This window comes from Halioxenophilus aromaticivorans (assembly GCF_042850945.1).
In the GTDB taxonomy this organism is placed as follows: domain Bacteria; phylum Pseudomonadota; class Gammaproteobacteria; order Pseudomonadales; family Cellvibrionaceae; genus Halioxenophilus; species Halioxenophilus aromaticivorans.
Genome location: NZ_AP031496.1, coordinates 3,685,462 through 3,800,804 on the forward strand (window position 1 = coordinate 3,685,462; position 115,343 = coordinate 3,800,804).

Consider the following 115,343-nt stretch of genomic DNA (forward strand, 5'->3'; position numbering starts at 1 on the left):
ATGGCGTTTCTCAACGTCTCCGTGATGTGGCTGCCCAGTGTATTCTCAGTTGCGCCAATGGCCATAGTGTTTTGCCTGCTCCGCGAGCTTGATGCTCTTTTAGATAACGCTAAACAAGGCGGTAACCTACCGCTTACGTCCAGTGCAGCGTCGGTGTCAGTAATCGGCTTAGGGTAGATGTCCACGCGGCTATGCGCTAATGGGAACCTTATCTGCAGGACTCATTCTGTCGACAAATAGCCCAGCCATAAGCAAATAACGGCGTGAATTATAGTGAAAGGAAAGTTTTTTGTCTACAGATCAGAGCCATGACCTTGGTCTAGTAGGGCTTATCGAGGGTGGGAATTGAGAAATTGTCGACAACCGGAAGCCGTGCCCCTCGACAGACGCTATAGAACCGGCTGTGTAATCGTATTCATTTAACGACTTATGATCGGTTTTTGGTTAGAATCCATATCGATTGACACTATCAACTATATTACGCAATGAGGACGTAACAGTTATTCCGCTGACTGCGCCCTTCAGCAACTAACCATGACATGAACGATACTGAGGAGTTGTCCTTGCAACCCACCGGCAAGACCTATTTTTTCATTGCAGCCCTTCTGGCTGGCACCATTGCATTGGCTCCCTTTGCCCTGGATACGTATCTCCCCGCCTTTCCTGAAATGGCACAAGCCCTGAGTACCAGCGTCCACGATATCTCGCTGACCATTGGCGTTTACGTTTTCTTCTTGGCATTGGGACAATTGGTTGGCGGCCCCCTAGCAGATCAATTTGGACGTTCCCGCATTATGATTGGCGGCGTGGCGGTGTTTGCCATTGCCAGCATGGTGATGAGTTATGTAACGACGTTTTCCGATTTGATGATCGCCAGAGTATTTCAGGCGCTTGGAGGCGGCTTAGCCACCGTATGCGTATCCGCCATTGTTAGGGATCGGTTTTCTGGCAAAGAGGCTGCGCGCTTTTTTAGCACCATTGGCCTCATTATGATTTTAGCGCCAGCGGTTGCTCCCTCCCTGGGCAGCATTTTGTTGGAGATGTTTGGCTGGCGGTCCATATTTATTTTTCTGACCGTCTATGCTTTGGTGCTCATCCCTTTAATATCACTGGGTTTATTTGGCAACGCACCTAAATTCGTGCCACAACCTTCTACCGGATCTTTGTTGCAAAAGTACAAGGCAGTACTGCAAACCACATCCGCCATGCCGTATTTATTTATACAAACCATGTCATTTGCGGTGATGCTAAGCTTTTTAGGCCACGCTTCGTTTATATATCAAGAGCATTTTGGCGCCAGCACAACGCTATTTCCAATTCTGCTGGGGTGTAACGTGGCGCTCATGATTATTATGAATTTATGTAATCGGGTTGCCCTGAACAAGCACGACCCAGACACCATTATGCGCTGGGCATTGATTGCACAGTGTTTAGGAGTAACTGCGCTATTGGCCGTGGTTTTATTTTCCCCCTCGCTAACTTTATTTTTACCCGCCATGGTCATAACCATTGGCACAATGGGTGCCTCAACCCCCAATTGCCAAGCTTGCTTTATGGAGTATTTCGACACCCTAAGTGGAACTGCGGCGGCGGTTTTGGGCGCCAGTCAATTTGCACTGGCTGCACTGATCACATCAGTGGCGACGATTCTATTACCTGAATCGCTCTTTTATATCGTTGCGGTGCAAGCTATTTGTGCTTACGTCAGTTTAATCCTGGCATTACGCTTTGCTAAAATGCCTAGCCCTGCTACCAGCGCCAATCACTAAATAATTGTGTGGGGTGAACTGCCGTATTCCGGCAGTTCACATACCGCCGGGAAAATACTATAAAAATAGACCGGACAAACCCCCTCCCACAACCGAACAACCCACCTCGTTTTGTTTAATAAAATACTATTTTTGTTCGAATAGTTCACATCCTACTTGCCTTCAGTCGAATCTGTACTATTTCTTTTAGTTGTTTCAAACATAAAATAATCATTGCGAATGACATTAATCGAGTCGCCCTAGCGGCTACTGTTTCACAGATTTAATGATCGCAGGGAGGCAACAATGAATTTAACCGCCCAAGAAAATATTCACAGCAAACAAATAACGTTATTTGGTCTTTAACCAGTAATTGCACAGACGCATCCCGCTGATGTCACTCCACACACAGGTTTAAGTATGAAAAAACACAATCGCCTAGTCGGATTAGGCCTAGTTGTAGCTTTGGCGCAGACTGCCAACGCTGCCGACGTACGATTAAACGGATTTATGTCCGTTGGTGCTGGCAAACTATTAAACTCTGGCACTAGCCGCGACCACTTAAGCACGTTACTTTTAGCTGGCGTAGAAACCGGCGGCGGGGAATCCCCAGCGACCTACACCGCAGATGCAGCCACCCAGGGCATCTATAATGAGGATTTAAGTTTCCGCCCGGACTCCAACTACGGCTTACAAATCACCGCCGCCCTCGGTGATGGCCTATCCGCCACTGGCCAAATTACTGGTAACGGCGGTGAAAACTTTGATGCGGTAGTTTCCTGGGCCTACCTAAGCTACACCTTTAACGACAATTACACACTTATGGTAGGCCGACAACGGATGCCATTATTTTACTACTCCGATTTTATTGATGTTGGCTACGCCTATCATTGGATTCGCCCACCCACCACACTCGCGGCGAGTGAAGGCGACACTATTGAGGGAATTAAGCTACGCGGAACGTGGTTAGCCGGCGACTGGGATATTTCGTCCGATATCTACTACGGTGCATCCAAACAGGAAATCAACCGCGGAGGCAGTCAATACACGGTGGAGTCGGTGGACACCGGTGGTTTTGCTTTAAAAGCCAGCAATGGCACGATTACCTTACGTGCCAGCATGTTGGATTCCAGCGCGATCATCAGCGGCAACCCATTAGTCCAAGCGTTTAATCAGGGTACGCGAGACAATCCCTTGCAAAATACCTTTTACGGATTAGCGGCCCATATAAACATCGCCAACGCTTTTGTGGTCTCTGAATGGACCCGCAACGACAACAAGGAAAATTATTTAGCGCTATTTGAAGTGAGTGGCTCTGAAGACACCACAGGCTGGTACATTTCCGCGGGCGCCCGTTTTGGTAAAGTTACACCTCATATCACCTACGGCGAAAACGAGTCTAACTACAAAGGTGAAACACTGCTTGGGGAAAGCCAATTTACCGGGGGTTTCAGCTCCGTCACCATTGGTCTGCGCTGGGATTTTCACAGCAGTGCCGCCTTTAAAATGGAATACGAAACTCGCTCCGATGATAGCGACGATTACTTCCAGAACTCGGCAGGCGGATTTGGCTACGGCGACGGCTACGAGGCTGACTTAATTTCGTTTTCTTTCGACGCAATTTTCTAACCAGAGGAGTAAAACATTATGCCATTCGTTTCACTCCATCGTTTCATTGCTTGCCTATTGCTAACCACGTTTTTCTGTGTGTCAGGTTGGGCACAAGCCGGCGTTGTGGTCATTGTGCACCCAAGCAACGCCAATGCATTGTCAGCCACGGATATTTCCAGGCTTTTTTTAGGTAAGAAGCGCTCTTTCCCTGACGGCAATGAAGCTATCCCGATAGATCAATCAGATAGCTCACCAATCCGCGCGGCGTTCACCGAAACCGTGCTTAAGAAAAACGAGCAGCAGATTAAATCCTACTGGGCCCAGCAACTGTTTACGGGTAAAGGCACTCCACCTAAAGCCGTGGGTAATTCTTCCGAAGTTAAAAAGTTGGTGGCGAGCAACCCGGCCTTAATTGGCTATGTTGATTCGGCTGAGGTTGATGACTCTGTGAAAGTGGTTGCGGAGTTTTAGCGAGCCACAGGCTGGCCTGCTTTGGCATCGCCAGCCTGCGCTGCTGCCACGGCTAACCGTGGCGATTTAACTCTCGATAATTAAACAGTTCTCGCAATACTGCCGTGGCAAATTGGCCCGGCGGCAACTGAAAGCTCAATTCCAGTGCGTCGTCTTGCCAGCGCCAGCTCAAATTTGCCGGCATCAGCACCAACGGCCTGCGCTCTTGCTTTAAGCCTTGGTGTTCCAAGGCATCGCACCACACTGAATATTCTTCCACCAACGCTTGTTCTAACAATAGAGCGTCATCTTGGCTCGCTAAACGCCCCCTCCCCCACATTGGTCCGCTGGGATAGTCGCTGTCTAATACGTCTCCAGGTATCGCTTGCTGCCAATTACTCAGAACAACACGTTTAGCAAGCATTACGTTAAACAAATAAGAACGTGCCGCCGACAGCACAAAGCTTTTCTGCTTACGGTTTTTTATCCGCTTGCCATCTTGGAACCAGGCTTGGGCCTGGACAAGGTTTTCGCCACTGATGCCAAATCGTTGTTCGCCAAAATAGTTAGGCACTCCCTGATATTTTATGGCTGATAATCGCTGCTCCAGATCTGCTTGGGCTGCATTTTTATCGATGTCGCGAATGACAATAATAAATCGATTGCCTAGGTGATCACCGCGCCGCAGTTTTTTATGGTGTCGTGCTGCTTTTAGTATTTTGTAATTTGGGGAGTTGAAACCGGACCAGTCCATTTTAGCTTGGCCAGGCAACTGCACACTGAACCATTGCTGGGTGACGGCATAGCGATCTTTTAAACCCGCTAGGCCCACCGCCGAGACATCAACGTTACAATACTCAGCCAATAGGCGAGCCACCCAATGGGAGTTCTCGCCGTCTTTTTCCACCAGCACATAATGGTGCTCGCCCTCGTTGGAAAAACTTTCAGGGAAAATTTCCTGTACAACAAAATCAGCGTTGGCGGCTTTTAAAATACCGCTCCATTCCGGCTTGCCAAGTGCATAGGGAAAATCGAGGGAAAATTGAGACTCTGTCTCTTGCGGTACCGAATGCGTCATGGCGAGTAAGCCGGCATCAGCAACACTGTCGCCAACGCGGCTATGCCTTCTTTTCGGCCGGTGAAACCGAGTTTTTCGGTGGTTGTGGCTTTAACGTTGATGTTATCCACGGATGTTTTTAAATCCATCGCAATCGCCTCACGCATGGACTCTATGTAAGGCGCCATTTTGGGCGCTTGGGCGACGATGGTTAAATCTGCATTGCCAATGACCCAGAGTTTTTTAGTCACCTTGGCGTAAACCAACCGTAACAACTCCCGGCTGTTCGCGTTACTGTACTGTGGGTCGGTGTCTGGAAAGTGTTTGCCGATATCACCCAACGCCGCAGCGCCCAAAAGTGCATCCGTTAGCGCGTGTAGAAGTACATCGCCGTCGGAATGGGCCACGAGGCCTTGGTGGTGGGGGATTACCACGCCACCAATAACAATTTTATCCCCCGGCCCAAAGGCGTGGACATCGAACCCCTGCCCAAGTCTCATACTTACTCCAATAAATTTGACTGACTTGCCAATATCAATTGTGCCAAGGCCAAGTCATCCGGTGTGGTTATCTTTAAATTATCGGTGCGGCCAACCACCAAACGCGGCTGAACCCCCAGATGCTCCAGCGCACTGGCCTCATCGGTTACGATAAAACCATCGCCACTGGCGTTTTGCAACGCGTTGAGTAATTCTCCGTAGCGAAACATCTGCGGCGTCTGAGCCGCCCAGGTGCGCTTACGATCCACGGTTTTATCGATGTCTGCGGGTTCTCTCGGCGAGGCATATTTCAAGGTGTCAGCCACCGGTACCGCCAGAATCCCACCCACTGGGTGATCGTGGAGTTCATCAATCATTCGGTTAATGGAGGCTGGCTGAACACAGGGTCGGGCGGCGTCGTGCACCAGCACCCAATCGTTCGATTGCGCCAGCCCCTGCAAGGCACCTAGGCCTGCGAGCACGGAATCTGCCCGTTCTGCGCCACCACCGGTGGTCACGATTTGCGGGTGCTGGCTGATGGCTAGTTGCGGCCAGTGAGGGTCGTGCTCAGCTACGGCGACAACCACTTTTCGAACGCGCTGCACCGCCAGTAGCTTACGCAGGGTCCACTCAATAACGGTGGCATTGTGCAAAGGGAGATACTGTTTGGGGATATCGGCGGCCATACGCGAACCAATGCCCGCCGCGGGAACCACAGCCCAGATACTTTGAGATGACGACATAGGGAGAATTTAACGGGAAGCGGAGCGGGAATCTACCACTAAATAGAAGGTTTCACCCTCTTGAATCATACCCATATCTTCACGGGCCAATTCTTCGATACCGCCCAACCCTTTGCTGAGATGGGCAATTTCGATCTCTAGGGTTTTATTGCGCTTAGCATCGTGGCTATTGATCAATTGTTGGCGCTCTAGGCTGCGCTCCAGCCGTGCGATCTCGGCCAAGCTGCCATCTCCCACCCAGAGGCGCGCCTGCAATAACACAAGCAATACGACCAAACTGGCAAACATCCATTTCATGGGGCGGGTACAGCCTCGAATAATTCAGAGATTGCTTAAGTGTAAGCCTAAATTAACAAAACCCCAAAAAAAGGGGCTTTGATTGTTCGGTTTTGTTAACCAGTCCACCACCCGAAGATTTACCCAGGTGGTGAGCTGGCAGCCCGGAAAAGCTACCAGCTTATTTGGCTAAAACTTAGGCTTTGAACTCTGCCATGCCTTTGTAAGGCGCAGTGTCGGTGCCCAGCTCAGCTTCAATGCGCAGCAGACGGTTGTACTTGGCAACACGGTCGGAGCGGCATAAAGAACCGGTTTTGATTTGGCCCGCAGCAGTGGCAACCGCCAAATCGGCAATGGTGGTGTCTTCGGTTTCGCCAGAGCGGTGTGAAATCACTGCGGTGTAGCCGGCGTCCTTGGCCATTTGGATGGCGTCCAGGGTTTCAGACAGTGAGCCAATCTGGTTGAACTTGATCAAAATGGAGTTACCAACGCCCTTTTCGATGCCTTCTTTAAGGATCTTAGTGTTGGTAACGAACAAATCGTCCCCCACCAATTGCACTTTTTCACCCAACTTTTCAGTTTGGTACTTCCAGCCATTCCAATCGGACTCGTCTTGGCCGTCTTCGATGGAGATGATGGGATATTGGTCACATAGCTCAGCCAAGAAATCAGTGAAGCCTTCGGAGCTGTATACTTTGCCCTCACCGGATAGATCGTACTTACCATCTTTGTAGAACTCAGATGAGGCACAGTCCAGTGCCAGGGTGACGTCAGTGCCCAATGCGTAGCCAGCGGCTTCAGTGGCTTCTTTGATTACCGCTAATGCATCTGCGTTGGAAGCTAGATTCGGGGCAAAGCCGCCTTCATCACCCACGGCGGTGTTTAGACCTTTGGCAGTCAATACTTTTTTCAGCGAGTGAAAGATCTCTGCGCCCACCTGCAATGCTTCACCGAAGCTTTTGGCACCCACTGGCTGCACCATAAACTCTTGGATATCGACATTGTTATCGGCGTGCTCACCACCGTTAATAATGTTCATCATAGGAACCGGCATGCTGTACTGGCCGGAAGTGCCGTTGATGTCAGCGATGTGCGCGTATAGTGGGATACCCTTGTCAGCGGCAGCAGCTTTAGCAGCCGCCAGAGACACTGCCAAAATGGCGTTAGCACCCAGGGTGGCTTTGTTGTCGGTGCCGTCGGCTTTGATCATGGCGTCATCTAGGGCGCGCTGATCGGCCACGTCCATGCCAACCAATAACTCTTTGATAGTGGTGTTGATATTGGCAACGGCTTTTAAAACACCCTTACCCAGGTAACGGCTTTTGTCGCCATCGCGCAGTTCCAGTGCCTCACGCGAACCGGTAGAAGCACCAGACGGCGCACAAGCGGTCCCTACCACACCAGATTCTAAGATTACATCGGCATTCACCGTTGGGTTGCCGCGCGAATCAAGCACTTCAAACGCTTTGATATCAACAATTTTGGTCATTCAATCGCTCCGAGCCTATCGTTATGTGAAAAGAAAATGACACGGCCCCACCCTATCCCTAGAGCGGGCCGACAGCAGTTTGGGCATTCTACTGAAATTTGCCTAGCTTTGCCGAGCTTTTACTACCCAAAACCGAGCAGGTATGGCGTTAATCAGCCAATGGTCAGTTCATGCTGGCTTTTCAGCAAATCGTCGAATGCTTTCATTTGTGCAAGGAAGGGTTCTAACATGCTCAGTGGCAAGGCACTGGGACCATCGCACTTGGCTTGATCCGGGTTGGGGTGAGCCTCGAGGAACAAACCGGCAATGCCTACGGCTACGCCTGCGCGCGCCAGTTCTGCCACCTGCTCTCTGCGGCCGCCGGATGCCGCTCCTAGCGGATCGCGACATTGCAACGCATGGGTAACATCAAACAGCAAGGGGGCGCCGTCACTGGTTTGCTTCATGGTTCTAAAGCCCAGCATATCAACCACAAGGTTGTCGTAGCCAAAGCAGGTACCACGCTCACACAGCAATATTTTATCGTTGCCGCATTCGCGGAATTTTTCGACGATGTTTTTCATCTGCCCAGGGGAAATAAACTGCGGCTTTTTAATGTTGATCACCGCCTGGGTATCAGCCATAGCCTTCACCAGATCCGTCTGCCGAGCCAAAAACGCCGGCAACTGAATAACGTCGACGACGTCTGCCGCGGGCTGACATTGTTCAATCTCGTGCACATCGGTGATGATTGGCACATTAAAAGTTGATTTGATTTCTTGGAAGATTTTAAGGCCTTCGTCTAAGCCTGGGCCACGAAAAGAGTGGATTGAGGAGCGGTTGGCCTTATCAAAGGAGGCCTTGAACACATAGGGAATACCGAGTTTTTGGGTAACCCGGCAGTAGTGCTCGGCCACTTGCATGGCCATGTCGCGGCTTTCCAGCACGTTCATGCCGGCAAACAAAACCATCGGCAGGTGGTTACCAACGGCGATGTCGCCGACGTTTACGGTGCGGTTATTCATAAAATACCTTTGCAATCAGGGGCAGATAAGACTGCGATCTATCCTCGCCACATTCGCTGCCCGAAATCATTGAATTTGCGAGGAAGATAAATTAAAGCTGTTTAGTGCATGCATAGAAACGGCAGCACTGCCGTTTCTGTGCAACAACTAGCTGGTCACTTTGCGGCGCGCCAGAGCGGCCAGTATGTAGCTAGTGAAAAGCGGGTGACCATCACGGGGTGTGGAAGTAAACTCAGGGTGGAATTGACACGCCACAAACCAAGGGTGATCTTCCAATTCAACCATTTCAACCAGGGTGTCATCTGCAGACCAACCGCACACTTTTAACCCGGCTTTTTGCAAGCCATCCACTAAATTGTTGTTGACCTCATAACGGTGGCGATGGCGCTCAACGATAACGTCGCTACCATAGATGTCTCGGCCTTTACTGCCTTCGACCAAGCGGCATTCTTGCGCGCCCAATCGCATGGTACCGCCCAAATCTGAGGATTCGTCGCGGGTTTCGCGCTTGCCAGAGGCTGCATCCAACCACTCTGTGATCAGACCGATCACCGGATGCTTGGTGTTGCGATCAAATTCGGTGCTGTTGGCGTCACTCCAACCCACAACATTGCGGGCAAACTCGATAACCGCAGATTGCATTCCCAAACAAATTCCCAGGTATGGAATTTTGCTCTCGCGGGCGTATTGAACCGCAGTGAGCTTGCCTTCCAAACCACGCTCGCCAAAACCGCCGGGCACCAAAATAGCGTCTGCTTCTTTTAACAACTCGACGCCTTTTTCTTCCACATCTTCGGCGTTGATATATTGAATTTTGACTTTGGTTTTGGTGTGAATGCCGGCGTGGGTCAGGGATTCGATCAAGGATTTATAGGCGTCGGGCAGCTCCATGTACTTACCCACCATGGCCACGGTAACTTCGTTCACCGGGTTGAGCTTGCCATCCACCACGGCATCCCACTCGGATAAATCCGGTGGCGGCGCATCCATTTTAAAGTTATCCAACACAATCTGATCCAAGCCGTATTCCATCAAAATACGAGGAATGGCGTAGATGGTACGGGCATCGGCCAGGGGCACTACGGCACGCTCTTCAACGTTGGTAAACAGTGCAATCTTTTTGCGTGAATCCGCATCCACTTCTACCTCGGAGCGGCACAGCAGAATTTCGGGTTGAATACCAATGGAACGCAGCTCTTTAACTGAGTGCTGGGTGGGCTTGGTTTTGGTTTCGCCGGCGGTAGCAATATAAGGCACCAGAGTCAGGTGCATTAGCTGGGCTCGGTCGCGACCCAATTCAACTTTAAGCTGACGCACGGATTCCAGGAACGGCTGCGACTCAATGTCACCCACGGTACCGCCAATTTCGACAATGGCGATATCGTAATCTTTACCGCCCTCTAATATGCGGCGTTTGATCTCGTTGGTGATGTGCGGAATCACCTGCACCGTACCGCCTAAATAATCACCACGGCGCTCTTTACGCAGTACGGTTTCATAAACACGGCCGGTGGTGAAGTTGTTGCGGCGAGTCATACGGGTGCGCAAAAAGCGCTCGTAATGGCCAAGATCTAAGTCGGTCTCGGCACCGTCGTCGGTAACGAAAACTTCACCGTGCTGAAACGGGCTCATAGTACCCGGATCAACGTTAATGTAAGGGTCCAGTTTGAGAATGGTGACTTTTAAGCCACGCGATTCTAGGATTGCGGCCAGTGATGCCGAAGCAATGCCCTTACCCAGCGATGAAACCACACCGCCGGTTACAAAAATAAAACGCGTCATCCAATGCCCTGTAGCGCTATCGGTTAATAGGTGTCTGGCAACAAAGGTAAATTACAATCAATTGCCTGCGGTTGTTTATCAGGAAATGGAGTAGATAAGCCATTGTTGGGGCCGGTATGACACGGGTATAGCGTGAACCATTAAAGCGATTGCTAGCACCAAGGCGGGGACTTCCACCCTCCTCAAGATGGGTCGCCAGGGTACCAGATTCACCCCCTGTGCTCAATTACTTCTGTGGTATTGAATGGCCCTCAGCGGTCTACCAATGGCTGCCAAACCAAGCGCATACCGGCGCCACTTTGATCCGTGGTAGCGCCCGTTTCCACCCAAACATCAGCCACCGCTTTTAAGCTCTGCTGTTGATAGACCAGTGGCACGCTGTGCCTTAACCAGGGCTCGAGTTGGTGTTCTTGCAATAGCTTTTTTAAGGCCTGGCTGTGTCCCCGACCGGCTGGCTTCGACCGCATTCCCGGCTGCCTCGGGCGAATACACAACGGCTGGCCATCCCAATTCAACTGCCCGCCTGGCTCAAGGGAAAGGCGACAGACGCTGTCGATCACCAAGGGCGACTGGCCATCCCAGTTAACCTCTTGGTTTAGGTGCTCCGGCAACCCAGGCAAAAGGTAAATGCGTCCACGGTAGGCACTGCATGCACCACCACGCCAACGCACCAGGGCGCCATTGCCATCTTGCACTTCGGTCGCCAGGATCTGATCTTCGATTTGCAGCCAGTGACTGTGAGCGGGCACGGTAATCCCGTTAGCAATGCACAGGTGCCGAATGATGTTGGCTTGCCTAGCGCCACTGAGCGCAACCAACTCCGCTCGGCACATGCTCACCCCCAAACGCTCTTGCCGAACTGAGAGACGTTGGCAATCGATCTGCGCCAAATCTGCCATGAGTGTTTCGGTGTCTCGGCACAGCTCCGCTGTCCTCGCCATGGCCTGCCGAGCATTCGGCCAGCGTTGCTCGATACTAGGAATAACTGTATGTCGCAGGAAGTTACGATCGAAATCGACCTGGGCGTTACTGGGGTCGTCCACCCAACTTAATTGCTGCTGTTCGGCATAGTGTTTGATCACGGCCTGATCTACCCCGAGCCAAGGGCGATACAAAGTGCCTTCACCCAGCTGGCGTTGCATTGCCATTGCTCCCAAGCCTTTAGGCCCGGCGCCGCGCACCAGCCTGAACAATAACGTCTCTTGTTGATCGTTTTGATGATGGGCAAGGAATAGAATTGCCCCCGGGGTCATTTGCTGACGAAAAAAACGGTGCCTGACGCGGCGGGCAGCATCCTCTATGCCTGCCCCCTGGTTTGCAACCTGAGCGTGGTGACAGACCAGCTCCACACCAAGACGTCGTGTTACCTGCTGACAATGCGCCAACCAGTGATCCGCCTGTGGCGACAGACCGTGATGCACGTGCAGCGCTTGAATACGCTGACGCTCCACCAACTGCGTTACTACGTGTAGCAGCACAGTAGAATCCAAACCACCACTGAAACCTACCTTCACCGGTGTATTATTTGGCAATGTATTTAAAACCGACTGGATTGGTTGGATTAAAGCATCGGACATTGGAAGTATATTTGCCTACCATGAGTTGCCGCCAAGTTTACCACGGGCTAACCTTGGCGTTCTTATTACCAAAAGAATATTTTGAAGATGCATTCAATGCCTTACGGGAGCTGGCCCTCACAAATCAGCGCTCAACAACTGGTTGCCCAAAGCCTACGCTTGGCTGAGCCGCGCCTGGCTGGTGATTATTTATTTTGGCTAGAAACACGGCCAGAAGAAAAAGGCCGCAACTGCATTGTGCGCTGCAAACCCGGTGGCGCTCCAGAGGATGTATTACAAGCCCCGCTTAGTGCTCGATCAAAAGTGAACGAATACGGCGGAGGCAGTTTTTGTGTCTTCCAAAATACCGTCTTTTTTGTGTTAGCAGACGACCAACGAATTTATCGCTTGGACCTAGCCGCTAAAAAACCCTGGTTGCCCGTCGTCATTACCCCCGAGGCCGATTTTCGCTTTGGAGACTTACATTACGATAGCAAACGCCACCGCCTATTAGCGGTGTGCGAGGATCATTCCTTAGAAGGCCAAGAACCCAAAGCAAGAATTGTCAGTATCGATGCCGACGGCCGTGACAGCTTCACTCTGGTTGAGGGCAGCGATTTTTATTCATCGCCGAGAGTGTCTCCCTGCGGTCAATTTTTTAGTTGGTTGAGCTGGGAACACCCTGCCATGCCCTGGGCGAGCAACAGTTGTTTTGCGGCCAACCTTAACGAACAAGGTGTGGTGTGTGAACGCATCGCCGTGGCCGGCGCCGCTGCCAATCAAAAAGCCCAGGCGATTTTTCAACCCCAATGGTCCAAAGATTCGGAATTGTATTTAGTATCCGATGTCGACGATTGGTGGCGCCTGTACAAGGTGAACAACGACGGCGACTCACCACCAGAATTACAACCCGTATTAAGCTCTCCTCCTCCCATGGCGGAATTTGGTATGCCGCACTGGGTATTTGGGCAACAAACCTGGGGATTTTTGGATCAAGACACAATCATTGCCAGCTTCACTCGCAATGGTTTCGGCCATCTTTGCATTGCCAATATCAGCGAAGGCACTTGGCAAGAAATTAACACCCCGTGGACAGACTTCGGTGCAGTTTGCGCCGCCAACGGCGCCGCTGCAGTATTGGCAGGCAGTTACTGTGAGCCGACACAACTCGCTTATTGGCATACCAACAAAGATCACTCCCACGGCGAATGGTGCCGCGTTACAGACACAGAATCTGGTTTAGATGCCTGTACTTTAAGCGAACCCGAGGCCATTAGCTTTGGGCCAATCCTCGAACTTGCCCACGCTTTTTACTACCCCCCGCACAATGGTACCCATTGTGGCCCAGGTGACGAACGCCCACCGTTAATTGTACTTGCTCACGGTGGCCCCACGTCACAAACCACCACCGCACTCAACATTAAGATTCAATATTGGTGTTCACGCGGCTTTGCAGTGGTGGACGTTAATTATCGAGGCAGTACTGGTTATGGCCGACAATATCGCCAAGCCCTAGATACGAAATGGGGCGTAAGCGATGTGGAAGACGTTTGCAGAGCCGCACAGTATTTAGTTGACCGTAACCTAGCCGACCCGCAACGCTTAGCCATTAAAGGCGGTAGCGCCGGCGGCTATACCGTGCTGGCTGCGCTAACTTTCACCGACACATTTAAAGCCGGCGCCAGCTTGTATGGCATCGGTGATTTAGAAACCTTAGTGCTGGATACCCACAAATTTGAATCTCGTTATGTTGACTCATTGGTAGGCCCCTACCCGGAAGCAAAACCGCTATACCATCAACGCTCCCCTCTGTATCACGTCGATCAATTAAATTGTCCAGTGATATTTTTTCAAGGCGCCGAAGATAAGGTGGTGCCGCCAAATCAAGCCCAAGCTATGGTGGCTGCGTTAGACCAAAAAACCCTACAGGTGGCCTATGTGGAATTTGCCGGTGAAGGCCACGGATTTAGGCAGGCTGAAAATATCGTGTGTGCCATTGAAAGCGAATTGTATTTTTACAGCCAAATTTTTGGCTTTGAAATCCAAGATAAAATAACCCCCGTTAACATCAAAAACTTCTAGGGCGGCGTTTACTCCGCCGTTGGATAGTCAATGGCGTTGATATACCAAGTGGTGGTGCCGGCTTCCGTGGTAACGTCGGCTTCGTCGTCCACGGATTTTTTAATCAAAGCGCGGGCCATGGGCGAATCAATGGAGATATAATCTTTGCGATTGAATATTTCGTCGTATCCCACAATACGAAAGCGCTTAGTTTCACCGGTTTCACTTTCCACCTCCACCCAGGCACCAAAGAAAACCTTTCCTTCTTGATCTGGGTGGTAGCGCACCACTTTTAACTTATCGATACTTTTGCGTAAATAGCGCACGCGCCGGTCGATTTCGCGCAGGCGTTTTTTATTGTATTGGTAATCCGCATTCTCACTGCGATCGCCCAGACTAGCCGCCCAGCTCACCTTTTGGGTGACCTCCGGGCGCTCTACTCGCCAAAGATGATCCAACTCATCTTTCAGTTGTTGTAGGCCCTGCTCGGTAATTAACGGTGTTGGCAACGGTTACGCCCTCAAATACAATCGATCACTATGTTTTCTTCAAAAATGGCTCGGCCGCGTTGTGCAACAAGACCGTCCCAAACTATTGAGCGCATAATAACGTATGCCGAACACAATCCAAAAGCACCGGATAACTACTTATGATTAAACACCTTGCCGAGCTATCCCCCAATAAGCGTTACCGCCTAATTACCCAATGCTTAGTGCCGCGCCCGGTTGCCTGGGTTCTCACCGGCAATGCCGATGACAGCTATAACCTAGCGCCCTTTTCCTATTTTGGTGGTGTCGCCAGTGACCCGCCACTGCTGATGTTATCCATTGGCAAGAAACCCGATGGCAGTGACAAGGACACACGCAAAAATATCGCCGAGCGCGGTGATTTTGTTGTCCATATTCCCACCGGCCCGGAGGCTGAAATCGTCACTGCAACGTCGGCAAGCCTAGATTACGGCCAGTCGGAAGTAAGCGCACAAGCACTGGAAACCGAGACCTTCGGCGATTTTAGTCTGCCGAGATTGAAGGCAGCGAAAATCGCGTTTGCATGCAGCCGCTATCGCCTGGAGGAGATTACCCCCAGCCAAGCGATGATATTAGGCGAGATAAAAACAATTTATGTTGCCGACGATATAGCCTCGGAAACCGACGGCAAAGTGATGGTCGACACCCAAAAACTCAATCCGCTATCTCGCCTTGGTGGCAATGATTACGGGCTTTTGGGTGAGATTAAAGACGTGCCACGCCCCAAATAATAGGGCCAGCAAACGATGGTGATAGCAGCGCCGATAGACCTAAAACATCTGTGCAGCGTCTTTGGCGCCGGGCTGCACCAGTTTGCCCTTGGCCTGATACTCGCGCACGCTAATACCAAAAGCACCATCGACATGGGCATTACGAATTAAAAATTCTTTGCCCAGTTTGCCTCTTTGCACCAGCGATAAATCGATCAATTGCTCTTCTATGGGCTGCTTTAATTCATCGCACAATACGATGATTTTGGGCAAATGCTTAAAGCTTGGATTAGCCTCAATAACTAAGCCTGCTTGGCCGTTCACAAGCTCTACCACGGTGCCTGGCGGATATAAGCCCACGGTTTGGATAAATTGATCCACCAAATCGGAATCAAAGTGTTTGCCGCGGGAATCGTACATGATCTTTAACGCCTCGGTGGGCGACATAGAAGGCTTATAACAACGCTCCGCAGTCATTGCATCGAAGGCATCTACAATGGAAATAATCATTGCCGTACGGCTGATTTCATTGCCTTTAAGCCCTCGCGGGTAGCCTGAACCGTCCACTCGCTCATGGTGACACCAGGCTGCCTCTACTGCCCGGGCCGAATCCGACCCCGCGGCCATTAACAGATCGCGGCCGATCTCGGTATGGCTTTTAATAATATTAAATTCGTCGTCGGTGAGCTTGCCGGGTTTGTTTAGTACTTCGTCGGGCACCTTCATTTTGCCGACGTCGTGCAACAAGCCGCACACGCCCAGCTCAAACAGTTCTTTTCCTTCATAGCCCAATTGCCGGCCAAATGCGATGGCCATGATGCAGACATTTAAGCAATGCTCACTGGTGTACTCGTCTCGGCTACGGATTTTGGACAACCATAGCAAGGCATCTGGATTGCGAATGACACTGCCGACGCAGTCGTTAACCACGTCCTTAGCTTTGTCTGTGTCGATTAGCGAGGTAAGGCGAATTTCGTCTAGGATGGAGCGGGTAATGCTGCGCGCTTGTTTGTAAACACCAGAAATTCGTTGGTTTTCTTCAGTACTGCTGGTTTGGTTTTTTATTACCCGTGGTTTTGGCCTAGGTTTGATGGTTTCTTTTTGCTCTCGCCCAGACCAAGTCTCTTCAACGCCATCTACCCACACGTGTTGGCAGTATTTAGCGACCGTCTGTATCTCATCCATGGTATTGACCCGAAACCCCTGCATCATAAAGGGTGTTCCCAGCCAATCCCGATCAAGCTCACTAATCCACATGCCGATCTGAAGATCGGCCACAGGAATCTTTTTTGTTGTGCGCTCGGAAACGAAGCGTCCGCTGCCAGATGAATTGGATGACATAAACTCGACTAAACCAATGTTCCCCAGTTGCCCCAAATAACGGGCAACTAATATTCAACACAAAGGCCATCGACCAAGCCATCCAGGACTCAATCAAAGGCCTCTAATTTTTGCTCACCACGCTGGCGATAGCATCGGCCACGTAGGCCACATTGCTGGAACTCAAACCACAGATATTGATGCGGCTGGAGTCCACCATATAAATACTATAGGCCGTTTTTAGCTCTTCTACCTGCGAAGGCGTAATGCCGACAAAAGAAAACATGCCTTTTTGACGTTCTATAAAGCTGAAATCTCTTTCGCAGCCCGTATTAGCAATGGCTTTCACCAAGGATTGGCGCAAATGTAAAATCCTGTCACGCATTTCGTCGAGCTCACTTAACCACATCGACTTGAGTTCAGGATTAGACAAAATGGTCTCCACAATCGCCGCACCGTGGGAGGGTGGCATCGAGTAGATTGCCCTAGCCACATTGAGCATTTGCCCCTTCACCACATCAGCTTGGCTGGCGGTTTGCGCCACGATGGAGATGGTTCCCACTCGCTCTCGGTATAAACCGAAATTTTTGGAGAAGGAATTTGCCACCACCACTTCAGGTAGTTTGTCGGCCATATAACGAATGCCTTGAGCATCAATTGCTAATCCATCGCCAAAGCCTTGGTAGGCCATATCAATAAAGGGGGTAAAGCCACGCGCCAGGGCCAGGTCGGTAAGCTGCTGCCATTGCTCGGTGGTCAGATCTGCGCCACTGGGGTTGTGGCAACAGGCATGCACAAGCACCACGTCGCCCGGCCCGGTGTTAGCCAACGCCGCCATCATCTGATCAAAGGCGATAGCTTGTTGATCTCGGTCGTAGTATGGGTAAAACGCCAAATCCAAACCGGAACTTCCTAATAAAGAGGCGTGGTTGGGCCAGCTAGGGTCGCTAATCCATATTTTTGCATGGCTGTTGGCACGCTTAATCAACTCCGCAGCCACCCTAAGCGATCCACAGCCGCCAGTACCCTGAATAGTGGCCACGCGCCCGGCGGCGACGGCACTATGCCCTTCGCCAAACACCAGATCGTTGACCTGCGCTAAAAACCCTTCAGTTCCCTGGGCCGGCAAATAGGCTTTTGACGCTTCGCTGGCATCGTATTGTGCTTCCGCCTGCTTCACCGCTTTAAGAACAGGAGTGACTCCAGCTTCGTTCTTATAGACCCCAACACCCAAATCAACCTTGTTGGGATTAGTGTCTGCCCGGCAAGCAACGGTGAGCCCCAAAATTGGGTCTGCGGGCAACGAGGGCATGGACTCAAACATATGCAATACTCCTAGCGTAATTCGAATAGCTGACTTAACCATTAAACACGACCGTTTGCTCTTGACCGTCACCTCTTAATGCTCGCCCACGCTCACCTTTGCTCGCTTTAGATCTGCTCAAAAATAGGTACTCAAACAAATTCTAAATAGGAGAATCTTGTGCAAGTGACTTGCAGTGGTTTTCGATCAACGGGTTTTGATCAATGGCTTGGGGTCATAGGTTATGGATACGTGATTATTGGTGGCGCATCATACCATCTAATTGAGCCTTTCTTAATCTGCACTTGGCTTAAACCATCGTCATCTTTGGTTTGTGAGCAAAAGCTCATTCAAATCGTGGTTAAAAAATTACTGGTCTTAAAATCCCACAGAACCTACAGCTGCGTCCTAAAATTACGCCTTTTGTCACAAGTAAGCCGTTCAAATACACCTAGGTAGTAAGCAAAACTTATTTCTGCTTCTATCCTTACTGGACATGTACGAATGAATGGTAAACCCGAGATGTCCACGAAAGTTGATATAGACGACTACGATCGAAAAATACTGCGCGCGCTGCAGGAAAACGCAGATTATTCTATGGCGGAGTTAGGTGAGAAGGTTGGTTTATCGCACACGCCCTGTTGGCGTAGGATAAAACGTTTAGAGGCGGATGGCGTCATCCGTGGCCGAGTGACTTTGCTGCAAGGCGAAAAGTTGGAATTATCTGTCAGCGTACACGCCTACATTACAACTTCTGAGCACGATCAAACCACGTTGCAGCAATTTGAAAATTCAGTGCGCGAGATTCCAGAAATTGTAGAGTGCTATTCTACCAGTGGCGAGTCTGATTATATGCTGCGCATCGTTGTCAACAGCGTTAAGGATTACGATCAACTGCTCAAAAATACGTTGGTTAACCTACCCAACGTTGCATCGGTTAAATCCGTGTTTGCATTAAAGCAAATTAAATACACCACCGAACTGCCCATCTAATTAAAACAATAGCGCATCGCTGCAAGCAATGCGCTATTTCTGGTTTTGTAACAGACTGTCTATTAGCCGAGCCCACCCAGGCATACGTACTTAAGTTCAACGTAATCATCGATACCGTATTTTGAACCCTCGCGGCCAGAGCCGGACTCTTTGACCCCACCAAAGGGCGCCATTTCATTGGAGATAATGCCTTCGTTGACACCCACGATGCCATACTCCAAAGCTTCACTAACACGGAATATTCTGCCCAGATCTTTGGTGTAAAAATACGAAGCCAAACCGAACTCCGTGTCGTTTGCCATGGCAATGGCTTGCTCTTCGGTTTCGAATTTAAACAGCGGTGCCACCGGGCCAAAAATCTCTTCCCGAAAGACACGCATTGAATCGTTTACGTCGATGAGAATGGTTGGCTCGTAGAAACATTCGCCCAATTCAGAACGTTTACCGCCAACGATGGCTTTACCACCGTTAATTACGGCATCATCCACCATAGCGGCCACATCACTGGCGGCACCCGCATTAACCAACGGGCCATGGGTGACGCCGTCTTTGCTGCCATCTCCCAACACAAATTCATTCACCGCTGCAGCCAGTTTCTGAGCGAACTTATCGTACACACCGGCCTGAACCAAAATACGGTTTGAACACACACAGGTTTGACCGGAGTTACGGTATTTTGAGGCTACAGTGCCTGCCACAGCAGCATCCAGATCGGCGTCATCGAACACGATTAGGGGTGCGTTGCCACCCAGTTCCATCGAGGTTATCTTCACCGTATCGGCACACTCTTTGATCAGTTCTTTACCCACTGGGGTAGACCCGGTGAAGGTCAGTTTACGCACGATGGGGTTAGAGGTCAGCTCGCCGCCGATGGCACGTGAGCTCTGACCCACTACTACGTTAAACACACCAGCGGGAATTCCAGCCTCTTCTGCCAGTGCAGCCAGGGCCAAGGCCGATAAAGGTGTTTCTTTGGCCGGCTTAGAAACAAAGGTACAACCTGCAGCTAAAGCAGGCCCCGCCTTGCGGGTGATCATAGCGTTGGGGAAATTCCACGGCGTAATGGCCGCCACCACACCCACCGGTTGTTTCAACACTAGCAATCGCTTGTCGCCGGATGGCGCGGGAATAATGTCGCCGTTGATGCGCTTAGCCTCTTCGCCAAACCATTCTATGTAGGAAGCACCGTAGGCAATCTCTCCCGCCGCTTCTGCCAGCGGCTTGCCCTGCTCTACGGTTAAGATCTTGGCTAAATCTTGTTGGTTTTCCATCATCAAGTCGAACCAGCGACGCAGCAGGCCAGCACGCTGCTTGGCCGGGGTAGCCGACCAGGATTTCATCGCCACTTGAGCCGCTTCGATGGCGGTTTTGGTTTCGGCGGCACCGCAACTGGCAATGTCACAGATAACCTCTGCATTGGCGGGGTTGGTCACAGCGAGGGTTGCGCCATCGTTGGCGTCCACCCATTTGCCGTTTATGTACGATTGGGTACGCAGCAGTTCCGGTCGGTTAAGGCCGATCATAATGTTCTCCTAATTGCTCGATAACGCCAGGCCCGCGGCACTTGGCTACCAACAGATTGGCTCTGTCTGTTGTGTTACTCATTTTTATATAAGGTATTTCCTGTATAGCGGCCAACCTATCATAGGGCAGTGCCATTTTCACCTGCTTTGCACTGTTCCTCTATTAGGCTTTGCATCGCTTTAGCGCTGCTGGATAGCGCGTAGCGACGGCGGGCCACCAAGCCGATGCTTCTGCCAATGATCGGATTACTCAACGGCCGCGCCACAAGGCCTGGGGCTTGCAGACCAGAAACGCACATTTGCGGTACAGCACTCACGCCGACGCCCGCGGCCACCATTTGCTTGATTGTGGCTAATTGATTGACCTCAAAATCGACTTTTAGATCAATGTTGTGCTCTGCCAAAGCCGATTTCATGTGACTGCGCACACTGGACGGAGGCGCCAGTGCTAAGAACGGATAGTCTTTAAAATCTTCCCAGGTGATGGCATTAGCCTTAGCCAATGCGTGGCGCTCGGGCAGTAGCGCCACCATGGCATCGTTATATAGCGCTGTGAATTGCAGATCTTCCGTTACCGCGGGGCGAAAGCACACCCCCAGTTCAACACGGCCGGCACGCACCAATTCAATGACCGACTCGTTCAGTACGTCGTGTAGGGTGATATTAATGTTGGGATACAGCTGGCGAAAAGCCGCGAACACCGAAGGCAGCTTCGCTTCCGCAAAGGATGGCATGGCCGCCAGAGCCAGCCGCCCCTTACTGAGCGAGAAGAGATCACTAATATCGCCCAAGGCCTGCCCCCAATCAGCCAACAAGCGCTTAGCCATAGGTAACAGGCGCTCCCCTTCGGGCGTGAGAAGCACCGCACGGGTGGAACGGATAAACAGCGGGCCACCTAAGGCTTCTTCTAGGTTTTTAATGGCAATAGACAAGGCTGGCTGCGATAGGTGGATGCGCTCACAGGCTTCCGCAAAACTTTGGCATTGTGCAACCGCAACGAAAGCGCTCAGCTGCTTGATGGTGACATTCATGGCGAACCAGGCTCACATTGAATAACTTAGCCCACACTGCATTAATTTATAAAATATATCAATCGTTTGAATTTTTCTATTTGATAAATATTAGTGAATCGGCAAAACTCAGACGAGTTCAACGGTCTAACTTCCGCTTGAGGCGCAGGCGTCACTGCTGCCTTGAGGCAAAGCTGGCCAAATGCACCAAAATAACCAGTAACACCCTAACGCATTCTTTGCGCATTCAATTCACCCTAAACCGACTTAGGAGGCACGATGTCAGGTTTTGACAAAGTAGTGAACAGCTACGAAGAAGCCATGGCGGGCCTAACGGACGACATGACCATCCTCGCGGGAGGCTTTGGTTTGTGCGGTATTCCCGAAGGCTGTATCAGTCAAATAAAAAAAATGGGCGTCAAAGGCCTCACCATTGTTTCGAATAACTGTGGCGTGGATGGATTTGGCTTAGGCATTTTGCTGGAAGACAAACAAATCAAAAAAATGATCTCATCCTACGTTGGTGAAAATGCGCTGTTTGAAAAACAATTACTGAGCGGTGAATTAGAGGTTGAACTCACCCCGCAAGGCACGCTGGCAGAGAAGATGCGTGCCGGCGGTGCTGGAATACCAGCGTTTTACACCGCAACTGGCTACGGCACACCCGTAGGCGAGAACAAAGAGACCCGCGAGTTCAACGGCCGCCCGTACATACTGGAAGACAGCATCACTGGCGACTTTGCCATCGTGAAGGGTTGGAAAGCAGACCGCTACGGTAACGTTATCTACCGCAACACCGCACAGAACTTTAACCCTATGGCGGCCACCGCCGGTAAAATTACCGTGGTTGAAGTGGAAGAGATTGTTGAACCCGGCGAGCTCGACCCTAACTACATCCACACTCCCGGCATTTACGTTAACCGTGTAATCAAAGGCGACTTTGAGAAACGCATCGAACAACGCACCGTACGCGAAGGATAGGAGGCGAATCATGGCTTTGACAAGAGAACAAATGGCCCAACGTGTCGCCCGTGAACTGCAAGACGGCTACTACGTAAACTTGGGCATCGGTATACCAACCCTTGTGGCAAATTACATTCCTGAGGGTATGGAAGTCATGCTGCAATCGGAGAACGGCTTACTGGGTATGGGCCCCTTCCCCACCGAGGCCCAACTCGACCCAGATATGATCAACGCCGGTAAGCAAACCGTGACGGCGATTCCTGGCGCTTCGATATTTTCCTCCGCGGAATCCTTTGCCATGATTCGCGGCGGCCATGTCGATTTGACTGTACTAGGCGCTTTTGAAGTGGACGTACAGGGCAATATCGCCTCTTGGATGATCCCAGGTAAATTGATTAAAGGCATGGGCGGTGCTATGGATTTGGTGGCCGGCGCGGAAAATATCATCTGCACCATGACCCACGCCAGTAAACACGGAGAATCCAAGCTGCTAAAACAGTGTACCCTGCCTTTAACCGGTGCTGGCTGCATTAAGAAAGTGTTGACCGACCTTGCCTACGTTGAAATTGCTGACGGCAAGTTTTGGCTAAAAGAACGCGCCCCGGGTGTTACCGTGGACGAAATCGTGGCGAAAACCGAAGGTGAAATTGTGATACCTGAAGTGGTACCCGAAATCGAGTTTTAAGCGCAAATAGAAAGGTGGCTAGCACCGAGCTAGCCGTCTATTTATTTCTAGCGACAGCTGATTTTATTTACCCAAAGCTTTACCTCACTAAGTTTCTCTTCCTCCGGTTTTCCGCATTTTCCGCTTCCCCAACTCCTCCTTTTACTAACTTCAACTCTGCCTTTTACTAATAAGACGGCACCTACGAATACCTAGCACCGTTACAACGAAAGCGATTTATTTGGTATAAAAGGAAAACCACGGCTGTGCTCCCTTTATTAGGAGCCAGCAATCTACATCGAGAGCATTCAGATTTGTTTAAAGCCACTACCTCTTCCATCAAACAACTGCTTGGCAATGGCAAATCCCAGCCCACAGACGCAGGGCCTGCGGTGGTGTACAAGAATCAACGTATCGAACTAAGGCCAAATGAGTCGGTGTTAAACGGCCTTTTGCGCAGCGGCCATGCTATCCCCCACAGCTGCCAAGCCGGCGCCTGCCAATCTTGTATAATGCAAGCTGATGAAAATTCCCAATCGGCGTTATCCGCACATAGCCAAGCAGCCCTAACGCCGGCACAACGGCAACAAGGACTATTTTTGGCCTGCTGCACGGTTCCTGAGCAAACACTGCACGTCAGCCTTCCCGATAGCCAGACCCGGCCGGTTACCCACGCCACCAGCAGCGATATACGCCCCTTGGCACAGCGCGTGATGCAGCTATCGTTAGCCTGCGAGCTACGCTACGAAGCTGGCCAGTTCGTCAATGTGATTGTTGACTCCACTCGGTTTGGCAGAGTTCAACGCAGCTATTCATTAGCCAATGCTTACCAAACCGGGGCGGGCCTGAGACTGCACATTAAATGCTTGGATGACGGACAGTTCAGCCACTGGCTAACGCAAGAGGCGCAGATCGGTGACGAGGTAACCATCGAAGGCCCACACGGGCTGTGCTATTTAACCAGCGACGATTGTGACAATCCCAGCATGTTACTGGCGGGCACCGGAACCGGCCTTGCGCCGCTGCTGGCCATACTTGAGACAGCCCTAGCGCAGGAATACAACGGTGACATACATCTGATATTGGCCAATAAAACGGCGGGTGATTTTTACGCCCTGGAGCTGCTTCAATCCATAGCGGCGCAGCACCAAAATCTAAAGTTGCATTTCTTGGTGAAAAAAAACTTGGAGCAAGAGGACTTGGTGCAAGACGAATTCGTGATTGACGACGTGAAAAATAGCAGCAAAGCAAACAACCTATTGGTTAACGCGGATGTGTACCAGTACCTTAAACAGCTGCCGTTGGATCTCTCGCGTGCGTCAGTGTTTTTGTGTGGGGCGGAAAGCTTCGTTCAGAAAATGCGCAAAGCCTGCTTTCTTAAAGGTGCGTCCTTGAAGAAAATTAAAACCGATGCCTTCGTTGCCTCCTAACGGTAAATTTGGACCTGTAATTCCCGCAGGGCTTCGTTGTAATACTGGTACAGAGCATCAATAGCCACACTGGCCACGGAAAAATATTCCATGGGCTCTATCGATGGAGCGCTGCCAAGCAGCTTATCGTCAATGGTTTTAAGATACTCTTCCACCAAGGGTGTCACCGGTTCGAAGTTGGGCAAGCTGCCAGCCAGCTGCTCGCTCTCACGTTCTATTTCCGCCACCAGCTTGGCTAACTGTTTACGCGCACTCGCCGGGCACTCACCATCAACCGCAATACCGATACCCAAGCCCCTGGCTTGGCCCATCAGCTCAGCCGTGGTAAGCAACTTTTCCCAAATAAAGGAGTAAGACATTGCGTTCTTTGCCGCCACACCCGGCAACTTGTGGCGTTCGGTGGTATGGCCGATCAGTACCAACACATTACGAATCAGGGCGCTGTGGGTACGAAAGCTGTTATCTGGATCAGACTGGGGGAAACTCGCTAGTATTCGAGCCCAGGACTCCGTAATGCTCTGCCAATAGGCTTTATCCACCACCCAGTCAGAGGCAGCCTCAATGCGGGTAATTTGGCTGTGGACTTTGTCTCGCACCTCAAGCAGTGATCGGTGCAAAGCCACTTCACCGTGAATGTAACCGTTAGCCAAGCCGCGATGTTGCTGCAGGCTCGCCAACAATATTTGCAGTCCACGCAGGGCCGATATGCCTGCCCGCCGATGTTCTCTCAGCTGTCGCTGTTGATGCCGCAACCAAAAATAGGCCGCCACTACCATCACTAACGCGGCAAACAATAAACTCACAACAACTACGAACAAACTTGGCACATTCAGCTACCTTTATACTGCTGGGTCAGCGGTTTTTCTACCTTAGGTATTAGTGATCCATAGGCTCTGATAGGGTTGCAGGGTAAGTACGTCTTCTAGAGATTCGTATACCGAGCCACTGATCAGGTCTTTCCAGCTGTCCGTGCCGATCAAGTTAATATCAGAAAGCGCTAGGTCGCAAACTTCATCACTGATGTTGTAAATGCAGAACATACTCTGTCGTCGATTGATGCTCTGGCGCCAAAAGCCGAACAATTTTTCCCCCAGGTGTAAGGTAAATTGTGTGGCATTGGGGTGGAAGGCCGGCTGCATTCTGCGCACCCGAATAAGTGCCTTCATGGCTTCAAAAACCTGCCGATGTTGCGACAACTCTTCGCCCAACTCTCTAGTTAATTCCTCGTAATCCCACTGATGGCGGTTAATGGAACGGTTGGAGTTGGTGTGCTTGAGCTTTTCGTAATCATTGCCGGTGGCCAACATACTGTGCACATAAATACCCGGTATACCTTCCAGTGCCAGCATAATGGCGTGAGCACACAAAAAGCGCTCTTTGCCCCACTTGTCTGGCCCCTTCACAGTACCCTGCAAAGCATCAATCAAAGAAATATTGATCTCGTAGGCTTTGTTCATACCACCCTGGGCGGCCCGCCAGGATATACGGCCACCAAACATCTGCATGGTGTTAATTAAGGTGTCGATTTCCGCGTCTTTTAACAGGCCTTCCGCCGGCCGTAGACCAATGCCATCGTGGGAAGCAATGAAATTGAAATATGCCGTACCGTTTTGCGCCGGAGGCATACTCATCATCCACTGTTTTAAATATTTACAGTCACCGGTAACCAAGGTATTAACCAACAGTGGTGGCAAAGAGAAATTGTATATGCAGTGCGCTTCGTTGGCATTGCCGAAGTAAGTTAGGTTTTCTCGATTGGGAATATTGGTTTCCGTGATAAGCATGGCATGCTCACAGGAATGTTCAGTCAGAGTACGTATCAACCGAATCATCTCGTGGGTTTCGTCCAGGTTGATGCACGCAGTACCCAGCTTTTTCCACAAAAACGCAACCGCATCCAATCGGAAAATACGCACGCCTTTATCAATGTAAAGGCGAATAATGCGCATAAATTCAATCAGCACTTGCGGGTTACGAAAATCCAAATCCACTTGATCATGGCTGAAGGTACACCATACGTGCTTGGTGCCATCCAGGGTTTGGGTTTCTCTCAATAAGGGGCTAGTGCGCGGCCGGGTTATGCCATCTAGATCATCGTCGGGTGAGGCAGTTACAAAGAAGTCACTGCCTGGATGTTTTCCCTGTTTGAAGTTTTCAAACCAAAAGCTGCGGCTGGAGCAATGATTGATGACCAAATCCGCCATTAGGCGGTAGTCCCGTGCGATGGCCGATACGTCTTCCCAATCGCCCAGGCTTTCGTTAACGGACGAAAAGTCAATGACGGCGAAGCCATCGTCGGAAGAGTAGGGAAAAAACGGCAGAATGTGCACACTGCTAATGGCATCGTTGCAGTGATTGTTGAGAAAGTTGTGCAGCGTATTGAGCGGCTTTTCTGAGTCGGTTTTGATCGAATCACCGTAGGTGATCATGATAATTTCGGACTCATCCCAATGGTTAGCGTGGGCCGTGGGCTCACAGCTGGATTGCTCCAAGCGCATAATCTCGATCAACTGCTCGGCCAGCTCAGTGTGAGAGAGATCCAGTTCAATCTCTGCGTAGATGAGTTCGAGATGGTGCAGCACTTTCTGCCGCAATGGGTCCAAAAAATCACTCATAAAATAGGGTATCTCCTACTACCGTCGTGCTAAATCCTGAATCCGTTCAGCGTCGACACCGATAAACGGGGTGGTACATCAGGCATGATAAAAAGACAGTGCCAATACTGCGCAACCCCACGCAGATAATATTAGCGCTATATGAATTGGATTTTGCCGCCATAGACCACTATCAGCAACAAAAACTTACTGCGGCCTGCAACGCACCACGTAAAATAACTTTAGCCTTCGCCGCCGGCGGCGTCCAACTCGGTACAGCCCTACTTAGAACCGTGGATCAAACCAACGGCTGCTGGGGTGAGATGTCCGCAATCAAAGTATTGAATTGAGGCAACGTGGTTGCGGCGAGAGCGAAGCTGCAATGGCATCGCCCTCTTACGACACCCTAAAGCAAGCACAGACTGCAGTAGGCGCCAGCACCTTCGCTGGTACTGTTAAAACTGCTGCCTCTTAAACCGTGCTTTGGCCCCGTTCGTTGGCCCCTTAGGCCAAGGGCTCGGCTTACATCTCTACGCGCCGGTAAACTCTTTGTGGTCGGCTTCCACTGCTTCTTGCAGCCGCTCAAAAACATCTGGCATGGCGCTGACTACACGGTTCCAGCTGGGAATGAACGGCGTGATGCGTGGGCTTTCCAGGAAGATTCGTCCGGCTTCCATAATGTTCTCAGAGAACATTTCCACCGATTGTTCTTCGGCGTGAATATCGTGGGTCAGACCATTCATAATGGCATCGTTATGATAGGTTTCAACAAAATCCAACGCGATACGGAAGTAAGTGGCCTTAATGCTGCGGAAGGTCTCCGGCGTAAACACCTCACCCTGGGTGGCCAACTTACGAAACAGAGCCTTGGCAATATCGATGGACATACGCGACAAGCCCGCGGTTTTATCCTCCAGCGATAACTCCTGGTGTTTGTGATCGTAGGTTTGGGCGATATCCACTTGGCACAAACGGTTGTGGGCGTAGTTGCGATGCATTTCAGATAGCACACCAATCTCTAAGCCCCAGTCGCTGGGAATGCGCAAATCGGTTAACACATCGCGGCGGAAGGAAAACTCCCCGGCCAAGGCATAACGAAAGCTGTCCATATAGTCCAAGTATTCTCTGTCACCCAAAACCTTTTTTAATGCTCGGATTAAAGGGGTTACCAACAAACGACACACCCGGCCATTGATTTTGCCATCGGCAACGCGGGCATAGTAGCCTTTACAGAACTCGTAGTTGAAGAACGGATTAGCCACGGGGTAGATCAAACGTGCCAGCAGCTCCCGGGTATAGGTGACAATGTCGCAATCGTGCAAAGCGATGGATTCGGCGTTGGTGGCTGCTAGTACATAGCCCACGCAGTACCATACGTTACAGCCTTTACCCAACTCCTCCGGTGCCAAACCTAAACTGCGCAGCTCAGCATCCAGGGCCTGTAGACGCGGGCCGTCGTTCCACAAAATACGGTGGTGTTGTGGCAACTCGGCAAAGAAATCCAAGGATCTTTTGTATTGCACGGCATCGGCTCTATCCAAACCAATAACGATTTCACCAAGATAGGGAACTTGTTTCAACTCCGATAGGATATTAGGCATCGCCTCACCTTCTAGCTCGGAGTACAAACAAGGAAGGATAAGTGCCATGGGGCGCTTTTGGCTAAAGCGGGTTAGCTCTGCTTCGATTTCTTCCAGGGGGCGCGGCGCCAAATTGTGCAGGGTGGTGACAACGCCATTTTGATGAAAATCTGCCATGATAGTGCCTTAGCGGTTATGCTCTTTAAACTGTATTACTTAATTGTATTTAGTTAATTATGTTGAGTTATTTGGGAATAATCGAATCCGGGTAGCTCAGCCAACACTTGGCTTACCCCTTCGACCCAGCCCTGTGGTGCGGTGTGCTGAGTGATAATTAATCGTTCTTGGTTACGCGCGCTGGTGGGTAACTGTGGGGGTGGATTGGTTGGTGAACGAACGATGATTGGGTAATCCGCGGTGGCCAACATGGCCACATCGTTACCACCATCACCCAACGCCACCGTGGTCACCTTGGCTTGCCATTGATCGCTATAACACTGTGCCAGCCATTGCAGCGCTTTGCCCTTATCGGTGGCGCCTGAAACGTGAACGAAGCGCCCCCCCACAAGGGTGTTGCCGCCCAGTTCGGACACCGCCTCGCAAAACCGCTGTAGCGATTGCTCAGAGCCCCGCCATTGAACCGGCTCACCAAAATGGCGATCTGCCGATTGCCGTGCCTGCTCCTCTGGCAAGCCAGTGGCCTTCATAATGCCGTCTACGCCCAGGTCGGTAAAGGTTATGAATTCGGCTTGTAATTCGGTGTCTAGCCCGGCCAATAACGAGCGCCAGTGCTGACGATCTTGGACAAAAGCCTTGAGCCGAAAATCACCGATGTTAATTAGATCGGAGGGCATCTGGCTAAAATAACCTTTGGGGATATAAACCCCTGCGCCGTTTTCGCAGATAAATGGGTGCTGATTGTTGAGTTCACGCCGCAGCTGCTGCAGCTCTGCAAAGGTTTTACTGGTGGTAGGAATAACCGGCACACCGGTCTGTTGAAGCGATGCTAGCAGCGAATCCGCCGCTTGGTGACTGTAGGTATGGTGGTCCAGGAGCGTACCATCCATATCGGTAAAAATGACGACTTTTGTCATATGCTCTACTATCCACCCTGCGCGACTTAACTTTTAGATAGACGGCTATTGCGCCGCCTTCAGTGTTGGGTCTTCGGCCGCAACCGGGAAGCCTTAAGTTCCTTGCTGTGGGGCTTATTAAAACAGTTTTTCAATAAAGAACAACCGTTTAGCCCCTACTACAGTGTTATTCAAGGTTTAAGGTGATATCTACAGGGAATTCTGCAAGGCTACTATGGCGCGCTGGGCATCCATTTCAAACACCACCTGTGCCCTGGCCGGTAGGGTGTTCAATGTGTGATCAGTCACCCGCTGGTAGTACTGAATAAAGCGGCGTATTTGTTGCGGGCTCATAATTTGATCACCTGCCCTACCGCGCTGATGGGGCTTTAACGATGCCAGCAACTTCTCCTCCTGCTCCAATCGCCAACGATACACGCAGTCAAACGACGGCGCTTTGAGCATGATCCAGTGGTTGAATCTGGCAAAGAATTCGGCGTATTCATGGCTCAATTTATGGTTCACGAATTTCCGCCACTGACCAGTTCGATCCTCAAACTCTTCCAAGTCATTAACCGGCACAAAGAGGTCGTCCTCTTCCTGGGGTTGCGCCCCCATGCACCAGCCTTCAATAATAATGATATCTACCGGCGGCGTTATCACATCCCATTGGGATTCTGGCGCGCGATCATCGATGGATTTATCAAAACGCGGAATCTTAACTGGCTTATCGCCGGCAATTAATGCGTCCAATACGTCGTTGGCCAGGGCCATATCGTGGGTGCCGGGCACACCCCGTGTACGCAATAAAGAATGGGTGTTTTCCGCCAGTTTTTTACGTTCGACCACTGTTAAATAAAAATCATCAATGGAAATAGCGATGGCGGATTTGTGGTGGGTTGCTTGAAAATACGCAACAGCCAACGCGGCCAGCGTGCTTTTACCGGAACCCTGACAACCATTAATACCGATAATTAATGGCCCCGCCTGGGTATCATGCCGCTGGGCCAATTTAGCCAACACGGGGATAAACCAACGCTCGGCAATCGCACGGTAGGTTTCGGGTAATTTTTGTTGGATTAAAAAATCAGTAAGGACGTTGTCTAGTTCGTTGTAACTCACCGTTTGCAATACCATAGCCTCTTTCTTTCTAGCTCAGGCTCACGCCGATTATCCGCGCAAGAATGAACACATTTTGTGAAACATCTGGTTGAGTAAAAATCAGTGTTTCTGTACGTTCTTGGTGCAGTGTTACCCACCCAGTTATTATTGTTAGCTGCCGGCTAAACTTGCGCTACCAGAGATTAATTCCAATAACGAACACACCAGCCAGAACTGCCAGCAAAGCAATAGACGACTCTATAAAAGTACTGAGACGCAGAGCAAATTGACAGCGAAGGTCTCGGTAGATTCCACAGTGTGCCGACTTTAACCATTGGCGCCATTGGCGTTGCTATCCATTGGCGTTGCTATCGGGCGATAGCCAACCATCTACCCTATCTTTATAGCAACGTTGCGTGCGTAGGTATCTCTGCAGATTCCATGCCTAAGGCATGATGTACCGTTCATCATTACACTTTTGTGAGTATGACTGACCTGTTAGCAATTTGAGCCGCGCGTCAATTGACAATAGACGTAACGAATAACCACGTTATAGCTGCGGCAAGTATAGCGCACCAACAAAGCTTTACCGGCGAGCAGAGCGAACCCTTGGCAAGCGAGTGGCATTTATTGAAACAAGGGGTAATAGCAGAACGGAAAAGGGGAAAAAAGGGGGCCAGTGCACAGCCCCTTAAGAGCAAGCTTCATGAGAGAATACCCAATAAGGTTTAACTTACGGGTACCGGTGTAATTAGCACAGGCTATGCCAAATGGTCTATTTTTGACGCCACCACTATCACATACGATCAATCTCAGCTCCAAACCGCGCCAACAGCGACCAAACGGTTGAAAGTTGTTCTAACAAATGTTCACTTTATAGAAATTTTTAAGCTGCGTTAGCCAAGCTCATTGGCGACTATTGAATGGCCTAGACTAAAACTGTGCTTAGCGAATTTATCTGCACCAATAGAAGGCGCAATTACCGCCGGGGAATTTTAAAGCCTAACCGAGCCAATTGAACCGAATTTAGCTAGCCTAGGCGTAAGACGGTGCATTATTAATTTACGCGCCCCAAAAGCGGACTCGTGAGAACGAAACTTGCTGTTAGAAGTAATCTGTTCGTTAATGGATTAGTGTCTGAAATCTCTCCTTTGCTAACTGATCACTGAGGCAGCGTATAGTGTCAGTATTAGTACCAGCGCCTACCTCTTGCGGGTTATGCGCTTGCGGGATAGGAAATTGTGTTACTTAAAGGCCATTAACGATTGGTGGTATTTAATTCGACCAAAGGCACGGATGCTGTTCAGAATGAGAAAGCGAGTTACCCCTTTAAAAGGACAATCATGCGCCATTTGATTTTTGGCTTAAACGATAAGCCCACCCCAGGATTGGCCTTTACCGCCGCATTGCAACACGTTCTCGCCAGCTTTGTTGGCATCATTACCCCCACCTTGGTCATAGGCAACGCAACGGGCCTGCACAATGAAATACCCTATTTATTAAGCATGGCCCTGCTAGTATCAGGCATCGCCACGTTTATTCAGGTAAAAAAAATAGGCCCGCTGGGCGCCGGCATGATCGCCGTGCAAGGCACTAGCTTTGCTTTTTTAGGTGCCCTACTGACCGCCGGTGGCTTGGTTAAAAGTCGCGGTGGTAGCCCAGAGCAGATCATGGCCATGATGGTGGGCATCTGTTTTATAGGAGCCTTTGTGGAGTTATTAGTCAGCCAATTTATTCATCGGCTGAAAGCTATTATCAATCCCACCGTGACCGGTGTCGTTATTATTACTATCGGTGTTTCATTGATAAAGGTCGGCATGACGGACCTCGCCGGCGGCTTTGGTGCCGAGCAATTTGGCAGCCCCAATTACCTAATGATCGGCCTGTGTGTACTGGGCCTCATTATTATTTTAAGCACGTTCAAAAACCCCTGGTTGCGGCTATCGGCCATTTTAATTGGTATGTTGGTGGGCTCATTGGCCGGCTATGGCCTGGGCATTTTTGAGCCTAAAGACTTGCCAGACTTGCCGCTAATTGCCATACCTCAACCCTTTAAATACGGCTTCGATTTTGACTGGCAATTGTTTATTCCGGTGGCTTTTATTTACTTCTTAACGGCCATCGAAACCAGCGGCGACCTTACTGCTGTAAGTTATTTTTGTGGCTTGCCCGTAAAAGGAAGTAGCTATTTGGCGCGCATTAAAGGCGGTGTGATGGCTGATGGCTTCAACTCAATGCTGGCGGCGGTTTTTAACACTTTTCCCAACACCACCTTCGGCCAAAATAACGCGGTTATCCAGATGACCGGCGTTGCCAGCCGCTACGTGGGGTTTTATATCGCCGGCATTTTGGTACTACTGGGCTTGTTTCCCATCATCGGTGCGGCGCTGCAACTGATCCCCAAACCGGTTTTGGGCGGCGCCACTTTAGTGATGTTTGGCACCGTGGCTGTGGCCGGGGTCAACGTATTAACCCACGAGCCATTGGACCGCCGCCGCACCGTCATTGTCGCCGCCTCCCTGGGCTTGGGCCTGGGTAGTATGATGGTGCCGGAGCTACTGCAACACACCCCATCGCTATTGCAGGTGGCGTTTTCATCCCCCGTGGCGGTGGCGGGAATGACAGCCATTGTGCTGTCGCTGATGATTAGACCCGATGCAGCCGATCAAACCAGCGAGCAAAACAGCGCCCAAGCTGACACAATAGCCAACCAAGAATCTTAAACCGCTGACTACCGCAGGCCCACAATGACCACCAACCTCTGGCTTAAGAACGCCGACGCCATCTTTACCGCCTGCGATCAGCCCGCCAGCGGGCTTGTTATTGCCGACGGAAAAATCAGCCAAGTATTGACCCCTGGTCAATCGCCCACAGTGCAGATCCATCAACAGGTCGATCTCTCAGGCTGTGTGGTAACGCCAGGGCTAATCAATACACACCATCATTTTTATCAAACGTTGACACGCTGCCTACCCCAGGCTATCAACAAACCGCTATTTCCCTGGCTACAAACGCTTTACCAAGTGTGGCAGCACATTACGCCAGAGATGTTAGCCACCGCGAGCCAACTGGCGGCCTTGGAATTAATGTCCTCCGGAGCCACCACATTGGGCGACCACCATTACGTGTTCTCCCAACAACTGGCCGGAGCCATGGACGTACAGGTAAGCGCACTGAAGGAGCTTGGTGCTCGTTTGCAACTGACGCGCGGCTCCATGAGCCTGGGCGAAAGCCAGGGTGGCCTTCCGCCGGACAGCGTCATTCAAGACGAACAAAGCATTTTGGACGACTGCCAGCGCGTCATAGCGCAGTATCACCAGCCCGGCCCAGGCGCCATGGTGCAGGTGGCCCTGGCACCCTGCTCGCCCTTTTCGGTAACCCAGGAGTTAATGCAGGCCACCGCTAAGCTGGCTGAGCAATCTAATGTACTTACTCACACCCACCTGGCTGAAACCGAAGACGAAAACGACTTTTGCCTCCGCCAATATGGGCTACGCCCGTTAGATTACCTAGAGCAATGCGGCTGGCTGCACAATCGAACCTGGTTGGCCCACGGCATTCACTTTTCCGATACTGAGATCAAACGTCTGGGCGCCGCAGGCGTGGGCATTGCCCACTGCCCCTCTTCCAATATGCTGTTGGCTTCCGGCATTTGCCCCACCCTAGAGTTGCAGCAAGCCGGCTGTGCTATTGGCTTGGCGGTGGACGGTTCTGCCTCCAACGATTGCTCCAATATGATTCAAGAAGCGCGGCAATCCCTTTTGCAGCAGCGGCTGCGCTACGGTGCCGAAAAAATCACCGCAGAAACCGTGCTTGGGTTTGCCACCACCGGCGGCACCAAACTGTACCAGCGTAACGACATAGGCACGCTAGAAGTTGGTAAACAGGCGGACCTAGCCATATTTAAGTTGGACGAAATGCGTTTCTCCGGCGCCGGTGACCCCATTGCCGCCCTGGTTACCTGCGGTGCCCATCAAGTGGATCGCTTAATGGTCGCCGGCCAGTGGCAAATCATTGATGGTGAGCACTGCACCATGGACAAGCAGGCATTGATCGCCAAGCACCAAGAGCTGGCAGAATCATTGCGCCGCCTGGCGAGCTAGCCTGGGTTTGGATTGAGGGGTTTCCCAAGCCCCTCGTCACACCTGCGATTTCAACCGTATTTTTCGACTCAACCGTGCCAAGCGCGGCGCACTATCATACGCAAAAATCCTATATATTCGGTGTTATACGCCAAGTTAGCCGCCGTTATAGGTGTTAAGACTCAGGCACTGCGCCGAACCATCGCATAAGCTGACCAAACAGACAGGTTACTGGCATTAATCCTGCTATCCGTGTTTACAACATCCTGCCATTGCGTCGGTTACATTTACTAATTACACACCACCAAAGCAGCAGCACAGAAGATTATTAGGTTTACTTTTAGGGAGAGTTCCATGCACACATCGTTAACACGCCTTCCCCTTGCGCTGGCCATAGCACTCAGCGGCAATGCTATAGCGCAAACCGACGACCAAGCTGGCGCCGGGTTGGAAGAAGTTGTGGTTGAAGGATCTTTGGGCAGCTTGCCCGGAGAAGACGTAGAAATTTTTGGCTTTGGTAAATCATTGCTGGAAACACCACGCTCAGCCTCCACCATCAGTTTTGAACAACTAGAACGTTTCCACGTTTCCGACATCGACGAACTGGTGGCTTTTGCGCCAGGTACCTTTACCCAGTCTTTTTTCGGTGTAGCCGGCTCACTGGATGTGCGAGGTACAGCTGGGGAAACCTACTTCAGGGGCGTTAAGCGGTTAGACAACCCCGGTAATTATCCGACACCGATAGGAGCTTCTGATCGGGTAGATATCGTGCGTGGCCCAGCTTCTCCCATTTATGGCCCAGCCAAAATCGGTGGCTACTTAAACTTTAACCCAAAATCTTCGCGCGCTGAAGGAGGCCAATACCTAGCCGAACATGAGGGTGAAATTAGTTACACCACCGGTAGCTGGAATAAAAATGTAGTGACCGCTGAGATCGGCGGCCCTATAGCGGAAAAAGTCGGTTACTACTTATACGGAGAATACGAAGATTCCGACAGTTACTACGACAACACTGCCACTGAACAAACTATTTTACAGGCGTCGTTTGATATGGACGCCACTGACAATCTCCGCTTTCAGTGGGGCGGAATGTACCACGACTATGAAGGCAATCAAGTTGCGGGCTGGAACCGACTCACCCAGGAACTAGTAGATAACGGCACCTACTTAACCGGTACCGCACAACCGTTGGACACCGATGGCGACGGTTTTATCTCCCATCAAGAATACAGAGCAGTGTCTGACTTCTCCACCGACGATGGTGACGGTGCTTTTGGCTTAAATCCGTTTGTTTTTCGACCCGAATTCGTAACGGTAGATGATCTAGATAGTCAAGCTGCCTTGCAAAATGTAGGGACCGCTACCCTAGACGGTAGCGATGTGTTAGTCGCTCCTTCCGACACACTGGAAAACGAAGTCATCACGCTGTACTTCGACACCATATACACTGCAAACTCTGGCCTAGAAATTAAAAACCAGCTGTTTTATGAGGCCTATGAAAACCTTAACGAAAACGCCTATGGCTTTTCTCAGTTCCATGATACCTACGTTATAGAAGATAAACTGGTTTTTGCTAAAGAATTTGAAAGCGACGGTTTGGTTACCTCGTTACAAGTATCACCGTCAATTCGCTACACCGATTTTGAGCACGGAGATGACTTTACTAATGAGTACTTTGATCGGCGAGATCTGACAATGCCATCGTCATCGCTCGACCATCGATTGTTAGCAACACGCATAGATCGAGACTACACCGAATACTATGAAGGTAATTATTTGGACTTAGGGTTTGCTGTGCTCGCAGACTTTACCTTTGATTTTGGCTTAAGCGTCGTGCTGGGTGCACGCTACGACTACATTGATATAGAAAGCCATATACCGGTGGATAAATTGCTGTTAGAGAATTTCTCTTCCGGTTTTGTTCTTTTGTCTGACGATGGTCAATATCTGCTGGGCGATTTTGTCGACACGGCCAACTACACTGCTGACGATATTACTGCTCCAGTGGATGCCGCCAATGAAGAGGATGCATTTTCCTGGAACTTCAGTCTGAGCTATGACACCCCTATCGGACTCATCCCCTATGTAACACTATCCGAACAAACTACCGTAATTGCCGGCCAAGGCGCAGAAATCAACACTGCCAACGTAGCTAGTGGCGCCGCAGTAGACAAATCTGAATTGCAAGAAATTGGTATAAAAGGCAGTTTCTTGGATGACAGCTTGTATTTTGCACTTGCCTACTACGAACAAGAGCGTACCGATTTTAACGCCCAAGCCATCGTAACCAACTCAGCAGATAAAACAGAGGGTATTGAAGCTGAACTACGTTGGGTAGTTAATGACGCCCTAGTTTTGACCGCAGGTTACACCAACATCGAAGTAGTCAACCTTAATACTCTGGATAACGGTGGCCGATTCAGTTTCTACGGTGCCGATGATTTGCCACAGATTGACCCAGCTTTAATTTACGGCGGACAAGTCACTGGTATACCCGCTGCCACATCGAGAAGCGATGCTCGTAAAGCCGGCATGCCAGAAAACATTTACACACTGACGGCCACCTACGCATTCGATTTTGGTCTAGCGTTCAATACAAGTGTTGTACATGCTGATTCAACCTATTCAGGCTACTCGCAAGCGGTGGAGCTGCCGTCTTATACTTTACTCAATGCTGGGTTTGCCTACGAATACGGAGACTGGCTATTCAATGTCACCGGCAAGAATCTCACCGATGAGAAATACTATCGTGCAAACTTTCCAAACCTGTTCGGCAGCCAAATAGTCTTGCCTGAGTTGCCACGACACTTCCAAGCCAGCATTAATTATCAATTCTAAGCTGGCAGTAAACACCGGTGGTAAAACAGTTGTTTAGCCACCGGCGTTCACAACCGCAACGATCGAAAGAAAAAAGTAGCAAAACCTCAATATATTAATGAGTGATTTTTCAAGTAATTCGTTGTAGGTATAAGGTTTACATTTACGCTGATGCTGCGGCCTGCACACCGCACATTAAGCCTTCGGTTTCATTGCTCTATCTCCAACTGTGTAGGATATATACTCTCCTGCAGCCCTCACTAGAGGGCTTTTTTTTGCCTATTAGTTCGGCAGGCTCTGTCGAGCACTTTCATTTGCTAACTCTGATTTATCACCCATTACTTTCACCTTGAGTGCGTGCAGCGCTTGGTGGATATCCTCACCAATTAAAAACAGAGCGGGAACCAACAGCAGGGTTACGAAGGTGGCGCACAGCACACCAAAACTCAGCGCAATGGTGGTGGGAATAAGAAATTGAGCCTGGATAGAGCGCTCCAGCATCATGGGGAGCAACCCCACAAAGGTAGTTACCGAAGTTAATAATATTGGCCTAAAACGGCCAACCGCGGCGGTTACTATGGCTAGTTCCGGCGCCATATCGTTATCGCGGTTGCGATGTAGGGCATCCAGCAAAACCAAATTGTCATTCACCACCACCCCGGCCGCCGCGCCAATGCCCAAGTAAGAAAATAAGTCCATGGGCACGCCCCACACCAAATGGCCAATCACAGCGCCCATAAAGCCAAAGGGTATGGCGGTGAGTACGATTAACGGATGCCAGTAGGATTTAAACGCCACGGCAATCAAAGCGTACATGGTAAAGAACGCAATTAAGTAAAGGCTGGATATCTCGGCCAAAAACTTGGCCTCGCCCTCGGCCTCACCGATAGCACCAAGATAAACCCCGGGGTAGTCACGCCGCCACTGATCAAAAAAGTTATCGGTTAAATCCTTGGAAATCAGCTCGCGATCCTGGCCGCTCATTTCAGCCGACACCACACTGGAGCGTTTGCGCTCTCGCCGATCGATTCGGTTAACACCGGGCAGGGTTTCAATTTGCACCACCGCCATAAGCGGTACTTCTCGGCCATCCGGTAGGCGCACGTGGAACTCGTTGAGGCTCTCCAACGTGGCGCGGCTGGTTTCTGGGTAACGCAGCATCACTCGCACGTCGTTGCCATCTCGCGCCAAGCGCTGCACTTCCTCGCCGTAATAGGCTTGCCGCACCTGACGCGAAACCTCTGCCAACGTTAAACCCAGTTTTTCCGCCCCCGGCAGCAACGTGAAGCGGTACTCTTCGGTGGCGGCCTGCAAGTCACTGCGCACATCGTACAAGCTTTCGTAACTGCGCAATTTCGCTTCCAGAGCACGTACCGCTGCTTGCAGTACATCGAAATCTGCGTGGCTTACCGAATATTCGATGTCCGGCTCAAAGCCATCCATGGAACTGTGGTAAGACACTCGATCGGCATCAGGGATGTCACCCACCAATTCTCGCAGACGATCGGCGGCTTCTTTGGCACTTATCTGGCGGGTTTCCGGCGGCACCAATTTAACAATGGCAATCACGTTATCGCGCCGGGAGCGGGTATACCAGTTTTCGATCAACTCACCACTGCCGCCTTCTTCGATGCCAAGTTGTTTTACCTCTTGCACCAGTTGTTGTTCGCCTGCCTGCAGTTGCGCCAGCACCTCCAGCGCACGCGAATACGGCGCGCCGTCGGCCATATCCACTTCCACCACAATTTCATCGCCTTCGATATCGGGCATAAAATCGAATTTGATCCATCCTGTTGCCAACAACACCACACTCAACGCAAAACAACCAAAAAACACAGCAGCAGTGGTGTAGCGATGGGCCAGTGCGGTTTTAAGAAAACGCCGATAGGGAGTATTGGCAAAGTTAATCAGGCTGTGCTCAATGGCCAGCTGCGCTCTGCCCAATTTGCCAGGTGGCTTAGGTGGCTTTAAATTACGCAGATGCACCGGCAATATTAAAAATGCTTCGATAAGCGAAAAAGTTAATGCGCAAATGATAATAATGGAAATTTGTCGAGTAAGCTGGGCATCTTCGCCGGTGATAAATAACCACGGTGCAAAGGCAATCATGGTGGTGAGGACGGCAAAAATAACCGGTTTAATCACCAACTGAGTGCCCAATACCGCCCCAGTTGCACCACCGCCCTGGCCAGTTTGTTGGTGAATACTCTCGCCCACCACAATGGCATCGTCCACCAAAATACCTAACACCAATAAAAACGAAAACGTCGACAAAAAATTGATAGACACATCGGTGTAGGGCAACAGAATCATTGCACCACAATAGGCGGTAAAAATACCGCTGGACACCCAAAAAGCCACCTTAGGCCGTAGGGTGAGCAACAAAACCACGCATACCAAAATTAACCCATAAAAGGCAGAACTCATAATGGTGTGCATTCGGCTTTTATAGGCATCGGCCATATCGCTCCACAGCGTGAGCTGCATACCCTGTGGTAACCTCGGCTGAGCTTGCTCAATCCACTGGCGAATGGAATTACTGGCCTGGACGATGTTCATGCTGTCCATGGTCATTACTTGAATCAGTACTGCTGGCTGGCCATTTAAGGTGGCTAGAATTTCATTTTCTTCAAAGCCGTCGTTAACCTGGGCCACATCCCTAACCCTGACTATGGCGCCATCGTCGGTTTGCCGTACCACAACCTGGCCGAACTCGTCTTCGTTTTCAGCCAGGTTTTTGGCCCGCAGTTGCACATCACCGGTGTTGGTTTTCACCCGGCCAGAGGATACGTTCACCGAGGTCTCTCGTACCGCCTGGCTCACATCATCAAAACTCAAACCGTATTGCCGCATGGCGTTTTCAGATAACTCAATGGCAACCTCTTCGGCCCGCACGCCAAATAACTCCACCACGGAAATACCAGCTAACAAAACCACTTCTTCCCGTAAATCTTCCGCCACACGTTTTAGCTCTTGCTCGGAAAAGCCCTCGCCGTGCAGCGCCACTCGCTGCATCTCGTTACGCCAAATAATTTGCGCAATTTGCGGCGCTTCCACTTCCCGAGGAAAGCTGCGAATGGCATCCACCCGAGATCGAATTTCGTTCACAAATTTGGCGGCATCGGTGCTGGGTAAGCCCTGAATTTCAATATCCGCTAGGCCTTCGCTGGCGGTGGCAGTAATGCGCTCGATGGTGTCTAAATCGTTCAACGCATTTTCAATACGCATCACAACTTGCTCTTCCACTTCTTGAGGCGCTGCGCCGGGCCATACCACCTGTACCGAGGCGCGAATGGCCGACACGGTGGGGAAAAACTCGCGGTCCATGCGCTGATAACTCAATACACCGGCCACAATAATACCAACCATTAACATATTGGCTGCCACAGGGTTACGCACCCACCAAGCGATAATTCCGGTCATGATCGATCCTCCGCTGGCAACGCCCTCTGTTGCGCCGTTTGCGACTCCGCCCTCAACTCTGCCGCACCCATGGGCTCTACCCGCAAACCATTTATCGGGTCGCGCACGGGGGAGATAACGACCATCTCACCCTGGCTAATACCATCTTCTATAACCGCTTGTTGCCGGTCTGTGTGTTTAACGCTCACCGAGCGAATTTCTAACACGCCGTTGTTTACCACGTACACGCGATTACCGGCGCGCAGTGCTTGGCGCGGAATAATTTTGGCGGCAGGCAGGCTTTGGCCCTGAATGCTGGCATCGACGTACAAGCCCACGGCGAGCGGTGCGCCGCTCTCAAAGACGGTATTTTCACTGTAGGGGGCGTCAACCTCTGCTACGGCATAGATGACCCTGGTGAGCGGATCAAAGGCTGGCTCAATGCGCACCAAGCGTGCGGGCCACTGGCGTTTGGCACCGGCCACGGTGGCGGTCAAAGTCACCGCCGGCGCTGACTCTGGGGTAGCCGTAAAGCCTATGGGCAACCCCAAAGAAGCTAACTGGCCATCGGTAAGCGGTAATCGAACCTGTGCGGTGTCGGTGGAAAAGATTGAAGCCAGGGTGGTGCCTGCGCTAACGAATTGGCCAAGGCCCACTTGATCTTGGCGCACGCGGCCTTTATACGGCAGTGAAACTTCAGTGCGGGCCAAATTGATTTTGGCTTGTTGCAAGCTGGCCTCGGCCGCCGCCAACCCCGCCTTGGCCTGTGCCAACTGCGGTTTTTTGAGCCCTAGATCCGATGCCTTAACCCCAGCCAATTGTTGGTGGGCTACCCTGGCATCGGCAGCGCCTTGGTCCACCAAAACCTTTTGCCGAGCCACTTCCGCCTGGGCGTTGGTGACGGCGACTTTGTAGTCGCTGTCGTCTATTTTCAGTAGTACTTGGTTAGGCTCAAAGGTGCCGCCTTCGGTAAACTCCGGCGATACATACACAACCTTGCCACTAACCTCCGCAACGAGATCAATATTTACGCGGGCGGTTACTTCGCCCTGGCTGGAGACCATTAATTGGGTGGCGGCCTCCTGCACCGGTGCCACTGTCACCACCCGAGGGCGCGGCGGCTCCGGCGTCGACTCCAGCTGCGGCTTGGTTTTTATCAATAAAAAAGTAATCGCAACTGTGGCAACCACCACCAGCAATGGCAGCACAGCAAGACGCAGGTGGCGCATAGTTCTCTCCCAACGTTTTAATCGTTATAAGCGCAATCAATCGGCGGACTTAGGCAACGGTGGGATTGAGACGAAGAGAATACGCAAAGCGTTTACAGGCGGGCTGGATTCAACCCGCCGAATGAAAGCCGCCGGCATTGATTGCCGGCAGCGGGGTTATATTTTTAAGCCAAATTGTAGGGCGGCGGCTAATTCGTCATCACTCTCCACATAGGAGAGATCCATTAAAAATCGACCCAGGCTCACCCCAACACCAGCGCTCAATGCCGTGCCATGATTGCCCTGTAAATCTTCTTTGTAGCCAAAGCGCAGCGCGATTTGGCGTAATGCTCGCCACTCGACACCCACCGACACATCCTGAGACTCCATTCCCGTAGCGACCGGCTTTATGGCCGCCATATCGTAGTCGACTCCCACCTTAAAACGCTGGCCGATATAACCCAAACCCAAGCGAGGCTTAGGCTCAATGATAATGGCCTGCCCCTGGGTTGTTTCGATGTTGTGGCGAAACACATCTTTTACCGCTAGGCCCATATTAAAATTGCCAATGTTAGCCGCCACGCCGATATCGGCGTTGAGCCGCCGGGTCCACTTTTCGCTTTGGGTAGTGTCGATACTGTTTTGGCTAATATTGAGCTCAGCATCAAAGGTTTTTAGCAACATTAATTTTGGCGTGATACCGAAGGCGATGTTCTGATCCCGGATGTTAAAGCTCTGTGCCATGGCAACGCCAAGCTCGATACCCGCCGCCGCCGCGGCACTGGCGGTACTTACAATTTGGTTGCGCGGGTCGATTAGGCCATCTGGCCCGAATAATTCTGGGTGCTCTTCGCCGCGCTGGCCAGCGCTGGCGATAAAATCCAGGCCGTCGATGTAGTCTTGCATCAAGGCGAGGTCTGCGTCCGCGATGCCGGTTAAATCGCCGTCACCAAAACCACGGCCGGCAATAAAAAAGGCACCACCTTGGCCATCCCCAGGCTCTGCCACCACCAACCCTGCGTAGGTGTTGCCGTAGAGGGTTTCACCCTGAATATTGGTGAGGGTTTGCAGCACTTCTCGGCTGGCATCCACAACCTGGCCTGCGCTGGCGGCGTCCTGTTGCGCGTTGTACTGATCAACCGCTGCGGTGAGCTCATCGACAATTTGATCTTCGTCGATGTTATACAAGTCTTCTACGGATTGTGAGGATTGAGCACTGAACGACGGGAAGTATAAGCGCCCGTGTCGGCCCCTGTCTTCATCATAGCGATACTGAGCGAGCCGAGCGGGATTGTAGAAAACCGCATTACCCGGACTGGCAATGGCCACCGCGGCGCCTCCCATGGCCATGGCCTCTGGCTCAAACACACCATAGCCTTCGGCTTGTGCCATATTGGCAGCAACCAATCCGAAGTATGTGACCAAGCCCAATACAGGCCTCAATAGCGAAAATCGACGCGCACAAAACATGAATAAACCCTAGAAACTGGCAATAGCGGCAAGGAGATTACCACGCATTATTGCCAGAAAGCAGGACTTGGTTAGGAAATCTAAATTAACGGGGCAAAAAAATGGGTAGCTGAGCTACCCGAACACACAGAGAACAAACTGGAATTTGCCGATACGACACTGTGCTAGAAAGTTGTTGCCTATCGCTACCTCCGGCTAAGCCAATCCGGCTGCTGATAACCGCTGCTCCAGCACCAAGAGCTGCTCAGGAGAAACCCCAACCAACTCCAAGCGATTGTCGCCGGCGACCTGGGTGGACAGGTTAAATTCTTTGGTAATGGCGCCTAGGGCAAGCAGTTTATCCGGGCTGATATTGCCGGCACTGAGGCCGCTTAGAAAAATACCGGCCACAGCATCGGCGGGGCCGCCCACCTCATAACCCAGGTCGGCCATCTTGGCCTCAAATACTTGCTCGGCCAAAGCCCCACAGCTGCCACACCCCGTGGAAGCCAATGTTTGTTGCTTAATGGCGTTCATGTCTCGGGCACCGGCGATTACGGCCTGCTCTATTTGCCCTTTGGTTACGCTGTTGCAGGCGCAAATTAAGGCCTCCTGGGGCAGCGACTCTACATCGAACACCACGTCTTCTTTTGGAAATAACAACTCTTCTGGCGAGGTTGGAATCTCTAACTTATTCAGCATTAATTGCAGCCAGCCGCCGTAATCGGATACGTCGCCCACTAACACGGCACCCAACAAGTGTTTGCCATCTGCCGATACTACTAGGCTTTTGTACACTTCTTCGCTGTCGTCGTAGTAGCTGTAGTTAAGACAGCCCTGCGTGCGGCCGTGGGCATCGCCAATGCTGGCCACATCCACTCCCAGCAATTTGAGTTTGGTACTCATATCGGCGCCGACAAATTCTTCGCAATCTCCCGATATGTGGCAGGCAGCGACTTTGGCCATGGTATAGCCCGGGCTCACCAAACCAAAAATACGGCCACCCCAAAGGGCACACTCGCCAATGGCGTAGATATTTTCATCCGAAGTTTGGCAGAAATTGTTGACTACAATGCCGCCGCGCTCACCGATATCCAAGCCAAATTCACGGGCCAGAGCATCCTGGGGGCGAATGCCGGCAGAAAACACGATCATGTCGGTTTCTAAGAAAGAGCCGTCGGCAAAGTTCATGCGATAGCGACGCTCGCTACCGGCAACGATTTCTTTGGTGGCTTTTTCTGTATGGACCCCCACGCCCAGCGATTCGATTTTTCGCCGTAACAAGGCGCCACCGCCCTCATCGAGCTGCACCGCCATTAGGCGCGGTGCAAATTCCACCACGTGGGATTCTAAACCGAGATGTTTGAGTGCATTTGCCGCCTCAAGGCCCAACAGGCCTCCGCCGACGACCACCCCCACTTTGGAACTTTGAGCCGAGGCGGTGATGGCCTCCAAATCCTCAATGGTGCGATACACCAAGCAGTGCTCCTGGTCATTGCCAGGAATCGGCGGCACAAACGGAAAGGAGCCGGTGGCCAGAACCAATTTGTCGTAATCTTCTTTGCGACCGGATTCGGTGATCACACACTTTTGCTCACGATCCAACTCAACCACTTTGTCGCGTAGCAAAAAAGACACGCCTTTCTCTTGGTAATATTGCTCGCTGGTGAGCATTAGGTCGTTTACCGAGGCACCAGAAAAATACGAACTGAGTTGTACTCGGTCATAGGCCAGCCGCGGCTCTTCTGAAAAAGTTAGGATGTGATGGCCATCGCCTTTGGCATCAAGTAGGCAATCTATAAACTTGTGCCCAACCATACCATTGCCCACCACAAGCACCTTGGGTTTTGCGGCAATTTGCTGTTCGTTTTGCATAAAAAAATCCTAGGCCGACATCTGTTGAGGCAGCGACTGCGCCGACTGCAATACTTGGCTTAACTCGTGATGCAGGCGCACCACCTGGCCGACAATAATCAACGCTGGCGCCTGGGCTCGGTTGTCTTGTGCCAACTTTGTTAAGCTAGCAAGCTCACCGGTCATAACCCGCTGTTGCGCCGTACCACCACGTTCAACAATCGCCACCGGTGTATCCCCAGCTAAGCCGCCGCGCTGGAGCTGACCACTGATGCGCTCGGTGCGGCTAAGCCCCATATAAAAAACCAGAGTGTTGCCGCTAGCGGCTAGGGCCGGCCAATTAATGCTGGAATCGGCTTCCGCGCCAGTTTCACTGTTGCGGCTGTGTGCCGTTACAAAGGTGCAACCCTGGGTAATGCCGCGGTGGGTTAAAGGAATACCGGCGTAGGCAGAGCAGCCATTGGCCGCAGAAACACCGGGTACAACCTCCACGGGCACGCCGGCATCTCTCAAGGCCAAGGCCTCTTCACCACCGCGGCCAAAAATAAATGGGTCGCCGCCTTTCAACCGGCACACATTTAATCCGAGCTGCGCCTGGTCCACCAAGGCTTGGTTTATGCCCTCCTGGGGAATGGCATGGCGCCCCTTGCGCTTGCCAACGTAGATGCAAAGCACACCTGTAGGAAACAAGGCTTTTATGTCTTCGCTAACCAGGGCGTCGTAAAATATGACGTCCGCTGCTTGGATGCACTTAACCGCCTTTAAGGTAAGCAGATCGACGTCACCCGGCCCAGCGCCAACAATGGCGACCCGGCCTAAGGCTTCTACGGTTGATTGGCTCATGCTTTACACCTGAAATGAGTTAAAAACTAATACCGCCGAGACACTGCATTAGCGCAGGAAAATGCACGGGATATATTCATTTACTTGTAGTTAGCAATGCCAATGCCATTCCCTATACAATTAAGTGCAATAAAACTTTTTGCATATTTATCAGCAACTTAGAATAGCAACCGACAGTAAGATATGACCTTTTGTGACATTGGCGCACAAGTCGAGCCCACTAGATTGCACCATATAAATACTGAAAAGAATTTTGAGCACCAAAATAAAACATTTAACAAGACCTTTATATGCACCATTAAATACCAAAAAGCCATCAGAAAGTTCAGTTGTGGGGCAAAACACCCTACTCAATGTACTTTAAAGTGCCAAACTTGACAGAAAACCTCGCGAATTCGGCAGCACGCCAAGCATCCAGCGCTTGGTTCGCTTTTTGCAGCTAGGGTAGTCTTTGCCAGCACCCGCCGCCCAATCCGCGGGGCCGTTGAATTATCTAATTTGGGAGCAAATACGGTGGCCATAATTCAATCCGATAACCAACCTTGGATCAAATCGACCTGCGCTTACTGTGGTGTGGGCTGCGGCATAGAAGCCCAAGTGACGCAAGGCCCTGAAGGTGAATCCGCCACGGTTGCGGTACGCGGTGACGAAAGCCACCCTGCCAATTACGGCCGCCTATGCTCCAAGGGCCTTGCCCTGGGGGAAACCGTGGTCGACCAAGGCCGGCTAACGCAACCCCAGATCCACGGGCAAGACAGTGCTTGGCAGCCCGCATTGCAAATGGTGGCCGACAAGTTCAGCCACACAATTGCTGAGCACGGCCCGGATTCCGTCGCGTTTTACGTCAGCGGCCAGTTGCTAACCGAGGATTACTACATCGCCAATAAGTTGATGAAAGGCTTTATTGGCTCCGGCAACATCGATACTAACTCTCGCCTGTGCATGTCCTCTAGCGTTGCCGGCCACAAGCGGGCCTTTGGTACAGACACAGTTCCAAACACCTATACCGATTTAGAACAATCCGACTTGGTCGTCTTGGTCGGGTCCAATCTGGCCTGGTGCCATCCGGTATTATTTCAACGCTTAAAAGCCGCCAAAGCGGCGCGGCCAGAAATGCGCGTGGTGGTTATCGACCCACGCGATACCGAAACCACCTCCATTGCCGATTTGTACCTACCCATCAAACCCGGCGCCGATGTGTTGCTATACAACGGCTTGCTGGATTACTTAGCCCGTGCCGAAAAGCTAGACGATAGCTACATCGAGCAACACACTGAGAACTTTACTCACGCCCTCAATCAAGCCCAGTTCGATTGCGCCGACCGGGAATCCTTCTACGCCAAGCTGGGGCTGCCCTCCTCCTTGGTAACCACCTTCTATCGCTGGGTAGCAGAAACCGATAAAACACTGACGGTGTATTCTCAGGGCGTTAATCAATCCAGTGCCGGCGCGGACAAAGTTAACGCCATCATTAACACGCACCTGGCCACCGGCAGAATTGGTAGGCTGGGCTGCGGGCCGTTTTCAGTCACCGGCCAACCCAACGCCATGGGCGGCCGAGAAGTAGGCGGCTTAGCCAACATGCTGGCAGCTCATTTGGAGTTTGGTAACCAGCGCGCGTCGGAACTGATCAAAACCTTCTGGGATAGCGCTAACCTCGCCACCGGTCCCGGCTTAAAAGCCGTAGAAATGTTCGATGCCATTGCCGATGGCAAAATAAAAGCAGTTTGGGTGATGGCGACCAATCCCGCCGCCAGCCTGCCCAATAGAGACAAAGTTAAACAGGCTCTGGCAAATTGCGATTTTGTGGTGGTTTCCGATTGTATTGCAGATACCGATACCACCCAATTCGCCCACGTGCTATTGCCAGCCCAAGGCTGGGCGGAGAAGTCCGGCACGGTAACCAACTCTGAGCGCCGCATATCACGCCAACGCCAGATAGTGCCGGCGCTGGGTGAAGCCAAGCCAGACTGGTGGATCATGTCCGAGGTCGCCAAGCTCATGGGCTTTGGCGCTCAGTTTGATTACCCCAGCGAAGCGGATGTGTTCAAAGAATACGCCGCTATGACCGCCCTAGGGCAAGAGGAAGAAAGCTGCAAGCGCGACTTGGATATCTCTGGCCTAGCCGATATTACAACCGAGCAATACCACAGCCTCGCACCGGTGCAGTGGCCGGTTGCCCAAGGCTCACAGCCGCTAGATGACCAACGTTTTTTTGCCGAGGGGGGGTTCTATACCGCCAGCCGCAAAGGCCAATTTGTTAGCACCGCCTACCGCCCACCGCAAACGGCAACCAACGCGAAATACCCACTCATTCTTAACAGTGGCCGCTTGCGGGATCAGTGGCACACCATGACTCGCACAGGTTTATCGGCCCGCCTTAATGCCCATAAGCCGGAACCGTTCATCAACATCAACCCGCTGGACGCCCAAGCCTACGGCACAACCGAGGGCGCCATCGTTAAGGTTACCAGCCTGGCCGGCAGTGCCATGGCAAGAGCTCGCATCACAACCGAAGTCCAACCCGGGCAACTGTTTATGCCCATACACTGGACGGGAACCCACTCTTCCCACAGTTGCGTGAGTAGCGTCGTCACACCGGAATACGACCCTGTATCAGGCCAGCCGGAATCCAAATTCACCCCGGTTGCCCTGAGCCCCTGGCCGGTGTCCAGTGAGGCCTTAGTATTAAGCCGGTCTCCCATTGCCATGCCGGAAGACAGCTATTGGGCAAGGCAAACCATTGAGCAGGGCTTCCTATATTTTGTCGCCAGCCAGCAGCCGCCGGCTGAATTAGCTGCTAGCCTGAGCAACACCCTGCCCCAGCAGGAACTAACCAGCAACCTGGGATTTACCAACAGCGCTACCGGCGCCATGCGTCGAGCTCGCATCCAACAGGGTCAACTCATCGACTGCCTGATCGTGGCGCAGTCTACCCAAAAACAAGACTACGATTGGTTAGCGGTTCTGCTGGCAGACCGCTTAAACAGCACCGCAGAGCGCTCTCTTCTGGCAGGTAAGCCCGACGCCAGCATTGCGCAGGGCAAACTCATTTGCGCCTGCAAAAAGGTGGGTGAAAAAACCATTAAAAAGGCCATCACCAGCCAAAACCTAGAATCAGTTGAAGATATATGCAGCGCCACTCAAGCTGGCACCGGCTGCGGCTCCTGTCTGCCGGAGTTGGGCGATATTCTGGAACAATGTCAAACAATTGATGCCTAACCCTGCCTAGGCGCGCCATTTGCGAATTTCGGCCCTTGAACGCTACTGCACCTTATTTAGGTGTAATCCTGGGTCGTTTTGCTTATTATTGCGCCTAGTTTTACGCCCATCATTCGGCGTAAGGGCGCCATTACCTTATGGCGGTAATGAGTTACTAGCCATTTATCAATGCCCGTCATTAATGGCTATCAAACAGTAACCCAACCTAAGCCCAAAGCCACCAGATTACCTGCAGGAAACCGCACGTTATATGAGTACAAACGCAGCACAACCCTTAACCGACCCCTTTGGCCGCAAAATTACCTATCTGCGCCTGTCGGTAACAGACCGCTGTGATTTCCGCTGTGTTTACTGCATGGCGGAGGAAATGACTTTCTTACCCCGCGCCCAGCTGTGCACACTGGAAGAGTTGGCCGAAATAGGCGCAGCGTTCTGTGAACTAGGTGTCACCCAAATTAGGCTGACGGGTGGCGAGCCGCTGATTCGACGCAACGTGCAAAGCCTGTTTCACCAACTTGGCGCCCTTCCCTCGCTTAAGGATTTAACCCTAACCACCAATGGCTCGCACCTAGCCCAATATGCGGACGAGCTTAAAAAAGCCGGTGTAAAACGCATCAACGTCAGCCTAGACACATTGCAGCAAGAGCGCTTTAAGGCGCTATCTCGCACCGGTGATTTGCAGCAGGTGCTGGCCGGGCTAGAGGCGGCCAAATCCCAGGGTTTTAGCGCCATTAAACTGAACGCGGTTATTTTGCGCAATCGCAATTTTGATGAGGTGGTAGACCTGGTTGAATACGCCCACCGTAACCAGTTCGATATCAGCTTTATTGAAGAAATGCCCCTGGGCCACATCAGCGAGCACGGCCGTGGCGAGGAATTTGTTTCCAGCGAGGACATTCTCAACTGCCTTAAACAGCATTTTGCCATTCAACCCAGCGGCTACAGCACCGGCGGCCCATCGCGTTACTGGCAATTGGCAGAAGGCCAGACCCGAGTCGGGTTTATCTCTCCGCACAGCAACAACTTTTGCGGCGACTGCAACCGGGTAAGAGTCAGCGCCGAAGGCAAGCTACTACTGTGTTTGGGCAACGAGCACAGTGTAGATCTCAAGGCCGTTATTCGAGCGCACCCCGGCGACCGGGAAAAGCTCAAACAAGCCATCGTTGATGCCATCGGCATTAAACCCGAACGCCACCACTTTGAGCACGACGACGTACAGATTGTCCGTTTTATGAATACCACCGGCGGCTAACCCAGGAACCACCATGAGCAGCAGTAAAGAATTCACACCGCTTAACATCGCGGTTTTGACCATTTCAGATACCCGCACAGACGACACCGATACCTCAGGCGACTTACTCAAGCAGCACCTTACCGAAGCTGGACACCAATTTGCTGTTAAAACCATTGTTAAAGACGATATTTACCAAATCCGCAAAGTGATATCAGATTGGGTGGCCAACGGCGACATCAACGCCATATTGACCACCGGCGGCACTGGCTTTGCGGGCCGCGATAGCACGCCAGAAGCTATAGCTCCGCTGTTTGACCAGGAAATCGTCGGCTTCGGTGAATTGTTTAGACAGGTATCCTATGCCGAGGTAGGCAGCTCCACGGTGCAATCTCGATGCTTAGCCGGCGTCGCCAACAAAACCATCATCTTTTGCCTACCGGGTTCCAACAACGCTTGCACCACCGGCTGGCAAAAAATCATCAAAGAACAATTAGACAGCCGCCACCGCCCCTGTAACTTTGTAGGCCAACTTTTGTAGCGCGCACCGCTTATTTTGACACAGTGATTAAGGGCAGATAAAAGCAAACGAAAGACCGCAGACGATACATTGAAAACGAGCAGTAGAGAGCGACCTTAGAAACCACTGCCCGTCAAAATGAAGAGTCTGGCTCAGTGAGAAAATCCAACTCCTCCGAAGTAGACTGCCGCCCCAGCAGCTTATTGCGGTGAGGATAACGACCAAAGCGGTCAATAATGGCTTTGTGTTTTTCTTCAAAGGCTAGGTTTTCTTCCAACCCAGGGGCAGAAAAAAGCACCACCGCATGTTCGTGCATCAATTTAGACTCTGAATGCATATAAGGCATGTAGAGAAACGCCCGCTGCTCCGCTGGCAATGCCTCATCACAGCCAGCTAGCACGGCCTCCTGGGCAAGCACCAATGCCTGTGCATCGGCAGCGAAAGCATCGGCGCTATCGCGATAGATATTGCGCGAGAATTGATCCAGCACAATAATTTCCGCCAAGCGACCTGCAGCTTCAATGCGCCATTCAAACAGCTCGCCCTTTTTGGCCTGGGTTAGCAAGCTGTCAAAGCGCTCACCAACCAATAAATCAAACACAGGGTCCGAGTCAAACCACTGTTTTGGTTCACACTCTTTGAACCAAAAATCCAATACGCTCTGCCACATACTACTCACCATTTACTGCTAGCTCATTTGGTTTTTTGGCTGTTGCACCGTAGCATTTTGCGCTGTAACACTTAGTGGCGATTACCAAAAAGTAATTACCAAGACCAGCTATTCTCAACCCTCCCGTCTAAGGTTAAGATGCCGACATGAAAACACTGCAACAAGCCCTAGATATTATTTTGGCGGCCGCTCAACCGCTGGCCAACACACAACGCCTGAACATCAGCCAAGCCTTGGGCCACTATTTGGCCGAAGACGTTGTCTCTCCCTTAGATGTGCCACCACAAGACAACAGCGCCATGGATGGTTACGCCATCAACCTGGGCGACAGTTCGGCAACGAGCGGCACAACTCAGTTTGAAGTAACCCAAACTATTAATGCCGGCCACATCGGCCAGCCCCTATTGCCCAACCAGGCTGCCCGTATTTTTACCGGCGCAGAGATCCCGGCTGGAGCCAACTGCGTTGCCATGCAAGAAAACTGCACCCGCAGCGACGATGGCCAATGGGTAACCGCCCACAGCACCGCACTGGGTGACAATATACGTAGACGCGGGCAGGACATTACCGTAGGCAACGAACTGTTCAACCAAGGTCATAGACTCACCGCTGTGGATATCGGGCTGCTGGCTTCATTAGGCAGGGCTAACATTACCGTATATCGGCCGCCTAAAATAGCGATTTTGTCTACCGGTGACGAACTGAAGGAGCCCGGCCAAGCGCTTGGCCCAGGGCAGATCTACAATTCCAACCGTTATTTACTCACCGCAGCGCTGCAGGCTCTGCAATGCGAGGTAGTGGATTTAGGCCAAGTGGAAGACACGCTGGCAGCCACCCAGACCGCACTGATTCGAGGCCAGGAAGCCGATTTAATCGTTTCCACCGGCGGTGTTTCGGTTGGTGAAGCCGATTTTGTCAAAACCGCGGTGGAGCGTTTGGGCGAGCTCAACAGCTGGAAAATCGCCATAAAACCCGGTAAACCCTTGGCCTTTGGCCGCATTGGCGACACTCCCTTTCTGGGCCTGCCAGGCAACCCCGTGGCGGTGTTCGTAACATTTCTATTGGTCGTAAAACCGTTTTTAAATGCGCTTCGGGGCAACAACAGCACTCACCCCCTGCGTGTGTTTAGTTCGGGCTTTGACATCAAACGCCCATCCGACCGCAGACAATACATGCGCATAAAAATCGACCAAACGGGTTTAATACAACGGTTTGGCAATCAGAGCTCCGGGGTTTTATCTTCCCTAGCATGGGCCGAGGGATTGGCTATCGTGGAAACCGGACAAACCGTCAACAAGGGCGACGCATTACCAGTCATCCTTTTAAACGATCATCAATTCAGTTAGTCCTAGGCCACCGATAACACGGGTAACAATCAGTGTTAGCCACCGTAAAAGCCTACCAATAACAGCCAACTTAAGAGCCAAAAGCATGAACGAATCCAACAAACCTTCACCCAGTGCACAGGAAATTGAAATTCAGGCGGCAGCCTTTCGTCGTTTGCTGGAGCATTTAGATCAACGCAAAGACGTACAAAATATTGATTTAATGAACCTCGCAGGCTTTTGCCGTAACTGCCTGAGCAAATGGTACAAGGCAGCCGCCGAGGAGCGCGGCCAAAGCATCGATTACGACCAAGCCCGCGAGCTGGTATACGGCATGCCCTACGAGCAATGGAAAGCTCAATATCAAACCCCAGCGAGCGCCGAGCAAAATGCACAATTCGCGGCACAACAACAAAAAAATGATCACTAGCACCTATAGCTTTCACTCCCGTCACAAAAGCGACATTAAGCGGTAATAAATTCGTCAATAAAACTGCATGTTTAATCGGTAACGTCCTCGTTACGACCTTTACCCTGGTGGCCGCTGGCGCGAGCCGCGCCAGTATTTGATTAAAGGTCTATAGGATGACTAACTACGAGGAAATCAGCATGCGCTTTATTAAGAGATTGGGAGCTCTCGCTTTGGTGGTGATCAGTGTTTCTGATTGCACCAATGCCAACCCGGGCAGTAAACACTACGACCCCGTCGACGTTGGTCTTCGACCACAGTTTTTGGTGGATGGGCTTGAAGACAGCAAACTCAAGCAGCGCCTTAAAGCCTGTGAGAACAAAAAATTTTACAAAACTACTTTTTCCATTGGCCATCGAGGTGCCCCGCTGCAGTTTCCGGAGCACACTAGAGAATCCTACGTGGCGGCAGCCAAAATGGGCGCGGGAATTTTAGAGTGCGATGTCACCTTCACCGGCGACGGCGAGCTGGTTTGCCGTCATGCCCAGTGCGATCTCCATACCACCACCAATATCATCTCCACCGAACTCAATAGCCATTGCACGGTTCCTTGGGATCACGATAACCCTAACCCCGGCTCCGTAAAATGCTGCGCCAGCGACTTAACGCTTGCCGAATTTAAAACGTTAAAAGGCAAAATGGACGCGGCCAACGGCAGTGCCACCAGCGCCGAAGCGTTCCAGGATGGCACCGCCAGCTGGCGAACCGACCTGTACAATTCCCGCGGCACCCTGATGACGCACAAAGAAAGTATCGCCCTTTTCCGTGAATTACGCGTGGGCTTTACGCCGGAGCTAAAAGGTGGCGACAGCGGTGCCAATGTGCAAATTGAGGATGTGTTTGGCTCCCAAGAAGCCTACGCTCAACGCCTAATCGACGAATACGTTGAGGCCGGTGTGCCTGCCCACCGCGTATGGCCACAATCGTTTAATTTGGATGATGTTCTTTACTGGAACGCCAATACCGATTTCGGTGACCAAGCGGTGTATTTAGACAGCCGCCCCATAGATCCAAATAATGCCGAGACTTTTGTACCGTCGATGGCCGAGCTGTACGATGCCGGAGTAAAAATCGTGGCCCCGCCAATTCCGTATTTGCTAACTGTGACAGATAGCGGTGACATAGTGCCCTCGCTGTACGCCACTACAGCCAAGCAGGCCGGCCTAGAGATTATTACTTGGTCTTTAGAGCGCTCGGACTTAAGAAATGGATCCCGTACAGGTACCGATGCCGAAGGCAATCCGGTGGCTACCTATTACTACGGTTTTGATATCAACCCCGCAGCACAAGCCATAAAAACCGACAGCGACCAATTTAAAGCGCTGCACGTTCTGGCCCAAGACGTTGGTGTTCTCGGTGTCTTTTCAGACTGGCCGGCCACCACCACGTACTACGCCAATTGTTTTAACGTTAAGTAATGCGCGACAATTGAATAGGCGGTATGAATCAGACTGACTTTTAAGCTGGGCTTCGAAAAGCCGATCTTGAAAACCTGAACTTAAAAATCCTGCATCTAAAAACTAAAGTGGTACAGGGAAGTGCCTTAATAACTGGGCAATGAAAACTGCCAAAAAAATAGCAAAAATTAAGCGGCCCAGAGTGAGCCGCTTTTTTTGTTACTGGAAATGCTAGTTACTGCTGGCTGGCAATCCAGGCATCAACTTTTGTTTCTAACATAGACAACGGCATTGGCCCGTCTTCTAGCACCAAATCGTGGTAGGCCGCCATGTCAAATGCCTCTCCCAGAGCCTCTTGCGCCCTTGTGCGCAGCTCTAGAATTTTTATTTTACCCACCAAATAGGCCGTGGCTTGGCCTGGGTATACGATGTAACGCTCAATGGCTTTTTCCGCATCGCGCACCGGGTTAGGCGTATTTTTGGTTAAGTAATCGATGGCTTCTCGTCGGCTCCACTGCTTGCTGTGAATACCGCTGTCCACCACCAAGCGACACGCCCGCCACAACTCCATGGCTAGGCGACCAAAGTCAGAATAAGGGTCGCGGTAGAAACCCATTTCTTTGCCAAGATACTCGCTGTATAAACCCCAACCTTCGGTGTAGGCCGTAAACCGAACGTTTTTCTGATAATCACTTACCCCTGCCAACTCGGCATTAATGGCCAACTGCAAGTGATGGCCGGGCACCCCCTCGTGATAGGCCAATGCCTCCATTTGGTAGGTGGGCATGGATTTCATATCGTATAAGTTAACGTAATAAATACCGGGCCGGCTGCCATCCGGTGGTGGCCGCTGATAAAATGCTTTACCTGCGCTTTTTTCACGGAACGCCTCCACTCTTTTAACCTGCAAAGGCGCTTGCGGACGAATGCCAAAGTAGCCGGTCAAATTTGCCCGCATGGTATCGATAGCAGAGACCGCTTCGCTCAAATATTGATCTCTCCCGACCTGGGTGTTGGGGTAATAGAATTGTTCGTCTTCGCGCATAAATTCAAAGAAAGCCTGCAGGTCGCCCTCAAAACCCACTTGCTCCATGATGCTGCGCATTTCGCCATGGATGCGCGCCACGTTATCCAAGCCCAGCTGGTGTATTTGCTCGGCGTTTAGGTCAGTGGTGGTATAAAACTTTAATAGGTAATCGTAGTAGGCCTCGCCATCGGGCAAGCGCCACACGCCATCGCCTTCCGGCGCCTGGGCACCGTATTTTTCTATGGCGGCAATCAATTTCTCATAGGCCGGGCCAACGGTTTCCAACAACACAATTTCAGCTTCATCCAGGTAGGCATTGGTTTGCTCTTCACTTAGGTTTAAAGCGATAACTTTGGCTTTGAAATCGGCGTAAATGGGGTTGATTGTTTCAGCGGCAGTGTCGAAGGGAAAACCGCTAATCACATTGCTGGCGGCTTCCAGCATTTGTGGGTAACTCCATTGCGGCGCATAGACACCCTGCTTAGCCTGAATGGCCATTTTGCGCTGCACTTGTTTGAACAAGCTCTCTGTGTTGACCAAGCGGGATAAATAATCGTCTGCATCTTGTTCGTCGGTGATGCGATGGACATTGATTAAAATGCTGGGCACCGAGGTGTGCCAGGAGCGAAACTGCTGCATAACGTAATCGTTGTTACGAAAAGGATAAAACTCCACCAGCCGATCAACATTAAGCTTGGCAATGGCCAGGGAGTTTTGCTCTTGCTCAGATAAAGTCTCCGGGTCAATGGCTTGCAGCTCTAGTTGCCGCTGCTTTTGCACCGCCAGTTCTTTCGCTTCTGCCGCTTCTCCTACTTCGTTCCATTGGCCGTAACCAAGACGAGACCCCTGGTAGGAAGCCGCCACCGGTGAGCGCTCTAAATCTTCTTGGTAATAACGCTGCAATCTTTCGGGCAGCGGCTGCGCTGCAAACTGCGTAGCGTCGCCTGGGGCCATGGTCGAAGTGCAGCCGACGCCGGCTACGGCCGTGAATAACCAAAAGGTTGCCATCAAAGGCACTCTCATGCTCTGCTCCTAAATTAGTATGGTTGTGTCCTAGAAAACTGACGAAAGCCAGCTACATTACCTCATATTAGCGGGCGACGTTATAAAGTGCCGCACAGTGCTACATTAGAGTCGCTCGGAGCGTGTGCGATATATCTCACAAGATTTTCTCATTTCTCCTACAGACAGCCACCAGGGGTAAGACCATAATAACTAACCATAAGGCAATGAACGGATTCTTTATCGCTAATTGGCTAGTGACTTCGCTTGCATAACTCAGTATCTGATCTAACCGACAGAACCTGAGAAAGCAGCTCTTAAGCCAAAATGAATTTGCACCAGGATGTGACGCCTTCACAATTTTGCAATCAACTAAATGCAAAATTGGTGCACTGAAAGAAGCCTTTAGCCAGCTCTTAAAATTTGAGCAACTAATAGTGAGATTAAGCGAAGTTCTGTGACACTGTTACTAAAGTAACGTTAACTGGTTCTCCTTTTATAACGTTGCCTCTCGGTAATACGAGCAACGCATAAGCAGCAGGTTTAACGCTATTTTGTTCTAGTACTTCCGACAAAATAGCCAGTTTAAGCAGCAAGGTCCGCGGTAGCACGCACTAGGGTTAGCGCCAGCTCACTCGCAACTCGGCAGGATGCCGTAGACGATACCGAAATAGGCACGATCTCTGCTTTACAGTTTTCAAGGACGGCCCAAAAGGATTATTTGCAAAAAGGATTTTTTCGGCAGGATGCCAAACTAGCAGGATGTTGGTTATGTAAACGGAAGTTTACAGGGACAAGGACGACGGACACGGAAGATCATTAGGAAGGACGACCTCAGGGAAAACAGCGGTAAGGATACTGTAGAAGGACTCTTTAGAAGGACTTTTTAAAAAAGAGACAAGGCAAACGGACACTGCCATTAGGGATGAGCCAGTAAGGATGCTGGTTAAGTAAAGGACGCAACTAAAGGCTGTAGGAAGAAGCCCACTAAGGACAGTGAACAAGGAGCGTCAACGGTCACAGGGTGTGCCGTAGGTAAAGGAATACGCGATAAAGGAATACGCAAGGAGACCGCAGGCCAGGACGCCGATAGTAAGAATATTAACTAGGGCATGGAGCTCGGGTAAGGACATCACACAGGTTTAAGGATGACCTGCTCGTTTACGGACAAACAAGATTCAGGAAGAACACTTTTAGGGATGAACAAGCGCGACTATGGAAATCAGCGCACCCAGCCACGGAACGGGCAAGGACGACACTCTTCAAGGACGCAGAGATTAGGACACCAGCGCTTACAGGACGGTAAAGCGTAGCGCAAGGAATACAGGAGTTTGATAGCACGGAGCTGTCAGTGCGCAAACGGAATCAGGACGATTCAGCGGCTTAGGACAAGCCAGCGAAAAAGGTTTTTACCACCGGATGTAATGGAATTTTCGCTTGCAGGATGCAGATAAGGAAGAAGATTAAACCAGGTAAGGTTAACGGATGCTGCTCAGGTCTATGGGAGCGATTTAGCCGCACAGTTAAGTCGCTCTTCTAATTTCCCTCTTCTCGAACTAACACCTCAGCAGGATTACACCTGCTCCACGCTCAATTGCGTAGTGGATCAACACCGCTGCACAATCAATCGGTTTTAACAAACCAAACATTCGAAGTCATCACCCAGACGCAATAAATTGAGATCCGCGAAGTATGGCTCATTTACTTTGAGTCGTCCGCGTAGCTTGCCTCCGTGGTTTCCTCTGCGAAATAGCATTGATTTGATTCACAAGGCACCTCACGGCCTTTGATACAGCAATAGCTAGATTTGTTGGCCAGCAATGAACGCTACCGACTCTTCCAAGCTACTTCCAGCGCTCTGCAGCGCCTGCTTGCTTCAGCGCCACTGCTATTAGTCTAGGTATTAGTCTAGGGCTCGGGGCCAAACGACTAATCGGCCGTCTTTCAGGCAGCCAGCCAACGTTATGGTTGGTCTACCCATTGCAAATGGCCACAGTCTGCGGCAATTACTTCTGTCTCGACGCAGGCCAGGGCACTGGTGCCTAAGCGGTGGCTACCTGGCTCTAACCCTGCCAACCAATCCAAAAACACCCCCACCAACGGCTGATGACTGACTAACAGTACACTGTCCATTTCTGCGGCTTCAATAGCATTAGCCAATCGTTGCGGGTTTGCCTCTGGCACCAGCAGATCGGTGGTTTGCACCTCTATGCCAGGGAGTATTTTTTGTACCAATCGCGCGGTCTCTTGGGCTCGCACGTAGGGGCTGGCCCAGATCTGAGTCACGCTTTGTAAGCTGGGTAATTGCCGACTTAGGATGGCTTCAGTTTCTAAGATTCCGCGGCCTGTTAGACGTCGTTGACAATCTGGACGAGCATAGGGGTCGGCTTCACCGTGACGGAGAATCAGTATCTGCATTGATGCTACCTCTAGTGGACTTTCTCGGGCAGTTAATGTTTTTAATGGCCTGCTCGCCTGTGCTTTTTTTGCTGTGGCCTTCCCAACATCGTGCCACAGCCACGGGCTTAACCAGAACCTGGCTCAATTAACTCGGCGCACGGCTTGCTGGCGCCAGCCACTTACCGGCACCAGTCATCGGCGCCTTACAAAACTTGGGTATTGCAGGCCCAAGCTTTGTGTGCCAAATAGCGGTTAACAGTGAACCACGGTTTTTGATTCAGCGGCTGAGATTAGCAAGTGACAGCCAAAACTGCCAGCCAAAGGCTTTATTGCGGCCAATCACTGAACGGAAACGGCTTTTTCTCTTGGGCAAAGCCAATAAAAGCAAAAGCCTGCGCCACAAAGAGGCCTATGGTACGGCTAAAGCGCTGCAAGGTGTTGCTGGGTTCGCCCGTGATCAGCACGATGACAAACTGCAACACCAGCAAAAACCAAATCACCATCAACGCCAAATGAGCCACCAGGGCAACCACTAGCATGTAAACCACACGCAGCCAAAATGCTTGGCTATTCCACTGATAAGGTTTTTCAGTCATGGTTTTTCACCGTAAATTCAACATCGTAATTCTGCTCCCCTTGCATCAAACCGGCGGCGACTTCGGCCAGCGGCTTTTGCTCAAATAGCACCCCATGTAATGCACTAACCAACGGCATATAAACCTCCAGCTCGTCGGCTTTCTGTTTGATGATTTTTAGGGTGTTCACTCCCTCTGCCACCTGGCCAATCTCCTCGATGGCTTGGTCCAAGCTTTTGCCCTCACCAATGGCAAAGCCTACCCGGTAGTTACGCGATAGATCTGACGTACAAGTAAGGATTAAGTCCCCTACCCCGGCCAACCCCAGAAAGGTCATTGGATTGGCGCCCAACTCTTGGGCAAAGCGGCCCATCTCCGCCAGGCTACGAGTCAGCAGCATGGCCTGGGTGTTATGGCCACAGCCCAGCGCCGCCGCCATACCGGTAATTATGGCGTAGATATTTTTTAACGCACCACCCAATTCGACGCCGTAGCGATCGTGATTGGCGTATACCCGAAAGGTCGGCGCACTCAGGGCGTCTTGCACGGTTTCAATTAACTGATCGTCTTCGCTGGCGATAACGGTACCGGTTTGCTGAGACTGGACAATTTCCTTGGCAAAATTAGGGCCGCTGAGTACGCCAATGGGCTGCCCTGGCAGCTCTTGCTCCAATATTTGGCTCATTAAGGTAAAACTGCCTGGTTCAATACCCTTGGCAGTACTCACCACCATGGCGGTGGGCGATAGTTTTGGCTTAATCAGTTTAATAACACTGCGAAAAGACTTACTGGGAATAGACACAAAAACCAGCTCTGCGCCCTCTAACGCTAGGTTGAGATCGCTGGTAATTTGCAGAGCATCGTTGAGCGGATAGCCCGGCAGATACCGGCTGTTTTCTCGATACTTTTGCGTATCCTGCGCCTGCTGTTCGTTGCGCATCCATTGATACACGTCGTGGCCGTTACTGGCGGTAAAGTTGGCTACAGCAGTACCAAAACTGCCTCCACCCAATACTGTCACCTTTTTGCTATTACCCATAAAATTCCTGTGTATTTTAAATTTGCAGTGTCTGTGACCTGTTTTGTGCTATTAGGTTGCCTCTGTTTCTAAGGCAACAACCTGCTTCAGGCCAGCATAATACGAAAAAGCCAAGCTTACGCTTGGCTTTTCGGAGTATTGTCATTAGGGCCAGCTTACTACAGCATTATGAATCAGCAATGGTTATTGGCTCAGTTCCATAATCAGCTTGTTCAGGCGGGCAACATAGCTGGCAGGGTCATCCAAGCTACCACCTTCGGCCAAACAGGCCTGATCAAATAAGATCTTGGTCAACTCGGTGAAGCGGTCCTCGTCGGGCTCCATATCCAACTTTTTCACCAATGGGTGCTCTGGGTTTAGCTCCAAATTAGGCTTGCTCTCAGGTACCGCTTGGCCAGCCTGCTCCATCAGGCGGCGCATCTGCGCACCCATATCGTTTTCACCAACCACCAAGCATGCAGGGGAGTCAGTCAAGCGGTGGGTGATGCGAACTTCGGCTACGTCGTCTTTAAGAGCTTCTTTGGCGCGCTCCAGCAGGCCGGATAATGCCTTCTCGCTTTCTTCTTGCGCTTTCTTTTCTTCCTCGGAGTCCAAGCCGCCTAAATCCAGCGAGCCCTTGGCAACGTCTTGGAAATTTTTGCCATCGAACTCGAACATATTGCCCATCAACCACTCATCTACGCGGTCGAAAAGAATCAACACTTCGATACCCTTCTTACGGAAGACTTCTAGGTGCGGGCTGCTCTTTGCGGTATTGAAATTTTCTGCGGCCACGTAGTAGATTTTGTCTTGGCCTTCCTTCATACGCTCAACGTATTGCTCGAGGGATTGATCTTGCTCGGGCTTGTCGGTGTGCGTTGATGAGAAACGGAACAGCTTGGCGATTTTTTCTTTGTTGGCAAAATCTTCCGCTGGGCCTTCTTTTAATACTTCGCCGAATTCTTTCCAGAAATTGTTGTATTGCTCTGGATCTTTTTTGGCCATTTTCTCCAACATGTCCAACACACGCTTGGTTAAACCAGAGCGCATGGCATCGATGTTAGGGTCTTTTTGTAAGATTTCACGGGACACATTCAAAGACAAATCTGCGGAATCAACAATGCCTTTTACGAAGCGCAGATACATTGGCAAGAACTGCTCCGCGTCGTCCATGATAAAGGTACGCTGCACATACAGTTTTAAGCCGCGTGATCCGTCTCGATTGTAAAGATCAAAGGGAGCCTTGGCGGGAATGTACAACAAGCTGGTGTAATCCAGTTTGCCCTCTACACGATTGTGACTCCAAGTCATTGGGTCACTGAAATCGTGGGAAACGTGGCGATAAAACTCTTTGTACTCTTCTTCTTTGATGTCCGAGCGCGAACGTGTCCACAACGCGGTGGCGGTATTGATGGTTTCGTATTCTGGCGCTTGCTCAGCCGCCGCTTCACCTTCCTCTTCGGCCGGTGCTTTTTCTTTTTCCATCACCACTGGCAGGGAGATGTGATCCGAGTATTTTTTGATGACGGAGCGCAAGCGCCAGCCATCGGCGAACTCAGTTTGGTCATCTTTAAGGTGCAACACGATTTGTGTGCCACGGTCGGCCTTCTCCACCATTTCAATGGTGTATTCTGCTTCCCCGTCACACTCCCAGTGCACGCCTTCGCTGGCAGGTGCGCCTGCACGACGGGTAAATACGTCTACTTTGTCGGCAACGATAAACGCGGAATAAAAACCCACACCAAACTGACCAATAAGATGCGAGTCTTTCTTTTCATCCCCGGTCATATTTTGCAAAAACGCAGCGGTACCGGATTTGGCAATGGTACCCAGGTTTTCGATCACCTCATCGCGGGACATACCAATGCCGTTATCGCTGATGGTAACGGTTTTGGCGTCTTTGTCGAAATCGATTTGAATTTTTAATTCGCTGTTGCCTTCAAACAGACTGTCGTCCTTTAAGGCTTCGAAACGCAGCTTGTCGGCGGCGTCGGAGGCATTAGATACCAGTTCGCGCAGAAAAATTTCTTTGTTGGAATACAAGGAGTGGATCATCAAATGCAGCAGTTGCTTTGATTCCGTTTGAAAACCCCGTGTCTCTTTTTGGGCGGTGGTCATCGAGAGTTGCTCCTCCAGTGGCTTGCTCGTTGATTAGAAGTACGCAACTGTAACAATTGCGACGTTAGCCAGCGATTTGGGGGCACCCTAAGAGGAATTCAACCCTTCGATGTGCAGACCTATTAGGTATTGACTTATTAGCCAATCAGCACCTGGGATTCTAAATGTACCTTGGCAGATAGCGAATTGGAGATTAAACATGTCTGCTCCGCTTTTTCGAGCAGCTTCATGGCCTTTTCCCTGTCGCCACCCTCGGCCAGAGTTATCGTGGCAGACAGATGAATCTCAGTAAACTGGATGCTTCGCTCTACTTTATCCAGCACACCGTTGGCAGCGCATTCAAGATTTAGCCATTCAAAACGAGATGCACTGGCAATAGCTTTGAAGCTGAGGATGAAACAATCGGCCACGGAAGCAACGAAGAGGGTCTCTGGCGACCACTGGTCTCCGGGGCCACCGAACTCCGCCGGCGGCGCAGAAATAATGGGCGTACAATCTGTGGTGGTTATGGATACCAGGCTGTCACTGGCGGCTTGCGCGGTGGCGGCGTAATGATGAGGAAATGCTTGCATAGTTTTATCCTTTAACAAGGTGATTTATCCCGCTAAAGGTACAAGCCTTGGCGGGTATAACGCCAAGGCTTGTCTGGACTCAAGCCAACAAATAGCCACTGTCTTGAGCTAGCTCAATCAACCGGTACTCAGCGCAACTTGAGTCGCGGCCGCAACCAGTGGTTAAAGCGGTCATTGATGGTGATAAGCACCGTGCGTGGCCAGCCGTAGATGGCCGATTGGTGCATGCGATAGAGGGATATGTACAGCCACCGAGCAATGCGACCTCGAACACTGAGCCCACCACGAGCTAAACCACCCATCAAACGGCCGAAGGCATTATATTCACCCAGTGACACCAGAGACCCCATGTCTTTGTAGGTGAACTCCACTAGCGGCTGACTTTTAATCAGCCGCAGCAGGTTATGCCCCACCGTATCCGCCATTTGATGCGCAGATTGCGCACGCGCTGGCACCCAGCGTAATTGACCATCACTGGCCTCAATCTGCAAGCCCGCACAATCCCCCATGGCAAATACGTCGTCAAACCGAGAGGTTTGCAAAGTGGGTTTTACTAATATTTGGTTGGCCCTGTTGAACTCAAAGTGGCCCATTTGAGGCAGAAAATCTGGGGCTTTGACCCCCGCCGCCCATACCATGATGTCCGATTCTATAAAGCCGTCGTCACTCGTCACAAAACCGCCCTTGTCTGCCCGCTTAACCTGGGTGTTGGTTTTCACCGTCACACCTAAGCGAGTCAGTTCTTGCTCGGCACGCTGGCTGATATTATTGTCCAGTTGCGGTACCAATCGCGGCCCAGCCTCTATGAGGGTGACTTGCATATGCTCTGGTGTCACGTGCTTCATGCCGTACTTCACCAGCTCTTCACGGGCCTTATACAACTCCGCCGACAATTCCACACCGGTAGCGCCGCCGCCGATAATGGCCACCCGCAGCATGCGCTCTGCAGCACCTTTCGAAAGCTCTCGATTTAAGCCGATAAACTTTTCTAACAGGCGCTGCTGTAGCCGGTTAGCGTGGGCTAACCGGTCCAATAGCACGCAGTGGTCACTGACGCCAGGAATTCCGAAGTCGTTCGCCACGCTGCCAATGGCCAGCACCAAGTAATCATAAGCTTCTTCACGGGCGGGCAAGAACTCTTCACCTTCGGCATTCACCGCGGGCTTGAGCTGGATGCATTTGCGTTCGGGGTCTACCCCTGTCAACTCACCCAACTTAAATGTATAACCATTATTGTGGCCGTGGGCACGGTAGCTCACGCCCTCGACCTCAGCATCCAGGGCTCCCGTCGCCACTTTGTGTAGTAACGGCTTCCATAAGTGGGTTTGGTTGCGGTCGATGAGTACTACTTCAGCCTGCTGCGACTTGCCCAGCTTGCGACCTATCTTTGTTGCCAGTTCTAAACCACCGGCACCTCCTCCGACGATAACGATTTTCATGTTAATGACCTTTAATTTAAGAAATATACCGCTGCCTTGGCTAGCAGGGGTATATTCCCTAAACCGGATGTTCGCCCTAAAAGCGGGCATACCGTATCAGGTAAAACTAACGCCCCTGGATTTCCAGTACAAGCATTGCTTTACGCCAACCACCTAGCACGCACCATACCGGCGCAAAAAGCTGGACAATGGCAGAAAGCTTGTGTCTTGGACTTCCAACTCAACCAGGAGTTTGCTGCAGTGCAACAAAAAAGTAAAAATAGAGGAAAGTAGACACCCCAGTCAATATGCTGACTGGGGCGATAGCGAACAATGGGACTATAGTCGCTCGAGGATGGTACTAATGCCTTGGCCTAAACCTATACACATGGTGGACAAGCCAATACTGGTGCCTTTGTCTTCCATGGCGGTTAACAAGGTGCCGGTAATACGCGCGCCAGAACAGCCAAAGGGATGGCCTAGAGCGATAGCGCCACCGTACAAATTGACCTTTACATCCATGGCTTCCAGCAGCTTGAGGTCCTTTAACACCACCAAGGCTTGAGCCGCAAAGGCTTCGTTAAGCTCAACGGTTTGGATGTCTTCCATGGCAATGCCAGCGCGCTTCAGCGCCTTTTGCGTGGAAGGAACCGGGCCATAGCCCATGATGGATGGATCTACGCCGGCCACCGCCATGGAGCGAATACGAGCTTTGGGCTCTAGTCCTAGAGCCTTGGCTCGCTCGTAGGACATAACAATCATGGCGGAGGCGCCATCGGTAATCTGCGAGGAGTTACCGGCGGTTACGCTGCCGCCTTTCGGATTGAATGCCGGTGGTAGTTTGGCCAGATCGGCGACGTTGGAATCCGCGCGGATGGTTTCATCCACGCTGCACATTTGCTTAAAGCCGTTGGCATCGTGGCCGGGCGTGGCAATGATCTCATTGGCAAACTTGCCAGCCTTCACTGCGGCCGCTGCAAATTGGTGTGAACGCACCGCAAACTGGTCTTGCTGCTCTCGGCTAATGCCGTGCAGTAGGGCCAGCATTTCAGCCGTCATACCCATCATGCCTGCGGCCTTGGCCACGTGCTTGCTCAGCCGTGGGTTCGGGTCCACACCATGGTCCATAGGCAGGTGGCCCATGTGCTCTACCCCACCAACCACAAACACATCGCCATTGTTGGTTTCAATGGCCTGGGCTGCGGTGTGCAAAGCCGACATGGATGAGCCACACAAGCGGCTGACGGTTTGTGCCGCCGAGGTGTGTGGAATAACCGTGAGCAAAGACATCATACGGGCAATGTTCCAGCCCTGTTCGTTGGTCTGATTAACACAGCCCCAAATAACGTCTTCTACCTCGGCTGGGTCCAGCTGGCTATTGCGGGCCAAAAGGCCGTTCACTAAATCGGCGGATAGGTCTTCTGCACGGGTGTTGCGGTACATGCCACCCCTAGATCGGCCCATAGCGGTGCGAGCGAAATCTACAATCACTGCATCTCTGGGTTGGTAACTCATGAGTGATCTCCAAAACGGTAAATTTTATTCTGTTGCATTTGGATTCGGCCCCTTAATAAAAGGTTTCGCCATTGGCGGCCATGGTGCGCAGCTTGTCAGTTACCTTAAATAGTCCGCCATGCTCAGCGTATTTATCGGCAATTTCGACAAACTGGGCAACACCCAGTGTTTCGATGTAACGCAGCGGGCCACCGCGGAAGGGAGGGAAACCCAAACCGTAAATCATGGCCATGTCAACATCGGTTGGTGTGGCTGCAATGCCCTCTTCCAAACAGCGAACGGCCTCTAGGCAAAACGCCACCATTAACCGTTGCTCTATTTCTTGCGCCGCAAATTCTTTAGGCGCAGCGCAAATGGGCGCTAGCAAAGCTGTGGCATCAGGGTCCAAGGTTTTTTCCACACGGCCTTTTTTATTGGGCACATACTGGTAAAAACCTTTGCCATTCTTCTGCCCAAAGCGCTCGGCTTTGTACATAGCGGTTACGGCGTCTTCGAAATCGTGCTTCATGCGATCCGGGAAGGCTTCTGCAACTACGGCGGCGGCGTGATGACCAGTGTCCATGCCCACCACATCCATCAGATAGGCCGGGCCCATGGGCCAACCAAATTTCTCCATCACTTTATCAACAAACGTGAAATCGGCGCCCTGATGCAGTAATTGGGTGAAGGCGGCAAAGTATGGGAATAACACACGGTTAACTAAGAAGCCGGCGCAATCGCGCACTACCACCGGCTTTTTGCCCATGGCCAAGGCGTAATTTACGGTTTTAGCCACCGCAGCATCGGAGGTTTTGGCGCCGCGGATGATTTCTACCAACGGCATACGATGCACTGGGTTAAAAAAGTGCATACCCACAAAGCTCTCGGGTCGTTTTAAGGGCTCTGCCAGTAGATCAATGGAGATAGTGGAAGTATTCGACGCCAGGATGGCATCGCCTGAGAGTTTGGACTCAACCTCAGTTAGCACGGCGTGTTTAACCTTGGGGTTTTCAACAACAGCCTCTACTACCATGTCAACTTTACCGAACTGATTGTAGTCCAGTGTTGGGTGAATGGTATTGAGCACACCCGCCATTTTGGTGGCGTTGATTTTGCCGCGCGATTCCAGCTTAGACAAAATCTTAGTGGCTTCTTTGATACCCAAATCGATACCGGCTTGGGCGATATCTTTCATTATAATGGGAGTACCGGTGTATGCAGATTGATAGGCAATACCCCCCCCCATAATGCCAGCACCTAACACGGCTGCTTGCTTAACAGGTTCTGCACCTTTGGCTACGCCCTTGGCGGTTTTCACCAACACTTGATCGGCCAAGAACAGATTGATCAGCTGCCTGGCAACCTCGGTTTGCGCCATTTCGGCAAAGTGTTTGGCCTCAACTTTAAGCGCCTCATCGCGTTCCATCTTGGCCGCTTCTTGCATGCACACGATGGCTTGAACCGGGGCTGGATAGTGTTTACCGGCTGCCTGACCAACGAAAGCTTTACAGGTTTCAAACGACATCAACGATTCCATGTCGTTGAGCAGCAACGGGCCTTTCTTTACGGCGCGCTTGGCTTGCCAATCAAACTCACCGGCAACGGCTTTAATCAGGATATCAACAGCGGCGGCTTTTAATTGCTCACCAGAGACCACAGAATCTACAGCACCATCGGCTAGTGCCTTGGGCGCTTTTTTGTCTGCGCCGGTGGCAATCCAATCTACCGCGTTGTCGACTCCAATCAGTCGCGGCAGACGGGTAGCGCCGCCAAAACCGGGGAAGATACCCAGCTTAGTTTCTGGCAAGCCGATTTTGGCGTTGTCTGCCATCACACGAAAATCACAGGCCAAACACACCTCTAATCCGCCGCCCAGGGCTATGCCGTTGATGGCAGCCGCGGTGGGAAATGGCAAATCTTCTAGCGCGTTAAAGATATTGAAATTGACAGCTTCAATATGCTTCACCAACTCCTCTTTGGGAGCCGAGAACATGGCGCCAAACTCTGTGATATCGGCGCCGACAATAAAGCCATCTTTGGCGCTGGTGACAACCAAGCCTTTGACACTGGCATCGCCGGCCAGTGACTCGACGGCGGCTTGCAGTTCATCCAGTGTGGTTTTATCGAATTTATTAATGGCTTCGTTGGGCCGGTCGAAACACAACTCGGCAAAGCCATCGGCAAGTGGTTTTACGGACAAAACGGTTCCCGCAAACATGTAACCTACCCCTTTTGGTTTTGATATTAAGTAGAAAGCCGGCACAGTCTAATACGACAGTACTTGGACAATATATGACTATTTAGCTCATTCTAGGTTTAATTTCCGGAGAAATTAATCACTTTAACCTCTTTGCAGGATTTATTTTACGCACATCGAATAGATACGGTACGGTTTGTATCCCATACTAATAGATGCCTAGGCCGCAACCACTAAGTTAGGCGAAAAAGCGCCGTTTTGACCTAACACTTTCGCCTACCATGCCCTAAGCCATTGAATTTGCATGCTTTAACAAGGCTCAGAGTCGTCTTTTGTTGGCAACTCCCTCCTCGCAAATGCAGTACGGACAAGAAGCAATCCGCTCTATTTGTGGCTTTTTTATTCACAAACGCTACAATGGCCGCCAATCCTAAGGGGTGGCTCCCACCAGAGCCTGAGATGTGTAACACGAACCCTTATGACCTGATCCGGTTAATGCCGGCGTAGGGATAGGAATCTCTGGTTTTCCCACCTGTGCCCCATCGTTACCGGGTCTCCTCAAATGTGTGTTTATTTTTGGAGGCTCTACATGCAACGCCCACACGCTTTATTTACCCTGGCCCTGCTGCCAGCAGCTCTGTCCATCCCTGTTTACGCTCAACAGGCCGAAACCGCCATTGCCGAAATCGTGGTTACCGCCGATTTGCGCGGCAGTGAACAAATTGATATTCCCGCCAGTGTCAGTATTTATAACCAAGTGGATTTACAACGCCAATCCATTAGCCACTTGGAACAAGTTATCGCCCAAACCCCTAACATGAATTTTGCCAGTGGTGCCTCTCGCGGCCGCTTCTTACAAATTCGCGGTATAGGCGAGCGCGGCCAGTTTATTGAACCGGTCAATTATTCCGTAGGCGTATTAGTAGACGGCATTGATTTCACCGGCATCAGCACCGCAATAACCAGCCTCGATGTGCAACAAATAGAAATCCTCCGCGGCCCCCAGGGCACCGTGTATGGCGCCAATGCACTAGCCGGATTGGTTAACGTGCGCAGCAACCCGGTGGCGGATGAATTTGCCGCAGAAATTGCCGGCCAGTTCGGCGAATACGACACCGCCAACCTCAGTGGCGTCGTCAACTTGCCATTGGCCGATGGCCTCGGGTTACGCCTTGCCGCGCAACAAAACAACAGCGACGGCTACCGCGACAACGCCTACTTAAACCGCGACGACACCAACGAATTAGACGAAACCAACCTGCGCGCCACTCTACACTGGCAAGCCAGCCGCGCCTTGAGCTTTAACTGGACTACCTTCTACGCCGATGTCGACAACGGCTACGATGGCTTCAGCCTGGATAACACATGGGAAACCTACTCCGACCAGCCGGGCCGCGACACGCAAGAAACTGTAGCCACCTCATTAACCGCACAGTATGAGCTGGACAATGGCGGCAAGCTCATCGGCAGTTTTAGCACCGCCGATTCTGACATCGAATACAGTTACGACGAAGATTGGGTTTATGTCGGTATCTGTGAAAATACCGCCTGTGATTTCGACCTCTGGGGATTTGATTGGGAGTATTCCTCATTTGACCAATACCTACGCGATAATCACAACAACGCGCTGGATTTACGTTTTATATCTGGCCCCGGCGACACCCAGTGGGTAGCAGGCTTTTATTACCGCGACCAAACCGAAGAATTGGAGCGCGTGTACACCTACGCCAGCGACAACTTTATCAGTGAATTCGACACAGAAAACCTCGCTGTTTACGGCGAAATTCAACAGGCGGTGAGTGACCAATTGAGTGTTACCTTCGGGCTGCGCTGGGAAAGCCAAGAGGCCAACTACTCGGATAACACCGATGTGGCTTTGGATTCTGATGACGACACCTGGGGTGGCAAGCTAGCGCTGAGCTTCCAAATGAATGACGATCATACGCTTTATGGTGTTCTGTCACGCGGCTATAAATTCGGCAGCTTCAACCCAAACGATGCCATTGCGCCGGAGTTTCGCCAGTACGACCCGGAGTATCTCAACAACTATGAAATTGGTTTAAAGAGCAACCTGGCGGGCGGCCGAGTTTTTGCGCAGGTAGCGTTATTCTGGCAAGACAGAGAAGACGTGCAAATCAGCACCAGTGAGGTTAACTGTGCGCCGGCTGGCTTCCCGTGTACCTTTGATGATTACCTGAACAACGCCGGCAAAGGCGCCACCTACGGCCTGGAAGCGCAAATCGATGCGCAACTGAATAATATCGTTACCCTCTACGGTAGCCTTGGCCTAATGGAGAGCGAATACAAAGACTACATCAGCTTTAACCACGTTGACGCCGACCCAGAAAATAATATCGGAGTGAACCTGGATGGCCATGAACTACCCCAGGCTCCTAGCTACACATTTACCGTGGGTACAGAAGTCGCCTTTACCGATAATCTACTATTGGATATCAGTGTAATTGGCAAAGACGAGTATTTTTATTCCAACGACCACGAATACAAAACCGATGCCCAAGAGTTGCTCAATGCACGTTTGGTATACAGCGCCGACAACTGGGAGATCGGTTTGTGGGGCCGCAACATAACCGATGAAGAAACCACGGTCAGAGGCTTTGGTACCTTCCCCAACGACCCTAGAAAACTCTACGCCGAGAACGAGCTATATGTTCAATACGGCGAGCCCCGTGTGCTGGGCATCAGCGCAAAATACACCTTTAATTAAGTCGAGGAATGTAGCATGCAATTATCCGTAGAACTGACCATGTACCCGTTTAATGAAAGCTACATTCCGCCCATTAAAGGGTTTATTGAAAAGCTCAATACCTTGCCCGATTTAACCGTGCAGACCTTCCCCACAGCCACGGTCATCATGGGTGACTACGACCACGTTATGGACTCGTTAAAAACCCTATTCAAGTGGAGCGTAGAAACCCACGGCAAGGCAGTTTTTGTGGCCAAGTTTTTACCCAACACTGAGCTATTAAAATAATTAGCGGTTTAAAACGTGAACACTACTTGGCAAACACTGCAAAACTGGATAGCGGGGCAAAATGGCTGGGAATGGTTGGCTATGGCCCTGGCTATTGCCTACCTATGGCTGATTATCAAAGAGCGCATAGAGGCCTGGTACTGTGCTTTCCTAAGCACCGCAATTTATACCGCCATTTTTTGGCAAGTAAGCTTGCTGATGGAGTCACTGCTCAATATTTATTACATGGCCATGGCCATATACGGTTGGTGGCAATGGCGCCATGGTGGGCAGGATGAACAAGGTGTCGCGGTTCATACTTGGCCCTGGCAGAGACATCTGGCCTGGCTATTATTAATTGCAGCGGTAACCACCATCAGTGGTTGGTGGCTATCCAATAACACAGAAGCCGCCCGGCCCTATGTCGATTCTTTCACCACTTGGGCTGCGGTATTTACCACCTATTTAGTTGCGCAAAAAGTTCTGGCCAACTGGCTGTATTGGATTGTGATTAATTCCGTTTCCGTTTGGCTGTATTTGGATAGAGACCTCTACCCTACATCTATTTTATTTATATGGTACATAGGCATGTCCGTGGTGGGCTACTACCGTTGGCGCTCTGTGCTGGCTCAGCAAAACCAGTATAAAACACCGATGGAGGCTGCTTGAACCCAAGCCAATTGGCGCCGGTGAAGGACCGAGCCTATCTATCTGCGCTAACAACGTGGCCCAGTTGGCCACTGAAATTATCTGCTGAGCCTGAGGTTTTGGGCGAAATTACCGGTGGCAAAACCAATCGCTCCTGGTTAATTAAAGCTGATGTCGGTAACCAACACGCTTTGTTGGTATTGCGTTTATTTGCCACTAACTCTGAGGCACTGGGCATTTGCCGCCAGCGTGAATTCGCTATTCACAGTGCGGTAGCGGAGATCAACCTAGCGCCTAACATAGTGTATTGGGACCACCAATTGGGTTTCAGTATTATCACCGCAGTTACCGGCGACACCTGGCAGAATTCCGACTTTAACGACCCTGAAAAAACCAGCCAACTCAACCGAGCCATTACGCAATACCAACAATTACAACTATCCTCCTTGGTTAAGTTCAATTATCTTGAATATCTAGAGGCCTACGCAGTCAGCGCAGCCCCCCTGCTACCAGAGCAAAGCCAAAAGGATTGGCAGGATTTTCGAAACCGGCTGTCTGTATGGCAGAACAGCGACTGGCAACCAGCCATCACCCACCACGACCTCAACCCCAGTAATATTATAACCTGCGGTGATTCCCTAAAAATTATTGATTGGGAATACGCGGGCCTTGGCCACCCGCAGTTCGATCGCCTAGGCATCAGCGCAAGCCTGAACGCCTGCAGCGATCAATTAATATTAAGAGAGCTGCGCTATTGGTTGGAGCGACTGTGGTACATTCAGGTGACGGAACTCCGTAAAGAATCATCGTGACGCATTTTAAACACGGCTTATCCAATCACAAGCCCGATGATTACCGTGGTTATTTTTTACCGCCACCCAAGTAATATCTAACACAGGCCAAAACCAATGTTACTAGCACCAAACCTGCAGCTAATTGCCACACAAAATGCTCACCGGCATGGATAACAGCACCTTGTTCGCCATGACCGGGGTGAGCCGAGATCGGAAGGCTTACGAACAACGCCAGCACCGTAAAGCACGGAAACACGCAAAAAATACGATTTAATATCTCTCTAATCATCATTTGAACTCCTATCAAACCACCGCTACAGCTGGTGGCAAATCTTTCTTCGGCAACATTCCCATTTCAACAATCAATGAGATAATTTCATCCAGGCCTGTTCCGGCTTTTAAGTTCGCAAACACAAAGGGCCTATCACCACGTTGAGCCAACGCATCACGTTTCATAACGTCTAATGATGCTCCCACAATGGGGGCTAAGTCGATCTTATTAATGACTAGCAAGTCGGACTTGGTAATGCCCGGCCCACCTTTGCGAGGTATTTTGTCACCAGCAGAGACATCAATAACATAAATCGTTAGATCAGATAACTCAGGGCTGAAAGTGGCACTGAGGTTATCACCACCACTTTCAACAAATACAACATCCAAATCACCGTGCCGTTCAAGCAATTCATCAATAGCAGCCAGATTCATAGACGCATCCTCTCGAATAGCGGTGTGCGGGCAACCGCCCGTTTCAACCCCTATAATGCGGTCTGCTGACAACACCTCGTGCCGAGTCAAGAAATTAGCGTCTTCCTTGGTGTATATATCGTTGGTAACGACGGCGATGTCGTAGTGATCGCGTAACGCAGTACACAACGATCGTAATAACGCGGTTTTACCCGAACCTACTGGTCCACCAACACCAACACGTAGGGTTTGTTTGGGTTTATGTGATTCTGTCATTCTGGGCTCCAAAGCAAAATGATGAGCGATAATCTCTGATTGAACGTTTCATTCTTACGAGCGAAACAGCCGGCTGTACTGATGCTCATGCCAACAACTAGCAATACTTAAACCTGGTAGGCTAGCACCAAGGGCTTCATCGGGTAATGACTCTGCAATCGCTATCCCTCCGGTAATCGATCCATTTAACTGCCCTAACAATTGCTGAGCTTGCGTTTGACCAAGGGGAACCAATTTAGTCGCCGCCATCACTTGATTCTCTAACCAACTCCAGCAAAAACCGTAAGCACAAAGACTTGAATGGATACGCCAATGGGCGGCGGCTATCGCAAACAGAGTGACAAAACTGCAGGGGTTATTTAGAGGGCAGTCTATCTCGAGCGAGGTTAACAGTCGTCGCAAAGCCTGTCCCATAGCAGTATCTGCCAAATACAACTCTCGAGTTTCTCGGCAGGCAAGCAAATAGTCATCCCAGTATTGCAGGCGTTTTAGATCCCTCTCCGTAGCGGCTTTATGAGCACGCAAAAGTATCGGCAAATCGAGATAGGTCAAAGAATGTTCTACTTGTAGCGTAAGCCATTCATTGGTTTCAGATTTATTTGTTATCCAACCTTTCTCGCAAGCCGTTTCCAATCCTTGGGAGAACGAAAAGCCCCCGACGGGTAAGTTGGCGCTGGTCAGTTGCAATAACCGTAACAACCCGGTATTGGCTAGGCCAGTCAATCCGTCAACTACACCTGGTACAGCTGCTTGTCCCTGAGTGGACTGGTCAGTGGGCATGTCCGTGGCCACCATAGGCTCCATTTTCGTGAACAAATACCGCTTCTTCGTGGATGATAGTTAACCCAAGCAGTTGCAATAATTCCTCTAACACGTGATCGGGCGTAATTCGTAACCAACGTTCTCCCACTTGCATTTTTACGTGGCGATTACCTAAGTGGTAGCAGGCTTTTGCGAAAGTAAGCCAATCATCGCAGTGCGCTTTTGCCACCGGCTCAGTGGCGCCGGCTACGCGTAGAGTTTTGCCGCAATGGGTACGCAAATATTCACCGACAAGCAAGGGTTTGCCTCGCTCTAAAAAAATACGGACCTCTTGTCCATCGGCAGTTATCGTTTTCAATCTACCTTTGGTGCGCTGTTCATGATCCAGTACGACTTCGGCATCTACCGGTTCGTGACAGTGAGTGCCGAGGCGTTGATACACTTCAAACATGGTGTGGCCTTTTTAAAATAATTGATACAAGCGCGTTAGGGGTAACTCTTTGGCCGGCTCACAAGTAAGCAACTGGCCATCGGCACGTACCTCATACGTTTGAGGATCAACCTCCACAGCGGGTTGCCAATCGTTGAGTTTCATGTCTTTTTTTCGGATAGTCCGGGTATTCCGACAAGGCGCAAGTGATCGCTGTAGTCCCAGCGCTACGCCGATGTTGTTTTGATAGGCCGCTTGGCTGACAAATGTCACCGAAGTATTGGCCGCTGCCAGTGGCGCGGATCCGAACATGGGGCGGTAGTGAACTGGTTGCGGTGTCGGGATGGAAGCATTGGGGTCCCCCATCGGCGCAGCGGCGATCATGCCACCTTTTAGGATAGTGGCAGGTTTCACGCCAAAAAAAGCCGGCTTCCACAGAACCAGATCGGCCAATTTGCCAACTTCAATGCTACCGATGACATCCGCAACGCCATGGGTGATAGCTGGGTTAATCGTGTATTTCGCGATGTAACGCCGTGCCCTAAAATTATCAGCCTCAATGCCATCTTCCGGGTTTGCGTCTTCGGCTAGCGGGCCACGCTGTACTTTCATTTTATGGGCGGTCTGCCAAGTGCGACATATCACTTCACCCACTCGACCCATCGCTTGGGAATCAGAGGAGATCATGCTGAATGCGCCGAGATCATGAAAGATATCCTCCGCTGCAATAGTCTCTTTTCGAATACGAGAATCGGCGAAGGCCACATCTTCTGGAATGCTTGGGTCCAGGTGGTGACAGACCATCAACATGTCTAGATGTTCGTCGACGGTATTAACGGTATATGGCCGTGTTGGATTGGTTGAGGATGGCAACACGTTTGGGTAGGCACAGGCCTTGATAATGTCTGGTGCGTGTCCGCCCCCAGCACCCTCAGTGTGGTAAGTATGAATCACTCGATCTTTAAAAGCGCCGATCGTATCATCGACAAAACCTGACTCGTTTAACGTGTCGGTGTGAATGGCTATCTGTACGTCGTACTCCTCAGCAACACTTAAACAACAATTAATCGCCGCCGGAGTACTGCCCCAATCCTCGTGTAGCTTAAGACCGCAAGCACCGGCTTCGAGCTGTTCTCGCAATGGCTGTGGTTGACTTGCGTTACCTTTGCCCAAAAATCCGAAGTTCATTGGCATAGTATCAGTGGCCTGCAACATTTTTCCAATATTCCAAGGCCCAGGCGTGCACGTGGTAGCGTTAGTTCCAGTGGCTGGGCCGGTACCGCCGCCAATCATGGTTGTTATGCCCGACATCAAAGCCTCTTCAACCTGTTGTGGGCAAATAAAATGTATGTGTGCGTCTATCGCACCCGCAGTTAAAATTAAGCCCTCACCAGCGATTACCTCCGTGCCCGGGCCAACGTTAATGGTGACCCCCTCTTGTACGTCTGGATTACCGGCTTTTCCGATTGCAGCAATTTTACCGTCGTTGATACCAACATCTGCTTTGACCACGCCCCAAAAATCAAGAATAAGAGCGTTGGTTATTACCAAATCTACGCAGTCAGCAGCTAAAGCTTGACTTTGCCCCATTCCATCGCGAATTACTTTACCGCCACCGAATTTAATCTCATCACCGTAAACCGTGAAATCTTGTTCTACTTTTATCCATATTTCAGTATCTGCTAAGCGAACGCAATCACCGACGGTTGGACCAAACATTTGCGCATAACTGGTGCGATCAATCTTAGCCATTAATTATTATCTCCCACGGATTGAGGGGCTAAAGCACCATTAACCTCACCTCGGAAACCATAGATCTCGCGCTTGCCCGCAAAAGCTACAAGCTCCACTGTTCGGGCTTGGCCAGGCTCAAAGCGTACCGCGGTACCCGAGGCAATATTGAGGTGAAACCCCAGCGCTTGATCACGGCTGAATTTTAATGCAGGGTTAACTTCGTAAAAATGGTAATGAGAACCAACCTGTATAGGTCGGTCGCCTGTATTTTCCACCGTGATAATTCGCGCTTCACGATTGGCATTTAACTCGATTTCGCCTGGGACGACACGATATTCTCCTGGAATCATACCAACTCCTTAAAGTTACCTAAGCTAATTAATAGGATCGTGCACAGTGACCAGTTTGGTACCGTCAGCAAAAGTGGCCTCTACCTGTACTTCGTGTATTAGTTCCGGAACGCTAGGTAGTACTTGATCCGCACTTAACACTTGTTTGCCATAAGCCATTAATTCGGCCACGGTTTTTCCGTCACGCGCGCCTTCAATTATTTCCATGGTTATGTAGGCTATCGCTTCTGGGTAATTCAGCTTCAAGCCTCTTTGCAAACGCCGCTCCGCTAACAATGCAGCAGTAAAAATGAGTAATTTATCTTTTTCTTTAGGTAAGAGTTCCATAGTTATCTCTGTGACTAATGTATACCATACGTCTGTCGATGCTGGCGATACGTGGTGTGGTGGCAACCACAAGGTTAGCGTCCTCTAGCATGACCATACCCGCGGCTCACACGCCAACTGGCCGGTTAAGTGCGGTCTGAGTACTTGCCAGGCCTGAGTAAGCTGAACTCTGGCTTGCTGACTACTGTTGGCCAATAAACGTATCACAATAAACTGCGATTTTACTGTTACGCCTATTACGCACTGCGAATCTATGATTTTATCCCTGAGTTCATCGACCAGTTTATTTAGAGCTACTTCTGAATGAGTTTGCCGTTTGATCTGTGAAATTTCTGGCTGGGATCGATCGGCAAAAGGGCCAGCAACCATCAGAGCAGAGACACTATGCCCCTGAAATCCAGCCCTGCCAGCTATTAGAGATTGATCTTGGGCGTCCAACCGTAATTTTTCTATGAATACTGGTTTATCTTTTCGCCACAATTCAAACGATTGTTGTAATTGGCCATTGGAGAAAGGAAGTTGACTAGCGGGCAAGCCCAAACATGTGATTTCCCACCCCAAAAAAGACGCCGAGTTATCTTCAGGCAACTTAATGCTAGTTCTTAATACACCTCTACTCGCGGGATAAACAATTGTTTCGAGGGGGAGCCATTCGGTAACAGCCTGTTGGTCAAGCGTGATAGTTACGGTTTGAACCTGGGGTGTCAAATCAGGCCTTGCTCTGTAAATGCGACCGGCGCCAGGCGTTGTAAATAGCGCTCGCGCCTTTGATTTGACATTGATCGTAATATCTAAGCTATCACCTGAGACAACACCACCAGGAGGGTGCAGCAAATAGATATGGGCGTGATCTGGGCCTTCTGGGTAGAATGGCTTTTGCACATACAGCGGGCCTGAGTGACTGCGTTCCGCAAGCCGAGTGCCGCGAGCAGTTTTTACCACCGCCAACGATAAATTCGCAGGCCATTTTAAAGCACTGGTAAATGTAGACTTTCGCTGATCACTTAAAACTGATTGCTGATCGATATCTTCAGGAGCGTTTTGCGATATACCCATTTAGTCTCAGCCGAAGCCTTCCTCACTCTTAAGTTTGGTCATGTGCGATTACTACAAAACAACTCGAAAACTCTGAAAATTAAAGCATCCTCAATGCGACGACCGCCGCATTGAGGAGTTTATAACTGCTTTCAAAGACATCGGTCAAGATTGAAAACAATACTAGCTACTAGGCCTCTGTAGCAGGCAGCACATGCTCACCGGATGAATCTGTTGAGATACATAAAGAACATACCGCGGCACTGGTAACCGTAGGGGTAGCAATCATATCAGGACATTCATACTCTTCACCACAGACGTTGCAAGTCATCATTTCTCCTGAAGGGTTTCCGTGCTCATCAAACATTGGCAAATCAATGCCATCGCTGTCGCGACGTAAATAATAACCTCCTTTGGTCGCAACCGCCATAGCTGGTGTAACCACAAATGCCACAACAACTGCAACAAGAGGGGAATAAGGTTGCAACCACTCACCAGCTGCACCAAAGAACACGAGGATTGAAATACCTGCAGACAATACCACAGAGGTAAACCCCACTGGATTCACCGCGTACAACATACCACGACGATACTCGGGGACTTTCGGTGATATTTTCAACACATACTTATTAACGGCTATATCCGTCGCAACTGTGACAATCCATGCGATACCGCAGTTAGCGTAAAACCCTAGAATATTATTCAGAAACTCGAACATGCTGAGCTCCATTAATAGTAGGGCAGTAGCGAGATTGAAGATCACAAATACCATTCGGCCTGGGTGATGTTTAGTAACTCTAGTGTACGAGTTAGTCCAAGCAAGAGAACCACAATAAGCATTGGTAACATTAATTTTAATCTGAGAAATTACCACTAAAATTACTGCCAACGTCATCGCCAACCAACCCGGCATCATTTGTTCGTATACACCTAAGAACTGATGTACCGGTTCACTAGCAAGTTTGATATCTTCAGGCGCGAACTTAGCTATTAAATAAACAGCTATAAACAACCCTGTGATCTGCTTAATCGCCCCCAGCACAACCCAACCAGGACCTGCACAAATAACCGCGGTCCACCAAGTTTTTTTATTCTCTTTAGTGCGCGGTGGCATAAATCGAAGGTAGTCAATTTGCTCGGCAATTTGCACAATTAAAGCCAAACAAACACCGGCAGCCAACATAATATAGCCCAAAGAAATGGCTTCACCGCCGGACTCGCCTATATACGCGATAAAGCTATCGATACTTTCGGGTTGAGACGCCACCAGATAGATCATAGGCAATACCATTAGGACTAGCCAAAGCGGGGTCAACCAGACTTATAGATTAGCGAGTGCCTTCATGCCATAAATAACTAACGGAATTACCATAACAGTGGAAATTAGGTAGCCCAACCACAGCGGAATACCGAGCCCGATTTCCAAGCCCTGAGCCATAATCGAGCCTTCCAAGACGAAAAAAAATGAAAGTAAAGCTGGCAAAAATAACATTAGCTATCACTGAGCCGTAATAATCAAAGCCACTACCACGAGTGATCAAATGCAAATCCGTGTTATACCTCGCGGCGTAGTATGCCAGAGGAAACTCTGTACAAAATATCAAGACCGCCGCCGCTATAATGCCTAGAACCGCATTGGTAGTACCAAAAGAAATCCCGATGGTCGCGCCGATAGCAAAGTCAGCCAAATAGGCGATGCCTCCCAATGCAGATGTAGCCACCACCGCTGGCGTCCATTGACGATAATGGCGGGGAGCAAATCGCAACGTGTAATCTTCTAAGGTCTCGGAAGTCGCTTTACTAGCGGATTGTAACTCAGAATCGTTCGTCAAATTCGGCCCTAAGGCATCGGCTTCAGGAGAATTCATAGTAACCTCTAGTTGGTGTGGAATCTCCAAAAGCACCAGAATGTAATCTGCCAAGCTTCGTAAATAAGTAGACATCTTCATTTAAACGGATATGAGCACCAATCAGCATTTATTTGCACCAGATTAATACCAATTGGAAACACTCTGAAGCTATCCCACAGTTAGCATCAACAATATCCTTTTTATTGACAGCCACAAAGTTCACAGACAGTGCAAAATCGGCAGCAAGTAAAATTAACGCACCAAATAAATCCAATATAGATTCAAAAACACAACCAATTAACCTACTCCATGATTGACTGACAACAAGCCCTTCATAAAGATACCGATAGAATGTTTTCACAAAGAAACAAACCAGTTCTATACTCACTAAAAACCATGAATGATAAATTCAACCCCTAGACACGGATAAAATTGATCTAACATACATTTCGGTGAAATTAAAAAATATAGTCGCCTAGAACCGCCAAATCAGCTATTAGCAATATCATTATTATTAGTTATTTTCATATCCATAGCGCTCATGCATTGGGATGCAAGGTTTCCATACTAAGGCAGAATCAAACCATCTAGATCCAGGAGCTAACGCTTCCACTAAAAGTGACGCATATTTGTAGCGAAAAGCGAACTATCAGCAATTCTTTATGGCAGAATAACCAATCAAAATTTGTTAGAACTGACTAGTGCCCACTCCGTAAATAAGACATTCGGTTTCTTGTTAGCAGTCAAACTTATACTCTTTCAATCAGTTCTAGCCAGATTAAACAGCCAAATGTTGTTTGATTAGGTCATCTGACAACTCGCTCATCTTATTGGCCGCGACAACTTTACCTTTTTCCATCAAGCGAAAATCTTGGCCGACTTTCCTGGCAAAACCTAGCTTTTGTTCTACCAATATCACGGTTAAATTTTCTTCTCGATTTAAGCGCGTGATAACATCACCAATTTGCCGCACGACATTTGGTTGGATGCCTTCATTGGGTTCGTCCAATATCAACACTTTGGGATCAATAACCAGTGCACGACCGATGGCTAATTGCTGTTGTTGACCGCCCGACAAATCACCGCCGCGTCGATTCAACATATCCTTTAGCACCGGAAATAGTTCGAATATTTTTTCTGGTATTTGTTTCGTCTTTTGTTTACGACAAGGCAGACCCACTTGAAGATTTTCTTCAACCGTAAGCAATGGAAAAATATCCCGTCCCTGTGGAACAAAACCAATACCATTATGAGCGCGCCATTCCGCGGACTTGGCCTGAATAGGATCTCCATCGTAAAGTATTTCGCCGCTTTTGATAGGTAATAAGCCCATCAAACACTTTAACAACGTCGTTTTGCCCACACCATTGCGCCCCATAATACAGGTGCACGAGCCGGGCTGAATATCCAAATTTAAATCCCAAAGGATTTGGGTACCGCCGTAAAGTTGATTGACGTTTTTAAACTGAATCATAACTCACTCCCCAAATACACCTCGATCACATCAGCGTTATTTTGAACTTCGTCCATGGTGCCTTCGGCTAAAACACTCCCTTGATGAAGCACAGTAACTTTACGCGCTATACTGCGTACAAATTCCATATCATGTTCGACAACAATCACTGTATGGTCACCCGCCAAACTCGTTAATAGCTCCGCTGTACGCTCAGTTTCTTGGGGGGTCATGCCCGCGACGGGCTCATCAATCAATAGCAATTTAGGATCTGCAACCAAAAGCATACCAATCTCTAACCATTGCTTTTGTCCATGAGACAATGCGCCGGCCAACATGGAGTGCTGCGCTTTCAAACCAATCAACTCTAGAACGAAGTCGATTCGATCACGCTGTTCGCCAGATAAATTGGCTCGTAAGTTATACCAAATACCTTTACTGGCTTTGATGGATAGCTCTAGGTTAGAGAAAACTGATTGCGCCTCAAATACAGTCGGCTTCTGAAATTTTCTTCCAATACCGAGTTGTGCAATCTCTGGCTCTGACCTTTGCAATAAGTTAATAGTTTGGCCGAAGTACACATCACCAGAATCACATTGCGTTTTACCTGTAATGACATCCATCAGCGTTGTTTTACCAGCCCCATTGGCACCAATTAAACAACGCAGTTCACCGTCATCAACGTACAGATTCAAATCATTGAGCGCTTTAAAGCCATCAAAAGCAACGGACAGGCCTTCAACGTATAAAATGACATTCTTCGAAACATCTAAAGTCGCAGGTACTTCCGGCGTTAAAAACGGCCAGACGCGGTCAGGTGCCATAATTTCTCTTGTTTTGTCGAGCCAAGTCACGATGCCACCTCGGTTTTATTATTGAATTTTGTTAAGGACTTTTGTAGCCAACCGATTAACCCCTGTGGCATAAAGATGGTGACATACACAAACAGAGCACCCAAAGCGAACAACCAGGCCTCAGGGAATATTGCCGTAAATCGCGTTTTGGCATAGTTGACTAATACTGCGCCAACAATTGCCCCATAGAGCGTTCCCCGCCCACCTACAGCTACCCAAACTACCACCTCAATAGAATTCAGTGGCGAAAATTCCCCTGGGTTTATAATGCCGACTTGAGGAACATACATAACGCCGGCAATAGCAGCCAAAATTGCAGAATAAACAAACAACCAAACCTTGTACCGTTCAGTTTTAAAGCCCAAAAACCGCGTTCTCGATTCGCCATCTCGTATACTTAACAACACTCTACCAAATCTCGATGCCATGATTGCTCGACTGGTGAAGTACGCGGCGGCCAGAAGCAGCGCCGTTATGACAAACAACGAAACTCGGGTTGCATCTGATTGCAAATCAAACCCCAAAATATCTTTAAAGTCCGTTAAACCATTATTACCGCCAAAGCCCATTTCATTTCGAAAAAAAGCTAACATCAGAGCATAGGTCAACGCTTGGGTCATAATCGATAGGTAGACCCCGGTTACTCTTGAACGAAAAGCCAGCCAGCCAAAAATGAATGCTAAGATGCCAGGAACCAACATAGCCATTAATATGGCAAACCAAAACTGGTCAAAACCAAGCCAAAACCATGGTAGTTCCTGCCAGTTTAAAAACACCATAAAATCAGGCAGTGTTGGGTTGCCATACACCCCTCTATCACCAATTTGGCGCATCAGATACATCCCGATGCCATACCCACCTAAAGCAAAGAAAGCGCCGTGCCCTAAACTTAAAATTCCGCAATAGCCCCAGATCACATCAACGGATAGAGCCAACAGAGCAAAGCACAAATACTTGCCCAACAGCGAAATTGTGTAAGTACTTACATGAAATATTGATGATTCAGGTACAGCTAGATTCCCCAAGGACGCCAATATCGCAACGCCGAATAAAACCACGACGAATACAAAGGAAGCATTGCCAGTCGACCTAGCTTGTGACCACCAAGATAGAAAATTAGATTTAGTCATTTGCTGCCCTGCCTTTTTGTGGAAACAGTCCTTTGGGCCGTTTTTGAATAAAAAGTATGATAAAGACGAGAATCAAGATGTTGGCTAGTACTGCCCCGGTCGCAGGTTCCAGAAATTTATTCGCGATGCCCAGTGTGAAAGCACCCACTAAGGTGCCCATTAAGTTACCTACACCGCCAAATACCACTACCATAAATGAGTCAATAATGTAGGACTGACCCAAATTTGGTCCGACGTTTGTCAACTGGCTAAGTGCGACGCCTGCAACTCCAGCGATACCTGACCCCAAGCCAAAGGTCAGCGCATCGACTCGATCCGTTTTGATACCGATGGCCTTAGCCATGTTACGGTTTTGCGATACTGCTCTTACATTCAAACCTAACGAGGTCTTTTTAAGTACGGTTACCAGCAGCATGAATAACGCTAACGCAAAAATCAAAATATAGAGGCGGTTATAGGTAACTGACAGAACTGTGTTAATCTGCCATGATCCACTCATCCAGTCTGGCGTGATTACCTGCCGGTTCAGCGGCGAGAAGATCGTTCGCACTGCTTGTTGCAATATAAGGCTAATACCAAAAGTGGCGAGCAGCGTTTCCAAAGGGCGGCCATGTAAGAACCGAATAACCGTACGCTCAATAAGTACACCCACTGAGCCGGCGATGATAAACGCCAGCGGAATAGCAACAAGCAAGGAGTACCCTATGGCATTGGGCATCAGTTGTTGCACCACAAACGTTGTGTAAGCACCCAACATCATCATTTCGCCATGCGCCATGTTAATAACACCCATGACACCAAAGGTAATCGCTAATCCGATAGCCGCTAAGAGCAAAACTGAGCCAAGGCTGAGACCAAAAAAGAGTTGTTCGACGAAGCCATAAAATTTTATTTTACCAGCGATACCGGCATTCACTTTTTCTGCAGCTTTCATTACCGCAGTGCTGGGCTCTGTATACACCCCGCCCTGGTCTACTGCTAACACTTGCGATAAAGCAACCCTCACCTCAGGCTCCAGGTGCCCTTCTAACTGTTCTATAGCCGCAACTCTTTCAGAAACCTCATCGCCCTCTACCGTCACGTAGATGGCTTTAGCGAGGGATAACGCTTGCACCACGGCTTTGTCTTGCTCGACGCTCAACCGTTGATCAATGAGCGAAGCGCTCGTATCGTCGACGTCCCCCAACATAGTCTTCGCTGCGGCCAAACGCTTTTCTGCTGACTGAGACGTAAGATTTATTCGGGCAATGGTTTCTCTTAGCAAGGTACGCAGCGAATTATTGACGCGTATTTTCTTGATAGCCGATTTCTCTACCTCACCTAAATCATTACCGCCTAGAACATCAATCGCCAGGTATTGACCATCACGTTTGCTAATGGACAGCAGTTTCTTCGATTGCTTTTCGTAGTATAAATCGCCGGCTAATAAGGTATTGAAGAGGGGTAGAAATTGTTCGCCACCGGCACTTTCTAAACGCGGTATTAATTCAGCGGTTTCACGAAGGTTTGCCTCCGTTAGCTCAAGCAACAAGTCCTGAGCATCAGAATTTTGGGCGTGGCCAAAATAAGACCACAATAAACAAAGCGAAAAAAGAATTGTCCTACTGATCCAGAGATGCATCGATACCTCCAAGGTATGGAATCTAAAGCACCCCGGACGAGGCACCTGAAATCTACTAGAGAAAAATAATCGAAAGTCATCCTTACTTCCAATTATTCAATCTGAGTTAACACACAGAAGAGATTGGCTTTCACCATATCGGGCATCCCTGCCGCGATAAACTTGCGGGTTAGTTAGAAATTTTGACCTGAACAAGTTTTGGTTTTGGTGTTGTAATTTCCGCAATTGACCGGATCTGTCCAATCAGCAATGATGTCTTTAGAGCCTGGCAAGAAATCTGACCAAGCGTCCCCAGGGACAAGATCATCAGTTTCCCATACCACTTCCAATTGGCCATCGTCTTGTATCTCGCCAATCAATACAGGCTTCGTGAGATGGTGATTTTTCAGCATAGTCGCAGTGCCACCGGTAAGATTGGGCACCTCAATACCGATCAGTGCGTCCGCAACTCTATCAACATCTGTGGTACCAGCTTTCTCTGCAGCCTTCACCCACATATTGAAACCAATGTAAGTGGCTTCCATTGGGTCATTGGTCACGCGTTTCTTGCTGGTGAATTTTTTCCACTGTTTAATAAAGTCTTCATTGACTTCTTCATCCACGCTTTGGAAATAGTTCCACGCCGCTAGGTGGCCAACCAATGGTTTTGTGTCTATCCCGGATAATTCTTCCTCACCCACAGAGAAAGCAATGACAGGGATATCTTCTGCGGAGATTCCTTGGTTGCCCAGTTCTTTGTAAAACGGAACATTAGCATCACCATTGATGGTAGAAACCACTGCGGTCTTTTTACCAGATGATCCAAACTTTTTAATATCAGATACAATACTCTGCCAATCACTGTGACCAAAAGGTGTGTAATTGATCATTATATCTTTATCGGTAAAACCCTTTGCTTTTAAGTATGCTTCAAGAATTTTATTGGTTGTGCGCGGGTATACGTAATCAGTACCGGCCAGTACCCAGCGCTCAACTTCTAATTCATCCATCAGATAATCTACAGCCGGTATAGCCTGTTGATTTGGTGCGGCGCCGGTGTAGAAGATATTCTTAGAGGATTCCTCACCCTCGTATTGAACGGGGTAAAACATCAGACCATTTAGCTCTTCAATCACGGGGAGAACTGATTTCCTAGAAACAGATGTCCAACAACCAAAAATAACATCAACTTTTTCCTGCCCAAGCAACTCACGAGTTTTTTCCGCGAACAACGGCCAGTTCGACGCTGGATCAACTACAACTGGTTCGAGCTTTTTACCCAGTACGCCGCCTTTTTTATTCTGCTCATCAATGAGCATTAAAACGGTATCTTTTAACGTAGTTTCACTAATTGCCATGGTGCCGGAAAGCGAGTGCAGCACACCCACTTTTATCGTTTCTGCGGCATGAGTTAGGGAAGTCGTTAACATAGCCAAGCTAAACGCACTGACAGAAATTGCCTTTTTGAACAACATTATAAGCTCCTTTTTGTAAACTCTTAGATTGAACTGTCACTAGCACAGACGGATCATTAAATCAGCAATGGACAATTCGAATAAATTAGAACGCAACGATCATGTCCAACACCAGGTAATCGGTATCTGTATCTGTGGCGTTGTCTGAGGAAGTATTAAATTCAGCTGTAAACGAAAGGTTTTCAGTAAAACTGTAATTTCCAGCGACTGTGAATTTCTCAACATCTCTTCCAGAATCTGTTTCAATAGCACTATTAACCCGGTGGAAATATACGTCTGCTAGGCGGCATAGCTGATATATTCATTGTTAAAATATTTCCTGACCCGACTTGGCTTTCTTTGCAGCATCGCCATGTGAGATTGTGCCTTAGACTTTAATTGCTTTTTATTTCTAGCCGGCTTACCACTGTGAACACCTTTCTTTAGATCACAGTTTAAATACTCGTCAGGATTAAGCTCTGGAGAATACGCAGGTAGATAAAACACCTCAATCATCTCTTTGTGATCCTCTAGCCATTCTTTGACCGGCTTGCAATGATGCACTCGTAAGTTATCCAAAATTAAAAATACCTTGCGGTCAGCTGAATTAACTAAGCGCATCATAAAATCGATAAGTATGTCGCCGTTCATGGTTCCTTCGAAAAACCGAAACCGAACTTTGCCCTGATTCGTGACTGCAGATATCATGTTGATCGACTCAGAATTTGCGTTTAGCTTGATTACCGGCGTCTTTCCCTTCGGGGCGTAACCTCGTTCGTGCTGGCAATTGTTACGCAAGCCTGTTTCGTCACCCCAATATATCTCGGCATTTTCAGACTTCGCGCGCGCTTTGATGTCTGGATATTCTTCTTTAAGCCACTTCTTTACTTCTGGTGCTCGTTGCTCATAAGCGCGCTTCTGAGGCTTTTGTGGCGTCATTCCCCAGCGTTTCAAGTAATCGCCAACCGTTCTTACCGCTAGCTCAACTCCATACTCTTGAAGAATTAGCTGCTGTACTGATTGGCGAGTCCACAATGCATAGTCCAACCGCAGTTGATCTGGCGTCCTATTTGTTATCAGGCTTTTAATTCTGTCGCTCTGCTCCTTGGACAGAAGTGTTCCTTCGCCTTTTTTAGGTCCGCGCTTATTGATTTTTAATTTGTTGGGAGGAATTTTCAGCCACCTCCCAACGGTATCGGGGTGAGCTCCAACGATTTCAGAAATTTCTGCTCGAGTCATTCCTGTCTTGCGCAACTTTTGCGCCGTACGTCGTTTTTCTTCTATTGCGTCGAATGATAGAGTGCGAGTGTCTGGTTTACTGTTCATCCGAGCATTATATCAGATATATACACTCACCGGGTTAATAGTACGCAAGGTTAAACTCCAGTCTTGATTAAAGGCATAGTTCGCCATGAGTAACCAACTGTCGCCATCGTCACCTTCAAAAGCGAAATCCGTTAAATCATTGTATTCCGCGGCTAGAGTCAGGCCGCCCATAACATAGCTTGCCCACAAGTTAACTACTGTGCGGTCGAAGTTAACTTCATCTGAAATCTGGCCACTGGCCGCACCTAAAAAAACAGTAAGATTGTCAATAGCTGTAAATCGTGCAGCTGCTTCCCATCCGATATCGTCGGTTCGTGTGTCAGCAAATGGTGAGTCCCAAACTCCCGATGCTACAGAGCCATAAATTTCAAAACCACTGGTTTTGTACTTTGCTCCCGCACCACTAATAAACGCCGGATAGACTAGTGCCGCAGAAAATGAATTTTGCAGACGATTTGGATCGTGGTACGCTTCCCAACCTAGCGCACTCAGATATTCACCTGCAAAAAGGGACAACTCACTTGTTGCCTGATAAGTGATATTAGCTTGCTCCAAACCAAATTCAGTCTCATCGCCACCGGCCATGCGAACCTGCAAACTAACCTTGTCGTCCAGTTGAGAAAAAAGTCTAATGTTAGCACTGTTAAGAGCAATTACTTGGTCGCTACCCTGGTCATCGGTATCGGTATTACTGACTGACATATCTAAGAAGCCAGATATATCGACCCCCCCGATACTTAACTCTTCAGCCGACGTAAAAACGCTACTGAATGAAGCTAGCCCAAGGACGGTCATCATTGACAGCGATTTATTATGTAATGGCTTGCGGCGTATCGTTCCTCGATGGTACATATTCCCCCCAGTAAGTGTTGTATATTTCTTAACTGAGTTTAATGATTTTCTTCCATACTAGGCTGCCGTTATTTTACCGGCGGTTATACGCATAACTACGTAGATGAATTAGTCAACCATGAGCAAAATTATGAAACATAGACCTTACAGGTGGAGTGCACTTTACTGTGAGAACAACATAGAAAGGAATTAAACCGCAAGATTAAACGGCCATCAAAAGGAAGCAAAATAGTCCAAGAAAGAAGTTTTGATTCAGGACTGATTTAAAGCTCGAATGGCGATACCCGCGGCTGCTGTTCGATTTTCTACGCCCAATTTTGGAAAGATTTGCTCTAGGTGTTTATTTACCGTGCGCACGCTTATGTCTAGAATCTCAGAAATCTCTTTATTGGCTTTACCGCACGCCAGCCAATACAGAACTTCTGACTCCCTGTGCGTTAAGTTCAATGTTCGTTGCAGAACTACTTCACCAGGAATTTCCGTAGCATCCGAAAATTTTAGTAACCACTGATCTGGGCCCCTAGCTTCAATTAGAATTATTTTTAGAGGAAAGCCCTCACCCAACAAGTCTGAGTAGCTTTGCGGTTTTGGCTTGGAAGCGAGCCATTGTGATAGATGCGCAACTAGTCTCTCATTTGCGGGTAAACTAATGCCCAACGCACGTGCTAACAGAGCGTGAGTCTCGGGTGTCGCCCAAAGTATGGTACCACTACTATCAACCGTCGCAATGTGCTGGCCAACGCTATCAAGAACTTGGTGAGCATCACTGGTCAATTGAGCCATTTTCAGATGCACTCTAATTCGCGCCAGTAACTCTTCCGCATGCACAGGTTTGGTAAGATAATCCACCCCCCCCATTGCCAGCCCCTTAACTACGCTGTCTGTATCACTTAGACCGGTCATAAAGATTATTGGAATGCTTGCCAGCTCAGGGCTAGACTTCAGATTTTTACAGGTTTCGAAGCCATCCATGTTGGGCATAATTGCATCAAGCAGAATTAGATCTGGCTTAAAGCGGTTAGCAATCGTTAGGCCTTGTTTACCATCTAAAGCAACGAGCGTATTGATACCAGCATGTTCCAAGGTATCATTAATCAAGCTTAATGAATCGGGAGCGTCATCGATGACAAGTACCGTTTTACTAAAACTTTCGATGCCCATGTCACAATTCTCCCGATAGAATCTGACTCAGTAGCTCGTAGCGAAATTGAGACGCTAGCTGTTGAATCTGAGCAAACTGAGTCTCTGTCACTATTCTTTCCTTGCCAATTTTTTCTAAAGAGTCATTGACTCCTCGATAGTATCCCAAATCTGCGTATGCCTTCAGTTCTCTCAGTAACGGATGCGATACATTAATGGGAGCATTATCGGGGGGCAACGCCGTAGGAGATTTACTAGACATGGAGTTTGGGCCCAAGTCGTTGTATTGCCAATCTATGCCGAGCAATTTACCCATCTTTTCCAATAGAGCCTGGTTGTTAATGGGCTTAACCATATAATCATCGTGGGCACATTCATCAATGGATTGACTATGGTACTCTTGCACATCCGCTGAAATCATTATGATGGGAATTGCAATACCTTGTTTTCGCAGTCTAGCGGCCAATTGCAAGCCGTTTTCACCGGGCATGGTTACATCTAACAACAGCAAATCTGCTTCTCCGTCCGATAACGCTATCAAGCATTCATCGGCGTTCTGAGCTTCGTGCACAGTAAACCCCAAAGGTCCAAGCAAATCGGCAATGAGACCTCGGTGTACAGCTTCATCGTCGGCAACTAGTACGGTCAAACGCGGCCCTTTATAACCGACCACTGGCCTGGGTTGTAAAGTAGATACCACGGGGGTCTCTATACGACTCAGCATCAACGATACCTTGAACTCGCTACCAACCCCTGGCTCGCTAGTGACCAATAATTCTCCACCCATTACATCTGCCAATAACCGAACTATCGTTAAACCAAGCCCGGTACCTGAGACATTTGGCACCTGTTGATCTCTAACTCGTTCAAATGGGTTTAATATCCGATCCATGTTCTCTGGCGCGATGCCAACGCCTGTATCTCGTACAATAAACTCACACACCTGATTCCGATAATTAACTCTAAAAGTCACCTCTCCAACCACCGTGTATTTCACCGCATTAGACAGCAAATTAATTAGAATTTGACGCAAACGCTTGGCATCAGCAATGACGTATGGTGGAATGCTGTCCGCAGGGTAGTAATGGAAAAGCAATCCCTTTGCCTGAGCTTCGGGCTCGAACATTTCAACAACTTGATCTAACAGCGCTGGGAGCCTGACTTCATTGCGGTAAATATCCAAACGCCCGGCTTCAATTTTAGATATATCCAAGAGCCCTTCTAACAAATCGGCAAGATATTCACCGCTGCGACGCATGATTTGGAGCGCCTTCTGTTGGTCAGGCTTCGGGGATTGCTGTAATAATAGTTGCGCGTATCCCAGTATGGATTGTAGAGGCGTACGCAGTTCATGGCTAATTCCCGTTAAATAGCGCGTCTTCGCATTGCTGGCTTGTTCAGCTAACTCCTTTGCTTGTTGTAAATATTGATCGGTGATTTGGTGAGCTTCGATTTCTTCCATTAACCGTTGGGTTTGTCGGTTCGATTCTTTTTGCGCAACTTGCTGACTTTCTCTAGCTAACAAAAACAACCAGGAAATGACCCCAAAAACAATGGTAAGAATGAAAAACAGCGTCCAGATAGTGGTGCGCAATAAGTTCTGTTCGGCACTACTGACCGGAGCCATATGATAATAGATTAACGCCAACAAAGCGCCGGTAATTAAATTGATGCATAAAAATATAAAAACGAATTTTCCGGTTCGAGAGCTCAAAAGAGCGACCGCACCATTAGGCATAAATAGACTAAAAAAATCCTTCGCCTGCTCGGACAAGCGTGCATGGGGCTTACAATTGTCCATACAGCGCCCATCTAATGAGCAACAAAGCGAGCAGATCGGCCCCTGATAAGCCGGACAGTAGGCCATGTCTGGCACCTCAAATTGTGTTTCGCAAATGCAACAACGAACAAGAGATTGGTTAAGCCCCTCAATTTCCGGTGAACGTCGAGCTAAGTAGTAACGGCCACGGGTAATTAATGCTATTAACGGCGCTATAACAAAACAGGCAAGCAAGCTGATGAATGGCGCAAGATGTTTAGCGCTAGGGCCCAATATACCGAGATAAGCAGTTACACCCAGGCCAGTAGCACACACCATGGTAACGACACCCACCGGATTAATATCGTACAAATGCGCACGTTTGAATTCAGCGTAGTCCGGACTTAGTTTCAATGATTTGTTTATCATTAAATCGGCTGACAGAGTGCTTAACCAACTTAAAGCGACGATCGCAAATATCCCAAGGATTGATTCAAGCGCTCTGTAAATCCCCAATTCCATGAGCATCAGGGCGATCAGAACATTAAAAACCAACCAAACTACTCTACCGGGGTGGCTGTGGGTTAACCGCGAGAAGAAGTTTGACCAAGCCAACGAACCGGCATAAGCGTTAGTCACATTGATTTTCATTTGAGAAATCACGACTAAAATTCCGGCCAAAATAAGAGCTACACTGGGAGAATGGGTGATATATTGAAACACCATCTGATACATATAGGTAGGATCCGTAGCCTGTTCAAACCCAACCCCACTCTTGATTGCAAGGTAAGCTACAAACGAACCGAACAGCATTTTCACCATGCCTATCAATATCCAGCCCGGGCCTGCCAGTATTAGCCAGAACCACCACTGCGTTCTATTACCCGAAGTTTTTTTGGGCATAAAACGTAGATAATCAACTTGTTCTCCTATTTGTGCCACTAATGCGTACATTATCGCCGCCGCACCACCAAATAATGCCAGGCTAAAATCTGCATCTAAGAATTCTTCGGAAGGCATGAAGTCGACCCAGGCTCGCATCTGATCGACTTCGTTAAAGACCAGAACCACTAATGCGACAATTTGCAAAGCCAACCATATTGGCTGGGTCCCTATCTGAAAGCGACTGATAGCACTGATACCATGGGTTACTACAGGCAGCACTGAAATCGCACAAATAATGTAACCTATAGAGGGGGGAATACCTAAAAGTGCGTTCAGAGCTGACGCTAATATGGCAGCCTCTATGGCAAAAAAAATAAACGTGAACGATGCATAGATGAGCGACGTAACCGTTGAGCCTAGATACCCAAACCCGGCACTGCGCGTGAGCAAATCTATATCTAACCCATGCTTCGCTGCGTAATAACAGATAGGAGCACCGGTGATGAAAATCGTCAAAGCAACTGTAATCATTGCCCAAAAAAAATTGACGAACCCATAATTCAACGTCACCGCAGCAGCAATTGCCTCCAACGCAAGAAATGCGGTAGCGCCCAGCGCTGTTTTAGCTACATCGGCTATGCTGAACCGGCGAGCGCGATCGGCGGTGAAACGCAACGAATAGTCTTCTAAAGTTTGGTTTCCAACCCACTTATTGTACTGTCGCCGAACGCGAAATATCTGTTGGGGTGCACGTATCACATTAAGGTTTCATTTTCGCCAAGTAAATCACAAAGACCTGCCGCGGCCGTCCCCTGCTATTCGCCCACTCGACGATAACCAACGTATAGGAACGGCAGAACTATTCACTTATGATATAGAATCTACTAAGTTAAGGATATGCGTAGAATGACGCATGCTCGTGAGTAGTGGATGCAGGACCAGTAGAAATTACCATACCACTTATTGAGGCATTGATAGTAGAACACAATGTGCTGGAGTCACACTGTGCTGTGAAGCCCAATATTAGGGCAATAGTGATTGGATAGGCTGTTATTTGTCGAGACCAGCTTTTGAGTATAGCCTTACGATTTCGACAGGCGCAATGTTGTTAAAACCTACCTTTGCCCAAAGGACTCAGCGAAAAAAATAAATCGTGAAAAGTCCATAAAGCTTAATTCAATGCATATATGTAGAAAAATTCAAACCCGGCCAGCGACGCAGTTAAATCACTTAATGATTTGACCTCGATAGACCCTTTGTTTTTTACGCTGAGAGTCTGAGTTTTGCTTCGCTTCGTCTGAAGGTACCGTCGTTTCTACCTTTACCCCACGATAAAGAATACTTTTTTTACCGACCGGCTGCTCGGAACTGACAGTTTTAGCGTAGGCCTCGTAATCCAAAGTTACGCCCCGATAGACCAGTTGTTTCTTTTGCTCAGTGTCCAGCCCCACCACAAATGCTTCAAACGCGCCCTTAACTTCCGAGTTATCTGACTCGCTAACCTTTCCCCATAAACTGAGAAGCGAAGTTTCTTCAGACAGGGTAAAGCGCAAACCTGTGATTTTTCGCACGCAGGTTTCAAACTTGTGCAAGGCAATGATATTACGAGTAGAAAACTGCAACGCGTTCATAGAGATTCCCTTCCATATGTTGGTTAGACGGCATGCGGTTATTGTTTGATTTGCATGCTCAGATCAGCTGGCGAGAGACCCCAATCTATAATAAAAAACACACAAATAGCAGCTGCAAGCTGTAAAACTTCTTAAAATCCAGCTTTTCTTACTAGCCACCACTCTTCATGCCACTTTTTTGGGCATGGTGATCAACCGCAAGTACCATCAATTCGATTACGCTAAGAGTAGTTCAACAGATATAGGGAGAATGTAAAAAGCCACCGAAGGGAATCATATACCGCTCACCTCTCAGCACCGAAGAGCAGCCATAAAAAAACCCCAGCTAAAAGCTGAGGTTTTTTCGGCTACGGCCCTAACAGCGGGCCATCTCAGCGCTTCAAAAACTTACCAACCGGTAACTTCTTTCAACGTTTTACCGATGTCAGCCAGGCTGCGACAGGTGGTTACACCAGCGTCTTGTAACGCGGCGAACTTCTCGTCGGCAGTGCCTTTACCACCAGAGATGATGGCACCGGCGTGGCCCATGCGCTTACCGGGAGGTGCAGTTACACCAGCGATGTAAGATACAACAGGCTTGGTAACATTCTCTTTGATGAATGCCGCTGCTTCTTCTTCCGCAGTACCGCCGATTTCACCAATCATAACGATGGCTTCGGTGGCTGGGTCTTCTTGGAACATGGCCAAGATGTCGATGAAGTTAGAACCAGGGATTGGGTCACCACCAATACCGACACAGGTAGATTGGCCGAAACCGAAGTCAGTGGTTTGCTTAACCGCTTCATAGGTCAAAGTACCAGAGCGAGAAACAATACCCACTTTACCTGGCAAGTGAATGTGACCAGGCATAATACCGATCTTACATTCGCCGGGAGTGATAACACCTGGGCAGTTAGGGCCAATCAGACGTACGCCCAGCTCGTCACACTTAACTTTGGCGTCGAGCATGTCCAGAGTAGGAATACCTTCAGTGATACAAACAACCAGTTTAATACCGGCGTTGGCAGCTTCTAAGATGGAGTCCTTACAGAAGGCAGCAGGCACGTAAATTACAGAGGCATCAGCACCAGTGGCTTCAACGGCCTCGGCAACGGTGTTAAACACCGGCAAGCCAAGGTGAGTTTGACCACCTTTGCCTGGGGTTACACCACCAACCATGTTGGTACCGTAAGCGATGGCTTGCTCAGAGTGCAAAGTACCTTGAGAACCGGTAAAACCCTGACAAATTACTTTGGTATCTTTGTTAATTAATACGCTCATCTTATTTACCCCCTGCTGCAGCTGCGACCACTTTCTCTGCGGCATCGGTCAAGCTTTCTGCGGCAATAATGTTCAAACCGCTCTCAGACAATACCTTCTGTCCCGCTTCGGCTTTGTTACCTTCTAGGCGAACAACTACAGGTACTTTAACGCCTACTTCTTCAACTGCACCGATAACACCGTTGGCGATCATTTCACAAGAAACGATACCGCCGAAGATGTTGATCAAAACAGCTTCTACAGCCGCGTCAGACAGGATGATTTTAAACGCTTCTACCACGCGCTCTTTGGTTGCACCGCCACCTACGTCTAGGAAGTTGGCAGGCTGACCACCGTGCAGTTTAACGATGTCCATGGTACCCATGGCCAGACCAGCACCGTTTACCATACAGCCAATATTACCTTCTAGGGCAACGTAGTTGAGCTCCCACTCAGCAGCGTGTGCTTCGCGAGCGTCGTCTTGGCTTGGGTCGTGCATTTCACGGATACCAGGCTGACGGTAAAGAGCGTTGCTGTCGATGTTGATTTTGCCATCTAAGCAGTGCAGGTTGCCTTCTTTGGTGATTACCAGAGGGTTGATCTCCAACAGTGCGAAGTCTTTGTCTTCGAACATTTGGGCCAAGCCTAGGAAGATTTTGGTGAATTGCTTCACCTGGGTGCTGTTCAGGCCCAACTTGAAAGCCAATTCACGAGCTTGGTATGGCTGCGCACCAACCAGTGGGTCGATGGTAGCCTTGAGGATTTTCTCAGGAGTTTCCTCAGCTACTTTTTCGATCTCAACACCACCTTCGGTAGATGCCATAAACACGATGCGGCGAGTAGAGCGATCTACCACAGCGCCCAAGTAAAGCTCTTGGTCGATGTCAGTACAAGACTCAACCAATATTCGACTTACAGGCTGACCGTTTTCGTCTGTTTGGTAGGTAACCAAGTTGTTGCCCAGCCACTTGGTGGCGAACTCTTCGATCTCTTGTTTGGAGTTAACCAGCTTAACGCCGCCTGCTTTACCGCGACCACCGGCGTGAACTTGGGCTTTAACAACCCACATATCACCACCGATCTCATCCGCTGCAGCCGCTGCTTCAGCGGCAGTTTGCGCTGCAACACCTTTGGATACCGGCAAACCGTACTCGGCAAACAATTGTTTTGCCTGATACTCATGCAAATTCATGACATTTATTCCGTATTTTTTGACTATGTTCGCTCGGCGCAAGAACAACCTTACGCAAATTAAACAAGTTTGACTTTCGCGGGAGCAAGCTCCCGCGCCCGAGTCCAACTGCAGCAAACACCGCTCCGCTACAGTGACACAACACACCGATATTAGGCCGCACCTTAAACCACTGGCGCAGCCCAGCTACCCCTTTTATATGGTTAAGTTCCCCGTGAGACCTGCACGGTGCTCCCCACTCAGACGTGGAGACTATCCCTATTAGAATTGTTACCAGCGCGTCCCTTGCTGGTTGGTAGATAAAACAAATCACCCCGTAGGGTGATTTGATTCAATTACTTTTTCTTTTTGCGGTTAGGCATGTGAATGGCGTGACCATTGACCGCCAGCGCGGCTTCTTTGACAGCCTCAGAGAAAGTTGGGTGACCGAATACAGTCATACCGATGTCTTCGGCGCTGGCGCCGAATTCCATGGTCATGGCAACGGATTGCACCAAGTCAGAGGCGCTAGGACCAACAATGTGGCAACCCAATACGCGGTCGGTTTCGGCGTGAGCCAACATCTTAACCATACCGTCAGACTCGTCCGCTGCAACAGCACGGCCAATGGCCATGAATGGAAAGGTACCTTTGTTGTAAGGCACGCCATCGGCTTTAAGCTGCTCTTCGGTTTTACCCACAGAGGCAACCTCTGGGTGGGTATAAATAACGTTAGGAATAATGTCGTAGTTGATCAGGGTTTTTTCACCGGCGATGCGCTCGGCAACCATAACACCCTCTTCCGAGCCTTTGTGAGCCAACATTGGGCCACGTACAACGTCACCAACCGCCCAGACGCCCGGTGCATTAGTAGAACATAGGTCGTTAACGTAGATAAAACCACGCTCATCCAAGTTCACGCCGCTGTCTGCAGACAGTAAGCCTTCGGTGTAAGGACGGCGACCAACACAAACGATCAGCTTGTCGAAGGTTTGCTTTTGCTCGTTACCGTCGGCGTCGCTGAAGGTGACTTCTACTTCGCCGTTCTTCACTTCGGTGCCAGTTACACGGCAGCCCAAGCGGATGTCGAGGCCTTGCTTCTTGTAGATTTTGTGAGAAGCCTGGGCAATCTCCTGATCCATAATATGCAGGAACTTATCCATGGCTTCCAGAAGAACCACGTCAGAACCCAAACGACTCCAAACACTACCCAGTTCCAGGCCGATAACGCCGGCACCGATAACGCCCAAACGCTTTGGCACTTCACTAAATTCCAACGCGCCGGTGGAGTCAACGATTACATCGTTATCCACTTTGGCAACTGGGATGGCAACCGGGGTAGAGCCTGACGCCAAAATAACGTTGTCGGCTTCTAGCTGGGTAACCTTGCCTTCGAAATCCGTATACTCAACCTTACGGCCGGCCAAAAGCTTACCGGTGCCATATAAAGAAGTAACGCCATTAGCTTTAAACAAACCGGCAATACCGCCACTCATTTGCTTAACAACCTGGTCCTTACGTTCAATCATGGTGGGAACATCAATGCTCACATCACCCGTTGAAATACCGTGGCCTTTGAATGCCGCGTGGGCGTCGTGGAATTTATGGGAGCTGTCTAACAGAGCTTTAGAGGGGATACAACCGACGTTCAAACACGTACCACCATTGATACCTTTACCTTTGGTGTCTTTCCATTTTTCGATACAAGCGGTCTTTAAACCTAACTGCGCCGCGCGAATGGCCGCTACATAGCCCGCTGGGCCCGAACCGATGACAATGACATCGTATTTATCCGACATATTCCTTTCCTAGATTCTGGAGTTGTGGTGCTTGCTTAGGGGGTTGCAGTGCAATATGGATGTTACCCCAACTAAGCAAGCAGTTCTCGACAATTTGACTGATTACACCTGTAACAGCATGCGGGCTGGGTCTTCGATGAACTCTTTGATCGCCACCAAGAATTGAACCGCGTCTTTTCCATCCAATAGACGGTGGTCGTAGGACAGCGCCAAGTACATCATTGGCAGAATTTCAACCTTGCCATCAACAGCCATTGGGCGATCTTGGATTTTGTGCATGCCCAAAATGGCTGACTGAGGTGGGTTCAGAATTGGCGTAGATAACAACGAGCCGAACACACCACCATTGGTAATGGTGAAGGTACCACCGGTCATTTCTTCAATACCGAGCTTGCCATCTTTAGCACGCATACCGAAATCGCGGATAGTGCTCTCGATGGTGGCAATGCTCATGTCGTCCACATCGCGCAGAACAGGTACAACCAAACCGTTAGGGGTAGAAACCGCAACACCTACGTCTTGGAAGCCGTGATAGACGATGTCGTCACCGTCGATGGAGGCATTCACTTGCGGGAAACGCTTCAGAGCTTCGCAAGCGGCCTTAGTAAACATACCCATAAAGCCCAAACGAGCGCCGTCATGGGTTTTCTCAAACAGATCTTTGTACTGCTTACGCATATCCATCAGCGGTTTCATATTCACCTCGTTAAAGGTGGTAAGCATGGCTGTGCTGGTCGAGGCGTTCAACAAGCGCTCGGCAATGCGCTTACGCAGACGAGTCATAGGAACGCGTTTTTCAATGCGCTCACCGGCAGGTAATGGCGCCGCGCTGGCAGCAGCCTTAGCCACTGGAGCTGGGCTAGCGGCCGGAGCAGCTGGTGCTGATTTAGCGTTAGCAACATCTTCTTTAGTGATGCGGCCGTCTTTGCCGGAGCCGGCAACAGATGCTAAATCGATGCCTTTTTCGCTGGCTAATTTACGCGCCGATGGCGAAGCAACGGCCTCGCCTCCGGCAGGGGCAGCTGCTGGTGCGGCCGCCGCAGGGGCCGCTGCGGTAGAGGCGGTAGCACCGGCTGTGATTTGACCAATTACCTGATTACTTTGGACGGTGGAACCGGCTTCAGCGGATATGGCACTCAATACGCCATCGGCAGGAGCAACAACTTCCAGTACAACTTTGTCGGTTTCAATATCAACCAACAGCTCGTCTCGGGATACTTGCTCGCCCACCGCTTTGTGCCAGCTTGCAACAGAACCGTCTTGCACAGATTCTGGAAAGGTCGGTGCTTTCAAGTCGACAACTTCACCACCACCGGAGTTGGCAGCCGGAGCTGCCTTCGGCGCACTGGCGGCCGGTGCAGCGGCTTGCTCACCTGCTTCAGCAATAATCCCAATGACTTCGTTACTCAGAACGGTATCGCCGGCACCTTTAATAATTTCGCCCAGTACACCGTCGGTTGAGGCGACTACTTCGAGCACCACTTTGTCGGTTTCGATATCGACTAAGAGCTCGTCACGACTGACGGCTTCGCCGGGTTGTTTGTGCCAATTTGCGACTACGCCGTCTTGAACCGACTCTGGAAAGGTGGGCGCCTTTATTTCTGTTGTCATTGTCGTATATCTTCCTCGAGATATTGCTGCTAGGTAATGGTTACTGCTTCGTCTTCTTAAACGCCACCGGAGGGTGGCATAACTGCTATGAATCTAGGGTTAATGCTTTGTTCACAAAACGATTTTGCTCTTCCAAATGCAGAGACATATACCCTGCCGCAGGAGCAGCCGATGATTCACGACCGGCAAACTTCATTGGAACCTGCTTAGTTAATTTCACCAATACACGGTCAATGCGGTGGCGAATGCCAAACCAAGCGCCTTGATTCATGGGCTCTTCTTGACACCAAACAATGTCTTGCAGATTTTCGTAACGAGAGATTTCAGCCAGTGCTTCTTCCTCGGGGAACGGATAGAGCTGCTCAACGCGCACCAGCGCGACATCTTCAATATTTTGCTCTTCGCGGGCTTCTAATAAATGGTAGTAGACCTTACCACTGCACATTACAACACGCTTGGCTTTTGATGCGTCTACGCTATCGTCGCCGATCACATTAAGGAATTTGCCCTGCGACAATTCTTCCAAGGTGGACGTGGCACGCGGGTGACGCAGAATCCATTTCGGGCTCATCACTACCAAAGGTCGACGCATAGGACGAACCACCTGACGGCGTAGCATGTGGAAAACCTGCGCGGGCGTGGTTGGAATACAGATCTGAATATTGTGCTCAGCGCACAACTGTACAAATCGTTCCAATCTCGCCGAGGAGTGCTCGGGCCCTTGGCCCTCATAACCGTGTGGCAGCAACATGGTTAAACCGCACAAACGGCCCCACTTGTGCTCACCACTGGTAATAAATTGGTCGATCACTACCTGGGCACCGTTGGCAAAGTCACCAAACTGGGCTTCCCAAATGACCAGGCCGTAGGGCTGGGTGGTGGCATAGCCGTATTCGAATGCCAGCACTGCCTCTTCCGATAAGTAAGAGTCATAGATATCGAAGGCGGGTTGACCTTCTGCCAGATTAGCCAGAGGTGTGTAGGACTCACCATCTTTTTGATTGTGAACTACCGCGTGGCGATGAGAAAAGGTACCACGACCGATATCCTGGCCAGTCATACGAACTTGGTTTCCGCTATCTAAGATGGTAGCGTAGGCTAGCAACTCAGCCATACCCCAGTTCAGGGCCAGGCTGCCCGCAGCCATCTTTTTGCGGTCTTCGTAGATTTTGGCGACCTGACGTTGAATCTGCACGCCGTCAGGAATTGCGCATAACTTATTGGCAAGCTCGCGTAAGCGCGCTAAATCAACTCCGGTATCGCCTTCAGCGACCCAGTCGTGGCCAAGAAACGGCGACCAATCAACAAACATGGAGCTGTCTGGCTCGGACACCAAGCCATCGGCCACGGATTCACCGCGGTCTAATCGAGCGCGGTATTCATTGGACATTTCAGTAGCGTCGGCTTCACTGACAACACCCTGCGCCACTAGAGCTTCAGCGTACAAAGTCCGAGTCGTTTTCTGACTGCGAATTTTTTTGTACATCAGCGGCTGTGTCGATGATGGCTCATCGGTTTCGTTGTGGCCGCGACGGCGGTAACACACCAAATCGATTACTACGTCTTTTTTGAACTCGTAGCGGTAATCCATGGCCAATTGAGCCACAAAAATAACCGCTTCTGGGTCATCGCCATTGACGTGGAAAACAGGCGCTTCGACGAATTTAGCCACATCAGTACAGTAGTCCGTAGAGCGTGCATCTTCCTCACGGCTAGTGGTGAAACCAACTTGGTTGTTGATCACGATGTGCACGGTGCCGCCGGTTTTGTAAGCGCGGGTTTGGGACATTTGAAAGGTTTCAAACACCACACCTTGGCCTGCGAATGCTGCATCACCATGCACCGAGATAGGTACAACTAAGTTACCGGTTGGGTCGTTGCGGCGATCTTGACGGGCGCGCACGGAACCTTCAACCACAGGCGATACGATTTCAAGGTGGGATGGGTTGAACGCCATGGCCAGGTGCACTTCACCGCCCTGGGTCATTACGTTGGACGAAAAGCCCTGGTGGTATTTAACGTCACCCGAGGTATCAACTAGCTTTTTACCTTCAAACTCATCAAATAGGTCAGTGGCATTTTTACCGAGGATATTAACCAGGGTGTTCAGGCGGCCCCGGTGGGCCATACCTAAAACGATTTCTTTAGTGCCGAAAGAGCCTGCACGCTTGATCAAAGAATCCAACAGCGGAATAAAACTTTCGCCGCCCTCTAATCCAAAACGCTTGGTACCGGGGTATTTACTGTCGAGATGACGCTCGAGGCCCTCTGCAGCAGTCAGGCGATCCAGCAGGCGCATTTTCACATCTTTGTTGTAACGTGGATTTGCGCGTACGCTTTCCAGGCGCTGTAACAACCACTGACGCTCAGCGGCATCATTAATGTGCGTAATTTCAGAGCCGATGGAATCGCAGTAGGTGTCTTCTAGAGCATCTATAATACTGCGCAGTGGGGCTTCTTCTACGCCGATCATCAACTCACCGGTTTGGAATACGGTGTCTAAATCGGCTTTGGTGAGACCGTGGTAGTGCAAGTCTAGATCTGGAACGGACTTAGCTTGCTGCAGATTCAGCGGGTCAGTTTTGGCTTTTTTGTGGCCGCGGGAGCGGTAAGCGTTGATCAACTGTACTACTTTGATCTGCTTGCGCTCGTGCTCCATATTGACAGAGCCACTGCCCAATGGAGCATGACTGCGAGCGCGCTCTTTGGCGAGTTCGGCGAACTGAGCACGGATAATGGAATGCGGTGTATCGGCGTCAACCACCCCTTGTACGCGAGGCAGTTGATCAAAATAATTCCGCCACGCCTCATCAACGGCGTTGGGGTCGTGTAAATAAGTGTCGTATAAATCTTCTACATAAGCAGCGTTACCACCCGATATGTGGGAGGTTCGCCAAAGCGCTTCCATTATACTGTCTTGCATATATGCCCGCCTCGAAATAGGGCTCTCTAACTGCAAGAGGCGCTAAAATGTCTTAGCCCGAAAATCACGTTAACTGACCGTGGAATTTTATAAAAAGCAAACACTCTGTATAAAAGGAGGCACAACTTAGCCGTGACGGGCCCTTGTGTCATCGCTTTATTTAGAGTGCTCCAATGCTTATCGCCTTACTTGTACAGATAGTCCGGTTCCCCGGCACCCTGACATGGAAAAAATCAAACTGTTCCTGGGGATCTCTCAACTCTAACCCAGGGCAGCACTCCAAATTAATTTTTTGGTCTAACTTACGTGCGTACACCGGCACACCACTATGGGTGTGCCGGTGTACTCATAGGAGATGTGCCTAGCTTGACCAAGCTAGCTCTCGTGACACAAATCCAGTTTCCGATGCTTTAGGGTAACGTTAGCCGCCTCTAAAGCCCGGACATCTTTTTATCACAACCTTAGACGGTTTTCACCGAATCGGCTACTCGACCTTTGTATTACAGCAATATTTATTGCTATAACACTAATAATTAGGTGGCCGAGCTCAATAGCATGTTGCGAATATGGCCAATCGCCCGAGTGGGGTTAAGACCTTTAGGGCAAACCTGAACGCAGTTTTGAATGCCATGACAACGGAAAACGCTGAAAGGGTCGTCGATGTTGGACAAACGCCTCTCGGTTTCATTGTCGCGGCTGTCCGCCAAGAACCGGTAGGCTTGCAGTAAACCTGCAGGACCTACGAACTTATCAGGGTTCCACCAGAAGGAAGGACAGCTGGTTGAACAACAAGCACACAAAATACATTCGTAAAGACCATCCAACTTGGCGCGATCTTCAGGCGACTGAAGACGCTCAATAGCTGGCGCCGGCTCGTTGTTTTGCAGAAACGGCTCGATCTTCTTGTACTGATCGTAAAATTGGGTCATGTCGATGACCAGATCACGCACAACAGGTAAGCCGGGTAAAGGGCGCAAAACAAGCGTATCGTTTTTAACGCACTCAGACAGCGCCTTGACACATGCCAAACCGTTAACACCGTTAATGTTCATGCCATCAGAACCACAAACACCTTCACGACAAGAGCGTCTAAATGCCAAGCTCGAATCCTGGGCCTTAATCAACTCCAGAACATCCAATACCATCAGGTCTTTGCCTTGTGTGTCGATGTCATAAGACTTCATGTAAGGCGCCTGGTCGGTTTCTGGGTTGTAGCGATAAACTTCTACTTTTAACATATCCATTACTCCCGAAATTAATAGGTACGCACTTTAGGCACAAAATAGTCAACCGTTTTGGGCTCAAAGTTGACTGCTCGCTTGCCCACCCGCTTCTCACCAGGGAAGTACATTGAGTGGCACAGCCAATTCTCATCGTCACGCTCTTGGAAGTCCTCACGGGCGTGTGCACCACGTGATTCTTTGCGCGCTTCCGCAGCAATGGCGGTAGCCTCTGCGGTCTCTAGCAAGTTTTGTAGCTCTAACGCCTCGATACGAGCGGTGTTAAAGGCATTACTCTTGTCGGCCAAGTGCAGATTTTCAATGCGCTCACGTAAGTCAGCAAGCTTGCGAATACCTTCTTGCATAAACTCACCCTTACGGAATACACCGAAGTGGTTTTGCATGACAGTTTGCAGCTCTTTACGCAGCACAGCAGCGTTTTCACCGGAGCTGGAATTATTGACCTTGTTAAGGCGGCTCATGGCCTCTTCGATATCGGTGGCGGTAGACTCACGCATCTCGATACCATCCTTAAGTTGTTGTTCAATATACAGGCCAGATGCACGACCAAATACAACCAAGTCAAGCAGCGAGTTGCCGCCCAATCGGTTAGCACCGTGCACAGATACACAGGCAATCTCACCACAGGCGTACAAGCCTTCGATAATCTGATCATTGCCGTTGGCGTCCTGAGTCAGTGCCTGACCGTGGATGTTAGTCGGCACGCCACCCATCATGTAATGACAGGTAGGAACAACGGGAACAGGTACTTTCACCGGGTCGGCGTGAGCGAAGGTGCGTGACAACTCGCAAATGCCTGGCAAACGGCTTTCCAACACTTCTTCACCTAAGTGATCGAGCTTGAGGAATACGTGATCGCCATCAGGGCCACAACCACGGCCTTCGAGAATCTCTAGGACCATCGAGCGAGCAACAACGTCGCGACCGGCCAAATCTTTAGCGTTTGGCGCGTAACGCTCCATAAAACGCTCGCCATCTTTGTTGATCAAGTAACCGCCCTCACCGCGGCAACCTTCGGTAACCAACACGCCGGCACCATGAATACCCGTTGGGTGGAACTGCCACATTTCAATATCTTGCATGGGCACGCCAGCGCGCAGGGCCATGCCAACGCCGTCACCGGTATTGATGTGCGCGTTGGTGGTGGAGGCGTAGATTCTGCCTGCGCCGCCGGTGGCAAATACGGTAGCTTTGGATTTCACGTAAACGGTTTCGCCCGTTTCGATACACAAAGCGATAACGCCGGTTACCACGCCATCTTGGTTTTTCACCAAATCAACGGCGAACCACTCGGTCATAAACACGGTGTTATTTTTGACGTTGTTTTGATATAGAGTGTGCAGCAATGCGTGGCCGGTACGGTCTGCCGCAGCACAGGTACGCGCCGCTTGGCCACCCTTACCGAAATCCTTCGACTGACCACCAAATGGGCGCTGGTAGATGCGACCATTCTCGGTACGAGAAAAAGGCAAACCCATATGCTCCAGCTCAAATACGGCCTCTGGGCCTACTGAGCACATGTATTCGATGGCGTCTTGGTCACCGATATAATCTGACCCCTTAACGGTGTCATACATGTGCCAACGCCAATCGTCGTCTGGATCCGAGCTTGCAATGGCGCAAGTAATCCCACCTTGGGCGGATACTGTATGGGATCGAGTCGGGAACACCTTAGTGATAACCGCGGTTTTAAAACCTGACTGAGCCATTTGTAATGCAGCGCGCATGCCTGCGCCACCGCCACCAATTACGATACCGTCAAAATCAATCGTTCGAATATTCGCCATAAACTAAAGCCCCCACAAAATCTTTACGCTGATAACTGCGTAAGTTACCGCAACCACACTGCAAGCTACGAACATAACTGCCCGATGCTTTACGGCCCCTATTTTATTCAACCCAGCCCGCATTTGAGCGCCGGCCTGTACCACCACAAACACTGTGGCCAACAAGCCTAAAACACGAACCCAGGGTTGATTGAAAAAGGACCGCCATTGTTCAATGGTCTGGTATGACCCAGAGAACAAATCGCAGTAGATTGCACCTGAAACTAGTATCACTAGAGCATATGCTGTTAGTACGATGGCACTAACACGTCGGATTAGCCCGTTATCAGTACCACTGAACCCATGCACGGCCGATGCCATTGAGGGGGATTCAAGATTAACAGGTCTATTTGTATTCACGGTTGTTACTACCTTCTATTCGCCCCTTTATGACTAGGAGGCTAAGTGTGTGCGGGGCGTGCCGCCACCGGTGGGTAGACTTCTGTCTTGCTGTATGTAGACTTCTATTTTGCTTTATAAAGATGCCACACTCGTTAGTTTGCCTCGGCCCATACATGTAACCCATACATGTAAGTAGGTGCCGGCGAACAGGGTTGATTATAGTTGAACAACCAAATAACGCAGACGGTGTGCACTAACCCAACGCTTCTTTTCGATCCAGGTGGCCAAACATGGTGAGCGTTATGGTTTTATCAGGCGGGACACAGGCAATGCGCCGCAGCGAGCCTTCATAAGCCGCGCCGAATTATAGTTACAAGGCATGTAAATTACAATTAGCTTACCGCCCCAATCGCAATATAAAGTCCCTCGGCTACAACCAAAAGCAATATGGGCTGACTTCTACCCCGTGTAAAGCTAATTTTCTCAGTTGCGCACCGCACCAAACGACGTTTACCGGTCAGAAATCAGCCAAACCATGGTGATTACGGCGCCAAACAGCCCAAAAATTACAAATTTTATCCAGGCCCCAATCATGGCCAAACCGAGGATAAAAATACTCTACTGCAGCACCGAAAACTGACGCCAAAGCTTCCTGCAAGGCCCGAAATTGCTGCACTTGCGTCATGAAGCAATATAAAAACAACTGGACTAAGTGTCACCCTTTTTTATTTCGAGTAAGACTAAAGACTAGGATATTAACTTGCATAATCTTGCAGTAGAAATTGACTTTCTCTACTAGCAACGTATAGTTTTTCTTCCCTGCTAATGGAGCATCTGGCGCCGAGGCCAGCTTTTGCCCCTTTTTTCCTAACGATCGGCTCAGTCATTTGACTACCAGACATAACTGCTTTTAGCGGCTATGGTATAAAAGTACGCTCTGAGAGAAGCCTTTCGCATTACATTACGCTGAAACAGGAGTCCGTTATGACTGATAAGAAAGCACAACTTACGGTCGAGGGTTTGGACGAGAAAATAGATCTTCCGGTGTATTCCGGCTCTACAGGCCCAGATGTTGTTGATGTTCGCGGTTTAACTAAGCACGGCTTTTTCACTTACGATCCCGGTTTTGTTTCTACCGCCGCCTGTGAATCCAAGATTACCTACATCGATGGCGACAATGGCGTTCTGCTTCACCGAGGCTACCCCATTGAACAGCTAGCAGATAAGTCCGACTACCTAGAAACCTGCTATCTCCTCCTCAACGGCGAACTGCCCTCCCCCGAAGAAAAAACTGAATTCGTAGATATCATCACTCACCACACCATGGTGAAAGAATCGATGTCTCGTTTCTTCCGTGGGTTTAACTACAACGCCCACCCAATGTCCATGATGTGTGGTGCGGTTGGCGCCCTGGCTTCCTTCTATCACGACGCCATCGACATTCATAATCCTGAGCACCGCGCCATTTCCGCGCACCGCCTGATCGCCAAAATGCCAACTCTGGCTGCCATGTGCTACAAGCACTACCTTGGCCAGCCGTTCATGTACCCTAACAACAAGCTGGGTTACGCAGAAAACTTCCTGCACATGATGTTTGGCACGCCATGCGACGACCCAGAAGTCAGCCCTGTTCTGGCCAAAGCAATGGATAAAATCTTCCTGTTGCACGCCGACCACGAGCAGAACGCCTCAACTTCCACTGTACGTCTAGCCGGTTCTTCTGGTGCCAACCCGTTCGCTTGTATCGCCTCTGGTATTACCGCTTTATGGGGCCCATCACACGGTGGCGCTAACGAAGCCGTGCTGGATATGCTGAACGAAATCGGCAGCGTTGACCAAATCGACAAGTACGTAGCAAAAGCCAAAGACAAAGACGACCCGTTCCGTCTGATGGGCTTTGGCCACCGCGTATACAAAAACTTTGACCCACGCGCCAAAGTAATGAAAGAGACCTGCGCTGAGGTATTGGAAGAGCTTGGCATCAACGATCCACTGCTGGCCGTTGCTAAGCGTCTGGAAGAGATCGCCTTGGAAGATCCGTACTTCGTTGAGAAGAAACTCTACCCCAACGTAGACTTCTACTCCGGCATTATTATGAAGGCTATCGGTATTCCTACCGAGATGTTCACCGTAATTTTTGCCACTGGCCGCACCGTTGGTTGGATCGCCCACTGGAACGAAATGCTCAGCGGCGAGCTGAAAATCGGTCGTCCTCGTCAGCTTTACACTGGCCATCCAAAGCGCGACTACCCAGGCTAAGCACTACGCTTACCCACCCCGAAAAAGCTGGCAACCGCCAGCTTTTTTTTTCAACCAACCGGCAGTGATTGCACCCTTCTCGCTCGTTAGCATCATTTTTTATGCCCGCCGTAAACCTTTCCTCCCGAGCCTCCGTCCTAGCTGACAAAGGACCTCCGGAACCAGCATTGGACATTCAAGAAAAGAAACTGGTTAAAGCCGCACAGAACGGAGACAGCAAGGCCTTTGAACAGCTCTACCGCGTGCATCACGCCCGCGTCTATGCGCTCTCTCTAAGGCTGTGTGGCGATCGACATTGGGCAGAAGATCTGAGCCAAGAGGCGTTCGTGCGCGCCTGGAATAAATTGGCCAGTTTTAAAGGCGACAGCCAATTTGGCACCTGGCTTTACCGCGTAACCGCAAACGTGGTGATTTCTAACTTGAGGCGCAATAAAGCCAAATTTGAAGACGACTTGGACAGTGTTGCCGAAGTGGCCAGCCAGGCCGGACAGTTTGACGCCGACGGCGATATTGAAAAAGCGCTGCACAAGCTACCCGATGGCGCGCGCACGGTATTGGTACTGTTCAGCATCGAAGGCTACACCCATGAAGAGATAGCCAGCACCTTGGATATTGCCGTGGGCACCAGCAAGGCCCAATTGCACCGAGCGCGTAATGCTCTAAAAACCTGGTTGGCTTAACGGCGATCCATGGGCTTAAAAGATTAACCGTGTTGAGAACACCGCATGAGCGAAACACCGAAGACACCCTTAAACGACTCAGAGCTTGACGCCAAGCTGGCAACACTAAGCGCGCGCATTGAGCCCGAGAACGAGTTATGGCCACAAATCGCGGCGCAAATTCATGTTCCAGCTCGGCCCTGGTGGCAGGCTGGTAGCGCCGTAGCAGCATCACTGCTGGTGGGCGTGTTAGGTATCACCGCCGCCCTATTTACCGGGCTGCAGAATCAACATTTGCGCGGTGAAATTGCCGCCAACTTTGATGTTCGCCAGCAAAACACCGCGATGATGCCAGCGTCCTATACCGCTGCCAACGCAGCAACGACGCCCCTAATTGACCAATGCCTGCAGCCCAGCCAAGCCCAAGTAATCGAACAAAATCTCGGGATCATCCAATCGGCCATCAATGAAATCAATTCAGCCCTAGAACAAGCACCCAACAACCCCGCATTGAATAAACGGCTGCTCGATTTGTCGAAGCAGCAAGTTAACCTTATTAACCGAGCCAACGCCATTTCCCTGTGAGGAACACGCCATGAACAATATCGTCTTATCCGTCGCGCTCGCGATTCCTAGCCTCGCCTTGGCGGCCGGTGAAAGCATCAATCAAATCAAGCCCACCGGTGAGGCTCCGAAAGTGTTGCTGGAAAACGTGCGAGGCAAGATCACGGTAAAAGGATGGAACAAGCAAGAAGTCAGTGTGGTTGGTAATTTAGACGAACAAACCGATCGCTTTGAATTCACCAGCAGCGATAGCGACGTAAAGATTGTCATAGACTCGCAACCCAACGCTCGCAGCTGGAACACCGGCAACAACCAAGGTTCTCACCTCACCATTCACCTCCCCCTGGGCGCTTCGCTGGAGGCTGAGGGTTTTGCCACGGATTTCAACATCAGCGGTATTTTAGGTGATATCGATCTAGAAACCGTCAGTGGCGAGCTGCGCGTGAGCGGCAATCGTTCACGGGTGGATTTGGAAACCGTCTCAGGTGACGTGGTGATTAATGATCACGAGGGCATGGTGTTCGCCGAGTCGGTAAGTGGCGATATCGATTTTGCCGGCATTGCAACCCGCTTGGAACTGGAATCCGTACAGGGCGATATTAACGTCAATAACCAAGGAAAATTGGACGAGGGCGAATTCAATTCGGTATCCGGCGATATAGAAACTAAAACCCACACCGGCAATAAACCGCATCTAGAATACAACGCCGTGAATGGCGATATCGACATTTCCTTTTTAAATTCGATTAACGCCAAAGTAGAAATCGACACCATGAACGGTGATATCCAAAATAACCTAACCGACGACTTGGCCAGCAAACAACGCTGGGCCGGTAGTTCGTTGGTATACACCGTGGGCGATGGCGATGGTGACATCCGTATCTCCACCGTCAGCGGCAACATTACTATCGAATAAACGCATTGCGGGTGCACCACACCCGCAATTCCCTGTTAGAAGTCCTCGCAGCCCTGGCGCCAAGCATTTAAAGCCAAACTTTTCTTCAGCCAAGAAAATCCTTTTGCGTTAAAGTACGGGCAGAACTTCGCGGGGCCGCCTTGGTACTCCACGCCAAATACGGCTTTTCCAGCATCAGTGAAAGCATCGTAAACGTCGCACTCATTGTATTGGTAGCACTGCTCATTTAAGGCCCAGTCAAAGTCGCCCACCAATTCCGTCACCTGTTCAACGTCGTTTTTCAAACCCACGGACAGCCCCTTACTGTGGGCGAGGTTTGCTATCCAACGGTTGTAGTCCAATTGATCCTGGGCGGTTAAGTTAATGCCGGTTTCATCACCATTGGTGTAAGCATCCATATTATCTGGCTCCACCGCATCACAGCCTTTTTCCACCGCAAGGTCCATGCGCGCACTCATTATGCCTTGCAACAAATCTATACGGCGGATATCCAACCAGCGCTCATCCCAATCAGCCATATTGCCAGCAAAGGGCGGCTGACTTCCGCTGTAATCGTCGCCTGTGATAAACGGAAAGTGAGTTGCCCAATCGTCACGCCAGCCCTCATAGGTACCGGCACTGAAATAACACACCACGATACGACCATCGTTTTTGAGGTTTTGTATGGTGGCGGCACTGGTATCAAACAGGTCAACATCGTACATATCGACATCCAGCGATGTGTTTAAATTACCGTTAATTTGCCATTGCCAAGTGAGCTTGTCTTCCGGTGTAGGCTGCCACCATTGATCGTTACCCGTATTTGGTTTGGTCAATGCAACCGTGAGCTGATCTATATTGCTTACATCCGTTGCGTTGTTGGAAAAGTAGCGAATACGGATACGGCCGTTGCCGTTAATATAATTGCTAATCGACTGCCCAACCGGCATGGCCTGGCCGTGCCAGAGCCAATCTGAGGCGCCATTATTATTGCCGATATCCAGCCAACGCTTGTTGGTAAAATCTCGCAATTGAAAACGCCAGCGCTGCACGCTGGCTGCCTCGCCTATGGTGTTAGCGTTGACTACCAACTTGCTCCAGCCCTGCCTCTGTGGGGCTTTAAAGTCGAACAAACCAACAAAGCGATTACTGTCTGGAGCCAACTCGATGTAAGTTGACCAATCGTCTTGGTTACCCGTCAACGTTCTGCTATTGAGCACATTGACATTTTGGTTGCTAATACTACCTTTGCGAACGTCAATATTGGCTACCCCGAGGTTGACGGTTTCCGCATGCAGCAGCACTGGCACAGCCATGGCTGCCACCAATCCTAGTAGTTGTTTAATCACTTTAGAATCCTTCCATTTTAGGCAATAAAATAAAACGGCAGTGAAACATTCTACAGGGTTGAATTCAGTGAACTGGGTTACTCTTTAAGGTAAGCAAAGGTCACGTTTCTAAACCAACTGTGCGTTTGCTGGTGTGGGAATCGACGCCCTATTTTTATCCTAGGGAGTAAAGACAATTACTTTTGATGGTAAGTCTTTCTGGTTTATTGCGGTTCGGCAAGAGAGGAAATCAACGATTTCCGATGGGCCACTACATCCCCCAACGGCTTGCCTCTGCTGTTTGCAATCTCCTGTTCGGTAAAATCATCAACATCGTCAGCCTGTAGAATCTCGTCGACGATGTAATTCAATACCGCCGCCAGCTGCTTATTATTTAATGCTGCGTTGGAGGCCCCCGGCACTTGAATAAAAAACTTTCGCCCTTGCTTTTGTTTTAGTAGTAAGGCTCCGTATTCCGTCATATCCGGTACGCCGGTGGTGGTGCCGGTGCCATTAGCCAAGTGGCAACCTTGGCATTGAAGCATATAGTGTATCTTCGCTTGGGTTTTGTTATCGCCAGTGGTTTCCTCACAGCGAGCCTGCGGAAGAAAAAAACTGGCTGCAAACGCAGCCAAGCAAACAGAAGCAACCATTGGCTTCCTAACAAACGAATCAGTTTTCCAGCTTAAAAGCATTGTGTTTACTCACCACTACAAAGATGCGACGCCTAGCACAACAGCGGTGGAACAGTTATACACGTTAGAGCTCGTGCCCAAACACCAGTTGATATCGTTATTGGAGTGCGGCCTGTAAACAGGTTTGTCACCTTCATTTCTATTACACAGGCAGCGCCCACAACTGGTTGTTCCACAGCAGTCGTTGTAGGAAATAATATAGTTCTTACCATCTAACGGATTTAAACAGGTGCCAATCCACGTAATGGGCGACATTTCTGTGCCCGGCGGGCAGCTGTGTGCACTGCCTCCGCAACAACTGCATAGAAAGCCATCGATGGCGCAGTAGCGCCAATAATCGCAGCTGGTAGGATCACCAGGGTCACCCTCAATGCCACTGGTTTGTGCACCCACGCCAGGATAACCGCCGGTACTTTCAGAGGCGCGAGCCACCGGCAGCAGCGGCACGGCGGCGGCCCCAACCAGCACCTTGGAAAATTGGCTCAACAACTGCCGTCGTGAGCTGTTTTGCGCTACTTTACGTGTAGTGCGCTCCATTATTCGATCAATGATACTCATAACCACTCCTAGGCGTAGTGCTTTTGCATGTATTCTTGTAACGAGGCGTAGCCCAGCTCCTTGGCATTAAAAAGGCTTTCCAAATGCTCGCGCGAATTGACAATACCCATGCCACGAACCACGCCCTGCTCGTCAATCAATACCGCGTAGGGCAGCTTTGATACACCGAAGGTCTTTCCCAGCAACTCTGAATTAACCACCGTAGTGCCTCCTAATTCCTGCGCTTGGATATAATTGTGCAACTCGTTGTTTTCTGCATCCGTGGCAACGATCAAATCCAACCACGATCGTTCAGCTTTTGCCGCAGACTTAGCGATGGGCATCAGCGTTTTACACACAGGACAAGAAGGCGAGGCAAAGAAAAGCAGCTGGCTTTTGGCCGAACCGGAAGCGCCAATGGCCAGCGGCGCAGCGGTTACCTCGTTTTTCACGCTAAGCTTAGGAGATTGCTCGCCGACGGTGATGGATTTATTAATGGCCAGAGCGCCTGCCGGCGCCACGCGCTCGTATAAAATGCCAACCTGACGAATCAGCGCATACACCATTAAACTTAAAACAATAACCGCAAGCCATAGGATCGCGTTGGAGATTACTAAGAAATTATCCATGATAGACTTTCAACCCTTTTAATTTTTCTGCATTAACCATTAACGCCTCAAAGCCAGTTAACGCAACAATAGATAAAACAGACACCAGCAACGACAGCACAACCGTGGGTGCAACAAGTGCTACTGAAGCGGAACACATCCCTGCAAAAACCAATAGCACAGCCAGTAAACCGTTACGCGTTAAGATGGCGATAACGTTGGCTCCTTCTTGATGATTAGCCAAGCTGCAACCGCAGTCCTGCATGGGGATTGCGCGCAGTTTGGCGCTTGTAAGCAAAGCGCAGTACGAAAGATAAACAGCGAGCAACAGAGCCGACACACTG

The 115,343-nt window shown here is 50.0% G+C and carries 94 protein-coding genes and 1 riboswitch (2 of these 95 only partly in view); of the genes, 27 read left to right on the forward strand and 67 right to left on the reverse strand.

Annotated features, from left to right (window positions below; genetic code table 11):
* Positions 1-65 carry the start of a GntR family transcriptional regulator gene (locus ACGHM3_RS15855; RefSeq protein WP_345427895.1) on the reverse strand. Its footprint begins 595 nt before the window's first position, so the window shows 65 of its 660 coding nt (coding positions 1-65); it begins with the start codon at positions 63-65; its stop codon lies beyond the left edge, outside the window.
* Positions 66-539: 474 nt separating this feature from the next.
* On the opposite strand from ACGHM3_RS15855, the gene ACGHM3_RS15860 reads away from it, so the two are divergent.
* The 3 genes from ACGHM3_RS15860 to ACGHM3_RS15870 all read left to right on the forward strand — a co-directional run bounded on the left by ACGHM3_RS15860 (position 540) and on the right by ACGHM3_RS15870 (position 3,830).
* Positions 540-1,769: a multidrug effflux MFS transporter gene (locus tag ACGHM3_RS15860; protein WP_345427896.1), complete on the forward strand. Its 1,230-nt coding sequence runs from the start codon at positions 540-542 to the stop codon at positions 1,767-1,769.
* Between the two features lie 399 nt (positions 1,770-2,168).
* Positions 2,169-3,377 carry a hypothetical protein gene (locus ACGHM3_RS15865; protein ID WP_345427897.1) on the forward strand — a complete coding sequence of 403 codons (1,209 nt, stop codon included), beginning with the start codon at positions 2,169-2,171 and terminating at the stop codon, positions 3,375-3,377.
* An 18-nt stretch (positions 3,378-3,395) separates the two neighbouring features.
* Complete coding sequence (locus tag ACGHM3_RS15870; RefSeq protein ID WP_345427899.1) at positions 3,396-3,830, forward strand: phosphate ABC transporter substrate-binding protein; 435 nt, start codon at positions 3,396-3,398, stop codon at positions 3,828-3,830.
* A gap of 52 nt (positions 3,831-3,882) precedes the next feature.
* Here ACGHM3_RS15870 and truD read toward each other — a convergent pair whose 3' ends face one another.
* The 8 genes from truD to tilS all read right to left on the reverse strand — a co-directional run bounded on the left by truD (position 3,883) and on the right by tilS (position 12,216).
* Positions 3,883-4,887, reverse strand: coding sequence for a tRNA pseudouridine(13) synthase TruD (truD, locus tag ACGHM3_RS15875; RefSeq protein WP_345427900.1), 1,005 nt, complete (start codon positions 4,885-4,887; stop codon positions 3,883-3,885).
* Positions 4,884-5,366, reverse strand: a complete 483-nt coding sequence (gene ispF, locus ACGHM3_RS15880; protein WP_345427901.1) for a 2-C-methyl-D-erythritol 2,4-cyclodiphosphate synthase — start codon at positions 5,364-5,366, stop codon at positions 4,884-4,886. The genes truD and ispF overlap by 4 nt, the downstream gene beginning before the upstream one ends.
* Positions 5,367-5,368: 2 nt before the next feature.
* Entirely contained in the window at positions 5,369-6,088 is a 720-nt protein-coding gene (gene ispD, locus ACGHM3_RS15885; protein WP_345427902.1) for a 2-C-methyl-D-erythritol 4-phosphate cytidylyltransferase, read from the reverse strand.
* A gap of 9 nt (positions 6,089-6,097) precedes the next feature.
* Positions 6,098-6,385 carry a septum formation initiator family protein gene (locus tag ACGHM3_RS15890; protein ID WP_345427904.1) on the reverse strand — a complete coding sequence of 96 codons (288 nt, stop codon included), beginning with the start codon at positions 6,383-6,385 and terminating at the stop codon, positions 6,098-6,100.
* 175 nt (positions 6,386-6,560) lie between these two features.
* Positions 6,561-7,853 carry a phosphopyruvate hydratase gene (eno, locus tag ACGHM3_RS15895; RefSeq protein ID WP_345427905.1) on the reverse strand — a complete coding sequence of 431 codons (1,293 nt, stop codon included), beginning with the start codon at positions 7,851-7,853 and terminating at the stop codon, positions 6,561-6,563.
* Between the two features lie 152 nt (positions 7,854-8,005).
* Entirely contained in the window at positions 8,006-8,857 is an 852-nt protein-coding gene (kdsA, locus tag ACGHM3_RS15900) for a 3-deoxy-8-phosphooctulonate synthase (protein WP_345427906.1), read from the reverse strand.
* A 147-nt stretch (positions 8,858-9,004) separates the two neighbouring features.
* Positions 9,005-10,639, reverse strand: a complete 1,635-nt coding sequence (locus ACGHM3_RS15905) for a CTP synthase (protein WP_345427907.1) — start codon at positions 10,637-10,639, stop codon at positions 9,005-9,007.
* Positions 10,640-10,890: 251 nt separating this feature from the next.
* Positions 10,891-12,216, reverse strand: a complete 1,326-nt coding sequence (gene tilS, locus ACGHM3_RS15910) for a tRNA lysidine(34) synthetase TilS (RefSeq protein WP_345427908.1) — start codon at positions 12,214-12,216, stop codon at positions 10,891-10,893.
* A gap of 96 nt (positions 12,217-12,312) precedes the next feature.
* On the opposite strand from tilS, the gene ACGHM3_RS15915 reads away from it, so the two are divergent.
* Complete coding sequence (locus ACGHM3_RS15915; RefSeq protein ID WP_345427909.1) at positions 12,313-14,277, forward strand: prolyl oligopeptidase family serine peptidase; 1,965 nt, start codon at positions 12,313-12,315, stop codon at positions 14,275-14,277.
* An 8-nt stretch (positions 14,278-14,285) separates the two neighbouring features.
* Here ACGHM3_RS15915 and greB read toward each other — a convergent pair whose 3' ends face one another.
* The gene (gene greB / locus ACGHM3_RS15920; RefSeq protein ID WP_345427911.1) at positions 14,286-14,765 is read right to left on the reverse strand and encodes a transcription elongation factor GreB; all 480 of its coding nucleotides are present in this window, start codon (positions 14,763-14,765) and stop codon (positions 14,286-14,288) included.
* A 140-nt stretch (positions 14,766-14,905) separates the two neighbouring features.
* Between greB and ACGHM3_RS15925 the strand changes: the two genes are divergently transcribed.
* Positions 14,906-15,514, forward strand: coding sequence for a flavin reductase family protein (locus tag ACGHM3_RS15925; protein WP_345427912.1), 609 nt, complete (start codon positions 14,906-14,908; stop codon positions 15,512-15,514).
* A gap of 39 nt (positions 15,515-15,553) precedes the next feature.
* Here the strand turns inward: ACGHM3_RS15925 and ACGHM3_RS15930 are convergent, their stop codons facing one another.
* Positions 15,554-16,834, reverse strand: a complete 1,281-nt coding sequence (locus ACGHM3_RS15930) for an HD-GYP domain-containing protein (protein WP_345427913.1) — start codon at positions 16,832-16,834, stop codon at positions 15,554-15,556.
* 103 nt (positions 16,835-16,937) lie between these two features.
* The gene (locus ACGHM3_RS15935) at positions 16,938-18,137 is read right to left on the reverse strand and encodes an amino acid aminotransferase (RefSeq protein ID WP_345427914.1); all 1,200 of its coding nucleotides are present in this window, start codon (positions 18,135-18,137) and stop codon (positions 16,938-16,940) included.
* Between the two features lie 483 nt (positions 18,138-18,620).
* Between ACGHM3_RS15935 and ACGHM3_RS15940 the strand changes: the two genes are divergently transcribed.
* Positions 18,621-19,109, forward strand: a complete 489-nt coding sequence (locus ACGHM3_RS15940) for an Lrp/AsnC family transcriptional regulator (protein WP_390517219.1) — start codon at positions 18,621-18,623, stop codon at positions 19,107-19,109.
* A 62-nt stretch (positions 19,110-19,171) separates the two neighbouring features.
* On the opposite strand, the gene ACGHM3_RS15945 is transcribed toward ACGHM3_RS15940, so the two are convergent.
* Complete coding sequence (locus ACGHM3_RS15945; protein ID WP_345427916.1) at positions 19,172-20,632, reverse strand: NAD-dependent succinate-semialdehyde dehydrogenase; 1,461 nt, start codon at positions 20,630-20,632, stop codon at positions 19,172-19,174.
* A gap of 119 nt (positions 20,633-20,751) precedes the next feature.
* Positions 20,752-21,663 carry a LysR family transcriptional regulator gene (locus ACGHM3_RS15950; RefSeq protein ID WP_345427917.1) on the reverse strand — a complete coding sequence of 304 codons (912 nt, stop codon included), beginning with the start codon at positions 21,661-21,663 and terminating at the stop codon, positions 20,752-20,754.
* A gap of 258 nt (positions 21,664-21,921) precedes the next feature.
* Between ACGHM3_RS15950 and ACGHM3_RS15955 the strand changes: the two genes are divergently transcribed.
* The 3 genes from ACGHM3_RS15955 to ACGHM3_RS15965 all read left to right on the forward strand — a co-directional run bounded on the left by ACGHM3_RS15955 (position 21,922) and on the right by ACGHM3_RS15965 (position 24,699).
* Complete coding sequence (locus tag ACGHM3_RS15955) at positions 21,922-22,623, forward strand: CoA transferase subunit A (protein WP_345427918.1); 702 nt, start codon at positions 21,922-21,924, stop codon at positions 22,621-22,623.
* Between the two features lie 10 nt (positions 22,624-22,633).
* On the forward strand, positions 22,634-23,290 hold the full coding sequence (locus ACGHM3_RS15960; RefSeq protein WP_345427919.1) for a CoA transferase subunit B: 657 nt from the start codon (positions 22,634-22,636) through the stop codon (positions 23,288-23,290).
* A 245-nt stretch (positions 23,291-23,535) separates the two neighbouring features.
* Positions 23,536-24,699: a 2Fe-2S iron-sulfur cluster binding domain-containing protein gene (locus tag ACGHM3_RS15965; RefSeq protein WP_345427920.1), complete on the forward strand. Its 1,164-nt coding sequence runs from the start codon at positions 23,536-23,538 to the stop codon at positions 24,697-24,699.
* Here the strand turns inward: ACGHM3_RS15965 and ACGHM3_RS15970 are convergent.
* Entirely contained in the window at positions 24,696-25,526 is an 831-nt protein-coding gene (locus ACGHM3_RS15970) for a nitrate- and nitrite sensing domain-containing protein (RefSeq protein WP_345427921.1), read from the reverse strand. The genes ACGHM3_RS15965 and ACGHM3_RS15970 overlap by 4 nt on opposite strands.
* Positions 25,527-25,568: 42 nt before the next feature.
* The gene (locus ACGHM3_RS15975) at positions 25,569-27,314 is read right to left on the reverse strand and encodes a sugar phosphorylase (protein ID WP_345427922.1); all 1,746 of its coding nucleotides are present in this window, start codon (positions 27,312-27,314) and stop codon (positions 25,569-25,571) included.
* Between the two features lie 98 nt (positions 27,315-27,412).
* On the opposite strand from ACGHM3_RS15975, the gene ACGHM3_RS15980 reads away from it, so the two are divergent.
* The gene (locus tag ACGHM3_RS15980; RefSeq protein WP_390517223.1) at positions 27,413-27,643 is read left to right on the forward strand and encodes a hypothetical protein; all 231 of its coding nucleotides are present in this window, start codon (positions 27,413-27,415) and stop codon (positions 27,641-27,643) included.
* Between the two features lie 180 nt (positions 27,644-27,823).
* Here ACGHM3_RS15980 and ACGHM3_RS15985 read toward each other — a convergent pair whose 3' ends face one another.
* The 3 genes from ACGHM3_RS15985 to ACGHM3_RS15995 form a co-directional block, all read right to left on the reverse strand.
* Complete coding sequence (locus ACGHM3_RS15985; protein WP_345427923.1) at positions 27,824-29,050, reverse strand: glycosyl transferase; 1,227 nt, start codon at positions 29,048-29,050, stop codon at positions 27,824-27,826.
* Between the two features lie 53 nt (positions 29,051-29,103).
* On the reverse strand, positions 29,104-29,967 hold the full coding sequence (locus tag ACGHM3_RS15990) for an HAD-IIB family hydrolase (protein WP_345427924.1): 864 nt from the start codon (positions 29,965-29,967) through the stop codon (positions 29,104-29,106).
* Positions 29,968-30,156: 189 nt separating this feature from the next.
* Positions 30,157-31,083: a kinase gene (locus ACGHM3_RS15995; RefSeq protein WP_345427925.1), complete on the reverse strand. Its 927-nt coding sequence runs from the start codon at positions 31,081-31,083 to the stop codon at positions 30,157-30,159.
* Positions 31,084-32,390: 1,307 nt separating this feature from the next.
* On the opposite strand from ACGHM3_RS15995, the gene ACGHM3_RS16000 reads away from it, so the two are divergent.
* From ACGHM3_RS16000 to ACGHM3_RS16010, 3 genes are all read left to right on the forward strand, one after another.
* Positions 32,391-33,770, forward strand: a complete 1,380-nt coding sequence (locus ACGHM3_RS16000) for a nucleobase:cation symporter-2 family protein (RefSeq protein ID WP_345427926.1) — start codon at positions 32,391-32,393, stop codon at positions 33,768-33,770.
* A 24-nt stretch (positions 33,771-33,794) separates the two neighbouring features.
* Positions 33,795-35,150 (forward strand): 8-oxoguanine deaminase, encoded by a 1,356-nt coding sequence (locus ACGHM3_RS16005; RefSeq protein ID WP_345427927.1) that lies wholly within the window; start codon positions 33,795-33,797, stop codon positions 35,148-35,150.
* 333 nt (positions 35,151-35,483) lie between these two features.
* Positions 35,484-37,967 carry a TonB-dependent receptor gene (locus ACGHM3_RS16010; RefSeq protein WP_345427928.1) on the forward strand — a complete coding sequence of 828 codons (2,484 nt, stop codon included), beginning with the start codon at positions 35,484-35,486 and terminating at the stop codon, positions 37,965-37,967.
* A 261-nt stretch (positions 37,968-38,228) separates the two neighbouring features.
* On the opposite strand, the gene ACGHM3_RS16015 is transcribed toward ACGHM3_RS16010, so the two are convergent.
* From ACGHM3_RS16015 to cobA, 5 genes are all read right to left on the reverse strand, one after another.
* The gene (locus ACGHM3_RS16015; protein ID WP_345427930.1) at positions 38,229-41,369 is read right to left on the reverse strand and encodes an efflux RND transporter permease subunit; all 3,141 of its coding nucleotides are present in this window, start codon (positions 41,367-41,369) and stop codon (positions 38,229-38,231) included.
* On the reverse strand, positions 41,366-42,577 hold the full coding sequence (locus tag ACGHM3_RS16020) for an efflux RND transporter periplasmic adaptor subunit (protein ID WP_345427931.1): 1,212 nt from the start codon (positions 42,575-42,577) through the stop codon (positions 41,366-41,368). Before ACGHM3_RS16020 ends, ACGHM3_RS16015 begins: the two co-directional genes overlap by 4 nt.
* 156 nt (positions 42,578-42,733) lie before the next feature.
* A complete protein-coding gene (gene traF / locus ACGHM3_RS16025; protein WP_390517227.1) occupies positions 42,734-44,026 on the reverse strand; it encodes a conjugal transfer protein TraF in 1,293 nt (430 codons plus the stop codon).
* Between the two features lie 195 nt (positions 44,027-44,221).
* Positions 44,222-45,880 carry a nitrite reductase large subunit NirB gene (gene nirB, locus ACGHM3_RS16030; RefSeq protein ID WP_345427933.1) on the reverse strand — a complete coding sequence of 553 codons (1,659 nt, stop codon included), beginning with the start codon at positions 45,878-45,880 and terminating at the stop codon, positions 44,222-44,224.
* A gap of 9 nt (positions 45,881-45,889) precedes the next feature.
* Positions 45,890-46,702: a uroporphyrinogen-III C-methyltransferase gene (gene cobA, locus ACGHM3_RS16035; RefSeq protein ID WP_345427934.1), complete on the reverse strand. Its 813-nt coding sequence runs from the start codon at positions 46,700-46,702 to the stop codon at positions 45,890-45,892.
* 513 nt (positions 46,703-47,215) lie between these two features.
* Between cobA and ACGHM3_RS16040 the strand changes: the two genes are divergently transcribed.
* From ACGHM3_RS16040 to moaB, 3 genes are all read left to right on the forward strand, one after another.
* Positions 47,216-49,924 carry a nitrate reductase gene (locus ACGHM3_RS16040; protein ID WP_345427935.1) on the forward strand — a complete coding sequence of 903 codons (2,709 nt, stop codon included), beginning with the start codon at positions 47,216-47,218 and terminating at the stop codon, positions 49,922-49,924.
* Between the two features lie 250 nt (positions 49,925-50,174).
* Entirely contained in the window at positions 50,175-51,176 is a 1,002-nt protein-coding gene (moaA, locus tag ACGHM3_RS16045; protein WP_345427937.1) for a GTP 3',8-cyclase MoaA, read from the forward strand.
* A gap of 13 nt (positions 51,177-51,189) precedes the next feature.
* Positions 51,190-51,696: a molybdenum cofactor biosynthesis protein B gene (moaB, locus tag ACGHM3_RS16050; protein ID WP_345427938.1), complete on the forward strand. Its 507-nt coding sequence runs from the start codon at positions 51,190-51,192 to the stop codon at positions 51,694-51,696.
* Between the two features lie 112 nt (positions 51,697-51,808).
* Here the strand turns inward: moaB and ACGHM3_RS16055 are convergent, their stop codons facing one another.
* Positions 51,809-52,345 carry a DUF924 family protein gene (locus ACGHM3_RS16055; RefSeq protein WP_345427939.1) on the reverse strand — a complete coding sequence of 179 codons (537 nt, stop codon included), beginning with the start codon at positions 52,343-52,345 and terminating at the stop codon, positions 51,809-51,811.
* Between the two features lie 146 nt (positions 52,346-52,491).
* Here ACGHM3_RS16055 and glp point away from each other — a divergent pair, with 146 nt between their 5' ends.
* From glp to ACGHM3_RS16070, 3 genes are all read left to right on the forward strand, one after another.
* Positions 52,492-53,691 (forward strand): gephyrin-like molybdotransferase Glp, encoded by a 1,200-nt coding sequence (gene glp / locus ACGHM3_RS16060; protein WP_345427940.1) that lies wholly within the window; start codon positions 52,492-52,494, stop codon positions 53,689-53,691.
* Between the two features lie 85 nt (positions 53,692-53,776).
* Positions 53,777-54,100: a DUF1244 domain-containing protein gene (locus ACGHM3_RS16065; RefSeq protein ID WP_345427941.1), complete on the forward strand. Its 324-nt coding sequence runs from the start codon at positions 53,777-53,779 to the stop codon at positions 54,098-54,100.
* A gap of 155 nt (positions 54,101-54,255) precedes the next feature.
* The gene (locus ACGHM3_RS16070; RefSeq protein WP_345427943.1) at positions 54,256-55,557 is read left to right on the forward strand and encodes a glycerophosphodiester phosphodiesterase family protein; all 1,302 of its coding nucleotides are present in this window, start codon (positions 54,256-54,258) and stop codon (positions 55,555-55,557) included.
* A 214-nt stretch (positions 55,558-55,771) separates the two neighbouring features.
* Here the strand turns inward: ACGHM3_RS16070 and ACGHM3_RS16075 are convergent, their stop codons facing one another.
* The 9 genes from ACGHM3_RS16075 to fadB form a co-directional block, all read right to left on the reverse strand.
* Positions 55,772-57,586, reverse strand: a complete 1,815-nt coding sequence (locus ACGHM3_RS16075; RefSeq protein WP_345427944.1) for a DUF885 domain-containing protein — start codon at positions 57,584-57,586, stop codon at positions 55,772-55,774.
* 1,941 nt (positions 57,587-59,527) lie between these two features.
* Entirely contained in the window at positions 59,528-59,983 is a 456-nt protein-coding gene (sixA, locus tag ACGHM3_RS16080) for a phosphohistidine phosphatase SixA (protein ID WP_345427945.1), read from the reverse strand.
* Between the two features lie 308 nt (positions 59,984-60,291).
* On the reverse strand, positions 60,292-60,561 hold the full coding sequence (locus ACGHM3_RS16085) for a DUF4389 domain-containing protein (RefSeq protein ID WP_345427946.1): 270 nt from the start codon (positions 60,559-60,561) through the stop codon (positions 60,292-60,294).
* Positions 60,554-61,579: an NAD(P)H-dependent glycerol-3-phosphate dehydrogenase gene (locus ACGHM3_RS16090; RefSeq protein WP_345427948.1), complete on the reverse strand. Its 1,026-nt coding sequence runs from the start codon at positions 61,577-61,579 to the stop codon at positions 60,554-60,556. The genes ACGHM3_RS16085 and ACGHM3_RS16090 overlap by 8 nt, the downstream gene beginning before the upstream one ends.
* Before the next feature lie 183 nt (positions 61,580-61,762).
* A complete protein-coding gene (htpG, locus tag ACGHM3_RS16095; RefSeq protein WP_345427950.1) occupies positions 61,763-63,676 on the reverse strand; it encodes a molecular chaperone HtpG in 1,914 nt (637 codons plus the stop codon).
* Positions 63,677-63,813: 137 nt separating this feature from the next.
* Entirely contained in the window at positions 63,814-64,248 is a 435-nt protein-coding gene (locus ACGHM3_RS16100; RefSeq protein ID WP_345427952.1) for an OsmC family protein, read from the reverse strand.
* Between the two features lie 128 nt (positions 64,249-64,376).
* Complete coding sequence (locus ACGHM3_RS16105; RefSeq protein ID WP_345427954.1) at positions 64,377-65,687, reverse strand: NAD(P)/FAD-dependent oxidoreductase; 1,311 nt, start codon at positions 65,685-65,687, stop codon at positions 64,377-64,379.
* A 318-nt stretch (positions 65,688-66,005) separates the two neighbouring features.
* Positions 66,006-67,181, reverse strand: a complete 1,176-nt coding sequence (gene fadA, locus ACGHM3_RS16110) for an acetyl-CoA C-acyltransferase FadA (protein WP_345427956.1) — start codon at positions 67,179-67,181, stop codon at positions 66,006-66,008.
* A gap of 52 nt (positions 67,182-67,233) precedes the next feature.
* Positions 67,234-69,378, reverse strand: coding sequence for a fatty acid oxidation complex subunit alpha FadB (gene fadB / locus ACGHM3_RS16115; protein WP_345427958.1), 2,145 nt, complete (start codon positions 69,376-69,378; stop codon positions 67,234-67,236).
* A gap of 402 nt (positions 69,379-69,780) precedes the next feature.
* Positions 69,781-69,884, forward strand: a riboswitch (TPP riboswitch).
* A 62-nt stretch (positions 69,885-69,946) separates the two neighbouring features.
* On the opposite strand from fadB, the gene ACGHM3_RS16120 reads away from it, so the two are divergent.
* The 4 genes from ACGHM3_RS16120 to ACGHM3_RS16135 are packed head-to-tail and all read left to right on the forward strand — an operon-like array spanning position 69,947 to position 73,788.
* Positions 69,947-72,082: a TonB-dependent receptor domain-containing protein gene (locus ACGHM3_RS16120; RefSeq protein ID WP_345427960.1), complete on the forward strand. Its 2,136-nt coding sequence runs from the start codon at positions 69,947-69,949 to the stop codon at positions 72,080-72,082.
* 15 nt (positions 72,083-72,097) lie between these two features.
* Positions 72,098-72,349, forward strand: coding sequence for a YkoF family thiamine/hydroxymethylpyrimidine-binding protein (locus ACGHM3_RS16125; RefSeq protein ID WP_345427962.1), 252 nt, complete (start codon positions 72,098-72,100; stop codon positions 72,347-72,349).
* 15 nt (positions 72,350-72,364) lie between these two features.
* Positions 72,365-72,997, forward strand: a complete 633-nt coding sequence (gene pnuC / locus ACGHM3_RS16130) for a nicotinamide riboside transporter PnuC (protein ID WP_345427964.1) — start codon at positions 72,365-72,367, stop codon at positions 72,995-72,997.
* Complete coding sequence (locus ACGHM3_RS16135; RefSeq protein WP_345427966.1) at positions 72,994-73,788, forward strand: phosphotransferase; 795 nt, start codon at positions 72,994-72,996, stop codon at positions 73,786-73,788. Before pnuC ends, ACGHM3_RS16135 begins: the two co-directional genes overlap by 4 nt.
* Before the next feature lie 49 nt (positions 73,789-73,837).
* On the opposite strand, the gene ACGHM3_RS16140 is transcribed toward ACGHM3_RS16135, so the two are convergent.
* The 28 genes from ACGHM3_RS16140 to sdhA all read right to left on the reverse strand — a co-directional run bounded on the left by ACGHM3_RS16140 (position 73,838) and on the right by sdhA (position 107,073).
* A complete protein-coding gene (locus ACGHM3_RS16140) occupies positions 73,838-74,062 on the reverse strand; it encodes a hypothetical protein (RefSeq protein ID WP_345427968.1) in 225 nt (74 codons plus the stop codon).
* 11 nt (positions 74,063-74,073) lie between these two features.
* Positions 74,074-74,730, reverse strand: a complete 657-nt coding sequence (gene ureG, locus ACGHM3_RS16145; protein WP_345427970.1) for an urease accessory protein UreG — start codon at positions 74,728-74,730, stop codon at positions 74,074-74,076.
* A gap of 54 nt (positions 74,731-74,784) precedes the next feature.
* A complete protein-coding gene (locus ACGHM3_RS16150) occupies positions 74,785-75,417 on the reverse strand; it encodes an urease accessory protein UreF (RefSeq protein ID WP_390517237.1) in 633 nt (210 codons plus the stop codon).
* 82 nt (positions 75,418-75,499) lie between these two features.
* Positions 75,500-75,943, reverse strand: a complete 444-nt coding sequence (gene ureE, locus ACGHM3_RS16155) for an urease accessory protein UreE (RefSeq protein WP_345427975.1) — start codon at positions 75,941-75,943, stop codon at positions 75,500-75,502.
* Positions 75,944-75,955: 12 nt separating this feature from the next.
* Positions 75,956-77,674: an urease subunit alpha gene (ureC, locus tag ACGHM3_RS16160; protein WP_345427977.1), complete on the reverse strand. Its 1,719-nt coding sequence runs from the start codon at positions 77,672-77,674 to the stop codon at positions 75,956-75,958.
* A complete protein-coding gene (locus ACGHM3_RS16165) occupies positions 77,674-78,006 on the reverse strand; it encodes an urease subunit beta (RefSeq protein ID WP_345427979.1) in 333 nt (110 codons plus the stop codon). The genes ureC and ACGHM3_RS16165 overlap by 1 nt, the downstream gene beginning before the upstream one ends.
* Before the next feature lie 24 nt (positions 78,007-78,030).
* Entirely contained in the window at positions 78,031-78,333 is a 303-nt protein-coding gene (locus ACGHM3_RS16170) for an urease subunit gamma (protein WP_345427981.1), read from the reverse strand.
* 84 nt (positions 78,334-78,417) lie between these two features.
* Positions 78,418-79,389: an urease accessory protein UreD gene (locus ACGHM3_RS16175; protein WP_345427984.1), complete on the reverse strand. Its 972-nt coding sequence runs from the start codon at positions 79,387-79,389 to the stop codon at positions 78,418-78,420.
* 169 nt (positions 79,390-79,558) lie between these two features.
* Entirely contained in the window at positions 79,559-80,647 is a 1,089-nt protein-coding gene (locus ACGHM3_RS16180; RefSeq protein WP_345427986.1) for a hypothetical protein, read from the reverse strand.
* Positions 80,648-80,696: 49 nt separating this feature from the next.
* Positions 80,697-81,236, reverse strand: coding sequence for a hypothetical protein (locus ACGHM3_RS16185; RefSeq protein WP_345427988.1), 540 nt, complete (start codon positions 81,234-81,236; stop codon positions 80,697-80,699).
* A 109-nt stretch (positions 81,237-81,345) separates the two neighbouring features.
* Positions 81,346-81,606, reverse strand: coding sequence for a hypothetical protein (locus tag ACGHM3_RS16190; protein ID WP_345427990.1), 261 nt, complete (start codon positions 81,604-81,606; stop codon positions 81,346-81,348).
* A 390-nt stretch (positions 81,607-81,996) separates the two neighbouring features.
* On the reverse strand, positions 81,997-82,692 hold the full coding sequence (urtE, locus tag ACGHM3_RS16195; protein WP_345427992.1) for an urea ABC transporter ATP-binding subunit UrtE: 696 nt from the start codon (positions 82,690-82,692) through the stop codon (positions 81,997-81,999).
* Positions 82,689-83,495 carry an urea ABC transporter ATP-binding protein UrtD gene (gene urtD, locus ACGHM3_RS16200; RefSeq protein WP_390518258.1) on the reverse strand — a complete coding sequence of 269 codons (807 nt, stop codon included), beginning with the start codon at positions 83,493-83,495 and terminating at the stop codon, positions 82,689-82,691. The genes urtE and urtD overlap by 4 nt, the downstream gene beginning before the upstream one ends.
* A 26-nt stretch (positions 83,496-83,521) precedes the next feature.
* Positions 83,522-84,655 (reverse strand): urea ABC transporter permease subunit UrtC, encoded by a 1,134-nt coding sequence (gene urtC / locus ACGHM3_RS16205; protein ID WP_345427997.1) that lies wholly within the window; start codon positions 84,653-84,655, stop codon positions 83,522-83,524.
* Complete coding sequence (urtB, locus tag ACGHM3_RS16210) at positions 84,648-86,276, reverse strand: urea ABC transporter permease subunit UrtB (RefSeq protein WP_345427999.1); 1,629 nt, start codon at positions 86,274-86,276, stop codon at positions 84,648-84,650. The genes urtC and urtB overlap by 8 nt, the downstream gene beginning before the upstream one ends.
* A 173-nt stretch (positions 86,277-86,449) precedes the next feature.
* Positions 86,450-87,730: an urea ABC transporter substrate-binding protein gene (urtA, locus tag ACGHM3_RS16215; RefSeq protein ID WP_390517242.1), complete on the reverse strand. Its 1,281-nt coding sequence runs from the start codon at positions 87,728-87,730 to the stop codon at positions 86,450-86,452.
* A 279-nt stretch (positions 87,731-88,009) separates the two neighbouring features.
* Positions 88,010-89,035, reverse strand: a complete 1,026-nt coding sequence (locus tag ACGHM3_RS16220) for an IS630 family transposase (RefSeq protein WP_390517130.1) — start codon at positions 89,033-89,035, stop codon at positions 88,010-88,012.
* Positions 89,036-89,047: 12 nt separating this feature from the next.
* Complete coding sequence (locus tag ACGHM3_RS16225) at positions 89,048-89,887, reverse strand: porin (RefSeq protein ID WP_345425031.1); 840 nt, start codon at positions 89,885-89,887, stop codon at positions 89,048-89,050.
* A gap of 252 nt (positions 89,888-90,139) precedes the next feature.
* Complete coding sequence (locus ACGHM3_RS16230) at positions 90,140-91,048, reverse strand: DNA-binding response regulator (RefSeq protein ID WP_345425035.1); 909 nt, start codon at positions 91,046-91,048, stop codon at positions 90,140-90,142.
* A gap of 1 nt (position 91,049) precedes the next feature.
* A complete protein-coding gene (locus ACGHM3_RS16235) occupies positions 91,050-94,346 on the reverse strand; it encodes an ATP-binding protein (protein ID WP_345425038.1) in 3,297 nt (1,098 codons plus the stop codon).
* 551 nt (positions 94,347-94,897) lie between these two features.
* Complete coding sequence (locus ACGHM3_RS16240; protein WP_345425041.1) at positions 94,898-95,302, reverse strand: hypothetical protein; 405 nt, start codon at positions 95,300-95,302, stop codon at positions 94,898-94,900.
* 387 nt (positions 95,303-95,689) lie between these two features.
* On the reverse strand, positions 95,690-96,562 hold the full coding sequence (sucD, locus tag ACGHM3_RS16245; RefSeq protein WP_345425044.1) for a succinate--CoA ligase subunit alpha: 873 nt from the start codon (positions 96,560-96,562) through the stop codon (positions 95,690-95,692).
* Position 96,563: 1 nt separating this feature from the next.
* Positions 96,564-97,733: an ADP-forming succinate--CoA ligase subunit beta gene (sucC, locus tag ACGHM3_RS16250; RefSeq protein ID WP_345425047.1), complete on the reverse strand. Its 1,170-nt coding sequence runs from the start codon at positions 97,731-97,733 to the stop codon at positions 96,564-96,566.
* Positions 97,734-98,068: 335 nt separating this feature from the next.
* On the reverse strand, positions 98,069-99,511 hold the full coding sequence (gene lpdA, locus ACGHM3_RS16255) for a dihydrolipoyl dehydrogenase (protein ID WP_345425049.1): 1,443 nt from the start codon (positions 99,509-99,511) through the stop codon (positions 98,069-98,071).
* Positions 99,512-99,613: 102 nt separating this feature from the next.
* The gene (gene odhB / locus ACGHM3_RS16260) at positions 99,614-101,122 is read right to left on the reverse strand and encodes a 2-oxoglutarate dehydrogenase complex dihydrolipoyllysine-residue succinyltransferase (RefSeq protein ID WP_345425051.1); all 1,509 of its coding nucleotides are present in this window, start codon (positions 101,120-101,122) and stop codon (positions 99,614-99,616) included.
* 85 nt (positions 101,123-101,207) lie between these two features.
* Positions 101,208-104,045, reverse strand: a complete 2,838-nt coding sequence (locus tag ACGHM3_RS16265) for a 2-oxoglutarate dehydrogenase E1 component (RefSeq protein ID WP_345425053.1) — start codon at positions 104,043-104,045, stop codon at positions 101,208-101,210.
* 533 nt (positions 104,046-104,578) lie between these two features.
* On the reverse strand, positions 104,579-105,283 hold the full coding sequence (locus ACGHM3_RS16270) for a succinate dehydrogenase iron-sulfur subunit (protein WP_345425055.1): 705 nt from the start codon (positions 105,281-105,283) through the stop codon (positions 104,579-104,581).
* A 17-nt stretch (positions 105,284-105,300) separates the two neighbouring features.
* Positions 105,301-107,073, reverse strand: coding sequence for a succinate dehydrogenase flavoprotein subunit (gene sdhA, locus ACGHM3_RS16275; RefSeq protein WP_345425058.1), 1,773 nt, complete (start codon positions 107,071-107,073; stop codon positions 105,301-105,303).
* Positions 107,074-108,438: 1,365 nt separating this feature from the next.
* Here sdhA and gltA point away from each other — a divergent pair.
* The 4 genes from gltA to ACGHM3_RS16295 all read left to right on the forward strand — a co-directional run bounded on the left by gltA (position 108,439) and on the right by ACGHM3_RS16295 (position 111,852).
* Positions 108,439-109,713: a citrate synthase gene (gene gltA / locus ACGHM3_RS16280; protein ID WP_345425061.1), complete on the forward strand. Its 1,275-nt coding sequence runs from the start codon at positions 108,439-108,441 to the stop codon at positions 109,711-109,713.
* Positions 109,714-109,880: 167 nt separating this feature from the next.
* A complete protein-coding gene (locus ACGHM3_RS16285) occupies positions 109,881-110,393 on the forward strand; it encodes an RNA polymerase sigma factor (RefSeq protein ID WP_390517248.1) in 513 nt (170 codons plus the stop codon).
* 45 nt (positions 110,394-110,438) lie between these two features.
* A complete protein-coding gene (locus ACGHM3_RS16290; RefSeq protein WP_345425066.1) occupies positions 110,439-110,957 on the forward strand; it encodes a hypothetical protein in 519 nt (172 codons plus the stop codon).
* Between the two features lie 10 nt (positions 110,958-110,967).
* Positions 110,968-111,852, forward strand: coding sequence for a DUF4097 family beta strand repeat-containing protein (locus ACGHM3_RS16295; RefSeq protein WP_345425069.1), 885 nt, complete (start codon positions 110,968-110,970; stop codon positions 111,850-111,852).
* Between the two features lie 35 nt (positions 111,853-111,887).
* Here the strand turns inward: ACGHM3_RS16295 and ACGHM3_RS16300 are convergent, their stop codons facing one another.
* From ACGHM3_RS16300 to ACGHM3_RS16320, 5 genes are all read right to left on the reverse strand, one after another.
* On the reverse strand, positions 111,888-113,180 hold the full coding sequence (locus tag ACGHM3_RS16300) for an endo alpha-1,4 polygalactosaminidase (protein WP_345425072.1): 1,293 nt from the start codon (positions 113,178-113,180) through the stop codon (positions 111,888-111,890).
* 203 nt (positions 113,181-113,383) lie between these two features.
* Positions 113,384-113,812 carry a hypothetical protein gene (locus ACGHM3_RS16305; protein WP_345425075.1) on the reverse strand — a complete coding sequence of 143 codons (429 nt, stop codon included), beginning with the start codon at positions 113,810-113,812 and terminating at the stop codon, positions 113,384-113,386.
* Between the two features lie 57 nt (positions 113,813-113,869).
* Complete coding sequence (locus ACGHM3_RS16310) at positions 113,870-114,412, reverse strand: methylamine dehydrogenase light chain (protein WP_345425078.1); 543 nt, start codon at positions 114,410-114,412, stop codon at positions 113,870-113,872.
* A gap of 8 nt (positions 114,413-114,420) precedes the next feature.
* Positions 114,421-115,020: a thioredoxin-like domain-containing protein gene (locus ACGHM3_RS16315; RefSeq protein WP_345425081.1), complete on the reverse strand. Its 600-nt coding sequence runs from the start codon at positions 115,018-115,020 to the stop codon at positions 114,421-114,423.
* A protein-coding gene (locus ACGHM3_RS16320) for a MauE/DoxX family redox-associated membrane protein (protein WP_390517252.1) crosses the window boundary here: on the reverse strand, positions 115,013-115,343 show its 3' portion. Its footprint extends 239 nt past the window's final position; 331 of the gene's 570 nt are visible here — the last part of the coding sequence; its start codon lies beyond the right edge, outside the window; it ends in the stop codon at positions 115,013-115,015. Before ACGHM3_RS16320 ends, ACGHM3_RS16315 begins: the two co-directional genes overlap by 8 nt.

Bases quoted from the DNA above. Each gene is read 5' to 3' on its own strand.
- sixA (WP_345427945.1), bottom strand. From the start codon at position 59,983: ATGCAGATACTGATTCTCCGTCACGGTGAAGCCGACCCCTATGCTCGT.
- ACGHM3_RS15950 (WP_345427917.1), bottom strand. From the start codon at position 21,663: ATGAATGTCACCATCAAGCAGCTGAGCGCTTTCGTTGCGGTTGCACAA.
- ACGHM3_RS15945 (WP_345427916.1), bottom strand. From the start codon at position 20,632: ATGATCGGCCTTAACCGACCGGAACTGCTGCGTACCCAATCGTACATA.
- ACGHM3_RS16295 (WP_345425069.1), top strand. From the start codon at position 110,968: ATGAACAATATCGTCTTATCCGTCGCGCTCGCGATTCCTAGCCTCGCC.
- ACGHM3_RS16290 (WP_345425066.1), top strand. From the start codon at position 110,439: ATGAGCGAAACACCGAAGACACCCTTAAACGACTCAGAGCTTGACGCC.
- ACGHM3_RS16105 (WP_345427954.1), bottom strand. From the start codon at position 65,687: ATGAAAATCGTTATCGTCGGAGGAGGTGCCGGTGGTTTAGAACTGGCA.
- ACGHM3_RS16070 (WP_345427943.1), top strand. From the start codon at position 54,256: ATGACTAACTACGAGGAAATCAGCATGCGCTTTATTAAGAGATTGGGA.
- ACGHM3_RS16010 (WP_345427928.1), top strand. From the start codon at position 35,484: ATGCACACATCGTTAACACGCCTTCCCCTTGCGCTGGCCATAGCACTC.
- ACGHM3_RS16020 (WP_345427931.1), bottom strand. From the start codon at position 42,577: ATGCGCCACCTGCGTCTTGCTGTGCTGCCATTGCTGGTGGTGGTTGCC.
- eno (WP_345427905.1), bottom strand. From the start codon at position 7,853: ATGACCAAAATTGTTGATATCAAAGCGTTTGAAGTGCTTGATTCGCGC.
- ACGHM3_RS16090 (WP_345427948.1), bottom strand. From the start codon at position 61,579: ATGGGTAATAGCAAAAAGGTGACAGTATTGGGTGGAGGCAGTTTTGGT.
- nirB (WP_345427933.1), bottom strand. From the start codon at position 45,880: ATGCAAAACGAACAGCAAATTGCCGCAAAACCCAAGGTGCTTGTGGTG.
- truD (WP_345427900.1), bottom strand. From the start codon at position 4,887: ATGACGCATTCGGTACCGCAAGAGACAGAGTCTCAATTTTCCCTCGAT.
- fadA (WP_345427956.1), bottom strand. From the start codon at position 67,181: ATGAGTTACCAACCCAGAGATGCAGTGATTGTAGATTTCGCTCGCACC.
- moaA (WP_345427937.1), top strand. From the start codon at position 50,175: ATGAGTACAAACGCAGCACAACCCTTAACCGACCCCTTTGGCCGCAAA.
- ACGHM3_RS15940 (WP_390517219.1), top strand. From the start codon at position 18,621: ATGAATGGTAAACCCGAGATGTCCACGAAAGTTGATATAGACGACTAC.
- ACGHM3_RS16225 (WP_345425031.1), bottom strand. From the start codon at position 89,887: ATGTACCATCGAGGAACGATACGCCGCAAGCCATTACATAATAAATCG.
- ACGHM3_RS16055 (WP_345427939.1), bottom strand. From the start codon at position 52,345: ATGTGGCAGAGCGTATTGGATTTTTGGTTCAAAGAGTGTGAACCAAAA.
- ACGHM3_RS16170 (WP_345427981.1), bottom strand. From the start codon at position 78,333: ATGGAACTCTTACCTAAAGAAAAAGATAAATTACTCATTTTTACTGCT.
- ACGHM3_RS15905 (WP_345427907.1), bottom strand. From the start codon at position 10,639: ATGACGCGTTTTATTTTTGTAACCGGCGGTGTGGTTTCATCGCTGGGT.
- ACGHM3_RS15890 (WP_345427904.1), bottom strand. From the start codon at position 6,385: ATGAAATGGATGTTTGCCAGTTTGGTCGTATTGCTTGTGTTATTGCAG.
- odhB (WP_345425051.1), bottom strand. From the start codon at position 101,122: ATGACAACAGAAATAAAGGCGCCCACCTTTCCAGAGTCGGTTCAAGAC.
- ACGHM3_RS15870 (WP_345427899.1), top strand. From the start codon at position 3,396: ATGCCATTCGTTTCACTCCATCGTTTCATTGCTTGCCTATTGCTAACC.
- ureE (WP_345427975.1), bottom strand. From the start codon at position 75,943: ATGTTTGAAGTGTATCAACGCCTCGGCACTCACTGTCACGAACCGGTA.
- ispF (WP_345427901.1), bottom strand. From the start codon at position 5,366: ATGAGACTTGGGCAGGGGTTCGATGTCCACGCCTTTGGGCCGGGGGAT.
- ACGHM3_RS16005 (WP_345427927.1), top strand. From the start codon at position 33,795: ATGACCACCAACCTCTGGCTTAAGAACGCCGACGCCATCTTTACCGCC.
- ACGHM3_RS16305 (WP_345425075.1), bottom strand. From the start codon at position 113,812: ATGGTTGCTTCTGTTTGCTTGGCTGCGTTTGCAGCCAGTTTTTTTCTT.
- urtD (WP_390518258.1), bottom strand. From the start codon at position 83,495: ATGGCACCTGACCGCGTCTGGCCGTTTTTAACGCCGGAAGTACCTGCG.
- sucC (WP_345425047.1), bottom strand. From the start codon at position 97,733: ATGAATTTGCATGAGTATCAGGCAAAACAATTGTTTGCCGAGTACGGT.
- ACGHM3_RS16100 (WP_345427952.1), bottom strand. From the start codon at position 64,248: ATGCAAGCATTTCCTCATCATTACGCCGCCACCGCGCAAGCCGCCAGT.
- htpG (WP_345427950.1), bottom strand. From the start codon at position 63,676: ATGACCACCGCCCAAAAAGAGACACGGGGTTTTCAAACGGAATCAAAG.
- ACGHM3_RS15985 (WP_345427923.1), bottom strand. From the start codon at position 29,050: ATGGCAGATTTTCATCAAAATGGCGTTGTCACCACCCTGCACAATTTG.
- sucD (WP_345425044.1), bottom strand. From the start codon at position 96,562: ATGAGCGTATTAATTAACAAAGATACCAAAGTAATTTGTCAGGGTTTT.
- tilS (WP_345427908.1), bottom strand. From the start codon at position 12,216: ATGTCCGATGCTTTAATCCAACCAATCCAGTCGGTTTTAAATACATTG.
- ACGHM3_RS15960 (WP_345427919.1), top strand. From the start codon at position 22,634: ATGGCTTTGACAAGAGAACAAATGGCCCAACGTGTCGCCCGTGAACTG.
- urtE (WP_345427992.1), bottom strand. From the start codon at position 82,692: ATGATTCAGTTTAAAAACGTCAATCAACTTTACGGCGGTACCCAAATC.
- ACGHM3_RS16085 (WP_345427946.1), bottom strand. From the start codon at position 60,561: ATGACTGAAAAACCTTATCAGTGGAATAGCCAAGCATTTTGGCTGCGT.
- kdsA (WP_345427906.1), bottom strand. From the start codon at position 8,857: ATGAATAACCGCACCGTAAACGTCGGCGACATCGCCGTTGGTAACCAC.
- ACGHM3_RS16140 (WP_345427968.1), bottom strand. From the start codon at position 74,062: ATGATGATTAGAGAGATATTAAATCGTATTTTTTGCGTGTTTCCGTGC.
- ACGHM3_RS16165 (WP_345427979.1), bottom strand. From the start codon at position 78,006: ATGATTCCAGGAGAATATCGTGTCGTCCCAGGCGAAATCGAGTTAAAT.
- ACGHM3_RS16125 (WP_345427962.1), top strand. From the start codon at position 72,098: ATGCAATTATCCGTAGAACTGACCATGTACCCGTTTAATGAAAGCTAC.
- ACGHM3_RS16175 (WP_345427984.1), bottom strand. From the start codon at position 79,389: ATGGGTATATCGCAAAACGCTCCTGAAGATATCGATCAGCAATCAGTT.
- ACGHM3_RS16230 (WP_345425035.1), bottom strand. From the start codon at position 91,048: ATGGGCATCGAAAGTTTTAGTAAAACGGTACTTGTCATCGATGACGCT.
- traF (WP_390517227.1), bottom strand. From the start codon at position 44,026: ATGTTTTGTGCGCGTCGATTTTCGCTATTGAGGCCTGTATTGGGCTTG.
- ureC (WP_345427977.1), bottom strand. From the start codon at position 77,674: ATGGCTAAGATTGATCGCACCAGTTATGCGCAAATGTTTGGTCCAACC.
- urtB (WP_345427999.1), bottom strand. From the start codon at position 86,276: ATGCATCTCTGGATCAGTAGGACAATTCTTTTTTCGCTTTGTTTATTG.
- ACGHM3_RS16000 (WP_345427926.1), top strand. From the start codon at position 32,391: ATGCGCCATTTGATTTTTGGCTTAAACGATAAGCCCACCCCAGGATTG.
- ACGHM3_RS15995 (WP_345427925.1), bottom strand. From the start codon at position 31,083: ATGGTATTGCAAACGGTGAGTTACAACGAACTAGACAACGTCCTTACT.
- ACGHM3_RS16310 (WP_345425078.1), bottom strand. From the start codon at position 114,412: ATGAGTATCATTGATCGAATAATGGAGCGCACTACACGTAAAGTAGCG.
- cobA (WP_345427934.1), bottom strand. From the start codon at position 46,702: ATGAGCCAATCAACCGTAGAAGCCTTAGGCCGGGTCGCCATTGTTGGC.
- ACGHM3_RS16075 (WP_345427944.1), bottom strand. From the start codon at position 57,586: ATGAGAGTGCCTTTGATGGCAACCTTTTGGTTATTCACGGCCGTAGCC.
- ispD (WP_345427902.1), bottom strand. From the start codon at position 6,088: ATGTCGTCATCTCAAAGTATCTGGGCTGTGGTTCCCGCGGCGGGCATT.
- gltA (WP_345425061.1), top strand. From the start codon at position 108,439: ATGACTGATAAGAAAGCACAACTTACGGTCGAGGGTTTGGACGAGAAA.
- fadB (WP_345427958.1), bottom strand. From the start codon at position 69,378: ATGTTTGCGGGAACCGTTTTGTCCGTAAAACCACTTGCCGATGGCTTT.
- ACGHM3_RS15860 (WP_345427896.1), top strand. From the start codon at position 540: ATGAACGATACTGAGGAGTTGTCCTTGCAACCCACCGGCAAGACCTAT.
- ACGHM3_RS16270 (WP_345425055.1), bottom strand. From the start codon at position 105,283: ATGTTAAAAGTAGAAGTTTATCGCTACAACCCAGAAACCGACCAGGCG.
- sdhA (WP_345425058.1), bottom strand. From the start codon at position 107,073: ATGGCGAATATTCGAACGATTGATTTTGACGGTATCGTAATTGGTGGC.
- ACGHM3_RS16180 (WP_345427986.1), bottom strand. From the start codon at position 80,647: ATGATCTATCTGGTGGCGTCTCAACCCGAAAGTATCGATAGCTTTATC.
- ACGHM3_RS15925 (WP_345427912.1), top strand. From the start codon at position 14,906: ATGATTAAACACCTTGCCGAGCTATCCCCCAATAAGCGTTACCGCCTA.
- ACGHM3_RS16265 (WP_345425053.1), bottom strand. From the start codon at position 104,045: ATGCAAGACAGTATAATGGAAGCGCTTTGGCGAACCTCCCACATATCG.
- ACGHM3_RS16015 (WP_345427930.1), bottom strand. From the start codon at position 41,369: ATGACCGGAATTATCGCTTGGTGGGTGCGTAACCCTGTGGCAGCCAAT.
- ACGHM3_RS15935 (WP_345427914.1), bottom strand. From the start codon at position 18,137: ATGTTTGAGTCCATGCCCTCGTTGCCCGCAGACCCAATTTTGGGGCTC.
- ACGHM3_RS15865 (WP_345427897.1), top strand. From the start codon at position 2,169: ATGAAAAAACACAATCGCCTAGTCGGATTAGGCCTAGTTGTAGCTTTG.
- ACGHM3_RS15930 (WP_345427913.1), bottom strand. From the start codon at position 16,834: ATGTCATCCAATTCATCTGGCAGCGGACGCTTCGTTTCCGAGCGCACA.
- ureG (WP_345427970.1), bottom strand. From the start codon at position 74,730: ATGACAGAATCACATAAACCCAAACAAACCCTACGTGTTGGTGTTGGT.
- urtC (WP_345427997.1), bottom strand. From the start codon at position 84,655: ATGACTAAATCTAATTTTCTATCTTGGTGGTCACAAGCTAGGTCGACT.
- ACGHM3_RS16220 (WP_390517130.1), bottom strand. From the start codon at position 89,035: ATGAACAGTAAACCAGACACTCGCACTCTATCATTCGACGCAATAGAA.
- moaB (WP_345427938.1), top strand. From the start codon at position 51,190: ATGAGCAGCAGTAAAGAATTCACACCGCTTAACATCGCGGTTTTGACC.
- ACGHM3_RS15990 (WP_345427924.1), bottom strand. From the start codon at position 29,967: ATGACAAAAGTCGTCATTTTTACCGATATGGATGGTACGCTCCTGGAC.
- ACGHM3_RS16315 (WP_345425081.1), bottom strand. From the start codon at position 115,020: ATGGATAATTTCTTAGTAATCTCCAACGCGATCCTATGGCTTGCGGTT.
- ACGHM3_RS16065 (WP_345427941.1), top strand. From the start codon at position 53,777: ATGAACGAATCCAACAAACCTTCACCCAGTGCACAGGAAATTGAAATT.
- lpdA (WP_345425049.1), bottom strand. From the start codon at position 99,511: ATGTCGGATAAATACGATGTCATTGTCATCGGTTCGGGCCCAGCGGGC.
- ACGHM3_RS16240 (WP_345425041.1), bottom strand. From the start codon at position 95,302: ATGAACGCGTTGCAGTTTTCTACTCGTAATATCATTGCCTTGCACAAG.
- ACGHM3_RS15955 (WP_345427918.1), top strand. From the start codon at position 21,922: ATGTCAGGTTTTGACAAAGTAGTGAACAGCTACGAAGAAGCCATGGCG.
- ACGHM3_RS16185 (WP_345427988.1), bottom strand. From the start codon at position 81,236: ATGAATTCTCCTGAAGCCGATGCCTTAGGGCCGAATTTGACGAACGAT.
- glp (WP_345427940.1), top strand. From the start codon at position 52,492: ATGAAAACACTGCAACAAGCCCTAGATATTATTTTGGCGGCCGCTCAA.
- ACGHM3_RS15915 (WP_345427909.1), top strand. From the start codon at position 12,313: ATGCCTTACGGGAGCTGGCCCTCACAAATCAGCGCTCAACAACTGGTT.
- ACGHM3_RS15975 (WP_345427922.1), bottom strand. From the start codon at position 27,314: ATGAGTGATTTTTTGGACCCATTGCGGCAGAAAGTGCTGCACCATCTC.
- ACGHM3_RS16120 (WP_345427960.1), top strand. From the start codon at position 69,947: ATGCAACGCCCACACGCTTTATTTACCCTGGCCCTGCTGCCAGCAGCT.
- urtA (WP_390517242.1), bottom strand. From the start codon at position 87,730: ATGTTGTTCAAAAAGGCAATTTCTGTCAGTGCGTTTAGCTTGGCTATG.